This is a genomic window from Salegentibacter salinarum (assembly GCF_900168115.1).
Lineage (GTDB): Bacteria > Bacteroidota > Bacteroidia > Flavobacteriales > Flavobacteriaceae > Salegentibacter > Salegentibacter salinarum.
The window spans coordinates 229296-344638 of sequence record NZ_FUZC01000002.1; the positions used below are offsets into that span (position 1 = coordinate 229296).

Consider the following 115343-nt stretch of genomic DNA (forward strand, 5'->3'; position numbering starts at 1 on the left):
ATTGGGAGTTTTGATATTGGGAGAAGCCAATATTTTAAACTCTTTGGGCGATTTTTCGGTTTTTGCATTACAACGGGTGTCAGCTACAGAAGCGGTATTGGATGACTTTCCTGAAATTGCGATAGGAAAACAGCCTTATCAATTAAAACCGAAATTTGGTTTAGAAGAAATTCATAGGTCGAATTCTTCGATTTTAAGTGCTTACAAACGTTTTGGGCAGGGCAGGATTGGTACTACATTATTAGAAAGCACCTGGCAGCTGCAATTGGAAGGAAAGCAGGAATCTTATCAACAAATCTGGTCTGAACTTGTAGAACAAATAAGTAAAAGGGAATCTGTAATCGCTTCCTGGCATCAGGAAACTGGATTCGCGTTTAAAGATGAACCCTTTCAGTTTCAGTTGAGAACTTCAGTAGAAAACCCGAGGGTAAGGGATAAAAATAATTATCTAATTCCGTTAAAACAGGATTTAAATAATTCAGAATTATGGACCGGTAAAACCTATCCGCGAGAAACGGGCTGGGAGCAATTAAAAATGGAGCAGGATTCTGCTTCAGTGTTTAATTATTATGTGTACAAGGACAATGACTGGCAGGCTATAAAATCTTACCAAACCCTGCAGGAAAACAACAGGTTTTTTCCGCAGAAAATATCAAAAGATTCTGTAGAGAAAACGCCAGTTGCTATTAATCCCTTATGGTTTTTCGGCTTATTTCTAATTGGGATGGGAGGCTTGTGGTTAGAGCCTAAATTGTAAAGACACCAAATTTCTGCAGAAAAAAATTATTTGTTTTTTCGGGAAGTCCTGTAATTTTTAATCTTCTTTATTTTCTCACTTTTAGAAACCACTGCCAGACTTAAAGAGACCAACACAGAAATAGCTGCTGTGGTACCCAAAGCACCGCCATAGCCTTTAAAGAACGGACTCGCATTTAGGTAGATAATAGAAAAGATAAATCCTGAAAAACCAACCAGTAAATAGCTGGGAAGTATTTTTGAAGAAACCATTCCTATAAAAGTGGCGCCAATAAAAACGATGGGAATGTTTTTAGTTAAGTAAGGCGTTAAAATATCAGGAAACAAATAGAAAAATAAGCCCACCAAAAGCGAGAGGCCTGCTGAAGCTCGAACTGCGCCCTGTTTGTACTTGTTATTCACCACATAAGTGAGCAGGGCAGAAATAATTCCGGTGAGAAAAAGAATGATTATTTCCATTAAAACAGGGTATATAAAATGGCTGAAGTGATGGCGATACTACCAAAAGCGATGGTTCCCAGTTTACCTCCAAACCCATTAAAAATGTTTTTAGAAAGTATAAGAATACTACCCGCGATAATCCCGGCAAGTAAAATGAATTTTAAGTTGGGCGCTACACTGGCCGAAGTCATTCCCACAAAAGCACCGCAGTAAATGGCCGGTGGTGCTTCTTTTAGAAGGTTTGACTTCCTGTTTATTGAAGGCACAAAAGAAGCCAGGGTTCCTATAAACCCGGCGGCGATCACCGGTCCAAATTTAAGTCCGGTATTTATAAAAAATGTACTTAGGGCACCGGTTACCGCAAAAAAAATAAGGTAGAGATCTTTTATAAAATAGCTTTCTTCTTCCCGTGGCGCTTTAAAATAAGCCAGACTTATTAATACTGAAATTATCCCCAAAAATAGAAGTACGAGTGGAGCATTCATCTTATCAAAAAATATAGCAAACAAAAATGCAAACTGCATTAGGATTAGAATAAAGAAAGACAATCTTCTGAATATTTTGGTCATACCTCAGTCTTGGCGCATATTTTTTAAGTCGGCAAAATTACTAAAACTATCAAGTTTAACCTGTGAGATTTTAATAATAAAAGAGCTTTGATTTTGATTTTTTCAGAATAATCAAGCTGGAAAATTCTTTTCAAAATTTAACGAAGTGGAATTATTTTGAGTGTAGATATTTCATAAATTTGGAAAAAATCCTATAAAAAGGAAATAATCCAAATATGAAGAATAAGTCTATTTTACATCTGGATCTCGATGCATTTTTTGTTTCGGTAGAGCGTAAGCAAAATTCCGAATTAGAAAATAAACCGCTTATCGTAGGCGGAATGGGCGATCGTGGAGTAGTAGCAGCCTGTAGTTATGAGACGAGAAAATTTGGAGTACACTCGGGAATGGCAATGAAAGTTGCCCGGCAGCTTTGTCCGCAGGCCACCGTAATTAAGGGTAATGCGAGTACTTACACCAAACATTCCCACGAGGTTACCGAAATTATTAAGAGCCAGGTGCCCAGTTTTGAAAAAGCCAGTGTAGACGAGTTTTATGCCGATTTGAGTGGAATGGATAAGTTTTTCGGGATCAATCAATTTGCGAGGGAGTTGAGGCAAACTATTATTAAGGAAAGCGGCTTACCAATTTCTTTTGGACTTTCGCAAAACAAGGTGGTTTCCAAGATCGCAACGGGAGAAGCCAAACCCAATGCTGAAATTGTAATTCCGCATGGAAATGAAAAAGTTTTTCTTGCGCCCTTAAGTGTAAATAAAATCCCGATGGTAGGCAATAAGACGTTTCAAAAACTATTGAATTTAGGCGTTAGGGAAATAAAAACCATACAGGAAATGCCGGTGGAAATGCTGGAAAGCGTTTTGGGAAAAAGCGGAAGAACTATCTGGAAACGCGCCAATGGCCTGGATGATTCGCCAATTATCCCGTACCACGAAAGAAAATCTATCTCTACCGAGCGTACTTTTGGCCGCGATACCATAGATATGGTGCGCCTGCACGCCACGCTGGTGGCAATGGCAGAGAGTCTCGCATACCAGCTTCGCCGTGGTAGTAAACTCACCAGTGTGGTAAGTGTGAAGATCAGGTATTCCGATTACCAGACGCATTCCAAGCAGGTAAAAATCTCCTATACCAGCGCCGATCATATCCTTATTCCCAAAGTTGAAATGCTCTTTAAACAACTTTACTCTCGGCGTTTGCTGATTAGGTTGATCGGTGTGAAATTTAGCGGACTCGTAGGGGGAAATTACCAGATTAACCTCTTTGACGATTCTGAAGAAATGCTGAATTTATATAATTCCATTGATAAGATTAAGGAACGTTATGGGGAACACAGCGTGATGCGCGCGGTAACGCTAGGCACCAAAACCATTGGCCGTATGGCGAATCCGTTTAACGGCGAACCGCCCATAGTTCTCGCCCATAGAAAACAATAATGATTTATTTAAATTGTCATACCTGGTATTCTTTGCGCTACGGGACCTTTTCGGTAGAAAAGCTCTGCGAACTTGCTCGCAAATTTAACGTTGAATCTTTAGCGCTTACCGATATTAATAATACTTCGGGTTGTCTGAATTTTATAAAAATTGCGTCAGCTTACGGTATAAACCCAATAACGGGAATAGATTTTAGAAATGGAGCAAAACAACAATATATAGGAATTGCAAAGAATAATGAAGGATTCAGGCAGTTGAACGAACATTTATCACAGCAGCTTCATTCGAAAAAAGAGTTTAAATCTGAAGCCCCTGGATTGCCTGATTGTTTTATTATTTATCCTTTTGAAAAAGTGGTAGCGAATAAAAAATTCAGTTTTAAAGAAAATGAATTTATTGGAATTTCGGTTGAAAGTCTGCGGAAACTTAAATTTTCTAAATACCTGGAATTTAAAGATAAACTGGTGTTGTTACAAAGCGTGAGTTTCAGAAATAAGCGCGATTATAACGCGCATCGTTTGTTGCGAGCCATAGACAACAATACGTTGCTTAGCAAGCTTCCTGAAAGCGAGCAGGGATCTTTTGCCCACCAAATGATACCTTCAGAAATTATCGCTGCGGAATTTGAGGATTATCTGCATATTCTGGAAAATACCCGGGAACTGGTAAAAGACTGCCGGGTAGATTTTGAATTTGGAAAAGAACAGAACCGAAACTTATTGGTTTCAGGCGAAAGTCCTGAAGCTGATGTTGCTCGACTAAGAAAACTATGTGATGAAAATCTTTTAAAACGTTATCCGAAAGCTGAAGCAAAGGTTTTAGAACGGATGGAAAAAGAACTAAGAGCTATTATAAAACTCGGTTTTGTCTCCTATTTTTTGATCAATTATGATATTGTAAGCTATGCCCGTTCACGAAATTTCCCATTTATAGGGCGCGGGAGTGGGGCCAATTCTATTATCGCTTATATCATTGGAATTACCAATGTAGATCCTGTGGAGCTGGATTTATATTTTGAGCGTTTTATTAATGAAAGCCGAAGTTCGCCGCCCGATTTTGATATAGACTTCTCATGGAAAGACCGCAACGAGGTAACCCGGTTTATATTTGAGAAGTACAAGTTCACCGCGCTGATGGGAACTTATGTCACCTTTAAACGACGTGCGGTAGCCCGGGAACTGGGGAAGGTTTTTGGTTTGCCTAAAGAGAATATCGATAAACTCTCGGCTGGATTTTTCAATATAAATGAACTGGATAAATTAGAGAAACTGGTGCTGAGATATAGTGCTTTAATTGAGGGGTTTCCTAATTATTTGAGCGTGCATTCCGGCGGGATTTTAATTCTGAATAATAGCGTTTATAATTATGCCGCTACTTTTTTACCGCCCAAGGGTTTTGAAACTATCCAGATAGATATGAATATTGCCGAAGATGTGGGAATCCATAAATTTGATATCCTCGCTCAACGCGGACTTTCAAAAATCACTGATACTATTGAAATTATAAAGGAAAATCAGCCAGAAGCTGAAATTGAAGATATAGATAATATTGATGTTTTTAAGGAAGACCCGGAAATTAATGAGTTGCTAAAAACAGGCGATTGTATGGGAGTTTTTTATGTAGAATCTCCTGCAATGCGTGGCCTTCTCACCAAACTGCAAACCGATAATTATTTGAATCTGGTGGCGGCGAGCTCTATCATCAGGCCTGGTATTTCCAGCGGGGGAATGAAAGAAGAATATATAAAACGACATCGCGATCCTTCGCGAAGAAAACAAGGGCATCCTGTGATGCTTAGAATTATGGAAGATACCTACGGAGTTATGGTGTACCAGGAAGATGTGATGAAAGTGGCCCATAAATTCGCCGGACTTAGTTTTGAAGATGCCGATGTGTTGCGCCGGGGAATGAGTGGCAAGAAAACCTCTAAGGGCCAGATGGAACGCATTGAAGCAAAATTCAGGGATAATTGCAGGCAAAGAAATTATAGCGAAAAGATTATTGATGAGGTTTGGGAGCAAATTTCTTCTTTTGCGGGGTATGCTTTCCCCAAGGGGCATTCTGCTTCTTATGCGGTAGAGAGTTATCAAAGTTTGTATTTGAAGAAATATTTCCCGTTGGAATTTATGGTGGCAGCGCTTAATAACGGCGGCGGATTTTACGATGTGGAAACCTATATCCAGGAGATTAGAAAATGTGGCGGAAAGGTGCATCCACCCTGCATCAACAATAGTGACCATCCCAATAAAATTTATGGAAAAGATATTTATCTGGGCCTGGGATATATCAAAGAACTGGAGACTAAAACCGTGCAGCAAATCCTTGAAAACCGTCAGTTTTTTGGCGTTTTTAAGTCTTTTGATGATTTTATAGACCGGGTAAATATTTCTATAGAGCAACTGAGTATTTTGCTGAAAATTGATGCGTTTAGGTTTACTAAAATAGACAAGCATCATTTGCTGTGGAAAGCCCATTTTAAGCTGAACGCTACAAAACCGGCGGTTAAACAGGAAAAATTGTTTGCTACACCCCATCGGGATTTTGAACTTCCACGGTTTCAATATTCAGCATTGATAGAGGCTTTTGACCAATTGGAGTTGCTGGGTTTTCCGCTTTGTTCGCATTTTAAATTGCTTAAAAATCCTATTGAAGAGTCGGTGATGGCAAAAAAATTAAAAGATTATGTAGGAAAGGAAGTTTTGATTTATGGAGCGCTTATTACAGCCAAGAAAACCGGGACTTCCAACGGAAAGTATATGTATTTCGGGACTTTCTTTGATGGGGAAGGAGATGTGTTCGATACGGTCCAGTTCCCTGCTACCGCAGAAAAATATCCACTTCGAAGCAAAGGAATCTATAAATGCTACGGGACCGTGAATAACGAGCTGGATTATATCTCTATCAGTATAAAATGGCTGCAACGCCAGGATACTTTAACTGATCCCAGGTTGATAGGGTATCAGTTTTCTTAAGGCTTTAAAAAGTCTTGTTTTAGTCAAGCTATCCCGAAAGTTGTCGGGATTATTTCAGTCTCTAACTAGTTAACAATAAAAACTTCTTCTAAACGTCATCCTGAACTTGTTCCAGGATCTAACATGAGAACAGAAGGTTTGAACTTCCCCTCAATTTAGACCCCGAAATAAATTCGGGTGACGGTATCGAAAAAAATAGTTGAACTTCTATTTCAAGTACTCCAGCACATTTTTTTCAATGCGTGGTTCAATATTACTGATGTCGCTTTTAATAAAAGTTTCGCCGGTGATTTTTTCGTATAATTCCATATATCTATCAGAAACTGATTGGATATATTCATCGCTCATTTCGGGAAGAATTTGCCCTTCTTTTCCCTGGAAGTTATTTTCAATAAGCCATTGCCTTACAAATTCTTTTGATAATTGTTTTTGTGGCTCACCTTTGTCCTGTCTTTCCCGGTAGCCATCGGCATAAAAATAGCGGGAGGAATCCGGGGTGTGGATTTCATCAATTAGAAGAATTTCTCCATCAGCGTTTTTCCCAAATTCGTATTTTGTGTCCACTAAAATTAATCCTCTTTTTGCGGCGATTTCGGTACCACGTTTAAAAAGATTCCGGGTATATTTTTCAAGAATTTCGTAGTCTTCTTTAGAAACAATAGCACGTTTTAAGATTTCTTCTTTTGAAATATCTTCATCGTGGTCGCCCTGTTCGGCCTTGGTGGCGGGTGTGATAATCGGCTCAGGGAATTTATCATTTTCCTTCATTCCGTTAGGCATTTCTACCCCGCAAAGCATACGTTTTCCGGCCTTATATTCGCGCGCGGCGTGACCGGCAAGATATCCGCGAATAACCATTTCAATTTTAAAAGGTTCGCAAGCCTGGCCAACCGCAACATTAGGATCTGGAGTTGCTTCCAACCAATTGGGAACTAGATCTCGCGTGGCTTCCATCATTTTTGTTGCGATTTGGTTAAGGATTTGTCCCTTGTAAGGAATTCCTTTTGGCATCACCACATCAAAAGCCGAAAGCCTATCGGTTGCCACAATTACGAGCTTGTTGTTTTTTAAAGTATAAACATCCCGCACTTTACCTTTGTAAACATCGGTTTGGCCAGGAAAATTGAAATCGGTTTTTATGATGGTATTCATTAGAATTTATTCTGAATTTGGAGATTGAATAATATGATTTAAATGTATCTCAATAAAATGTCACGTTGAGCGCAGTCGAGACGTTTTTGATTAATTCTTCGACTCCGCTCAGGGAGATAAAAACTATTTCAGTTTTTTAAAAGGATAAGCATAAATTATTACTCTGTATGTTCAATTTCTTTATAAGCTGAAATAATTTTCTTCACCAATCGGTGTCTTATCACATCTTTATCGTCCAGGTAAATTATTCCTACTCCTTTTACTTCTTTTAATATCAGTAAAGCTTCTTTTAGACCTGAAATCACCCTGCGCGGTAAATCTATTTGCCCGGGATCTCCGGTGATCATAAACTTGGCGCTTTTACCCATTCGGGTTAAGAACATTTTCATTTGTGCGTGGGTGGTGTTCTGGGCTTCATCTAAAATTACAAAAGCGTTATCTAAAGTACGGCCACGCATAAAAGCAAGCGGTGCAATTTGTATCACTCCTTTTTCTATAAATGAATCCAGTCTTTCCTGCGGAATCATATCGCGAAGCGCATCATAAAGCGGCTGCATATAAGGATCCAGTTTTTCCTTTAAATCGCCGGGAAGAAAACCAAGGTTTTCACCTGCCTCAACCGCGGGACGGGTAAGGATAATTCTGCGGACCTGTTTTTCTTTTAAAGCTTTAACGGCAAGCGCAACACCGGTATAGGTTTTTCCGGTTCCTGCGGGACCAATGGCAAAAACCATATCGTTTTTCCGCATTAATTCAACCAGTTTTCTTTGGTTTGCAGTCTGGGCTTTTACTAATCGGCCTCCTACACCGTGAACCAAAACTTCACCGCTTTCATCTGAAGTTTGATAATCTGAACTTTTCTCACTGGTTAGCACCCTTTCAATCACATTTTCGTCCAGTTTATTATACTTTCCAAAGTGCTCCATAAGCATCGTGATGCGTTCATCAAATTCTTCCAGCATTTCCTCGTCACCAAAAACCTTAATTTTGTTTCCGCGGGCTACAATCTTCAGCTTAGGAAAGTACTTTTTAAGAAGTTCAATATTCTCGTTTTGTTGCCCAAAAAATTCGCGGGGATTAATCTCAGAAAGTTCAATTACAATTTCGTTCAAAGGCTTATGGTTTTAGTTGAAAAACAATATCAAAATATTTTTATTTATAGTTATTCTTTATTTGTTGCTACTAAGTTTTAATGCTAATTTTGGCAGTTGGAAGATAAGTTCGCATACCTGACTTTCTTTTTCAAAAGAAACAATAAACTTAACTTCGCTTGCTATACAAACTTACATAAAATAAGCGCTTACAAGTTAAAAAAATATTAACAATCACCTATGGCTATCATTACTTTAACCACCGATTTTGGCGAGAAAGATTACTTTGTGGGAGCGGTTAAGGGAGCTATTTACAGCGAATTAAAAGATGGTAGAATTGTTGATATTTCACATTCGGTTTCCCCGTTTCATATTAGTGAGGCCGCTTACATTATAAAAAACGCTTATAATAGTTTTCCGAATGGCAGTATTCACATAATTGGGATCGATTCAGAATTTACTCCAGAGAATAAGCACCTGGCCGTTTTACTAGACGATCATTATTTTATTTGTGCCAACAATGGGATTTTATCTTTGCTAGCTTCAGAAATTAAACCTGAGAAAATCGTGGAAATCAATATCCACGATACTATTGAAACCAATTTTCCTGTTTTAGATGTTTTTGTGAAAGTGGCTTGCCATTTAGCTCGAGGCGGAACTTTGGAAGTTATTGGAAAAAATATTAGTGAAATAAAGTACCTGAAACAGTTTGAACCCGCTATTAATTCGGAAAAAAACCAGATTGTTGGCCACGTGCTTTACATTGACAATTACGGAAATGTGGTAACTAATATTAGTAGGAAGCTTTTTGATCAGGTTGGTAAAGGAAGAAATTATTTAATTAGTGCCAGAATGGTTACTTTCCCCAAAATTTATGAAGCTTATTCTGACTGGATTAATTTTGAAGTTGAAAAGGAGAACAGGGGAGAAGAAGATGGCAAAAAACTTGCATTGTTCAATTCTGCCGGGTATATAGAACTGGCAATTTATAAAAGCAACCCCTCCACGGTTGGCAGCGCGTCTACGCTGTTTGGCCTGGAACATCGCGATACGGTAACTATTAAATTTGAAGAAAAATGATACACAGAATTGTGAAAATGGAATTTGATCCTGAAAAAGTGGAAGAATTCCTTTCTAATTTTGAAAAGAACAAAAAGAAAATCAGGACATTTGGTGGCTGCTATAAACTTCAATTATTGCAGGACCAGGACAATACAAACATCTTTTTTACGTATAGTTACTGGGTAGATGACCCCTCTTTAGAACGTTACCGTAATTCAGAATTATTTAAGGATGTGTGGGCAAAAACCAAAGTACTTTTTAACGCCAAACCTGAAGCCTGGAGTACCAATATTATAAGTAGCCAATAATTTAATTTAGAATCACATTTGCCAATGCTGGCCATTTTAAACAAAGAAATAAATTCCTTTTTTTCGTCTCCAATTGGTTACCTGGTCATCGGAATCTTTTTGGTGGTTTGTGGCTTGTTTTTATTTGTTTTTACCGGAGATTACAACATCCTGGATAATGGTTTTGCCGATGTTAAACCATTCTTTAATCTCGTACCCTGGATCTTTATTTTTCTTATTCCGGCGATTACCATGAAAAGTTTTTCTGAAGAAAAACGGCAAGGAACCATGGAGCTTTTGTTAACCCGTCCCATTGGTTTTACACAACTTATTCTTGGAAAATATTTTGGCGCTTTAATCTTGGTGATTTTAGCGATTTTACCCAGTATTTTATATGTCATTACTATTCACCAACTGGGAAAGCCTGTTGGAAATTTTGATTTAGGTGCCACCCTGGGTTCTTATTTAGGATTAATTTTTCTGGCGGGCTGTTATACAGCCATAGGGATTTTCGCATCTTCTTTTTCCCAAAATCAGATCATTGCTTTTATTATTGCGGTCTTTTTATGCTTTCTAAGTTTTTTCGCTTTTGAAGGATTGGGAAACCTGGATCTTTTTGGGAGCACTAATTATGGTGTGGAATATCTTGGGATTAGTTTTCATTATCAGAGTATTAGCAGGGGTGTGATAGACACCCGGGATATTATTTATTTTTTAAGTTTTATCGTGCTGTTTCTGAAACTAACGCAGATAAGGTTAATTTCAATTCAGAAAAAATCTTAGGCGGTGAAATATCAAAACACATATAAAGCTGTTTTTCTGTTGCTCATTGCTATTCTGGCTATAAACTTTTTAGCTGCAAATTTTTTTGAACGTATAGACCTAACCCGTGATGGGCGTTATACTCTATCTCCCGCTGCGAGGGAAATTGTTTCAGATGCCGATTCGCCCATTGTTATTGAAGTTTTTTTAGAAGGAAATTTCCCTTCAGAATTTAGACGACTTCGGAATGAAACCCGGCAAATGCTGGAAGAATTTTCAGCATATAACAGTAATATTAAATTTATTTTTACTGATCCTTTAGAAGAAAGTAATGATGCTGAAGCTACCGCACAGAAATTTTATGAGGATGGAATGCCGCCTGCGCGGGTAAGCGTTCAGGAAAGCGGAAAAAGCTCTGAAGTTTTGATTTTTCCCTGGGCTGTGGCCAGGCTTGGTTATAAAAAAGTGCAAATTCCTTTATTAAAAAATAAACTCGGCGCAACCGATGAGGAACGGGTTTCCGGCTCAGTGCAGCAACTGGAATATGCTATTGCCAATGCGCTGAATAAATTGGTTTATCCACGTGATAAGAAAATTGCAGTGATGCGAGGGAATGGGGAATTGCCCGATGCACAAATAGCCGATTTTATTAAAACGCTGCAGGAATATTATTTTATGGCGCCATTTACTTTAGATTCGGCCGCGGTGAATCCTCAAAAAACGCTTCAGCAATTAAAAGAATATGATTTAATTATCGAGGCTAAACCCACCCAGGCTTTTACCGAAAACGAAAAATATGTTTTAGACCAATATACGATGAGTGGCGGTAAATCGCTTTGGCTTACTGAAGCCGTAGCGATGGAAACCGATAGTTTGATGAACCCATCAGGGAAGACTTTTGCTTTGCCACGCGACCTCAATTTAGGCGATTTCTTCTTTTCCTATGGCATTCGTATTAACCCGGTTTTGATCAACGATATTTATTCGGCACCGATTATTTTAGCCTCAGGACAGGGAAAAAACACGCGCTTTAATCCGTACCCCTGGTTTTATAGTCCCTTGACGACTTCACCTAATGACCACCCGATAATCAATAATATCGAAGCGGTGAAATTTGAATATGCCAATCAAATTGATACACTTCAAAATAATATTGATAAAACCATTTTATTAAGCAGTTCGCCGCAAACCAGGCTGGAAGGTACCCCGCGCGAAATTAGTCTGGAGATGGTGAGTAGGGAACCCGATTTGGCTTCGTACAATGATGGTGAACAACCGCTGGCCGTTTTACTTGAAGGCGAATTTACTTCGGCATATAATAACAGGATTAAACCCTTTGAAATTGAAAATCCACGGGATGAAAGTCCCGAAACAGGAATGCTGGTAATTTCAGATGGGGATGTGATTAAAAATGATGTACAGCGCGGCGAACCCCTGGAACTTGGTTTTGAACGTTATACCGGGAATACTTACGGGAATAAAGAATTTTTACTGAATGCTGTAAATTATATGCTGGACGACAGCGGACTTATAGATATACGCAGCAAGGAAATAAATATAGCCTTTCTGAACGATCAAAAAGCGGCTGAGGAACGGGAAAAATGGCAGGTGATTAACCTGGTCCTGCCTTTAATTTTTCTTGGGATTTTTGCCTTCGGATTTAATTATTTTAGAAAAAGAAAATACCTAAAATAGCTTTCCTATACTTCAATTTTTAGTAAATAAATTCAACATATTAACAATCTTAATTTTTTTATTCGTTTTAATGTATTTAAGATCAATGTTTTATATTCAATTTTAATGTTTTGGATGTTAATAAAAACTCCGCGCTACAGGCTCAATTTTTAATAGATTAAAATATATTTGTATTGATTTCTAATTAATCACAAAGCCGATGAAATTTATTGTATCCAGCAGTTATTTGCTGAAACAGCTTCAAATATTGGGTGGGGTTATTAACAACACCAACACCCTTCCAATTCTAGACAATTTTTTATTCGATCTTAAGCAAGACGAGCTTACGGTTTCTGCCTCAGACCTTGAAACTACAATGTCTGCGAAACTGAAGGTAGAATCAGATTCCGAAGGAAAAATAGCAGTGCCTGCAAAGTTGCTTTTAGACACGCTAAAGACTTTTCCGGAGCAGCCCTTAACTTTTGTGGCGGAAGATAACAACACTATAGAATTAAGCTCTAACCACGGTAAATATGCACTTGCGTATGCTGATGGTGAAGAATTTCCGAATCCGGTTGAATTGGAAGACCCCAGTAGTACGGTTTTGGAAGGAGATATTTTGGCCACTGCAATTAGCAAAACTATTTTCGCTTCAGGAAATGACGATCTTCGTCCCGTGATGAGCGGAGTTTTCTTTCAGTTTACTACTGAAGGATTGACTTTTGTGGCTACAGATGCACATAAATTAGTGAAATATCAACGGGAAGATGTTTCGGCCTCACAGGCTTCAGATTTTATTATGCCTAAAAAACCGCTAAACCTTTTAAAAGGAATTTTAGCCGGTAGCGAAAGTGAAGTGCTTATTGAATATAACGATTCTAACGCAAAATTCACTTTTGATGACACGCAGTTAGTCTGCCGTTTAATCGATGGAAAATATCCAAATTACGAAGCGGTAATTCCTAAGGAAAATCCGAATAAATTAACTATTGAGCGTAACCAGTTTTTAAGTTCTGTACGTAGGGTTTCTATTTTCTCAAATAAAACCACGCACCAGGTACGTTTAAAAATTGCAGGTGCTGAATTAAATATTTCTGCGGAAGATGTAGATTACAGTAATAAGGCCGAAGAGCGTTTAACCTGTTCTTACCAGGGTGACGATATGCAAATTGGATTTAACTCGCGTTTCCTTACTGAAATGCTCAACAATTTGACTTCAGATGAAGTGCAATTAGAAATGAGTTTACCTAATCGTGCGGGAATCTTAACTCCGGTAGACGGACTTGATCCGGGAGAAAAAATCACCATGCTGGTTATGCCGGTGATGCTTAATAATTAATATTGAGTATAGAGAATTGAGGATATAGAAAAAGGCAGCCGACTGGCTGCTTTTTTTGGTTAGGCTAAAATTTAAATAACAATTTTTTTATTTTATAATTTCAATAGTTAGCGGGTAATTCGGGATTTCCCCGTTACTTACCTTAATCGCATTTACTATAGGAAGAACCAACATAATAATTGCAATTCCGATTAAACCGATAAATCCGAGACCGAATAAAAAGATAAGCGGAACACAAATGAGACCATAAATAAACATACTTATTTGAAAATTGATGATCATTTTTCCGTGGAAATCCATTCCTGCAACTTTATCTTTTTGGGTTAGCCAAAGGATTAACGGCACTATAAATCCGCCGATTCCCGTCACTAAATCCAGTAACTGACTTAAGTGGGTGATAACGAGCATTTGGTTGTCTTCTCTCATTTTTCTTTGATTGATGTGATGTCTCTTTTATTAATAGACGATTCTTTTCGCTGTTTGTTACAATTTCCTACTGTTCTTAAATTTAAAACTTCTTACAAGCTACTGAATTTTTTACCTTTGCTTTATGAAATTAAACGACACTATTATAGCGCTTGCCACACCATCGGGAGCCGGTGCTATATCAATTATCAGGGTTTCGGGTCCTGAAGCTCTTGCTATCGTATCCCCGCTTTTTAGAGCAAAAAGTAAAAAGAAACTGGAAGAGCAACCAACTCATACCCTTCATTTAGGAAATTTAATGGATGGCGATCGTACCTTAGATGAAGTTTTAATTTCAGTATTTAGAGCGCCAAAATCTTACACCGGCGAAGAAACAATTGAAATTTCCTGCCATGGGAGTCCGTATATCCAGCAGGAGATTATCCAGTTAATGATAAGAAAAGGTTGTCGCTCTGCGGAAGCGGGGGAATTTACGATGCGGGCTTTTTTAAACGGAAAAATGGATCTTAGCCAAGCAGAAGCCGTAGCCGATTTGATCTCTTCTGAAAACCAGGCTTCGCACCAAATGGCCATGCAGCAAATGCGCGGCGGATTTTCTAATGAAATTCATCGTTTACGCCAGGAATTACTTGATTTTGCTTCGTTAATTGAGTTAGAACTGGACTTTTCTGAAGAAGATGTAGAATTTGCCAATCGGGATCAGTTTAAAGAATTAGTGGCCCGAATTCAGCAGGTTTTAAAACGACTTATCGATTCTTTCGCTACCGGAAATGTACTTAAAAATGGAATTCCCGTCGCGATTGTGGGCGAACCAAATGTTGGAAAATCTACCTTGCTGAATTCACTTTTAAATGAAGAACGAGCCATCGTTTCTGAAGTTGCGGGTACAACCCGGGATTCAATTGAAGATGAAATGAGTATTGGCGGAGTAGGGTTTCGGTTTATTGATACAGCGGGAATTAGAGAGACGGAAGATGTGGTGGAAAGTATTGGTATAAAAAGAACTTTTGAAAAGATAAGTCAGGCGCAGGTAGTTGTTTATCTTTTAAATGCAGAAAAATTTAAAGCTGAAAGTTCAAAATTCAAGGTTGAGATTAAAAAGATCCATAACCAATTTCCTCAAAAACCCCTGGTTGTGATCGCCAATAAAGTAGATCAACTAACGGAAAAAGAGAAAGAAAGTTTATCCAAAAACTTAAACGAACTGGAAGGTGCGAGTTTACAGTTAATTTCGGCAAAAACAGGAGAAGGAGTTGAAGAACTTAAAAGTAAACTTCTTGAATTCGTGAATACTGGTGCATTAAGGAACAACAACACTATAGTAACTAATAGCCGGCATTATAATGCACTTTTAAAAGCCCTTGAAGAGATAAATAAAGTAGAAGAAGGTTTAAATAACGATCTTTCAGGAGATCTTTTAGCTATAGACATTAGAGAAGCTCTGGAATACTTTGGCGAAATCACCGGCCAGGTCACCAACGACGAATTATTGGGGAATATTTTTTCTAATTTCTGTATTGGCAAATAAATAAGTAATTTTATTTGATATCAAATGACATCAAATAGAACCAATTAGCATTAAATAATAATGAAATAGAGGCTTTAGAACCGCTATTAATTTTTGATACTTTTCCTTTTTTCTATCTTTAGTATACTAATTTTCACACCTTTATTACACTTCGATGTTAAAATTTGTATTTGATTATGTAGCTCTGGAAAAATGCTTACTCAGGATAATATTCAAGATGTAGATACGAAAAATTTTCACCTGGTTTTTCAGAACGTTTTCAAAAATGTACTCTAGGATACCATTTTCATTGTTCAACATTTAAAATAAAAGGGAAGGAGTACGATATTGGTACTCTCATATTAGAATTTCGACCAGGCACCATTTTCGGAAGCTGACCGATTACATGTTTTAATTCCTGAAAAATTGTGGGATGGGGTGCATTAATAGAGAGAACTTGGACAACCCCTTCAGGATTAACTCTGAATTTGAGATAAGTTTTATATATTCCTGGAAAGGTGATTTTGTTTCTGATTTCAGGGTCGAATTCAACTTGCACAAATTCTTGAATCTTTTCAATTGTACATTTCTTTCTTTCCTCTTCTGAAATTAAATCCTCGCAACCAGGGAAAATAGGAACTTCATCGACCGCATGAAATGGGAATTCTGGTGTTTAAACATCATTCTCTCTTGAATTTGAAGGTTGGCTTTTTTTCGAACTCTCAATGATAACTTTGCCGGATTCTGGAGAGAAATTGTAAGTAACTGTAGTCATTCCGTCTGTGATAGAAATATTTCTAATCTCTCTAGCTTTCAGTTTGTTTAACGCATCTTGTATTCGTTCCTTTTCTAATAATGTCGGTTTATCCAGATATCTAACTTTCAGAAAAATGGAAGTCACTTCGGATGCTTCTGTTTTGGGTTTCTGATCTTGAAAAGTATTCTGCGCACATAATATGCTACCAGATAAAACGATTATAAAAAGGAACGGGAAAAAATACTTCATCTTTAAATATTTTATATTCACAAGAGCTTTTGAAACCGGTGCTAACATCGAGTTTAAATTAATATAATAATTTAATTACATTAGGCTTTTTAACATTATATTGCTATTCAATCGGATTTAGTTTGTTAAAAATTTAAAGTTTTTGACAGTTTGAAACTTTGAGCATAGGTTAAAGCTTATAAGTATAATGGCTACGAGCGCTAATGTTTTATGGATTGTTCTATTTTTTCTTTGTTTAATTCTCTAAAGGGATTATAACCTTTTTAGCCAATCGTTATTTTTTGCTTTCTCCTCAAGGAAAAAGCGTACTTAAAAGCTGTATAATCCGCCAGAACGGCAACTACCTATATGATGGACTTCAGGGGGGTCAGCGTGCTCCAGTATATCCACCAAACGCTCGTGAATTTTATGAAAATCTTTCTAAAGCATTCCTTGGTAATACGATGACAATTAAAAACCTATTTATTACTTCAGAAATGGTGGTTAGGCCAGATGGTAAATAATATAATTACAATTCATTGAAAAATGCTCCTATTCGTAGACTGGTTTCAAAAAACAACCAAGCTTTGGATAGCATTTTTAAAAAACTAGATTAATTATAATTATTCAGAATATCTTTTAAACTTGGGTTTGCCGAAGTAAAATTTATATCTAATCAAATTGGATAGGCTCCTAAAAACAATGATAATAGCACCTTATCAATTTCGGTTGTTCGTTTTCGTAATTTTTTAAACTAGTGGAAATGGTAAACAGAAATTGCGCGGTTTATTTACCCCGTTGGAAAGGTAAAATAATACTTATGTCAAAATTTCTTACTTTAATGACATTTGTTTAACGCAACCAATTAAGAAGTAGTGCATCTTATAAATATCACCAAGGTACATTTAGCCCTCTATTATGTAGTAAGTTGAATTGAAACAAAAGTTATGGAACAAATGAAAAAAATATTCTTTTTTTGGCTTGTTATTTCAATGAGCACAAGCTGCGATATAGGTACAGAGATTTGTGAAAAAGGAAAGGCCGCAAAGCTGTATTATACGCCTGACTGCGCAACAATCAATGGACACATAATACTCGAAGGAGGTAATAAAACTTATGTTTTTCAACACGAAATCGATGAACAATTCCAGGGTACTGGAATTGATGTCTGTGTACAGTATGAAATTGAACCAGAACCTATACCACTAACGGCCGAGTGTACTCAAGCAGATGTCATTACTATAATCCACTTAAAAGAGAGGTAATGACTATTAACAATCCGAAGGCAAGTACCTAACGGACAAAAAGAATATTGATGAATATATATTTTTGGGGTATAAGTAACGAAGAAAGTTTAATTAACTGAGACGATCAAACTAAACCTGATTATAGAACTTATTAAAGAATTGATGTTTTGGTAGATGCTGTATTTTCTTTAAAAATTAAACTAATTAAAGTTCCTTTATTTTCCATACTATTAACTTGAATTTTCCCGCCGTGTAAGGTCATTATTTGTTTAGAAAGACTTAAGCCTATACCACTTCCTTCTTTTTTAGTGGTGAAAAATGGAATGAATATCTGATCTTTAATTTCTTCAGGGATTCCTGGACCATTATCTGTAACAGAAATTATTACTTGTCCATCAAATTTCTTTACAGCATAAACCTTTACTTTCGGATTTGGAGTATTTTCACAGGCTTCCATTGCGTTTAATACCAGGTTTATTAATACCTGTTCTAATAAATAGGCATCGGCTTCTACCTTTAAATTAGAATCTTGAAGAACCCCCATTTGTTAGGACAGCTTAGCCGCTAAATTAAGTTCTATTTTTCATTTTTTAAGCAGCATTTCTTTCTTGTTGTAAATATCGGTTGATAGGTATTTCATTTTCTATACCCTGGTGCCTTCGTCTATGGTTGTAAAAATCAAAGTAGTCTCGGAGTTGCCGGTATAAACCTACCCCGGATTCCGGAGGATTGAGATAGATGTTTTCATATTTCACACTTCTCCATAAGCGTTCTATAAAAACATTATCGATAGCTCTTCCTTTCCCATCCATACTTAATTTAATATCCCGAGAGCGTATGCTACCCGTAAAGATCTCTGAGGTAAATTGGCTGCCCTGGTCAGTATTAAAGATCTCCGGCTTCCCATGAAGACGGATGGCTTCTTCCACAGTTTCTTTGCACCAATGGGCATCCATGGAATTGGATACCGACCAGTTTAATACATAGCGGCTATGGAGATCGATAACGGCAATCAAGTACATAAAACCTTTTCGCATTGGAATGTAAGTGATGTCAGTTGCCCAAACCTGATTGGGACGTTCTACTTTGAGATTTCTTAAGAGATAAGGATAAACCTTATGCTTTTTGTGTCGCCGTGAAGTATGCTTACCAGGCATAATAGCCTGGAGGCCCATCACTTTAGAATAGAGGCGTTCAATACGTTTTTTATTAACCTTGTATCCTTTGTCCATGCTAAGCCAGGTATGCATCCGTTTGGCTCCTTTAAAGGGATGATCGGTATAATGTTCATCCATCAATCGCATAAGTTCTAGATTAAGTTTGCTTTCTCCACGGGGTTTATAATAAAGACCACTACGATGGATTTGCAATAGCTTACATTGCCGCTGGAGGCTAAGTTTGGAATGACCCTTGCTAATCATTGTTCGACGCTCTTCTAAAGGTTTTAGCGCAAGGCGTTTTTTAAAAAATCATTCTCCACTTTAAGCTCTCCAATGACTTTAAGAAGCTGGTCTTTCTTTTCCTCTGCTTCCGATTTTTTTGATTTTTCACCTTTGGAAAAAACAGTATCGGCCTCATTAAGGAAATCGCGTTTCCAGGTACCTATTTGCTGAGGGGTGATTTCAAATTTTTGTGCAAGCTCCTTGACAGTTTGCCGCTCCTTCAAGGCTTCAAGGACTACTTTCGTTTTAAACTTGGATGTGAATTTTCTTCGTGTCATAATACAGTAAAATTAAGGTTATTTTTGAACTTAACTTACTGTCCTAATTTTTTGGGGATGATCAATAAATAGCAAACCATCAATAGTTGGCGATTTACAAGTAGAACATGAGAAGTTCTCGTTAATAGCAACCCATCCAATTCCACCACTTAGCCAAACAACATTCGATAACAGAAATATGCAATTAACTAATATAATTAGTAAAAGATCTCAGTATTCTTCTAATCTTATAATAGCTGGAGATTTTAATACTTCTTCCTTTTCAAACCATTTCAAAATCCTTTTAAGTAATAATTTAAAAGATAGTAGAGTCGGTTTTGGATTATTACCCACCTGGCCGGCAAATTATGGTATTTTGCAAACAACTCTTGATCATTTTTTAGTTTCAGATGATTTACAAGTTATAGATAGATCAACCGGTCCAAATATAGGTTCTGACCTTTTACCGATTAATATGATAATTGGAATAGAATAATCCGGGCAAAAAGAAAAATTGAAATAAATTAAATAAGGCAAATTATTGGTTTTTGTTATTATATAATTATCAATTTCATGAATGACTAATTATTTAATAATATTTTTTTGACGTTTTCTGACATGTTAGAAATGGCTTGTACCTAGTTTACACCTCAACTCAGATTTTCTACTTTTAACCAGTTCGTAAATCGGTAGGAGGTCACATCGCAATTGTTACAATTACATCATAATATAAAGGTTTTACGGTTTGTAGAGTATATTGTAAAAAGTATAAAAAGATACTTCCAAACTGAAAAAATCAGTATATTCAGAAATAGTCCTAATTTGATTTATCAACATCGATTTTACCATCTTTCATCACAAAAACGATATTTTCAATAGAACTTAGAAAATCCTTATTTATATCACCTTTTAAAGCAATAATATCAGCATAAGATTTTGATTTTAAAACACCTATTTCATCCTGCTTATTAAGACTTTTAGCAGCTAAATAAGTTGCTGACTGCAGAATGTTAAGTGGTTTCATACCAGATTCATAATAGGCTTTATACATATCCTGGGAGGAAACTCCACGAGGAACCTGGATATCAGAATAATTATCAGAACCTGCCACAATCATTACATCTTTCTCTATCGCTTTCATTAATCTGTCTTGCATATCATTCATATATCTATCTAACCAAGGGATTTCTTCGGGATCTTTTCCTTGTAGTTGGTAATAAGCTTCCATATAATCCCGACTATTTTCGGTTGGTACCAGGAAAACATTTTTATCAGCCATAAGATTAAGTGTAGAATCGGCTAGAAAAAATCCGTGTTCAATGCCATCTACTCCTGCTTTAATTGCGTTCCACGCAGAGTGATTTGTAATTGAATGAGCAGTAACAGTTAGTCCATTACTATGGGCAGTTTGAACAATAGCCCTCATTTCCGGAACTGTTAATCGTGTATTATTGGGTAAATTGTCCGCACAAATTTTTATCAAATCAACACCTTGATTAATATGTTCACGAACTGCATTTATAGCATCTTCAGGACTTTTAATGATACGGTATTCCTCATCTATAATTTCCTGATATTTCTTTTGTACACCGTAAATCTGGCCACCGGGACCAGACATAATTTGGCCAGCGGCAAAAATTCGTGGACCTTCAATAGAACCTTCATTAATTGCATTGCGTAAAGCTACATCCAGGAATTCTCCTGAATTTCCCAGGTCTTTTATAGATGTAATTCCCACATCAAGATAAGATTCAGCTCTTTTGACACCTCTCAAAGTTCTCAAAGCCTGATTTTTTAAAACCAATGTAGTTATGCTATGTTCTGCAAAATCATCTTGTGGTTCCTGATCAAACAATACGTGAGTATGCGCATCAATCAATCCGGGAAGAACCGTATAATTGCTTAGATCTATAATTTTAGCATCAGATGGGATCTTAATATTCTTTCCAACGTCAATTATTTCGTTACCATCAATGTGAATTATTCTATCTTTCAATAGAATATTTTGCTCACTATCATAAAATGAACCTGCCAAAATAAATTTTTCATTTTCCTGAGCCTTAATTATGGTTGTCAGAAAGACAAAAAGAAGTAAGCAATAAGATTTAATTGAAACCATAGAAAAAATTCATTTAAAGAGATTAGGGTGTCGGAATAATTGGTTTACAGCAAAATAAATATAGAAAAAATTGAAGAACAGTTGTTTATCCCAAATAAACGATAGCGATATAGGGATAATTGTAGTGATTGATCGCAATCAAAAAACATTATCTTTAACACGCTTAAATTCAAAAGATGGAAGTTGATTATAAAAAATATTTCGATTTATTTATGGAGCAGTTTCCGGAATTAAGCCCGGAAGCTAAAAACTTCACGAGGGCATCTTTGAGTTTGGAAAAGTATAGTAAAAAAGAATTTTTGTTTAAGAGTGGGCAGGTACAAAAGGAACTGGGCTATGTATGCGAGGGACTTTTGAGAAAATACTATATCAGTGAAAAAGGCAATAAAATAACTACAAGTTTCTTAAGTGAGCGCGGATATGCAACAGATTATCCGGCGCTTTTAAGACAACAGCCGTCTAAATACAATATTGAATGCCTTGAGCCTAGTATTATTATTAAACTACCATATATAAAACTTCAGGAAGCATACTTTAAACATAAGGAGAGTGAAATGTATGGTAGATTGATGGCAGAAAAGGTTTTAACCCGGGAAATTGATAGGGTGGAGAGCTTTCTCTTTGAAAATGCCGAAGAACGATATTTAAATTTTATCGAGAACAACAAACATATCATCAATAGAATAAGTTTAACTCATTTGGCCTCTTACTTGGGAATAGAAAGACAATCTTTAAGTAGAATAAGAAGTAAACTTGCCAAACCTTAGTTTTGTCACATATGTGTCAAGTGATATTTATTTTCAGCATTTAAATTTACTCCAGAATCAATAATCAAAGCTATGACATCTATTCAACAAAACATAAAATTCCTATTTCTAGTAATTATGCTAAGTAATTTCGGTTATAGTCAGGAAAAACAAGTTATCCCTTCAATTCACCAATCAATCCAATCCCAAACAGATAATATTTTTGAGAGCCTTGTGGAAATCAGGAGAGACCTTCATAAATATCCTGAAATTTCAGGCGAGGAAAAGAGAACCGCAGGGAAAATTAATGAATATTTATTATCCTTAGGACTTGAAGTTAAAAAGGGTATAGGTGGGAATGGAGTAGTAGGTATTTTAAAAGGCGCCAAAAAAGGAAGACATATTGCCTGGCGAGCTGATATTGATGCAATGTCTTCCGATATTCCTGATGTTGTGGAATTTAAATCAGAGAATCCCGGTATACGTCATATTTGTGGTCACGATGTCCATACTACTATTGCCATGGGAATAGCCAATGTTCTCAACAGTCAAAGAGAAAATCTTAAAGGAACGGTATATTTTATTTTTCAGCCAGCAGAGGAGACTTATAGAGGTGCAAAAGCTATGATAAATGATGGATTATTTGAGATTATTAATCCGGAAGAAATTTACGGACTGCATATAACGCCGTCCCCTGCAGGAGTGGTATCAACTAAAGAAAATAACGTCTATGCCCATAGAACTAAAATTGAAGTAGTATACCAAAGTACAAACCAAAATACTGCAGCACTTGATTACACAAAAGGTTTAATCTCCAATCTACAAACTTATGGGAAAGAGAGTGAATTTTGGGAGGATAAGAATTTAATGGATCCAGACTTGGGCTTAGCTAATAGGAATACAATCTACAGCAATTATATTGCTGTAAAGAGCGATTATTATATTAAGGAAACTGAGGATAAACTTAAGATAAGTGCGATCGTTGATGCTAGCGAAAAAGATTTACTCGAAAAATTTAAAACGACTATAAAAAATGTTATAAACGAATCTAAGTTTTCAGAGAACCTGCTTGCGGTAAAATTTAATTTCAGTAAAGAAATGCCAATAAAGGATACACCAATGAATGATAAAGAATTGGCAACCGCTACAATGAATAGTTTGGCTGAAATATATGGAGAGAATGTTATAGTTCCTGTTTACGGGGTAACATCGGGCCAAATGGCCGATGATTTCGCCTATTTTCAGGAGGAGGTTCCAGGAGTTTATTTCTTCCTTGGAGGTTCAAAATATGAGAAAGGGATTATCGCTATGCCGCATACGCCAAACTTTGCGGTAGATGAAGAATCTATGAGGGCCGGAGTAAAATATTTTTCTTCCATGATTGTAGAGCGATTATTAGACTAAAGTAGTAAGTCACACGCACTAACCGCAGTCAGTTTGGAGCGGAACAATGAAGTAACCCGTTTTAATAATTAGTTTCGTCGCTTCATTAAAAAGATTACCAAAATTTTACACTTATTTCTTACTTAAAGTTCCTTCAGATTATAATTGCCATTTGGGAAATACCTAATTTAGTCTGCTATAGGTATAAACCTTAATAGCAAGCTTTAAACAAATACTATGAAATTCAAATTTCTGATAGGCTTAATTTTATTCAGTTATTCAAGTTATTCTCAGATCCCAATCCCTATAGGTGAAACTGAAACAATTCATTCCGAAATACTTAAAGAAGATAGAATTCTTGAAATTCATCTACCTGAAAGTTATGGAGAATCAGACAAAACGTATCCGGTTCTTTATTTGCTTGACAGTTTTTATAATTTTTCACACGCCGTAGGTACTGTTGAATATCTTCAGTTAAATAGGCTCATTCCCGATATGATAATTGTAGGGATACGAAATACCAACCGCAACCGTGACCTAAGTCCAAATTCTCCAGAACTAAGTAAGGAAGAACGTGAAAGAATGGGAAGGCCTGGGGGAGCTGATAATTTTATTGCTTTTTTAGAAGAAGAACTAATTCCTTACGTTGAGAAGACCTATAAAGCAGCCCCGTACAGGATAATCTTTGGACATTCCCTTGGCGGACTTTTCAATGTATATACTTTTTATAAAAATCCGGAATTATTTGATGCGTATCTCACCGTTAGCCCCAGTTTATGGTATCCAAATGAATTAATCTCCCGGGACTTTAAGGATGTTTTTAAGAATCCTTCGAAATTAAGAGCCGCTTTTTATATGAGCCTGGCAGATGAAAATAAAGGAAACATGCGTGGGAATGTTCTAAAATTAAGCGGAGAATTCAATAATTATATAAATACTCATAAAGATGCGGGTCTTCGCTTTAAATATGAACCAATGCCTGAAGAATCTCACGGCACTGTTGGCTTGCCTTCAATATTTTCCGGTTTACCCTTTATTTTTGAACCCATTCAATATGAGATCCCCAGGACAAAGGAAGAAATACTGGCACAGGGAGGGCCCGAGGCTGCTATCAAAAACACAGTAGCGTATTTTGATGAATTATCAGAGAAATATAAATTTGAAGTTTCTAAAAAAAATGCCTTAACAGATTTGGGGTATGCCTTTTTGAGATTAGAAGAATACAAAGAATTTTCAGTAAATGCCTTTAAAGTAAATGTAGAAACTCAGCCAGATTCTTATGAGGCTTACTCAAGTTTAGGAATGGCATACGAGGAAATTGGTGAATTGCAAAAAGCAAAAAATAATTATGAAAAGGCCTTAAACCTGGTTATGAAAACAGATGATCCGGAATGGGAATTTTATAAGGCAGATTTAGATAATTTAAAAAGTAAAATGGAAGCAAAGCCTGGTAAATAGAATAGATTTTACAGGAATTATGCGAAAATCGAGATTTAAATTCCCAGCCGGTTTACTGCTGCTTATCTCCGGATAAATTATGTTAGAAAAGTAATCCGGTATTTTTTATTAGAGAAATCCTATACTTTCCTTAAAAGCCGGTCTCAGGCTGTATAATCTTCCTATTTTTATTTTTTTAAAAAGAGAAACAGTAAGCCTTTATGCGCATCATTAATGCCCACCAAAATAATCTCAAAAATATAAATTTAGAAATTCCGGAAAACCAATTAATCGTGGTTACCGGCTTATCGGGTTCGGGAAAATCTTCCCTTGCGATGGACGTGATTGCTAATGAAGGTTACCGCTATTTTTTAGAGAGTCTCCCGGCTTACAACCAACAAAATGCGCAGTTAATTCCCACTGCTGAAGTAGATGACATAGAATCACTTCCACCGGTAATCAAAGTAGAGCAGTCCAAGCGTTTCCAGTCCATTAATACTACTTTCGGAACACTTTCCGAAATTGCATCGGTCTTTAGAATTTTATTCGCTCGTTATTCCGCAGATGACACGATGAGCAAGTCGCTCTTTTCTTTTAATCATCGAAAAGGAGCCTGTGAACACTGCTACGGACTTGGTGAGGCAGAATATATAGATCTTAATAAATTGGTTGGTGACGAAAACAAAACCCTTCGTGAAGGTGCCATTACCACTACTTTACCTAATGGTTATATCGTTTATTCCCAAATTACGGTAGATGAACTAAATAAAGTTTGCCGGGCGCATGGTTTTAGTGTAGATATTCCCTGGAAAGAACTTACCGCTGAACAAAAAGAGGTGGTATTAAATGGAAGTGACCGCACCAAAGTCTTTTTTGGGAAACATACTTTGGAGTCTCGATTAAGATGGGAAGGTTTAAAAGCAAAGCCAAGGGAAGAAGGCTTTTATAAGGGTATGCTTCCCATTATGAAGAATATCCTAAGACTGGACAGGAATCCGAATATTTTAAAGTTCGCCAGTTCCAAAACCTGCCCCAGTTGTAAAGGAGCCCGAATTAAAGCTGAACATCTGAAATATAAATGGAAAGGCCGCAACTTTCAGCAATGGATGGAACTTCCTTTAAACGATTTATACAATAAGCTGAAAAGCCAGGATCTAGCGGATGGCGAACAGGTTTTGGTTGATAAGATCAGTATTCAATTGTTTGATCTTATATGGCTGGGAATGGAAGAATACCGCCTGGGTACTCCAAGTACCGAAATTTCTTCCGGGGACGCGCAGCGTATCAAATTAATCAAACAGGTAAACAGTAGCCTACAAGGAATTCTTTATGTTTTTGATGAACCTTCCATCGGTTTATCAGAAGACTATCAAAAATATTTACGCCATATTCTCAAACGCCTGATAAAGCGTGGGAATACGGTTATGGTGGTAGAGCATGACTTAAGTTTTATAAAATCTGCCGATTGGATCATCGAATTAGGCCCGGCTGCCGGGGCTTACGGTGGAGAGATCATTTTCAACGGAACCATCCAGGAATTTTTAAATGCAAAAGATTTATCCAGCCCTACCTTAACTGAATTACAAAAAGAATTTTCTAACCCTGATTCTGAAATAAAAAAAATCTCTGCGGATTCATTTCAGCCTAAACCGGGAGAATTAACCGTAGTGAGCAGAAAAACACCGCAACTCCTAAAAAAGCTTTCTAAACATTCAGAAAAAGAGGACTTAAAGTTGCTTACAGTATCCGATCAACCTATCGGAAAAACCCCCAGAAGTAATCCGGCCACGTATACCGGCCTGGCCGATAAAATACGAGATCTCCTAGCTAAATCCCCGGAAGCCAAAGCCCTGAAATTAGCTAAAGGAGCTTTTTCTTTTAATAATAAACGAGGAAGATGCGAAGCCTGTGAAGGTGCTGGTGTGATTACGCTTTCTATGAATGTTTTGGGCACTATTAACCAGGTTTGTCCTACCTGTAATGGCAAGCGTTTTAAGCCTGAGGTTTTGCAGGTGGAATGGAACAATAAAAATATTGCTGAAATCTATGACCTGAGTTTAGCCGAAGCTTTTGATTTCTTTTCAGGGGAAAAGAAAATCACCAAAATACTCGCTTTGATGCTGCAATTAGGCCTGGGTTATATTAAACTTGGCCAGCCTTCAAACACCTTGTCGGGTGGAGAAGCACAACGAATTAAGCTCACCAAACATTTTGCAAAACAATCAAAAAAGACGCTTTTACTGCTGGATGAACCCAGTATTGGTTTGCATCAGCAAAATGTGAGGCAGCTGCTAAAAGCTTTGCACCAGCTTAAAGAGCAAACCGCAGGGATTATTTGCTTTGAAAATCATCGGCTTTTTCAATCTTCATGTGATCTCCTGGTAGAAGATAATAGCAAATCTTCTCCACTGGAATTTGAAGAATCACCGGATCATAGTAGGAATACGATTTCTGTAAAGGGAGCTCGAACCCATTATCTAAAAGACCTGGAAGTAGATTTTCCGAAGAATCAATTAACTGTAATTACCGGAATTTCTGGTTCGGGTAAATCTTCTTTCGTTATTGACACCCTGCACGGTTATGGATTACAGGAAATGACCAAACAGTTTTCAAGTTATCAGCAGTCCAGGGTGGGAGTGAATTTTCAGTTTGAAGTAGATCATATTGAAGGGCTTACTCCAACGATTTGCGTTACCCGTAAGGAAAAGAGCTTTACAGATCGCTCTGATATTGCTAAACAAACGGGAATAGATAAGATTTTACGCTTTGCCTTTTCCCGAAAAGCTCAATACGTAGGAAAGGAACTATCTGCCAGTCATTTTTCCAATAATCACGAATTGGGAAAATGTGCCGTTTGCGACGGTATGGGGCAGGAATTGCTACCAGATTTGGATAAAATAGTTCTTGATAAAAACAAGAGTATTGCTGATGGTCTCTTTGAGCACAGCACGGCTCTGGCTTATTATGGTCAGGCGAGCAGCCAGTATATAGCGGTGGTGAGAGAGGTAGGTGCTAAAAATGGATTTAACCTGGAAACACCTTTTAATGAGTTGACCAACGAACAAAAAGATATACTTTTTAATGGCGCAGGCGAAACCGTTTGGAAAGCCAACTGGAAATTCAAAACCAAAACACGGGAAGGAATTCAGGAGGTAAGTATGAAATGGGAAGGTCTTTTTCATTACTTAAAAGAAGAATATTACAAAACCCGGAAGAATAAAAATATTGAAAAGCTGAAAGCCCTTTTTTCTCTGGAAGAATGTAGTCATTGTGCAGGAAGCGGATTAAAACCGGAACGCTTAGATTTTCATATTGGGGGAAAATCAATTCACGAAATACGCACAATGGATTTTAAAGCTTTGGAAAACTATCTTTCTTCCGATTCTAAGATAGAGAAAATTGATCAAAAACTTATCTCGAATATTCATCCTCATTTATTAAACACTATAAAGCGGGCTAAGCAGCTGCATATTAATCATCTTCAATTAAACCGAAAATCGAACACCCTTTCCGGGGGAGAAAATCAACGCGTAGCACTCATAAAACAATTAAATAGTCCGTTGAAAGGGATTACGTATCTTTTGGATGAACCTTCAGCAGGATTGTCTAATGACAATATCCCAGACCTTATTAATATTCTTAAAGAACTTATTGCAAAAGGCAATACAGTGATTGTGATTGAACACAACAAAGAGATTATCCTCAAAGCTGATAAGTTAGTGGAAGTCGGTCCTAAGGCGGGGAAGTTGGGAGGCTATATTACTTTTGAAGGAAATCCGAAGAATTATTTAAAGAAGAAAGATTCTCATTCTTTTTTAAAAGAACCTTCTAAAGCAATTAATTTAAAAGATGCAAAAGATTCAGTTTCTATCCGGAGAATATCGAAACATACTTTAGTAAAAGACCATTTAAAAGTTCCCGTGGGCGGTATTACGGCTATTAGCGGTAAATCTGGAATAGGTAAGACCACTTTAGTCAAAGACATCCTGATTCCGAGTATTGAAACGGGTAAGCCGGTAAATTGTGAAGGCATAAAGTTTCCGAAAAAATATTCAGAAGCGCATTACTTTGAGACTAAAAAACTAAGAACACACGCGAATACCTTATTAGTTTCTTATTTGAATTTACTAAAAGATATAAGTAAAATTTTTGCAACCGAAACAAAATTAAAACCTCGGGATTTTTCATATAAAACAAAAACCAGTCAGTGTCCAAACTGCAAAGGAAAAGGCTATCTGGAAACCAGCCTGGATGTAGCCGCTAATGCCATTGAAAAATGCGCAGTTTGTAAGGGGCAGCGCTATCAACCGGATATTCTGAAACATACTGTTAATTCGAAGGATATAGCTGACGTACTCGCTTTAAATCTAATGGAGCTAAAAGAATGGTTCGCGGGGACTAAGGTTTCAGATAAAATTATTCCGTTCTTAAATCAATTGGAGGAAATCGGGTTGGCGCATCTTCGTTTAGATCAGCCGGTACAATCACTTTCCTCGGGAGAAAAGCAACGATTGTTGTTACTGAATTGGTTACAGAATACAACTAACAATACGCTTTATATTCTGGATGAACCCAGCACCGGATTGCATTATGCTGATATTGATCTTTTGTTTGAAATATTGAAAAAGCTTAGTAAAAACAATGATTTATTGATCATAGATCATAATCCGTATTTGTTAGGAAAAATAGGAGTTGGGGTGGTTTTGGAGTAAGTTATTTTTTGAGAATCTTTTCCTTTTCTTATCGAATTCAAAATTTTTCCTATTTTTAAAATCTCTTTAGTAATTTCTATAAATCCTAATTCGATCACTTTTAAAAATTCCCGTATTGATGAATAAATTAGTAGTTAGCCGGAGATCTGAATGGACAAACAGAGCCAGAAAAATTGGTTTATATCTTAATGATCAAAAAATTGATACCATAGGCAATGGGGAATCAAAAGAATTTGATTTAGAGCCCGGGAATTATAAATTGAAAGCAAAAATTGACTGGTGCGGTAGCCAGGGACATCATGTTGAAATTAAAGATAACGAGGTTACCAAAGTAGAAATCACAGGATTTACTCAAAATAAATGGGTACTACCGGTATTTATCATACATTATTGAGATAAATAGTGTTTTAATGATCGTTTTCTCTACGTGTCTTTTATTATATATTCTCTATCCAATAACTTTCGGTAAAAATCATTACCTCAAACTAATCCAGAGATAATTAAACCCGCAACCTTCAGCATAATTGATAAATTCTCAAGCATTTAAATAAGATGAATAAAGTAAGAATTACCGGTTTTGTATTATTGGCAATTGGGATTGGTTTATTTTCTTTAATCGACGGAGATTTAGCCGACATATCTGCCGGCTTACTAACAGGGCTGGGGGTCGGTTTATTATTAACCGGTCGTCTAAGGTTTCAGAAGTAAGTACTCACATTTAATTTTCTTCAAAAGAAAAAATAGCTTCTATTGGTAATTTAAAGAGCTTGGAAATTCTAAATGCCGTTGGCAAACTGGGATCAAATTTCTCTTTTTCTATGGCATTAATTGTTTGCCGCGAGACCCCAATAATATCTGCTAAATCTTCCTGGGTATAGTTATTTTCGGCTCTTAGTACTTTTAATTTGTTTTTCATGCGTAGCGTTTCGTATTTACGGTGACCAAAACCAAATAGGTTAGACCTATAAATATTACCAGGTTGCTTATTTCCGCATTATATGCAATTAAATTGGTGGCGTCAAGTAGGGAATACGTTAAGCCAACTACCACCGCCAATCCCAGTGTTAAAGCCAAAGATTCTAAATGAATTTTACGCTCTAGCTCATCAAAATTATTAAACATTCTCCGGTTAGCAATAATCATTAAAATTCCGTGGACAAAGTTTACTGAAACTGCCAATGTGGTTAAAACACTATGTTCGTCCCAAATGTACTTAGGGCCAAAAGAGGCAAGAGCAAGGGTGGCTACCCAAGTCCAGGTCCAAATGGCAAGGATGTAAAGATTCTTTTTTCGTTCTGCTTTCATTTTTAATGTAATTAATAGTTTACTTTATGTAATGTTTACTTTACAAACATACATGATTATTTCAAATGTAAAGTGTTATTTACATAAAATTTTTTCTGAACTATTGCGAAAGAAAAATTTTGTGAATCAGCAATTTCTTAATTTAGTATCTTAAATTCTAAAATAATCATCCCAATGAAAAGAATATTTCAAGTGTTAATTATATTGCTAACCACAGTTACTATTGGCCAAACCTCTGAACAGACTAAGGAAGAAAAGATAAAAGATCTTATTGAAAATTCTTTTCAAAAGATATTTTCGGATATGGAGCCTAAAGCGTTAGACACATATTGTACACCAGATTTCTTACTCCTGGAAACCGGGGAAGTTTGGGATATGGATAAGATGAGAAATTATATTAAGGAAGGGGGTGAGCAAAAATCAGGCGTTAAAAGGATTAATTCTTTTGATTTTATTGAAATAAAAATTGAAGGTAAAATGGGCTGGGTTGCTTATCATAATAAAGCCGAATTTCTGTCGGGAGATGAGGTAGTAAGAGAAATAAACTGGCTGGAAAGTGCCTCTGCCATTCTTACGGATGAAGGATGGAAACTTCAGCTGCTCCATTCTACCATAGCCAGGGAGGAGTGATATTAAGCCTGGCTTTAAACATTATATTTCAAAAAATTTTTAATTTTCGGGGCAAGCTTGGTCGCATTTTAGTCTCGATTATCGACTAAAAATAATTTTCAAAGCTTTCTTTCACTATCTTTACCGGGTTAATGCTAAACTATTTAGAAATTATGGCAAAAGAAAAATCACCTTCAAAGAATTCGGCTAAAAAAGAACCGGTTTTGAGTTTAAAGGAAAAGCGTGCTGCCAAGGCCGCAAAGAAAAAGAACAGAAGTTAATTAGATATTTTATTTAAAAAAAGAGGCTGTCTTAGACAGCCTCTTTCTATATAGTTTCAAGAATTTTTATTTTTTCTTAGGTTCAAAAACCGGTAATAACTGGCTGCTTACTTCGCCGAAACCAATTCTGCGGCCTTTGCTCTGGCAATATCCGCGCATAATTACCGTGTCGTGATCTTCAATAAATTTACGTTCACTTCCATCTTTTAATTTGACAGGCTTTTCACCTTTCCAGGATAATTCCAACATAGAACCATAACTATCTGGTGTTTTACCAGAAATTGTTCCCGAAGCCATCATATCTCCCGAATTCACTGGGCAACCGTTTATAGTATGATGCGCTAACTGCTGACTCATATTCCAGTACATATGCTTGAAATTAGTTTTTGCCAGTGGAGTTTCTTCAGAATTCTCCGGTTTAAGGGAAACTTCAAGATTAATATCAAAACTTTTCTTTCCGGTACTTCTTAAGTATGGGAATAATTCAACTTCTGGTTTTGGACTTTCGGTTCTAAATGGCTCTAAGGCATCTAAAGTAACAATCCACGGGGAAATAGAAGAAGCAAAATTCTTAGCCAGAAATGGGCCTAAAGGCACATATTCCCAAACTTGAATATCTCTGGCACTCCAGTCATTAAACAATACCATTCCGAAAATATAATCTTCGGCTTCGTCTATTGGAATTGGTTCTCCCAACACATTTGCATCTGTGGTAATAAAAGCCATTTCAACTTCAAAATCTACTCTTTTAGAAGGACCAAAAATAGGAGTATCAGAATCCTTTGGTTTTGTTTGTCCCTGTGGGCGGTGAACCGGGATTCCACTCGGGATTATAGAAGAACTTCTTCCGTGGTAACCAACGGGAATGTGCAGCCAGTTTGGTAAAAGTGCATTTTCAGGATCACGAAACATCGTGCCTACATTGGTAGCGTGTTCCTTGCTCGAGTAAAAATCGGTATAATCACCAACCTGAACCGGCATTTGCATTTCAATCTCATCCAGCGTAAAAAGCACACGGCTTCTATGCTCTTCGTTATCCCTTAATTTATCATTTTTTGCGTCAAAAATATCGGCAATTCGGTTTCTAACCAGTCGCCAGGTCTTTTTTCCGTCAGAGATAAAATCATTAAGGGTATCCTGTAAAAATATATCATCGGTTAACGGGATTCCTTCAAAATAGCCCAGTTGGTGCAGTGCGCCAAGGTCTATCGCAAAGTCTCCAATACGGGAGCCTATGGTAATTACATCGTCCCGGGTTAGGAATACCCCAAAAGGAATATTCTGAATAGGGAAATCGGTGTTTTCCGAAGTTTCCAACCAGGTTTTTCTATTTGGGTCGTTAGCTGTAATTGGCATATAATTTTTTGGTTTTATTAAGAAATCTAATGAATCCAAATATATTATTTTCCTGTTATTAACCGAATGTATTTCTTACTTTTGATGAATATTTAACGTAAACTTTTGAAATGCAACGAGACACCGAAATTTTTAATTTAATTGCGGAAGAAAAAGAACGCCAACTTAACGGACTTGAGTTAATTGCCAGCGAGAATTTTGTGAGTGAGCAGGTTCTGGAAGCTGCAGGTTCTGTACTTACCAATAAATATGCTGAAGGTTACCCAGGCAAGCGCTATTACGGCGGTTGTGAAGTGGTAGATAAAGTAGAGCAACTGGCCATAGATCGTTTAAAGGAATTGTTTAATGCCGAATATGCTAACGTGCAACCCCACTCGGGTTCACAGGCAAATACCGCGGTATTTCATACCTGCCTTAACCCGGGAGATAAATTCTTAGGATTTGATCTTTCTCACGGAGGGCATTTAACCCACGGGTCTCCTGTAAATTTCTCCGGAAAACTTTATAATCCTGTATTTTATGGGGTAGACAAGGAAACCGGGCTCATAGATTACGACCAGGTAGCTGAAATAGCCAAAAAAGAAAAACCTAAAATGATTATTGCCGGGGCTTCGGCATATTCAAGAGAAATTGATTATAAGAGATTTAGAGAGATTGCTGATAGTGTGGGCGCAATTTTGTTTGCAGATATCGCGCATCCAGCCGGTCTTATCGCTAAAGGATTAATTGGCGACCCAATGCCGCATTGCCATATTGTTACTTCAACCACGCATAAAACCCTTCGTGGGCCTCGGGGCGGAATTATAATGATGGGTAAAGATTTTGATAATCCTTTCGGCCAAAATCTTAAAAACGGAAAGCCTAAAAAAATGTCTACTTTGCTTAACAGTGGAATTTTCCCTGGAAATCAGGGTGGGCCTTTAGAGCATATTATCGCTGCTAAAGCGGTTGCCTTTGGAGAAGCTTTAACCGATGAGTTTTTACATTACACCGTACAGGTAAAAAAGAACGCTGCAAAATTGGCTGATATTTTTGTTGAAAAAGGATATGAAGTGATTTCCGGAGGAACTGATAATCATTGTATGCTAATAGACCTTAGAAATAAAAACGTAAGTGGAAAAGAAGCAGAAGAAGCTTTAAGTAAAGCTGAAATTACCGTTAATAAAAATATGGTTCCTTTTGATGATAAATCACCTTTTGTAACTTCCGGAATTAGAATTGGTACCGCTGCAGTTACCACTCGCGGACTTATAGAAGCAGATATGCCTAAAATCGTGGACTTCATTGAACGTGTAATTACCAATATAGATAATGATAGTGAACTTGAAGCCGTAAAGCAGGAAGTAAAAGCTATGATGAAAGGAAAACCACTTTTTAAGATGTAATTCTTTTTATTAGAATAAATTTTAAAAGCTTATTTGATAGTTGTCTTTAACGTCGTCCTGAACTTGTTTCAGGATCTAAGATTAAGAGGACTTTAAATAAGCTTTTTTATTTCCAAAGGCTTTGAAACTAAGGAAACCTATATTACTGCTGAAAAACCTTTTTTAATTCTTCAGAAATCTTCGTAGGTCTTTTCTTTTCCTGGTCCATAAGTGCCCAGGTGGTTTTTGCTTCTACCAAAACTTTTTCTGTTTCAGCATTTTTTATAATCACGTGTCGCACAGACTTTACGTGTGAAGTTTCCCCAACATAAGTTTGTAGTAAGATTTTATCGCCTAAAAAAGCCTGTTGCTTATAACTTATTTCGTGCGTGACAACTATCCAGAAAAATTTCTCATTTTGCTTTTTGGTAGCTCGCGCTTCCCAGTGCGCTTTCGCAACATCCTGAACCCACTGGACATACTGCACGTTATTCACATGGTTTTGTTCGTCTAGGTGCCTTTCTTCAACTAAAAAGCTTTGTTCAAATATTTCAGGGGTTTCAGCCATTATTTTTCTATTATTTCTACCTCAAAAACCTTGTCCCAGTTTTTTCCGGTTACGTAAAGTTGGTTAGTATTTTGGTTATAGGCAATTCCGTTTAAAACGTGATTTTGAGAATCTAAATCTTCAAGATTAGATAAACGTTCCCGTAATCCCCTAAAATCTATTACGCCTTCAATCGCTCCGTTTTCAGGATTAATAATGGTAACACTTGGGAACTGGTAAGTATTGGCATAAATCTTTCCGTCAACCCATTCCAGTTCATTAAATTTTGAATAAATCTTGGTGTTGGTAGCAACCTGGATAAAATCTTTTTCAGCAAGAGTTCCGGAATCCAGGATCCAGATCTTTTCGGTACCATCGCTTTTATACAGTTTTTCACCGTCGTTACATAAACCCCAACCTTCTTTACTCTGGTTATAACTAAAAGTCCCGGTTTGTTCAAAGTCGTCTAAATTGTAAATCAAACCTTCTTTTTCTCTCCAGGTTAGTAGAAAGAGTTTATTATCAAGAATGGTTAACCCTTCGCCAAAGTAAGTGTCTTCCAGGTTAATTTTATTTAAAACTTCGCCGGTTTCTAAATTTAATTTTCTTAAAGATGAACTTCCATATTGCCCGGTGCTTTCATATAAAGTATCCTGGTAAAATTCCAGGCCTTGAGTATAAGCTTCGTTATCATGCGGGTATTCCTTGATTACCTTATAAGTATAAGCTTTTGGAGATTGGTTGTTCAAAATCTTAAGGTTATCACTAATGGTGTCGGTTTCTCCTTCAGAAAAAACGATGGCTTCCAATTTTTGGCGCCCTAATTTTGTGTTTTCTAAAGCAACCGAGAATGAGGTTTCTGTTTTTAAGGTTTGAAGATATTTTTGCTGAAAATAAAGCTGAATAGAATCAATTTCACGGTCCTTTAAACTTTCAATAGAACCTTCAATCGTTTCTCCAAGCTTAAATTCGGTCTTGTTTTCGGCGATTTTCAATTTAAAATAAGAAGTTTTTTTATCAGAATTACTTCCGCAGGAAAAAATTATAAAGCCTAATAATAACAGCCCCAGTAACTTAAATTTGTTCATTATTCTTTTGCATTAAATACCTTGCTAAAATACTTAATTCGCTTTAAAAAATACTTGTGCAAAGTAGGAAAGATTGTATATTTGCAGCGGCAAGTCCCACACAACCAGCTCCTGCTGAATCCCCCAGGGCGGGAACGCAGCAAGGGTAGGCGGTCGTAGCGGTGTGATGTGGGGAGCTTGCCATTTTTTGTTTCTAAAAGGTTCTAAATTTTATCGCATATTTGCAGCCTATGAAAACAAATACTTCACCTCAAAAAGTAGTGCTTATTACCGGAGCTTCTTCCGGAATTGGAAAATCCATAGGCGAATATCTTTCTAAACAGAATTTTAAAGTTTACGGCACCAGCCGAAACCCCTCAAAAATATCTCATCCTCCTTTTACAATGGTTGCCTTAGACGTGACGAAAAAGGAAACTATTGCGACTGCAATTGAGCAAATAATTGCTGAAGAAGGTAAAATTGATGTACTTATTAACAACGCCGGAGTTGGAATTACGGGTCCTATCGAGGAGACTCCCGATGAAGAAATCGCCAAAGCTTTTGAAACCAATTATTTTGGACCTATTAAAGTGATAAAAGCCGTTTTGCCGGGAATGAGAAAACAGAACAGCGGATTAATTATAAATATTACTTCTATCGCGGGGTATATGGGACTTCCATACCGCGGAATTTATTCTGCTTCCAAAGGCGCTTTGGAACTCACTACCGAAGCCTTTAGAATGGAATTAAAGGATTTTAGTATTAAAATGACGAATGTGGCGCCGGGTGATTTTGCGACAAATATCGCAGCAGGTCGTTACCACGCACCTGTACTCGATGATTCTCCTTATAAGGAACCTTACGGGAATACCCTGAAATTAATGAATGAAGATGTGGATGCTGGGAAAGATCCTTTGCTAATGGCCAAGGTCGTGCATAAAATTATTCAGGAAAAAGACCCTCGTGGGCATTATAAAGTAGGAGAGGCGCTTCAGAAATTTTCGGTGGGTTTAAAGCGAATTTTACCCGATAAAGTCTATGAAAAAATGCTCCTTAAGCATTATAAGTTATAATTTTGCAAAAACAACATATTAAACAACTATAGATTATGAAATTTTTTATTGATACAGCCAATCTTGATCAAATTAGGGAAGCCCAGGCCCTGGGGGTTTTAGATGGTGTAACTACCAACCCGTCTTTGATGGCGAAAGAAGGGATTTCCGGAAAAGATAATATTTACAAGCACTACAGGGAAATTTGTGAAATTGTAGATGGTGACGTAAGTGCTGAAGTAATTGCTACCGATTTTGACGGCATTGTAAGAGAAGGTGAGGAGCTTGCAGAACTACACGAGCAAATTATTGTAAAAGTTCCTATGATTAAAGAAGGGATCAAAGCGATAAAATACTTTAGCGATAATGGGATTAAAACCAACTGTACATTAGTATTCTCAGCAGGACAGGCTTTACTTGCTGCGAAAGCGGGAGCAACTTATGTTTCCCCGTTTATTGGCCGTTTAGATGATATTTCTACCGATGGTTTAAACCTTATTGCAGATATCAGGTTGATTTACGATAACTACGGATTTGAGACTGAGATTCTTGCCGCTTCTGTGCGTCACAGCATGCACATTTTAGAATGTGCTAAATTAGGTGCAGATGTTATGACCGGGCCACTTTCTTCTATTGAAGGTTTATTAAAACACCCACTTACCGATATTGGTTTAGAGAAATTTTTATCAGATTATAAGAAGGGAAATCAGTAGGTAACTGCTGAAGTAAAATTAGCGGAAAGGCTATTTAAAGAGTTTTCTTTACGTCAAGCTGTCCCGAGCTTCGGGATTATTTCAGCTTCGAATATGTTGGATCCTGAAACAAGTTCAGGATGACGATAAATCTAAAAAGACCATTTAAATAGCCTTTTTTAATTATTCAAAAACTCCAGGATTTGCCTTTCAAAATTGGGAGTATTTAGTTGTGCTTCCCCGTTTACAATATTCCCGTTAGTATCCAGGAAAATGAGTTTGTTAAGGTAGTTTTTAAGTAAATTAACTTTGATTTTAGCAGGGTTTAATTTGTATTCCCTCTCCCGGTTCATTCCGTATATTTCTATAGTATTCTTCCAGGATTGGTGAGAATCTTTATCAATGTTAATTCCTACAAATTCCAGTTCAGGATATTTTTCCCGTAGGGTAGCAATAATAGAATGTTGCCATTTATAATGTTCCGGTGCTTCCATAGACCAATGATAGGTAACTATAGGTTTATCTGAAATTTCTTTTAGCGAAACGGTATCTTCTTGAAAACTGGTCAAAGATAAATTTCCAATATTATTCCCCGGAAGCAAGCTTTTTTGAATTCCGGCCATTTGTTTTAAATCGGGCAGATTTTTTCCACTAAACTTAATGTCTTCAAGAATCCCCAGAATACTGTCAATCTTTTCAGCATTGTTTGAAAATACCAGTCCTTGAATTGCCAGACGGTTTATAAAAATATTTTTGATTTCTTCTTTTTTAATTAAAGAGTCGGCTAAGCTAATTCGATATTGAATATTGTCTACCGAGTGTAATTCAAAGCAATCTGAATTAGTGTCATATTCTTCCAGACACCTTTCGATAGAGCGAGTTCTTAAGTAATCTTCAATAAAATTTAGATAACCGTAGTATTCTTTAAGTTGAGTGTCGTTAAAATTAAGGTCTTCCCGATAATCGTGAAAATCATCTGGAATTTGCTGGGCGAGCTCGTTATAGTACTTCTTCACCAAAAACGTATAACGTTCCCTAAGGTGATAAAAATCGTAATCTATACTGTTATTGGCCAATTCTAAAAACGATTCAGAAAATTTTTTCTTTTCGTTTAAATCTTTTAATTTATTTTTCCTGGTATTCTTAATAGAATCGGTAATCCCGGCAAACTCGCTGGGATTAATTTTATAATAGGAAAGCATTAAATTATTATTCCTTTCGTTATTAAGGAACATATCAAGCAAAAAACTACTTTTCGCTGCCCCGGGACCACTAAAATTAAGCGATTCATCAAACTGCATAGTATTTAACCACACCAAAACACTATCGCCTGGTTCCAAATACATAATTTGATTTTCAGGTGGATGGTTAAAACTGTAAATCCCGGCTTCTAAATCCTTGAAATTTTTACCAAATTGATTGTTTTGATCCAGGAAGAGGGTGTCTATAGTCTCATTATCTTTAGAAAGAATAAAATAGGGGTTGTAAGGGTTCATAATTTGACCGCCAACAAAAGTTCCTTTCTGGTCTTTTTGAGAGTCATTACAACCGGTAAATAATATAACTCCGATAAGAAAAAAAAGTAAATAATATTTCATGCAGATCTTTAAGAACTAAGGACTTGAAATGCCGTTGATTTTGGCATCATCCGCAAATATAGTCTGAGCCAAATACCTTGAATGTTAATCGGGAGTTAAAAGAATAATAAAAACGTTAATCTTTAGATAAGTGTTGAAGTTTGGCTATTTTTGCAAAAATTTTCAAATTCTATTTTTATGCTTTCAGTATCAAATCTTTCGGTTCAATTTGGCAAGCGTGTTTTGTTTGATGAAGTGAACACCACTTTTACCCAGGGCAATTGCTATGGGATTATTGGAGCCAACGGCGCCGGAAAATCTACTTTTTTAAATATCCTCTCAGGAAAATCTGAGCCTACTTCCGGGCGTGTTCATCTTGAGCCGGGAAAGCGAATGTCTGTACTGGAGCAAAATCACAACCTTTATGATGATACGCCGGTTTTAGATACCGTAATCCTGGGAAATAAGCCTTTAGCTAAGATTAAAAAGGAGATGGATGAAATCTATATGAAAGAAGATTTTAGCGATGCCGATGGAGAAAGAGTAGGGGTTTTGCAGGTAGAATTTGAAGAAATGAACGGCTGGAATGCTGAAAGTGATGCCGCCTCTTTACTTTCTAACTTAGGGATAAAAGAGCAACACCACGCTACTTTAATGAAAGATCTGGATGGTACACAAAAAGTTAGGGTATTATTGGCGCAGGCACTTTTTGGAAATCCAGATGTACTAATTATGGATGAGCCTACCAATGATTTGGATTATGAAACCATCTCCTGGTTAGAGAATTTTCTGGCAAATTATGATAACACAGTGATCGTGGTTTCTCACGACCGCCACTTTTTAGATGCTGTTTGTACCCATATTTCTGATATCGACTTCGGAAAAATAAATCATTTTAGCGGTAACTATACTTTCTGGTATGAGTCTTCTCAGCTTGCAGCGAGACAACGTGCCCAGCAGAATAAAAAATCTGAAGAAAAGAAGAAGGAATTACAGGAGTTTATTCAGCGTTTTAGCGCGAACGTAGCCAAGTCTAAACAGGCTACTTCCCGTAAAAAAATGATTGATAAACTTAATATAGAAGATATAAAACCTTCTAGCAGAAGGTATCCTGCAATTATTTTTGAACGCGAGCGTGAAGCCGGAGACCAGATTTTGAATATTGAAAAACTGGAAGCTTCAATTGAAGGTGAAACCCTTTTCAAAAACGTAAATATCAACCTTGCTAAAGGTGATAAAGTTGTGGTTTATTCCCGCGATTCCAGAGCTACTACTGCTTTTTATGAAATTATAAACGGAAACCAGCAAGCGGTTTCGGGAAAATATTCCTGGGGAGTTACCACCAATCAATCTTATCTTCCGTTAGATAATTCAGAGTTTTTTGATAACGATCTTACTTTGGTAGACTGGCTTAGGCAATGGGCCAAAACCGATGAAGAAAGGGAAGAAGTTTATATTCGCGGTTTCCTTGGAAAAATGTTGTTTAGTGGTGAAGAAGCTTTAAAAACTTCTAAAGTACTTTCCGGAGGAGAAAAAGTTCGTTGTATGTTAAGCCGAATGATGATGATGAGAGCAAACGTGGTAATGCTGGATGAACCAACCAACCACCTTGATCTTGAATCTATTACTGCTTTTAATAATTCCCTGAAGAATTTTAAAGGAACGGTAATGTTTACCACGCACGATCACGAATTTGCACAAACTGTTGCCAACCGTGTAATAGAACTAACACCTGGTGGAGCCATAGATCGTTATGCTACTTTTGATGAGTATATGAGCGATAAAAAAATAAAGGAACAACGTGATAAAATGTATGCTATAGAGGCGTAGTTTAGTAGGGTCATTTCCAGTTTATTTTGGGATCTAAATATGATTTTAGATAAAAATTAAAACCCGGTAAGCAATTACCGGGTTTTTTGGCTAATCAAACTAAACTACAAACTATATAATTTTTTAAAACACTCCACCGCCTTCGGCTTCGTTATCATCTCTTTGTTTTCTCTTCAATGCCCTGTTTTTTCCACCACCAAACCTGTACGCAAATCCTATATAAACATTTTGGGTTTCCCCTTTAAACCTTCCGGTTTGGGGAAGTGGCCGGCCATTAGTAAAACTGAATTCCTGCGTGTCAAAAACATCATTGAAGTTTAGACTAAGTGTAGCTTTATCGTTAAGAAAAGTATAGCGGCCGCCTAAATTCATAAAATACATTGGGTCCATATCCATTTGAAGATTTTTAGCTTTGCTTCGGTAAAACCCGAATAACTGGAATGTCAACTTATCGGTTGCTTTAAAGCTATGGTTGGTTCTAAAAGTCCAGGCGGTATTATCTGTTTCTAAATATTCAGTACCAACTACGCCTTTTAACTTCTGACTGTATACTTCAAAATTAGTATTGGTGCTCCACCAATTGGTGAATTTATAATTTGTGCCAAGTTCCAGTCCGTAAGCATTGTTATCTTCAAAATTGTCAAATTTTAGTAAAAGCGAACCTTCTTCATTAGGATCTTCAATAAAAACCTGGCTGATTTCATCGTTAATATTTCTGAAGAAAACTCCTGCAGTTAAACTTCCTTTTTTAGTGAATTTCCGGGTATAATTAAATTCCAAAGAATTAGTGAATTGTGGGTCTAACTCCGGATTTCCTGAAACGGTTAACCTGGGTGTACTTACCTCACGAATTGGACTCACCTGCCCAAAACCGGGACGGTCTACTCTTCGGCTATAGCTTAACTGATAAGAGTTAATTTCATTCGGTGTGTAATTTAGAAATCCGCTGGGGTAGATATTAAAGTAATCGTCAGAAAAAACATTCTCATCGTTGTAGATGGCGTCTACGCTAAAATTCTCCAATCTTGCCCCAACCTGATAAGACCATTTTTCAAAATTTTGCCCGTAAGTAGTATAAAATGAATAAATATCTCTTTTGTACTGATAGGTGGCATCGTTTAAAAAGTCGCTGGTGGTAGTGTAATCATTATCTGTATCTAAAAGTCTTGCTTCAGCGCCAATTTCCAGTTTACTGTTTTCAGAAAGCGGATTTTCATAATCTACGTTTGCAATTATATTCTCCCTGGTTTCCTTTACGTGCTCCCGATAATCGTTAAATCCATTAGTGTTTCCTTCAAATCCAAAAACAGAATTCTCGTCTTCATCAAAAGTGTTATAATCTACTTCAAATAAAATCTTATGACCTTCTTTTTCAAATTTCCTGTCGTAAGCAAAATTGTAGGTGCTGTTAATATTATTAAAATTAGCATCCAGATTTTGTGCCAGATCCAGGTCAGGATTAGTTGGATAAATAATTCTTAATGCTCCTAACGGTCCGCCATCATAATGATTCTGGTTGGTATAAAACGAGAAAGTATTCTTATCATTCAGGTAAAAATCTACTCCAACTTTATATAAATAAGATTCTCTTCTATTCGTAATATCAAAAGCCTGTCGGTAATTATCTTCGGTAAAATTAATTCGTCCCAAGTTGTTGCGGTCTCCAAACTGGGCGCCAAAATTTCCATAGAAATTGAATTTTCCTTTTCTGTAATTCATGTCCAGCGAACCGTTGTAACGAGTGTTCTCACCAATGGTCACACCGGTATTTAAATTTCCGTTGAAACCATCGTGAGCATTTTTGTGAAGCACAATATTGATAATCCCACTCATCCCTTCTGGATTATATTTTGCTGATGGATTGGTGATCAATTCGATAGTTTTAATAGAAGTTGAAGGGATTTGTTTCAGTAACTGCGCAGGATCCATATTGGTTGGTTTTCCGTCGATAAGAATGCGCACGTTAGAATTTCCACGAAGCGCAATATTTCCATCCTGATCTACATTTACCGAAGGCACGTTATTCATTATTTCTGAAGCGCTGGCGCCTGTAGTGGTAAGGTCTTTTCCGACATTAATCACTTTTCGGTCTATTCGCTGCTCTATGGTAGTGCGCTCTGCAACCACGGTAACACCATCCAGCATCGCCACATCGGGTTCTAATTTGATAGGACCAAAGTTATGGGTGCTTTGGTCTTTGGTAATTTCAATTTGTTTAGAAAAGGTCTTGTAACCCATAAACTGAACTTTAAACGTATAAGTTCCGTTTGGGATCTTTTCAATATAAAAAGTTCCATCTGCAGAAGAAGTATTTCCGGAAACCAGGTTTCCTTCCATATCTGTAATACTAATAGTGGCGTAGGGAATTGGTTCTTCCAGGTCGCCATCTATAACAGAACCCGAAATTTTGCCCACGGGTTCGTTGGCCATTGCAGTAAAACTGCTGATGCATAATGCTAAGATTAAAAATAACTGTTTCATTTTTTTGATTGATTTTGATGATTAGTATGTTTAAAATAAATCCTTGTATTGCATAATACCCGAATATTTTTTTTGGCAAATTCATGGTTGTGATGAATAGAACTTACCGATTTTTGATTGATGAATGACCCCTTTGTTTGTTATACCTTATACTTTGTATTGCATAATAGGTATACGTGTATTTCCAAAATTTTGATCTTTCTTCTACTATAAAGACGAATATAAAATTGATTTGTTACAGTATTTTGAAAAGAATTTTAAAAAAAGCCCGTATTTTAGAAATACGGGCAGCCATAAAGTACGGGTTTACTAACCATCACATCTATATTCCCGAACCTATAGCTATCCTAAAGACTATTGGGAAGTATTTTTGTTACACTTGTATTGAAACCTTAAATTTGTGATATGGAGAAAAAAACTTTGGTACTCGGCGCATCTCTTAATCGTTCCCGTTATTCTAATATCGCGATAGAACGCCTGGTAAGGTATAATCAACCTACGGTAGCTATTGGTTTAAGGAAAGGGGAAGTTGCAGGTGTAAACATAGAAACCGAAAAAGTTCCTTTTCAGGATATAGATACCGTTACGCTTTATCTTGGTCCGCCAAGACAGGAAGAATACTACGATTATATTGTTTCTTTAAATCCGGTTAGGGTAATATTCAATCCGGGAACTGAAAACCCTGAATTCTACCAAATACTCAGAAAAAATAATATTGAAGTCGAAATTGCCTGCACTTTAGTGATGCTTGGCACGAATCAATATTAATCCTAATAGCGTTAGGAATCCGTTGAGGATTAAAATAAAGAAACCAAACTCAAAGCCAAACCAAACCAGGCTGTTTATGCTAATTATATAAGATAAAACAGGGGCCAGAATGGCAACTATAGGCACTAACTTATCTTTTACTTTAATATTGGTGAATAAACCAAGCGTATAAAGTCCCAGTAGCGGACCGTAAGTATAACCGGCAAATTCGAAGAGCTTATTGATCACACTTTTATCGGCTATCGCGTATTTGAAAATTAGCATTACCACTATAAATAAGATAGAAATAACAATATGTATTTGTTTTCTAATTCTCATTTGTTTGGCTTCTGCGTATCGCTTTTCAATATTCAGAATATCAATACTAAAAGACGTGGTAAGCGCTGTTAAAGTACCATCGGCGCTGGAATAGGCCGCGGCGATAAGTCCCAGGATAAAAAGAATGGCCACCCCAATTCCTAACTCTCCTCCCGTGGCGATTGCGGGAAAAAGTTCATCTTTAATGGCGTCAATTCCACTTAAATCGGCGTATTGAGTAAGTAGAACCCCGAGGACAAGAAACATCATATTCACAATGGTAAGCACAATGGTGAACGAAAACATATTTTTTTGAGCATCTTTCAGGTTTCTGCAGGTAAGGTTTTTCTGCATCATATCCTGATCTAGGCCGGTCATTACAATCGCGATAAATGCCCCGCTTACAAATTGTTTGATAAAATGATCACTGCTTTTCCAGTCTTCAAAAAAGAAGATTTTAGTTAAACCGCTTTCTGAAAGATGGTTTATCATTCCCCCGGCCGTAATTCCTAATTCATCTGAAACCACAACTAAGGTAACGCCTAGAGAGAGCAACATAAAAAAAGTTTGCAGCGTATCTGTCCAGACTACGGTTTTAATTCCGCTCCTAAAAGTATATAACCAGATTAGGAAAATAGTAGCAGAAACCGTTGCATAATAAGGAACCCCTAATTCATCAAAAAGAATGAGTTGTAAAACGTTTGCTACCAAAAACAGCCTAAAACTCGAGCCGACTATCCTTGAAAGCAAGAAAAATGAAGCCCCTGTTTTATAGGAATATTTTCCAAAGCGGGTTTCCAGGTAAGAATAAATTGAAGTAAGATTTAACCGATAATATAGCGGCAATAAAATAAGCCCGATTACAGCATAACCTACCGTATACCCCAAAACCACCTGGAAGTAGCTGAAACTATCTGTAGCCACGGTTCCCGGTAAAGAAATAAAAGTAACCCCGCTAAGCGAAGCGCCAATCATCCCAAAAGCAACAATATACCAGGGAGATTCCCGGTTGGCGCGAAAAAATTCAGCATTACTGCCGGCCCGGCTGGAAAAAAAAGACACTAAAAATAAAAGTCCGAAATAAGCGGCAATTAAAATTAAAATCTGATAGGGCTGCATAGCGATGATTTTCTAACGGGGCGAATTTACAAATTAAGCTTAAACTTTAACCTTTTTCCTTAAAATGAACGATCAGTAATTTGGAGACAAGTTCAGGAGATATAAAACGGAAAATTATTTTTGCAATCAGGACAAGCTAGAGCATTTAAATCTCGATTATCGAGTAAAAATCATAAATTCGCGTTATGGATTTTTCTTCAAAACTATTGGAACAGGCCGTAGATGAAATGTCTCAACTTCCCGGCATTGGGAAGCGCACCGCGTTGAGACTGGTTTTGCATATGCTTAAGCAACCCGAATCGCAAACCAAACAGCTGGCAGATGCGCTCACCAAACTTAGAACCGAGATAAAACTTTGCAAGAATTGTTACAACATAAGTGACACCGATCTCTGTGCGATTTGTGCAAACCCTTCCCGGAATTCAGAAATTGTTTGCGTTGTAGAGGATATTCGCGATGTGATGGCTATTGAAAACACCGACCAATACCGTGGGCATTATCACGTTTTAGGCGGAAAGATAAGCCCGATGGATGGTATTGGCCCTTCCCAGCTTAGCATAAAACCTTTAATAGAAAAAGTACAGGCAGGAAAAGTAGAGGAGATCATTTTTGCCCTAAGCAGCACCCTGGAAGGCGATACCACCAATTTCTATATTTACCGGCAACTGGAAGGAACAGGCATTAAAACTTCAACTATAGCTCGTGGGATTTCAGTCGGGGACGAACTGGAATATGCCGATGAGGTTACTTTGGGAAGAAGTATCACAAACAGGGTTCCGTTTGAAAGTTCGACTAAAAGTTAATATCTTTAAAAGAACAATTTTTAAAAAAATGAAAACTTCAGAATTAAAGAAAGAAATTATTTCACGGCTGGACTTGCTGGATGAAACTCAACCATGAGGGAGAATTACATGAAGATGTTGTAGAGAGAATAAAAACCAAATATGGCTTCTAAAAGAGAAGTGATTTGGGCTCCGACAGCTGTAAAAGAATTGGATCAATTTCTTGAATATATTGAAAATGAATGGAGTAAGTCAATAAGCGAAGATTTTTTTATAAGCTGCAGCACCCAATAGAGCTTATCAGGCTTAACCCATATCAATTTCCTTCAATTTTAGGAGAGAAAAGTATCACAAATGCGTGGTAACCAGGCATAACTCCATTTATGACAGTATTCCGAATGAATCGGTTATCAGGATTCTTCATGTTTTCGATACCCGGCAAGACCCCATCAAACTTTCGCTAAAGCAGTAATATTTCTTCTTAAAAATTTAGTTTCAGCTTTGGAAATTGTAATTTTACCCGAGTGCGAATATATTTTCCTAGACGGAAAATTTATAATAATAATTCATTTTATTGATTTTTTAATATTTTTAAAGTTGAATTTTCATTAAATTCGCAAGCATAAACCTTAAAATAAGCTTTCAATTATAGATATGGCAAAGTTTGAACTTAAGCTACCAAAAATGGGCGAAAGTGTCGCCGAAGCAACTATTACCAACTGGTTAAAGGAAGTTGGAGATACCATTGAAGCCGATGAACCGGTTCTTGAAATCGCGACCGATAAAGTAGATAGCGAAGTTCCCAGCGAAGTAGAGGGGAAATTGGTAGAGAAACTTTTCGAAGCTGACGATGTTGTACAGGTAGGACAAACCATAGCCATTATTGAAATTGAAGGTGAAATTCCTGCCGGTGCAGGTGATGACGAATTAGACCTTGACCTGGATGGTAGGGAAGAGGAAGACCAATATGCTGAAGAAGTAGCCGAAAGTGTTGAAGCCGCAAAGGAAACAGCGGGAAGTAAAGATTTTTCTGAAGCTTCAAGATTCTATTCTCCTCTCGTAAAGAATATAGCAAAAGAAGAAGGTATAAGTTTAGATGAACTGGAATCTGTAGAAGGAACCGGGAAAGACGGTCGGGTGACCAAAGACGATATCCTGGCTTATGTTGAAAACCGGGAAAAAGGAACTTCTCAACAACAAGCACCAAAAACTGCTACAGCCCCATCAGCCGTTACAGGTAAAATGGCTGAAGCTAAAGCAAAATCTGAAGCCGTGATCCCATCTGGTGAAGATGAGATTATCGAGATGAGCCGAATGGGGAAAATGATTGCCCATCATATGGTTGAAAGTGCGCAAACTTCAGCACACGTTCAATCTTTTATCGAGGTAGATGTAACCAATATCTGGAACTGGAGAAATAAGCATAAAAACGATTTTCAGAAAAAAGAGGGTGAAAAACTTACGTTTACCCCAATTTTTATGGAAGCCGTAGCCAAGGCCATTCGCGATTTCCCTCTGATAAATATTTCGGTAGATGGTGATAAAATAATTAAGAAGAAAAACATAAACCTTGGGATGGCAGCAGCCCTTCCCGACGGTAACCTGATAGTGCCGGTAATTAGAAATGCAGATCAGCTTAACCTGGTAGGACTTGCCAAGAAAGTAAACGATCTTGCCAACCGCGCACGTCAGAATAAATTAAAGCCGGACGATATTCAGGGTGGTACTTATACCGTTACCAATGTTGGAACTTTTGGTAGTATTATGGGCACGCCGATAATCAATCAGCCGCAGGTTGCTATTCTTGCCCTGGGAGCTATAAGAAAAGTTCCTGCGGTTATAGAAACCCCAGATGGTGATTTTATAGGAATTCGTTATAAAATGTTCCTCTCACACAGTTACGACCATAGAGTCGTAAACGGTGCGCTTGGAGGTCAGTTTGTACAACGAGTAGCCCAGTATTTAGAAGGTTTTGATAAAAACCGCGAGATATAAGGTGGAATAATTTAAGGGTTGGTTAAAAATTTAAGACCGTCATCCTGAATTCATTTCAGAGTCTGCTCCGAAATTTATTCGGAGATCTAATATATTTAAAATTGATTCAAATTAGAAGCTGAAACAATCCCGAAGCTTCGGGACAGCTAGACGACAGCAAGACTTTTCAACCAACCTTTTCCTTTAATATTGCCATACAAACTCAAAGATTCTTAACGTAATTATGTAGAAGGCTCAAAGCTGGTTGTTCCAACAGTCTATTATCGTCGTCAAATAGATTTTCAGCTTCCAGGTTTTTATATCCAAGAATTTCAGAAGCCTCATCATTTTGTAATTTTTCAAAAGCCATAGACCAGTCAGAAAAATCACGTTTTTTACTAAAGCCCGAGTCCAACTCGGTTACGTGTTGGTGGCGTTCGTCTTTGGTAATTTTTTTATATAACCAATCAACCTTTTCCTCTTTGCCTTCAATATATTGAATAAAACTACCGTGGAAATAAATTTACATGCCTGTTACTCCAATTTCGCTATTGCGAGATTGGGATTTACTTAGAAGTTCCTTTAAATTATTATCGGTTATTAAGTGGCTTTGCCTGCTTACATAAGCAAGATATTTAAACATTCTGGTGTTTTTTGATATATTTCAAAGATAAAAAATGTTATTAGGTTTTGTTTAATATCGTATAAAATGCAAGTTCGTAAAAAAGTCAAACCTCATAAATTATAGTATATTTACCCACAAAATCAAGCTCCTTTATGGAATTAAACCTAACCAGACCTATTTGTTTTTTTGACCTCGAAACCACGGGAACAAATGTGGCCAAAGACCGTATTGTAGAAATCGCTATCCTTAAAGTTTTTCCTAACGGAAATAAGGAGAGTAAAACCTGGCTGGTAAACCCTGAAATGCCTATTCCTAAAGAAGTAGTGGCTATTCACGGAATTTCAGATGAAAAAGTGGCTAACGAACCCACTTTTAAAGAGCTCGCTTCGCAGGTGCACGAGATGATTAAAGGCTGTGATCTTGGTGGCTATAATTCTAATAGATTTGATATTCCTTTGCTGGTAGAAGAACTTTTACGCGCCGGGATAGATTTTGAAATGAAAAACGTAGTCGCCGTAGATGTACAAACCATTTTTCATAAAAAGGAACAAAGAACTTTGGCAGCCGCTTATCAGTTTTACTGCGGAAAAGACCTAATAGACGCCCACAGCGCTGAAGCCGATACCACGGCAACTTACGAGGTTTTGAAATCGCAATTAGACCGTTATGAAGATTTGCAAAACGATATGAAATACCTAGCCGATTATTCCGCCAGGAATAAATTTGCAGATTTCGCTGGATTTATCGCTTATGATAAAAAAGGAAACGAAGTTTTTGCTTTTGGTAAATACCGTGGTAAAAATGTAGAAAAAGTGCTGGAAGAAGAACCCGGTTATTTTGGCTGGATTCAAAATGCCGATTTTCCACTTTATACCAAAAAAGTCCTTACTGCTATAAAATTAAGAAAACTCAATAATAAACTGTCCTGAAAGGAAAATGAAGCAATGCCTTTTCGTAGTTTGTTTGCTGTGTTTCGCGGTAGCTTCTGCCCAGGAAAACCGCGTGATAGGTCAGGTGGTAGATGCTCTTACCTCCCAACCCCTGCCTTATGTAAATATAGTTTTGGAAGAACAACATAAGGGAACTTCAGCAGGCGCGCAGGGGAGATTTTTATTTGTTTTAAAAGGAGCAGATACTTCAGCTATATTAAAATTTAGTTTTGTAGGTTTTAAAACCGAATACATTAATTTAGGAAAGTTAAATAATAGTAGGGTAGTGAAAATGCAGCCAGATGTGAGTGCACTTTCTGAAGTTCAGTTATATAGTATTCTAAATAATAATTCCGAAAAAATCAATGATTTCCGCGGAAAGGAAAGTATAGGTTTGGGTAATTTCAGCGGCGGACAGTTTCCTAGTATGGTGGCCCGTTACTATGCCAGACCCGAAAATTTTAAAGCAGGTTGCTTTTTGGAAGAGGTAGAGGTTAGGTTCTTTGCTACTGACCTGAATATGAATAAAAAATCAAAATTTCGATTAAGAATACTGGAAGTAGGCCAAAATGGAAAACCGGCGGGAGATCTTTTAACTTCTAATTTGATTATAGAAAGAAGAAGTAACAGCTTTAAAACTAAAATCCCATTACTACAATATCGAATTCCAATTCCTAAGGAAGGATTTTTTGTAGCCGTAGAACATCTTTTTATTAAAGAGAACGAATATATTGAGAAGAAGGATTATAAAATTTACAGGGAAAATGATACCCTGCTCTACGATAATTTTAGAGTAGTTAAATATTTACCTGTTTTTAAAGGGGTGCTAGAAAAAAAGAAGCATGATTTTAATTCTTATTTTAAGGACACCAATGGTTGGAAGAAAATGAATAGTCTGGATAATTCCCATCAGGTTTTTAAGGGCGAATATCCTGCACCTGCCTTTAAAATTACCTTAACCGATTAATTGCTGAAACATGAAAATAATTTGCATTGGCAGAAACTACACTGATCATATTTCTGAATTACAAAATGAAAAGCCTGAAGATCCGGTTATTTTTCTGAAACCTGATACTTCCATTTTATTAAAAAAACAGCCCTTTTTTATCCCTGATTTTTCTAATGATGTTCATTACGAAGTTGAGGTCTTGGTGAAGATCAAAAAGGTGGGAAAACATATTCAGGAGAAATTTGCGCATAAATATTATGATGAAATTGGCCTGGGAATAGATTTCACGGCCAGGGACCTTCAACAAAAATTAAAAGATAAAGGATTACCCTGGGAAAAAGCAAAAGCATTTGATGGAGCTGCGGTCATAGGGGAAAAATGGTTGGCCAAAGATGCGGTTGGCGATATAAATATGCTTAACTTTAGTTTAGAAAAGAACGGCGAAACCGTTCAAAAAAGCAATACCCGATTAATGCTGTGGAAAATAGATGAGCTAATTGCCTATGTTTCACAGTTTTTTACTTTAAAAATAGGAGATGTGATCTTTACCGGGACCCCGGCGGGCGTTGGTAAGGTGACTGCAGAAAATAAATTAACCGGATTTATAGAAGACAAACAAATCTTTTCAATTCAAATAAAATAGTACTATGAGCAACTACGATTTAAGTGAGGTTAAGGAAATGGCCGGTGGCGACGAAGATTTCATGAAAATAGTGGTACAAACCTTTTTAGAAGAAATTCCGCCTGATGTGGAAGCGATGAACGAAGCTATTTCTAACGATAATCCAGATCTCGCTTATCAATTTGCGCATAAAATGAAGCCCAATTTACAGTTGTTTGGCCTGGAACTTATGGACGAGGTAAAAGTAATTGAAGCCTGGGCAAAGGCCGGGAAAAAGAAAGACGAAGTGCCAACCGCGGCTTCAAAAATCACCAAGAAAGTAAATGTAGCCAGTATTGCCCTTAAACGTGATTTTGAACTGGAATGAAAGCAGAAATAATTACCATTGGAGATGAGATTCTCATTGGCCAGATTATAGATACCAATTCAGCATTTATCGCTAAAGAGTTGAATAAAATTGGTATTTCAGTAAAACAAATTTCTACAGTAGAAGACGAGAAAAGTCATATCCTGGAGGCTTTATACGAAGCTAAAAACCGGGCCGATATTATAATTATCACCGGCGGTCTCGGGCCTACCAAAGACGATATTACCAAAGATTGTTTATGCGAATTTTTTGAGGATAAACTCGTTAAAAACGAGGAAGTACTCAAGCATATAGAATTTTTGTTTGATAAATATATAGACACCCCAATTTCCGATTTAAACCGAAAACAAGCCATGTTGCCGTCTAAAGCCGTGGCTTTAAAGAATAAATACGGCACAGCCGCGGGAATGTGGTTTGAAAGCGAAGGTAAAGCTTATATTTCCCTTCCTGGCGTTCCTTTTGAAATGAAAGCGCTTATTGAAGGCGAAGTGGTGCCTAAACTTCAGCAGACATTTAAAAGACCGGTTATTCTGCATAAAACCGTATTGACCTACGGAATGGGTGAAAGCGCTATTGCCGATAAAATTGAAGATTGGGAAAACAATTTACCACCTTACATCAAACTGGCGTATTTGCCAAACCTCGGTCGGGTACGTTTGCGTTTAACCGCTAAAGGCGAGAACGAAGAACATCTTCAAAATAGTATAGAAAGCCTCATTACAGATCTCCACGGAATTATTGGCGATATTATTGTTGGTTATGAAGACGATGAACCTATAGAAATACAAATTTCGAGGTTATTGAGAAAAATTAATGCGAGTATAGCCACGGCTGAAAGTTGTACCGGCGGCAAACTGGCAAGTTTATTTGCTACACCTCCCGGCGCTTCCAACTACTATAAAGGCAGCGTGGTAAGCTATGCAACCAGTGTTAAAGAAGATATTTTAAAAATAGATAAAAAGTTGATCGAAGAACATTCGGTGGTGAGTAAAGAAGTCGCAATTGCCATGGCAAAAAATATTCGCGATCTTTTTAAAACCGATTATGCGATTTCTACCACGGGGAACGCGGGTCCCGCCAAGGGAGACAGCGACGCCGAGATTGGTACTGTTTTTATAGGAATTGCCACGCCCGATAAAGTTTATGCGAAAAAATTTATCTTCGGGAATCATCGCGATAAGGTGATAGGCAAAGCGGTAAACAAAAGCATGGAAATGATTCGGGAAGAACTATTTCAGCAAATAAAAACATATCCTTAGGCTTATTTTTCAGTTTAAAATAGTTGGAATCTCTTAATCTAAGCTTTGAATTTCAGAAGCTTAAATATTTTCTTGCTTTAAAAAAGATTAAATTTGCAGGGCGAAAAAGTTTATTAGTTTTCTAATACAACGAAAACAGGGAGTGTTCAGCTAAAAAACTGGTTTGATTTACATATTTCAAAAAGCTTAAATATTTTTTTAAATTAATATTGTTTGTTAGGTGAAAAAATCGTTAATTTGCAGCCTGTTTTGAAATAACGAGAAAAGATATAGAGCAATGTCAAGAGTTTGTGAACTTACTGGTAAAAGAGCGATGGTTGGGAACAATGTTTCTCACGCTATGAACAAAACCAAACGTAGATTTAATGCCAATTTGGTAAAGAAACGTTTTTTTATTCCTGAGGAAGATAAATGGGTCACTTTAAAGGTATCTACATCTGCACTTAAAGATATTAATAAAAAAGGCATCTCTGCTGTAATTAAAGAAGCAAGAGAAAAAGGATTTTTGAAGAAATAATCCTTAAGCATAAAAACAAATTACAATGGCAAAGAAAGGAAACAGGGTACAGGTTATACTAGAGTGTACAGAGCATAAAGCTACCGGACAACCGGGAACTTCAAGATACATTACTACCAAGAATAAAAAGAATACGCCGGATAGATTGGAGATAAAGAAATTTAATCCAATCCTTAAGAAAATGACGGTTCATAAAGAGATAAAATAATTAGTTATGGCTAAGAAATCAGTAGCATCGATACAAACAGGGTCTAAGAGATTGACCAAAGCAATTAAAATGGTGAAATCTCCAAAATCTGGTGCCTATACTTTTGTTGAACAAATTATGGCTCCGGAAGACGTGAACGACTTTTTGAAGAAAAAGTAAGCTAAACAAACTTCCTTGAAAACATTTACGAAGCCGTCTGGATAACCTCTGGACGGCTTTTTGTTTTTATGTATATTTACAACTGAAAATTTCGGGAACATACTTCCGGAATTTGTTGATTTTAAACCTTCCAAAAAAATGAGTTTATTTAAAAAGATATTTTCTAAAGACAAAAAGGAAAACCTGGATAAAGGGCTGGAAAAGACCAAAACCAGCTTTATGTCTAAAATGAGTAAAGCCGTTGCCGGTAAAACCAAAGTAGACGAAGAGGTTTTAGACGATCTTGAAAACGTATTGGTGAGCAGTGACGTTGGTGTGGCCACCACAATTAAAATTATAAACCGAATTGAAGAACGCGTTGCCCGCGATAAATATTTGGGTACCGAAGAGCTTAACAAAATACTGCGGGAAGAAATTGCCGGCCTGCTTTCTGAATCTGAAACCGGTGAAGCAGCAAATATACAGTTGCCAGATGTAAAACCATATGTGATCATGGTAGTTGGCGTTAACGGGGTTGGTAAAACTACCACTATAGGTAAACTCGCCCACCAGTTTAGAAGCGCCGGTAATAAAGTTGTGTTAGGTGCAGCCGATACCTTTAGAGCTGCCGCAATAGATCAATTGCAAATTTGGGCCGATAGGACCGATGTTCCTATTGTACGTCAAAAAATGGGCAGCGATCCTGCTTCTGTAGCTTTTGATACCGTGCAAAGTGCGGTAAAACAAAATGCCGATGTAGTGCTTATTGATACCGCGGGTAGACTTCATAATAAAGTGAATTTAATGAACGAACTTACCAAGGTAAAACGCGTAATGCAAAAGGTGATTCCTAATGCTCCTCACGAGGTTTTACTGGTTTTGGATGGTTCTACCGGGCAAAATGCATTTGAGCAGGCAAAACAGTTTACAGCAGCTACAGAAGTAACTTCCCTAGCTGTTACAAAGTTAGATGGTACTGCAAAAGGCGGCGTGGTAATTGGTATTAGCGATCAGTTTAAAATTCCTGTAAAATATATCGGTGTAGGTGAAGGTGTAGAAGATTTGCAGGTTTTCAATAAATACGAATTTGTAGATTCCTTCTTTAAACAGTAATCCGATTTTTCAATGCTACGTAAATTGGTAATTTCCTGATTGATATTTCGTTTAATTTCCGGCTTTTTAATTTATAAATAGATGAAAAAACTTTTACCTGATAATCGAGATTTTAATGCTTCCAGTCCTGCCTCGATATTCAATTTTTTTTTCCCATCTAAATGCTTTGTGAACTTTCGAGGTATTTTACTCCTTCTATTACTTCCCGTGATGTTTTCCTGCGCAGATGATAAAAATTCCGAAGATGAAAATATCGATTCCCGGGATTCACTTAAAACCGAAAAGGAAGAAGAATTTAAAGTTTTAGATTCTAAAAATATTACTCAGGATTCTCTTTGGGCTCCTTTTGAGAGTGATTTAGCCAAATTTTCAGAAGATAAATACGAGGCTATAAAACCACATATTTTTGATAAGAATATTCCTGAAATACAGGAGGCGGTGAAAAATGGCGAGCTTACTTACGAGGAACTTTCCCTGTTTTACCTATACCGAATTAAAAGAATTGACCGTGAAAATGAGTTTTCTCTAAACTCGGTCATTTCTTTAAATCCAAACTTGCTGGAAGAAGCCCGTGAAAAGGATGAACAATTAAATAATTCTGAAGAGAAACATTTAATTACAGGGATTCCGGTGTTGCTAAAAGATAATATCAACACGCAAAATATGGCGACCACCGCCGGAGCTATTGCCTTGCAGGATAACCAAACCGAAGATGCTTTTATCGTTCAGAAATTAAAAGAAAATGGCGCTTTAATTCTCGGCAAATCCAATCTAAGCGAATGGGCTTATTTTTTTTGTGGTGAGTGCCCCAGCGGTTATTCAGCGATTGGTGGACAAACCTTAAACCCTTACGGTAGAAAGATTTTTGATACCGGTGGTTCCAGTTCTGGTAGTGCCGTTGCAGTTGCAGCTAATTTGGCTCCTGTTGCGATAGGTTCAGAAACTTCGGGGTCTATTCTTTCGCCTTCCAGCCAGAATTCGGTGGTAGGTTTAAAACCAACTATCGGGAATTTAAGTCGGGGTGGGATTGTTCCAATTTCCAGCTATTTAGATACTCCCGGTCCAATTACAAAATCGGTTATAGACAACGCCATTTTATATTCGGCTATGACCGGTAAAGATGTGGAAGACGCCTTTTCCATTGAAGTTGAAAATACCGATTTCAATTTTGAAAACACAACCTTGGATGGAAAACGTTTTGGTGCTTTTAAGCAATTAATGCAAGAAGATTCGCTTTATAAACGGGCGGTGAACGATCTTAAAAGTACAGGAGTAGAAATTGTAGAATTTGAAGCCGAAGAAATTGAGCTGGAAAACTTTCTGCGTTTGCTCAGCCTGGATATGAAAAAAGATCTACCTGACTATTTAGAAAAATATGGTGGTGAAACAGGTTTTACTTCGGTAGACGATATTGTCAAATTCAATATAGAAGATTCTATTAACAGAATGCCTTATGGCCAGGCACTTTTTGATGGAATTTTACATGAGTCGGGAGATACCACAGATCTTGATTCTATAAAAAGCGATTTAAGTGAAAAAGGGAAAAAGTATTTTGATACCCCAATGCAGGAACATAATTTAGACGGAATTTTATCTATAAATAATTATCACGCAGGTTTTGCTGCGGTAGCACATTATCCGGCAATCACTGTACCTATGGGTTACAGCGAAGAAGGCGCACCAAAAGGTCTTACGTTTTTCGCAAAATCTTCTGAAGAAAATAAACTTTACCAATGGGCTTTTGCTTACGAACAGGCTTCCAAACGCCGAGAAACTCCAAAAAATTACGAGTAAATGAAACAACGGAATTTGAAACCGCTAATAAGCAAGATCATTTTGTTCTACAGCATATTTTATGGCGCTATGAAAATCATTGCCGTATTATTTCAGGACGCCTGGCCGTTGCCAAACCTTATTATGACCATCCCTTTTGTGATTTTTGCCATAATAGGCGGGATTTTGCTTAAACGTGATACTTATTCCTGGGTGTACGTAGCCGCAGGGGTAATTGTAATAAGTATAGTTCGTTATTACGAAATGCAGTGGCTACAGCAATTACACCAGCATTTTAATTAAAATAAATGTTTAGCAACTAAAGAAGATCTTATCATTTTTAATGTTTTCTTGTAGTTATTTTTATGATTTAATGGCATATCGAAAATTTATCGTAAAATTTGAAGCGAAAGCACCGCAAAATTTTAGGCTGTTTGAACTAACGTTTTTCTTTCTAGTTAAAGAGGCGAGTTCCTAAAATTTAGGTGACGTGCGAAAAATTTAGATAAAGTTTCGTAAGCCTAGAATTTTTTGGTTCTTTTTTTCAGCAATGGAAAAAAAGAACAATATTAATAAGTAGTACCTAGTTGTTATGAAACCTAAAAAAAAGTACCCTTCGGAAGTTTATTTAAACGGAAAATGGGTAAAACCCGATGAGGCTTTTGTTTCGGTTTTTGACCGTGCGTTTATGTTTGGTGACGGAATCTATGAAGTAACACCATTTTATAACGGAAAAGCTTTTAAGCTGAAAGAACACCTGAAACGCCTGCAATATTGCCTGAACGAGATCCAGGTTGCTATTGATGCTTTTTCGCTGGAAAAATTAATGTACGAAGCTATAGACCGTACCGGTTTAAATAAAGCTGATGCGGCGGTTTATATACAGGTGAGTAGGGGAGTTGCGGCCCGAAGCCACTTTGTTCCCGAAAAGATTGAAACCACCGTCCTGCTGTATGCCTTTCCCGTAACTTTAGAAGGTTTTGAAAAGAAAACCTGGGAAGTAATTGCCACAGAAGATAAACGCTGGCATCGCTGCGATATTAAGTCGACAGCACTTTTAGCCAATGTGATGGCAAACGAAGAAGCCATCGCGGCCGGGTTTGCCGAAAATCTCCTGGTACGCAAAGGTTATTTTACTGAAGGTTCGCATTCCAGCCTGTTTTTTGTAAAATACGGCGTAGTGCATACCCATCCCGAGGGCCACAAGATCCTCTCCGGCATTACCCGCGCCGAAGTGATTGACATCTGCACCGATTTAAATATAAAAGTGGTTGAAAAAGCTGTGCATATAGATGAACTGGTAGAAGTAGAAGAAATCTTCGTCACCGGCACCACCACGCAAATTATTCCCATAAGCTCCATTACCCACAAAGATAAAAAAGTCTACACCGCCCAAAAAGACAGTCTTACAAAAAAAATACAGGAAGTTTTTATTAAGAAGTCGAGGGGCTAATTTTTATAAGTGCTATTGCAATATGGGTGTGCTAATTGAGCATTTTCAAAGTTTTCTATTCCTCCTTCTGCTTTTCTTTGAATATGATCAACAGTTATGGAATTAGCATGAATCCAGGCATTGAAAATCTTACATCTTACAGCTTTTGAAAGGGCTTCATTTATAAATGCGGTAGATTCTGTGTGGTCAAAAAAGTCTTTGGCGGTTATTAAACTATCATCATAATCTGCATCTTTAATAAATTTATAATCGCCGGAGCTTAACACATTTTAAATGGCCGTATTCCTGTCATTATTTTTCAATTCATTTACTAAGCTGATTAAAAATTTTAATGTACGGAATGGCTTTGGATGAATTTCTGTAATGCCTTAAAATTTGCTGCATTATGAAATCAAATTCCATTTATAGTTCTTCGAAATCTTCCTTACGGGCTGTAAATTCCTTTAGTCTTTATTATGCGTTGTATCGATTTGGGTTTCACTTAAATCTTCCAGATATGTTTTGAGGGTAATGAATGTTGCTTTGTCCAATTTGCCAAAGCCTTCCCTTCTAATCAATAAACCAAAATTGTATGGTCTAAATTATACCTGTAATCTATGGATTTGTAGAATACTTTTTGGGTAATTTCATCGCCATTTTCATCATAAAAAACCTTTGGTTTCTCCTGACTATAACCGCTTAAAGGGAAGAACAATAAAATAAGGCCGCTTAATAAAAGAAAAATGTTTATTTGGCTTTTCAATCTTCTAAATTTAAAGGGAACTTATAGGTTGTATGAAATTATCGTGTTGATTAATTGATTTTATAAGTAAATCCCAATTGAATTAAAAGATGGAGATCTTCCCCTGCTATTTGCCATTTATCGGAATCTCTAAGAGAACCAACCGGATCGGTCCATAGTAAGGAAGGTTCTAATTGCAGCGCTAAATTATTACTAAGTTTAGAACTAATTATTCCGGAAATATTAGCACTCATAAAATTAATTTCCATGCCGGAAGAAGAATTTGTTAGATCCTGCCTGAAATTCTGATGGGTATATCCAAACCCGAAGTTATATCCCAAATTCCATTTGTTATTATCTTTTAAATGTTCCAGTAAAATTAATGAAGTTAAAGAGGTTACATCACCATTAATTGGTTCGTTCAGATTTTTCCAGTTTCTTCCTTTTATGCCGGCATTTAGATATTGAAACTTAAGCTTAATTCCAAAATAAGAATCTGGTTTAGCGTATTTTAGAGAGAGATAGGAGCTAAAGGGAAGTGAGTAATCTATATCAATATTACTATCCATATTTTCAAAGGTATAAGCAGAGCCTGATCCCAGTCCGAAACCGACTTCCAGGCTTTGCGATTTTCCTTCAGTTATTGCAATTAAAAAAAAGCAGGTTATTAGTAAAAGTTGTTTCATAGGTATTATTAAATCTGAGTTTTTAGCGCTGGTTATAATTTATTTCCGGGCTTCGATATTAATTCTAATAATTCTTACATTGTAGGCTTCATCCCGGCTTATGGAATAAGCATTGTGGGTAATTTCAACAGTGTCAGTTCCGGTAAAACCAGCTTCCGGTTTATAAGTATAGATGAAATTTCCGGTAATAGAATCTTGTTCAATTTTGCTTATTTCACAATTCACAGCTTGCCTGGTAATGCTAAATCCATCCTCATCGCCCGGAAACTCAAGGTCGTATTCGTAAATTTCATTTTGGGAAATAACAATGTTTTCTTCAGTGATTGGAATATTCTTACTATCATCATCCTTTGAACAGGCAACAAAAAAGATCGAAATTAATACCGGTAATATTTTTTTCATCATGGGGGTTTAATAGTAGATGCATTTTTTTGTGAAAGGTTGCGTCTAAAAATGCAATAATGTTTTATGAAAAATGTTTATAAAATAAGAATGTCAAGGATTATAGGTTGTAGAATTCATAAAAATAAAAGGGGAGAACTCGATTACAATAATAATAGCGGAGCAATAAAACCAACCCTCACTTCATTTTTATTATAACTGGAGGCCCCAAAATTTTGCGATGCAAATTCTGAATAATCAAAATAACGGCCAATATAAGCCAGGAAAAACCGGAGGTCAAGATTTTTAAAAGGGCTGTAATATATGGTTGGGATCATTCCGTAGCTTCTTCTTATGTGATCATTACTTGTTTTTACGTTATCGTAGGCGCTGCTCGTCATAAGTGTTAATAAACCGGTGAATTTTGGGTTAAAGCGGTATTCTGCCCTTATCCAATTTTCGATATATAATACATCTTCGGCAATGGATTGGTCATTCACAATGCTGGTGAGAATTCCTTTTGTATCTACCTCCTCATAACTGTAATGAAAATCGTACATCAGGCTTAGATTACGATTTTGATATTTGTGGCCTAAAGTAAAAAAAGTGGTTCCTCTTTTTTTAACTTCATAAGAATGACTCAGGCTATAGATAGTTTGAAGTTTACCATCAAAAAAACTTCCCCGCCAGTTCCCCACATAAGCAACCGGCCAATCTGGTTCCTGGATGTTTTCGGCAACAATATCACCATAGAGATCGTCGTAATGCATTGTTCGGGAATTTAAAACCTGGAAACCAAATTTATGATTTTCTAAAGCCTGGTAGGTAATTCCGGCCCCGGTAACAAACGCGAGGACATTATTGTAAACATCATTATATTCTAAAACATACAACGGACTGTACTCATATTCATACCCGCCATAAAAAGGATTCATTTTCCCAAGCCTGATATCAAGCTTAGGGCTGGCTTTAATATCAATAAACGCAAGTTCAATATTACTGCCTAATCTATCCAGCGTTTGTACATCGCTATTTTTATTAAATCGGTTTCTAAAGGTGAAATTCACTTTTTCGTGTAATTTCCCGGAAATTCCAAGCGCGGTAAAACCATTAAGAAACTGTATTCCGTTGTAATAATTATCACCACCTCTAAAAGTATACGCCTGAAATCCCAGCCGCATATCAAAAGTGAAATTTATATTTTTTAAAAGCTCAATTTTATCGGACGGAATAATAGGTTCGCCCAGACTGTCTTTTTGCTGCGAGAACCCCAGCACCGGAATTAATAAAAGCAGACTTATTAAATATAATTTTATCATGAATCAGTGGTAATTTTCTCGCAAGGCGAGATTTAAATTATTCGCTCTGAATGCCTCACGAGCTGGTTTACTAGTCCACTTTTCAACTGCTTTTCTGGTAGAAAATTTTTCCAGGAAATGTACGTATGGTTCAGTAATAAATTTTTTTCGTGTCGGATATTTTATAAATCTAATAAAATTTTAGGTAAAATTTAGCGGTTACTTGGAATTTCAGAATATTTAAGAATTCTGGATACTAATGTTTTTGTAAAGATCAATCCCTGAATTTCCATTTACTCGATAATCGAGATTAAACGTTCCGAGGCCTGTCCGAATCAATCAGGCGGGCCTGCCTGGAAATCAAATGATATTTTCTAATAATAATACTTGTGAGCTTACTCCGAAGTTGTTTACTAAAACGAAACTCCAAAACTATCTGATAATAACTTATCAAGTTCTCTGACCTCCAAAAGTAATTCCTGATGGTTTTGTGATAAGGATAATTCAGACTTATTTTGCCGAAGCAACTTTTTCAATTCGAGCATTTTAAAGTGAAATGATTTGGATTGTAGTTCAATCTGTAATGTTGCTACCTGTTTTTCAATGGATATCTTTTTTTGTTTAACTACATCAATCACTTGAATAGCCTTATCAAAACTCAACTCCTTTTTTTCAAAGGATTTCAAAACGCCACACTCAAAATTGCTACATGCCTTCGGTCTTTGAGAATAAATATTACAACCATTGCAGTCAAATTTATCACAGGGTAGAAAAAACATTCCATTTTCATCTGTTTCTTCAATATCCATCAACTGTCTTAATGGTGACAGCTCTTCATTATCGAGCTGTACAAAACCAATTAAAGTACCATCACAACATAAACCACAAGACAAACAGATATTTATTGGTTCACTCATCTTTTCTGAATTTTAAGGTGTCTAATATAAATTTCTTACTCATAGCCGGCTAATATAGGATAAACATAGCCGTTTTCGCAGGTATAATTTCCGGATTAGTGCTTAATTGAAATTCTTAAGTCCTCTGTCTTTAATTGGTGCTAATGGTTACGAACAAATAACGGGAATATGGATACGGACTTATCGGCTTGATCTGTTTCTTTCCTGGTTTCTTAAATTGCACTTTTTCCAAGATGCCTGTTGACTCTATAACCAACCATACAGGACGTCACGAAACTGTCCAATTAACCTATAGATGTCTTACATAATCTACACAATAAAATTTCAAGGCAGCTATAGATAAAATTCCAGACCTGTTGAAATTATTGAATTCTTAAGGGTTGAGTCATGTCTTTTTATGTCCCTGGAATATCTCGCTCCCAGGTAAATATCTTTTGTGACCTTATAATTTATTCCAAAGGAGATTGCCAAGGAGATTCGTAAATCATTGTCATCTTCCTCCTGGAAGTTTCCATAGTCTCCACGCCCTTCTACTATTTTACTACTATTTTTAAAAATAAATCCGGCTTGTGGCCCAGCTTCTAGGTGAAAATTATCAGAAAGTGAAAAATCAATTAAAACAGGAATATTGAATGCGTATTCATTGACGCGAATTTTTGAGATTTCCCTCCTTTCAGCTTGAGGGTCATTTAAATCATATAATATAATATTCGCATTCATGTCTGAACCCTGAAAGCTGAAGAAGACCTCTGGTTTTAAGTTAAATGTGTTATTAAGTTCAAATTTCCCAGTTCCTCCCAAATAAAATCCAGGTTTAAAACTATAGTTATCAGTGAGGTCTGAATGATATTTAGATAAATTGAAACCGCCCTTGATGCCGTATGCTGTTTGTGCATATGAAGTTTGAAATCCTATAAAAATTAGGATAAAGATGATTTTTAATCGCATAAATGATTTGAATTAAGATTAATGAATGAGAGCCGAAATTAAAAGAATAGTTTATCGTAGCAAATGAATGATTAGATTAATATAAAAAATTAGCGGTAAGGCGGTTTCAAAGTTGTAATGCAATAGAGCTTACTAAAAGGTTAGTTATCCAAATATATTTTTTCGTGATCCACTAGGTTGAGTCAATTTTATTTGACTTTGTGTTAGAAATGTGCCAAACTTTTTTGTTAATGCTCCTCAATTACTCCAGCTTTTTTCAAATGTTCTAAAACATCAGTTATTGGTAAAGCTTTAATATTTCGATTTTTAAATCCGGTTGTAGTTTTGGCCATAAAAAGGGAATTTAAGATCGCTTCTTCTGTAGCTTCAATGGCAGCCATAAATAATGGCGACATTAAATCGTTGGTAACCACTTCCTGCTCCAGGGTTGCGGTTTCTATTTTATACGGAATCCTAACGCCTTCGGCGGTTGAGAAAGCGATCACATAATCGCCGCTGCCGTTCGAAGCAATTCCGCCGGTTTTTGCGAGCCCGAGAAATGCCCGTTTCGCCAGCCGTTCCAGGTTTCGATTATTTAGCGGCGCATCGGTAGCCACTACAATCATACATGAACCATCTACATTATTCAGCAAATCATCTTTAAAACTATATTTTCCAAGTTTTTGCCCAACCGGAACTCCGGCAATTTGCAAAACGCCGCCAAAATTACTTTGCACTAAAACGCCTAAAGTGTAACCGCCCAGACTTTCTGGCAGTTTGCGGGAAGAAGTACCTATCCCGCCTTTATAACCAAAAGCAATAGTACCGGTGCCGGCACCAACATTTCCTTCAGTAACTTTACCCGATTTAGCATTTTCTATTGCAGAAATTACATCTTCTTTCTTTACATGTTGTCCACGGATATCATTTAAATAGCCATCGTTGGTTTCGCCTACCACCGCGTTAACTGAGCGTACGTTTTCATTCCCGGGAAGGTTCAGCGTATATTTTATCACCGCGTCCATCGCGGTTGGGACATTTAAAGTATTGGTAAGGATCACTGGTGTTTCCAAATTTCCCAGTTCGTTAATTTGGGTGCTGCCGGCCAGTTTTCCAAAACCATTTCCAACAAAAACCGCTGCGGGGACTTTCTGCTGAAAAATATTCCCGCCGTGCGGAAGAATTGCCGTCACACCCGTCTGCACCGAATCGCCTTTCACCAAAGTGGTATGACCAACATTTACGCCTTCAACATCGGTAATGGCATTAAGTTCTCCTCGCTCCATTACCCCGATCTTCAGCGGTAATTCAGATACTCGCTGCTGGGCGCTTAGCGTATTCAAAAGGAGAAATAAAAGCATAGGGAAGAGGAGATATTTTTTCATTTATAAGTAGTTTCTTAAGTATTTGATAGATTGGAAAGTTACAAAATAGTTTAAATGGCTATTTATGAAATTATTAAAAGCATTTTTTTCAACGGCCTGCTTTTAGTAAATCCTTTTTCGCAGAATATGTGTACAAAACCCCGAGATTCAGGATGGTCGATTTTTTCAATCGATCATCCGCAGGGTTTTGTGCACGGTTTTTGACATTTTGCCAAAAAATTCCTTGAAAAAGGCGTCTTTTTCTTTGATTCGTTTCTTTTGGACGAGCAAAAGAAATGAAGGGCCGATATAAATCAACCTTAGATTTCTCAGTAGAAATAGCAAACATGAAAAGATAGTGTGGAAGTTATTCCTTTCAATATTAACCCGCTGTAGTTCAAATTATAGATTGTATCTTTGCACCCGCTTTTAAGAAGCTGTCTGAATATTTTTTAGACGTCATCCTGAACTTGCTTCAGAGCCTGCTCCGAAATTTGTTCGGAGATCCAGGTTGTTGAGAATCAAGTTGAATTTCCCGACAGTTCGGAGTCGTGTGACGAAAAGAATGTATAGAAGTAGCTTTGAAAATTAGAATTATATGAGGACAAAGTCGATAAAGAAGAACCGTATTAATGTAGTAACCCTAGGTTGCAGCAAGAATGTGTATGATAGTGAGGTGTTGATGGGGCAGCTTAAGGGCAACAATAAAGACGTGGTGCACGAGCAGGACGGCAATATTGTGGTGATTAATACCTGCGGATTTATAGACAACGCCAAGGAAGAATCGGTAAATACTATTTTAGAATTTGTAGAGCAAAAGCAGCAGGGCGAAGTTGATAAGGTTTTTGTTACGGGCTGTTTGAGCGAGCGTTACAAACCCGATCTTCAAAAGGAAATTCCCGATGTCGACCAGTATTTTGGAACTACAGAACTTCCGGGATTATTAAAAGCCCTAGAAGCCGATTATAAACATGAATTGCTGGGTGAACGTTTAACAACTACGCCTAAGAATTACGCTTACCTTAAAATTGCTGAAGGTTGCGACCGCCCCTGTTCTTTTTGCGCTATTCCTTTAATGCGCGGCGGGCATAAATCTACCCCGATTGAAGATCTGGTAAAAGAAGCTAAAAACCTTGCCGCAAATGGTGTAAAGGAATTGATTCTTATCGCGCAGGATTTAACTTATTACGGACTCGATCTATACAAAAAGCGAAACCTTGCCGAATTACTGGAAAACCTGGCAAAGGTTGACGGCATTGAGTGGATTCGTTTGCATTACGCATTCCCAACCGGTTTCCCAATGGATGTACTGGATGTGATGAAACGCGAACCAAAGATTTGTAATTATATCGATATTCCGCTGCAGCATATCAATACCGAATTATTGAAATCTATGCGCCGCGGAACCACCCACGAAAAAACCACAAAACTGCTTAAAGATTTCAGGAAATTTGTTCCCGAAATGGCGATTAGAACTACACTAATTGTAGGTTATCCCGGTGAGACCGAAGAACAGTTTCAGGAATTAAAAGATTGGGTAGAAGAGATGCGTTTTGAGCGATTGGGTTGTTTTACCTATTCCCATGAAGAAAATACGCACGCTTATAACCTGGAAGACGACGTTCCGCAAGAAGTGAAGCAAGATCGCGCCAACCAGATTATGGAAATCCAGAGCCAGATTTCCTGGGAATTGAACCAGCAGAAAATCGGGCAGGTATTTAAAGTGGTGATCGATAGAAAAGAAGGAAATTATTTTGTTGGAAGAACCGAGTTTGATTCTCCCGATGTTGATAATGAAGTGCTAATTGATGCAACTTCAATTTACCTGAAAACCGGGGAGTTCTACGAAGTCAAAGTAACCGATGCCGCGGATTTCGACTTATATGCCGAACCGGTGCACGCGGCTCCAAAACCACAAAGAAAAGAATTGAAAGTAAAGAGCGTTTAATAGCACCCGGATAATTTGCTTTAATTTCAATTTAGACAATTAAGTAAATCATTTTAAAGAAAAAAGTTTACTCAATAATCGAGATTTAAATACTACCGAGGTAGTTCGATTTACATTTATTAAATTCCAAAAGGATAAGTTTCCGGGGTCAATTCTGTTTTTGGTTGTAAATTCAACGGGTGCAGGGCTGTGGTTTTATCCAGATGTATAAACGCATCATAACGTTCCGACATCCTCGATGGAACATAATTCCCGCGTTCCCTGTCCGGATGGTAAACTACCCCAATTGCGCGGTGTTTCATCTTTTCAGAAAAAGCGTCATTTAATTCCTGATTTTCATCAAAAATTATAAGTTTATTTTCCGGGTCACTTTTATGTAATCTATGTTCTACACTGTCCTGGATTGCTTCGGAAACTTTCATCTTCTGCATAGGTGCTCCCCAGTTTCTACCGGCCATAACAGATCCTGAATAAGAACCAAAACCAACCAGTACAATATCTTCTTTGCTGTGCTGTTCCCTTATTAATTGGCCTACATTGACCAATCCACTTGCGGCCATATCTGTTGCCCGTGCATCTCCAATATGAGTGTTATGCTCCCAAATGATCACTTTAGCCTCTTCATGGTGATGAGCCATAAGTCGGTTTAATGTTTCCACCATATGTCGGTCCCTAACATTCCATGAATCGTCACCAAACCCGGCCATAGCTTTATAATATTTTTCAGCGTTTGCCATAACTAAAGCATTCAACTCGGCGTTTAAACCTGCTTCTTCAGCGCTGTCATAGCTATGTGCTTTTTCTCTAACTTCTTTTAACAATTGGACCACCTCATTCTTACAATCTCCTTTTGAAGTAGAGAAAATTGAGGCATAGGAATCTTTTGCTTTAAAAGGTTCAAAACAATTAAGAGCATCTTTTGCTAATTCAGCCGTGGCAGGGTCTTCCTTCTGGAGATAATTAACTATGGAATCCATAGATTCCCAGAGACTATAGACATCAAGACCATAGAAGCCAATTTTTTCTTCCTGCTTTTTATTCAAATTAAAATCTTTTAACCAGTTTGCGAAAGCAGCAATTTCCCAATTAGCCCACATCCAAGTAGGCCAGCGATTAAATTCTTTTAATACATCCTGAATATTTTCGCCGGAATTCTTATAAGATTTAATCCATTTATTGATCTTATAACAATCGGGCCAGTCACCTTCAACAGCAATAAAGGAAAATCCTTTTTCATTTATAAGACGTTTTGATATTTGTGCACGCCAGGTATAATATTCGTGGGTTCCGTGACTGGCTTCCCCCAGAAGCACATATTTTGCATCCCCTATTTTTTCCAGTAAAGGATCTAAATCGGCAGAATTTTCCAGCCGGTGATAAAATTTTTCAACTTCAGGTTTTTGAATTTTATCTATAGACATGTTTAAGATTTTGGGTTAACATCCTTAAGATAAGTATTTAACAAGAATAAATCATTTTGGGAGATTATAAAAAAATTATAAAATCCTCAGTTTAAAAGGGGAAAGTTATTTACGAGAATTTCAGGCTTTGGAATTGCTGTTTTTTCTCCTCTTTTTATAATCGATTAAAATATAAATAGCGTAAGCAACCAGGCCAACGCCACCTATCCAATATAGTCCCTCTTTCAATTTAGAGGGATCTTCCGAAAAATAGGCGATCGCTAAGGTTAATGGAACCATTCCACAGAGGGTGGCATAAATAAACTTTTTTAACTCCATTCCCAGCATGCCGGCAATAAAACTGATGGAATCGTTAGATAAAAAAGGAGAGATCCTGAATAATATTACAGAGCCAAATCCATAATTTCCAATCCAGAAATCCATTTTCTTCAATTTATCCTCACCAAATATTTTAGTAAGAAATACTCCTTTTAATTTTTCACCAATAAAATATCCGATATAAGAAGCCAGAACTACTCCAGTTAACGAAATCAGGCTTCCCCACCAAAAACCATATGCCATAACCGCCACAATTATGGGAATCCAGGAAGGGAAAATAATTAGGAACATTTGAAGTATAATAAACAGGATAATAGCTACCGGCCCCCAAACGCCGAAATCTTTAAAATAAGCCCGGGTAATATCTGTATTTCCATTGGTTAAAACCCTTATGGTGGTATCTACGAATTCTCTAAAAGACGGGAGGCTAAAATAAGCTGCTAGTAATAAAAGTAATATTACTCCCGAAAGAAAAAAAGAAGAATATTTAGAAACTGAATTCTTCAAAGCTGGTTATAATTTTAATTAAAGCTATGAAATTATAAAATTAATAGCTCTTAAAGTTGCATTTTTTCTTCCCGTTGAAGTTCTAGCTTTAGCGATATTGATAAAATATTCCCTGCGGAAAAGGTGTCCATAAACAGGCCTTAAGTCCGGCGTATTTTAATGCGGAATTTGTCCAGGTATTACAGGTTTTAAAAAGGCTAAAAGAAGTTTTGGCTAAATAGAATGCGTCGTCGCGATAATAATGTAAATCTTGTACCGGCTGAATTTCTACTGATTTTTGAATATTTGACTTTTCTAAAATATACTTACTCAGTTTTTTATACTGATCTTCAGTAACTGAAATTTTTACCAGGTTTTCTGAAACTGGTACTTTTTGATAAAACCGGGTGTGCAGGGCGCTTTGAGATTTTAAGAAAAGTGCTTTAAAAGCAACATTCAGTTTTAGATCTTCCCACTGCGGTGTATTTCGGTAAAAATTTAGATCACCCCAACCAAACCCGATAATTTCTGAGTTTTTTGGATTTGCTAAAGTATGTTCCGGTTTAAAAATGCTATCCCAATTAATAATATAAGAACGTACCGGAAGCAAAATATCGGTATGCATATCCTGTTTATAAAGATAGATTTCAATATCCGACTTTTTAGTTTCGTGTTTAGAATTCACCGGGATTATAGATCCAATCAACGCTACAACCAGGTAAATTACAGGCGGCGCTAACAGAATTAAAATGAATTTTATGAAATAGCGAAAACCTTGTTTCATAGGTTTAAGGTATTGATTTTTCCGTCAGTTCGAGGAAATTTCATAGACGATAGCCGAAAAACCCTATCGAGAATTTCTCTAAACACTCCGGATTCCATCGGGCCACTCGAAGTGACAGTAGCGGGATTAACTAAACAGCGAGTTTCTAATGCCTACTTTTTAAAGTTTTCTTAGCCAGATTTGATAACGCATCAAAACTTCCATCTATCAAAGCTTTCTTTTTAGCTTGAGACCATTTCTTAATTTGTTTGTCTCGTAAAATAGCATAATTAATGTCTGTAAATTCGGAAAAAACAACAATTTTAAAGGTGGTCTTTTTGCGGTATAACTATCTGGATGGGCGCCCGAGTGATGTTCTACTATCCTTTTTTCGAGATTAGAGGTGACGCCAGTATAATAAATTTTATCTGCGCCTTCCTGAATATATATATAACTAACCCTCATATGAATGTCTCTAAAGTAAAAATAAGTTAATAAGTTTTTGTTATTAATCCTGCAGTTCCAGTTGATTTTAAGGCGATAGCCGAAAAATCGAGAACTTCTCGATTCAATCACGATTACATCGGGACCACTCAAAGTGACACTTTATCCGGTGAGGAAGAGGAGGGATTCCACGTAGGAGAAAAAAGGGGGTGGTGGCATCTGCCGGGTTAAAAATCCCCATCCAAATTTTTAAAATAATTATTTTCTTGGTTTAATTATTTAGCGACCGCCTGATGCAGAAAATAGTAAAACATACCAGCTTTTTAAAGAAGAATCTGTACTTTATTTTCGCGGTTTTCTGGATACTTTTGGGCCTGGTAAATTACATTTTTACTGAGGGGAGAGGAGCCATTTTAATTTCTTCCTTGTATTTTATTTCAGGTTTATAAAATGCCTGGCTGGCTTATGAACAAAAAGATAGAAATACCGAATATATAGCCTGGGACGATGAAAAATTGATTGTAGCGAGGCCACATCAACAACCGAAAACTTATAATTTAGTTCGGAATTAAAGATTCATCTAAGCAATTATCAGTTAATTATAAAGGCACCAAAAGCTACAGGCGGTATGGTAGAGCTTAAAGGTTTTTCAGAAGAAAATCTGGAATTACTTCGGGAGAAATTTGCTAAACCGGCTATAGCCTAATCCCTAATTTCTGAAACCAGTGTAAAATCAATACTATCTGCTTCATTTAATTTATACTGAAAAATAGCTTCCCCGGCAACGTGTCCATCTTCATAATAGGCCCATATAAAGCGCTCATTCAGAATTTCAGTGTCTAAAAAACGCATCGTTCCGCCTAAAACAGATTCTTCAGGAATTAGTTGTGAATTTCGTTCTAACGATTCTACAATAAATGTTTCAGGATTTTGCATCGTATCAAAATCTTCAGTAAAAACTACTGGATTTCGACTTTTCAATAATCTCAATTCTTTTTGCAGGGAATCTTTTTCAATCTTTAAATCATTAAGATCGGCTTCAAGGTTATCTATACGTAAATTAGTTTTTTCCTTTTCAGCTTCATTCGCACAGCTAAGCAATAGTGCAAGTACCGGAAGTAATAATATCTTTTTCATAAGTCTAAATTAATAGAATTAATCTTTGGCAAATGAAAAGGAATTCATAAAAAATAGACGATCTAAAAAACTCATCGAGCACGTGTTTTAAAGACCTCAGAGGTTTTTAAAGTCTGGGAGGTCTTAAAATTCAACCTCATCTATTTTTACAACTCCTGCATTACTAAATAGGTAGTATAAGCTAGGTATGCGATTAATAAAATTAAAGCTTCCCAACGGTCTAATCGTCGTCGTTTCCCGGTGAACATAGCTAAAAGCAGGAAAAGTGTTCCACCGGCCAGGATATAAAGATCCTGGTTGAAATTTAAATTGAAATTTATAGGATTTATAAGTGAGGCCGCAGATAGAATAAGGAAGATATTGAAGATATTAGATCCAATAATATTTCCCACAGCAATGTCGGCATTCTTTTTTGCTGCGGCTACTATAGAAGTTGCAAGTTCAGGTAGGGAAGTCCCGGCTGCTACCACAGTTAGCCCAATAATTTTCTGACTAATTCCCATACTTTCAGCAATTTCTATCGCGTTGTTTACCACTAATTGGCCGCCTAGAACCAGTCCCGCCAATCCGCCAATGATAAAAAGTGTGGTTTTTAATGGAGAAAGGAGTTTAATGTCATCTTCTTCAACTACATCATCATTTTTTAGCTGCTTGTACACGTAGAATAAGAATGCCAGGAAACAGAAAAGTAATATAAATCCGTCTAAAGTACCTAAAATCCCGGTTTTATTAGCTGAAAAGAATTGATCGTTAACTATAAAAAACAGGATAACAACGGCAATGAGCGAAATAGGAACCTCTTTCCACGCAGTACTTGATTGGACCGCCAGCGGAGTGATAAGCCCCGTAATGCCCAGGATGATGAAGAGGTTAAAATTATTACTGCCAATTACATTTCCAAATACAATATCTGAATACCCATCGGCAGCGGCAAAAGTGTTTACTACCAATTCCGGGGCAGACGTTCCAAATGCCACGATAGTTAAACCAATGGCAAGATTAGAAATATTGAATTTTTTCGCCAGGGCAGAAGCACCTTCAACCATATAGTTGGCTCCAAAAATCAAGATCACCAGTCCTAAAACAAGTAAAAGTGCAGGAATTATCATTATTCTTTAGTTTCGTTTAATAAAACCGGTTTTCCAAGCCCGAGCTCTTCCAGTTTCTCCATTTGTGTTTCGGCGTCTCCCACGATCAAAAAGTACATTTTTTTGGGATTTATATATTTTTCAGCCAATTCTCTTATATCTAAAACGGTAAGCTCATTCACCATTTTTTCCCGTTGTTTAATGTAGTCATATTCACGGCCAAAAGTGCTGATTTCGTTAAGCATATCCAGTTTTGAGTTCAAAGTTTCAAATTTTCTGGCGTTACTTTTAACCATAAATCCGCGGGTGACTTCCATATCTTCCCCGTCAAAATTATGAGGATAATTTTCTATAATTTCTTTGATAAGTTTTACCGCATCGTAGGTGATATTGCTACGTACGCCGCTGGAAATTAAGAACGGTCCTTTATTTTTCCCTGCATTAAACCCGGAACGAATTCCGTAGGTATAGCCTTTTCCTTCGCGCAATTCCTGGGTAAGCTGGGAGGCAAATCCCCCACCGCCTAAACGATAATTCATTACTTCAGCTGCGTAAAAATCTTCATCTGTTGCAGCCAGGGCAGGCGTTCCAAATCGTAAAACCGATTGTTTAGCACCGGGAACATCATAAAAGAAAATTTGAGATTTCTCCGGAAGCTCTGGCTGCGCAATTTCTGGCATTTTAACCGATTTTGGCGGCCAGGCTACTGAAAGACCGCGAACACCTTTTATCGCTTCCTCTTTCTCTATGGAACCGGCTACGTGAAAAACGCTTCGTTTCGGACTAAGATTTTCTGAATAATAATTTTTAAGATCTTCTAAGGTGATATTATTTACCGAAGATTCTGAGCCTAAACTATTCTGACCTAAAATATGGTTTTCGCCATAAAGTAGTTTTCTAAATTCGTTATTCGCAATACTGTTTGGATCGGCTTCCTGCTGCTGGATTCTACTAAGCGCCTGCTGTTTTAGCAGTTTGAATTCAGTAGAATCCCATCGTGGCTCCAATAATATTTCCTGGACCAAATCTATAGTTTTAGCATAATTTTTCGCCAGCGTACTTCCGGTTAAAACAATTTTTTCATCCTCTGCATTTATACTAATATCGGCCCCCAACAACTGAATAGCTTCTTCCAGTTCTTCCGAAGTTTTGTTTTTCGTGCCTTTGGTCATTAAATTAGCCAAAAGATTAGAAACCCCGACTTTATTAGGATTTTCCAGCAATAATCCACCCTGCATCTCCAGGCTGAATTTTACTAACGGAACTTCAGTATTGGTAATCCCGTAAACTTTCAATCCGGAAGGAAGAATTTTTTCCCAAATTTCGGGAACCGCTAATTCTGGTGCGCTGCTGTAAGGTGGTTCTGCACTTCGGTCAAAACTGGAGGGAGTCTTTTCATAAGAAGCATCGGTTGAAACATTAACTTCTTCTTCAGCATTTTCTACGATCTTTTCTTCTACAACTTCAGCTTCTTTAGCATTTTCTAAAGCAAGTTCAGTTTGCCCCTTCGGAACAAAACTTGTGGCGACGAAATGTTTTCCTTTTATATATTTTTCATAAACTCCTTTTACATCTTCCGCAGTAACCGCAAGTATTTTTTCTACATCCTTATTAATATAATTGGGATCATTGGCAAAAATCTGGTATTGTGCCAGTTGAAACCCTTTGCCTAAAACACTAGCGAGGCTGTTATAAAAATTTGTTTCCTGTTGTGCTTTAATACGTTTTAAATCGCGCTCAGGAATACCTTCTGATTCAAATTCCTCAAATGTTTCAAAAATTGCCGATTCTACTTTATCAAGATCAACTTCATTATAAGCGGTAACTTGAAGCATCAATTGGCCGGCCAATTCTGAAGTATAATTGTACATTCTTACACGATCGGTCAGTTCTTTTTCGGCTACAAGGTGTTGATACAGGGGCGCGTTTTTTCCTTCACTTAAATATTTCGCCAGAACTTCTAAACCATACGTGTCTTCGTGGTAAGAATATACGGCCGGCCAGGCAATAGTCAACTGCGGAAGCCGGGCAAAATTATCTACGTAATAGAGTTTTTTGGTTTCAGAAAGTTCTACCAATTGCTTTTCTTCTCTTTCAATTTTCGGGCCTCGTGGTATTTCGTCAAAATATTTATGAATCCATTCTTTAGCCTGTTCTTTATCAAAATCCCCGGCAATACTTAAGGTTACATTATTGGGAACATACCAATTGTTGAAAAATTCCTTTACGTCTTCTAAAGTTGCATTTTGCAAATCTTCCAGCGAGCCAATTACCTGCCAGTTATAAGGATGATTTTCAGGATAAAGATTTTTATCAATTACATACATTGTATGACCGTAAGGGCGGTTGTCCACGCCCTGTCTTTTTTCGTTTTTTACCACCTGCTTTTCCTTGGCGAGCACAGGTTCGGTAACCGTATTGATGAAGTAACCAAGTTTATCGGCTTCAGCCCAGATCATTTTTTCCAAAGCATCTTTAGGGACGGTTTGAAAATAATTGGTACGATCGCGACTGGTAGATCCGTTGGCACCGGAGCCGCCAATTCTCGCACTCAATTTATCAAGTCCGCCTTTTCCAAGATTTTCAGATTCTAGAAATAAAAGATGCTCAAAAAGATGGGCAAAACCGGTTCTGCCTTCTTTTTCCCGGGCAGAACCCACGTGTGCGGTTAAAGCCACTGCTACAACGGGATCTGATTTATCTACGTGGAAAATAACGTTTAAGCCATTTTCTAAGGTATAAGTTTCAAAATCTACATTGAAATCGGTCGATACCTGTGATTGAATATTTTGAGAAATTGCAAAGCTGTAAAGCAATAAAAGTATTATTCTGAATTTCATTAAGATGAAGTTTTAACTATCCAAAATTAGTGTTTATTTCGATTATTTTAGAATAAAATAAAAAGCCACGAATACACGAATAAAAGAGATTCGTGTATTCGTGGCCATAAGACTTCTTTTTTTTAAAGTCTGAACTTATTGTTATTCACAAAAAAAATTGAGTTAGTAAAAAACATTTTCCCATTTTCCCAAAACGCCCGGAATAACGGATTATCTACCATATAAATAATGCTGCCGCTACCCATTCTTTCTTCGCCGAAAACCAAGGAGTTTTCCAGGTTTTTAACGGCGGAACTTCCTGCGAAACCGGCTACGATTTCAGGTTGCTGAATGTAAGAAACATTGTAACCGTCTTCCAGGAGTTTATAACTACTGTTGCTCAATTTCAGGCTGAAATAAGTGTCATCATAACCAAAAGCCATCGGGTGAGTATTGTCAAGTTTGGTTTTTACAATGCTACCGGTAATCATATCTTTAGCGCTTTCACGCTCTCTTTGAGTATACGGAATTAAATTTCCAACCGTAGTTGTATCTTTAGTTTCCGACTTATTTTCTTTAAGATTGAAACCTTCATTTTTTGCAAAAGTTCCTACAGCGCTACCAATGGCAATAAGTTTGCCGCCATTGTTAACCCAATCTTTCACCATTTTCAGGGTTTCTTCATATAAAACATTGGAATAAAAACCTTCAGGCATTATCAAAACATCAAATTGTGAAAGGTCTACATTCTTAAAATAATCGGTGTTAATGGAAGTGAGCGGGTAGTTAAGATCCTGTTCAAAAAAGTGCCATATTTCCCCGTAATTTAAAGAAGAAGTCCCTTCTCCTTTTAAAACAGCAACTTTTGGTGGATTGATAAGTTTTACTTCAGGAGAACCAAAATCGGGTCCGATAGCGGCGAAACTTGTGTTTGCGGCTACCAGTTCACGCTGGTGTTTGTTGGCAATTTCAATTACGGTTTTATCAAAATTTCCGTGAGTTCTGTTATCACTTTTAGTAATGATCAAACTTCCGCGATCAAAATCTTTTCCTTCACTTTTAAAAGGAATTTCAGTAAAACGTACTTTGATATTTTCATTAAGTAGTTCAGCTAAAAATTGTGCATCCTGCAGTGCATTCCACTTAACGACATAACCTGCTCCCGATGGATTTGCAGAGTTTTTAATTTCAGGAACTTCTAAATTTGCTTCAGCATCAACTTCTCGCGTACTTGCTACAGCTTCCAAACCGTAGGCGTAAGGCAAACTCCAGGCGGTGATATCATAAGTTAATGAATCAGTTAGGGTAGTTTTAGGTTCAAAAAGCACGTTTACCATTTTCCCCTTTGGCTGATTGGTATTAATCACCAGAGTATTTTTATCGGCATTGAACCTGCCTGTTTTCCCTTCGGTATAATTAAATCCATTTACCCTACCGGAAGCTGCTTTTTGATATTGAATCTCGTGTTTTTCCAGTAATTCTTTTAGCGAAGCGATTTTATCAGGATTTCCTTTTACTGCGTAAGATTTATATTCAAGCTCTGAATTGTCAAAATACTTTTTAAATTCAGTATTTAAAGCTTCAATATTTTTTGTCGCAATCTCCACGGTTGAGAGTCCGGTGGTGTGGTGGTGAGCTACGCGATCTTTTAAAGTGAGTTCGTAACCTTCGTCGGTATTAATGCCTAATCCGGCGCGACCGTGACCGGCTTGCTCGTAGGTCATTCCTATGGCGCCCATATAAGTAGGGTAGGTGTCACCGTAACTTGGGTACAATAAATCAAAACGCTCTCTGGTAAAAAACAACCAGCCTTCTTCATCGAAATACTTAGCGTGATTTTTTCCGATTTCGGTTTGAAATTCCCTTTGAAATGGCGTGATAATTTCATGAAATGGTTCAGCTGCGGGGGCAAAATAATAAGGTTCATTAATGCCCTGTTCGTGAAAATCTACGTGAATGTGCGGCATCCATTGATTGTAAATTTTAAGTCGTTGTTGAGTTTCCACCTGCGTGGCCCAGGCCCAATCGCGGTTAAGGTCAAAAAGATAATGATTTGGTCTTCCGCCCGGCCAGGGTTCGTGGTGTTCTGCTGCAGCCTGCATAGGATCGTAAGGTTCTGCTTTTACCTGGTTGTACCAATTAACGTACCTGTCGCGCCCATCGGGATTTACACTGGGATCTATAATCACCACGGTGTTTTCCAGCCAATCTTCTTTTGCGGTGATTAATTCAAATAAAGTTTTCATCGCTGCTTCGGTGGCGGAAGCTTCGTTACCGTGCACATTATAACTTAACCATACAATAGCTTTATCGGCTTCCCCAACAGTTTCTGAAATTCCGGTGTTGCCAAGATGTTTATTTCTTATTTCCTCCAGGTTTCTCAGGTTTTCTTCCATAGAAATTACCGCATAGGTAAGCGGGCGACGTTCATTGGTTTTTCCGTAAGTATGATAATTCACTAGCGGGGAATTTTCGGCTGCGTGTTCAAAATAATTCACTACATCGGCGTGGCGGGAGAATTGTTGGCCAATTTCATAGCCCAGGAATTCTTCCGGACTTTGTAATTGTGCGCTGATGTGTAAACCTACAAACAGGAATACGAAAGAAAGTAAAGTTGATTTCATTAACTGATTTTAAATGTTGGATTTGAATTTTTAATATTTCTGAGAAAATCTCTTATTCACCACCCTGAATTTATTTCAGGGTCTAACCTATGGTAATTCAATATCATGCTAGATGCTGAAACAATCCGAAGCTTCGGGAAAGCATGACATCTAAATATATTACACTACTTAGCTAGTAAAAATAGTATCTAAGGCCAAATTAACTAAAAATTAGCGAATAAAATTCCTAACTTCGGTATCTTTACCATCCAAAAAATTGCTAATGCCAACCGAGTGTATTCCGTACAAAGAAACCAATTATTTTACCGATCTTACTTTAGATTATCTTGCTGAAAAAGAGGAGTTAAAATCTTTTTATAACCGATTCCCAAACCTGGAAAATTTTAAGGCGCAGATAGAGGAGAAATCTTCTTTCCCACAAGAAAACAGGAAGGTGCTAGTAAATGCTTTACAGGAGCAATATTCCGGGCTGGAGATTTCAGAAGCTACACAAAAAAATATCAAAGCCCTTGAGAACGAAGAAACCTTTACGGTTGTGACCGGGCATCAGCTTAATTTGTTTACCGGGCCGCTTTATTTTTTATATAAAATTGTTTCCACAATCAACCTTACCCAAAAATTAAAGGAAAAATATCCTGAAAATAACTTTGTTCCCATTTACTGGATGGCGACAGAAGATCACGATTTTGAGGAAATCAATTTCTTTAATTTAAACGGAAAAAAGTTTCAGTGGGCCAATGCTCCTGAAAATGCAGAACGTGATGCGGTAGGAAATTTATCTACCCACGGCCTGGAAGATGTTTTTAAGCTTTTTTCGGCTGAAATTGGTGGCGGGAAAGATGCTGAATTTCTAAAGGAATTATTCAAAAAAGCTTATCTGGAGCACGACAACCTTGCTGAAGCTACACTGTTTGTGGCAAACGAACTTTTTAAGGAAGAAGGTTTGGTTATATTGGATGCGCAGCAAAAATCCCTTAAAGAACTTTTTATTCCTTACGCAAAAAATGAACTTTTAGAACAAATCTCGCATAAAACTACCACGAAAACTGCTGAGAAACTAAATGATCTAGGCTATAATGTACAGGTGAATCCCCGTGAGATTAATTTGTTTTATTTAAATAATGGCCTTCGGGAGCGTATAATAGAACGGGATGGGGAGTATTTTGTACACGAAACAGAAATTAAATTTACCAAAGCTGAAATTTTGGAAGAATTACAGCATTTTCCCGAACGCTTTAGTCCAAATGTGATGCTTCGTCCTTTATACCAGGAAGTAATTTTACCCAATCTTTGTTATATAGGTGGTAGTGGAGAGATCGCGTACTGGCTGGAATTAAAAGAATATTTTGCAGCCGAAAATGTGATATTTCCAGTTTTATTGCTGCGGAATTCGGCGATGATTCAGTCTGAAAAACTTGATGAGAAAAGACGAAAATTAAATATTTCGAATAAAGAATTATTTCTGAAACAGCACGAACTCATCAACAGGAAAGTTCGTCAGATCTCGAATATAGATATCGATTTCTCAAAACAGAAAGAACATTTGGTGAAGCAATTTCAGCAAATGTATGATTTGGCTGAACAAACCGATAAATCCTTTATTGGTGCTGTGAAAGCACAGGAAGTAAAACAATTAAAAGGCCTTAATAATTTAGAAAAACGTCTTTTAAAAGCTCAAAAGCGAAAACTGGAAGATGAAGTAAGTAGAATTGCTGAACTTCAGAATGAGCTTTTTCCGAATAAAGCTTTACAGGAAAGGCAAACCAATTTTTCGGAAATATATGCCGAATACGGCCCCGAATTAATTTCAGTATTATTAAAAGAATTAGACCCGTTGCAGGCGGAATTTAAAATTTTGACTTTTGGAAAAGAATAAAATGCATACCATAGATATGGACCTGGTAGAAATGACGCTGGACGTTATGAAATATACCATAGACCGTATCTCCAATATTACTCCCGAAATGGGAGCACCTAAAAAGGAAGAAGAATTATTTAAAATCGTTGGTGAAACCGTAACCCCGGAAGGGATTGGTGGTGAGAATGCTTTTCAGCTTTTTCGTGATGTTCTGGTAAAAGCAACAGTGCCAATAGATCATCCGCGACATTTGGCTTTTGTACCCGCAGCGCCAACACGGGCTGCGATTATGTTCGATTTGGTGACTTCGGCTTCAAGTATTCACGGTGCCTACTGGATGGAAGGTGCCGGCGGGATTTTTTGTGAAAACCAGGCGATGAAATGGCTGGTTTCGCTCACAGGTTTGCCGGAAGGCGCTTTTGGCGTGTTTACCAGTGGTGGGACGGCGGCAAACCTTTCGGCTATGGTGGCTGCCCGGGAAGAATGGCGTGCCCGCGATAGCCAGAATGTAGGTAAAAAAGCTCTATTGCTTACTTCTCACGGGGCTCATAGTTCTATACAGGCGATGGCAAAAGTAATTGATGCTGATGTGGTAATGATAGATTGTGAAGAAGAAAATCTTACTGGCCGAGAATTGCAAAACGGGATAAATGAACTGGAGGAAAAAGATAGGAGCCGACTTTTCGCTGTAGTGGCCACCGGGGGTACTACAAATGCCGGAATTATAGATCAGTTAGATACCATTGCTGATGTTTGTGAAAAAGAAAAGGTTTGGTTTCACGTAGATTGTGCCTATGGTGGCGGGGCTTTAGCGGCACCATCGGTTAGGCATTTGTTTAATGGAATTGAGCGAGCCGATAGTATTACCATAGATCCGCATAAATGGTTGTTTTCTCCTTACGACTGCGGGGCAGTGATTTACAAAGATTTGGAACTTGCGAAAAATGCACATTCTCAAAAAGGCGCTTACCTTGAAATTTTTAAAGATGAAGGTGCCGAAGGTTTTAACCCGGCTGATTATCAAATTCAGTTAACCCGCAGAATAAGAGGAATGCCATTGTGGTTTTCTTTAGCCATGCACGGAACCAACAAATACCGACAGGCCATTGAAACCGGAATTTCCCTGGCACAAATTGCCGCTAAAAAGATTGAAAAACGGGAAAATCTTGAATTGGTAAGACCTGCAAGTTTATCGGTAGTTTTATTCCGAAGAAAAGACTGGACGCCCGAGCAATATCGGGACTGGACTTATAAAAATCATCGTGATGGTTTTGCCCTTGTGACTCCAACAACATGGAAAAAGGAAACAGTAGTAAGGTTTTGTTTTATAAACCCTGACACTACTGAAAAAGATATTGATATGATTTTAGATACTTTAGAGTAGAGATGTGATAGAAGTTTTCACGTCAAGCTATCCCGATGCTACGGGATTCTTTCAGCTTTTATTATGATTCAATTTTATGTAAGTTAGATCCTGAAATAATACAGGATGACGATGAAAAGAAAATATTTTATATTAAGAAAACTTAGACCTCAATGGTTTTGAAAACCTGTGAGGTCTTGGACATTGAATTACTCAATCTCATAATCTAGCCGCATTGTAATCGATGCGGTTTTTCTTTTATCGGCGGTGTTATAAGCGCCGCTCCAGCTATAATCTTCCCCGCTGTTTTGTCCGGTGATCTGAAAAACGCCCATATTAGCATTTTTAAGTTCGCCTAAACTGCCCCCGCTGTTTTCGGCGATTCGCTCGGCTCTTAATCGGGCATCTTCAGTCGCTTTGGAGATCATTTCAATTTTTAGATCTGCGATTTTGGTGTAATAATATCTTGGTGGGGTGGAATTAAATTGAACACCTTTATTCAGTAATTCGGTAATTTCCCGAGCAACCGCTTCAACATTTTCAACATCATTAGCTTCAATTTTTACATTCTGGGTAAGCTGATAACCCTGGAAAATGCTACCTACATAATTTCCGTTTTGATATTGATTTTCCCGTTGCTCTGAAGTTTGTACTGAGTTAAACACGATGTTTTCTTCATTAATTCCTTTTTCAATTAGGTAATTCCGCACAGTTTCTTTGTCGCTATTTAAATCTTTATAGGCTTGTTCAAGATTTGGGCTCATCCGGCTAAAACTTCCTTCCCAAACAATAAGATCTGATGTAAAATTTTCACTTCCAGAGCCGGTTACCGAGATTACTCCGTCTGGATTGGCCCGGCTAACATATGATTCTCCAAGGAACCAGGCGGCAAGTACAATAGCAATGGCAAAAATTATAGCACTTATGTATTTCATTTTAAGAAAAATTTGTTCAGAATAAAGATAGAAAATAAACCCAATGGTTATTTTATTTTTGCTTCAAATTATTACTTTTGCCTATGCAAAAAAACGTACTCATTTTAGACTTCGGCTCGCAGTACACGCAACTGATTGCAAGGCGTGTGAGGGAACTCAATATTTACTGCGAAATTTATCCATACAATAAAATTCCAGACGATATTTCAAGTTTTAAAGCGGTGATCCTTTCGGGGAGCCCGTTTTCTGTTCGGGGTGAAGATGCCCCGCATCCTGATCTATCAAAAATTCGTGGAAAACTTCCAATTTTGGCCGTTTGTTATGGTGCACAGTATTTTGCACATTTCCACGGGGGAAAAGTAGAAGCTTCTGAAACCCGTGAATATGGACGAGCAAATCTTTCGGTAATTAAAGATGCCGAACCGCTTTTTGAAGGGATTATGGAAAATTCCCAGGTTTGGATGAGTCATAGCGATACTATAAAAGAATTGCCAACAAACAGTGTAAGGATAGCCAGTACCACCGATGTTTTGAACGCGGCTTACCGAATTGAAGGTGAGCAAACTTTCGGGATCCAGTTTCATCCTGAAGTTTATCATTCCACCGACGGGAAACAGGTTTTAGAAAACTTTCTGGTGAAAATCGCCGGGGTTGCACAAACCTGGACACCGGGCAAATTTGTTGATCTAACGGTTTCAGAATTAAAAGAAAAAATAGGCAAAGATAAAGTTGTTTTAGGTTTAAGCGGTGGTGTAGATTCCAGTGTGGCCGCGGTTTTATTGCATAAAGCTATCGGGAAAAACCTGTATTGTATTTTTGTGAATAACGGCTTGCTTCGAAAAGGCGAATTTGAAAGCGTTTTAGACCAGTATAAAGATATGGGCTTAAATGTTAAGGGAGTTGATGCTTCGGCACGATTTCTGGATGCCCTTGCTGGAATAAGCGATCCTGAAGAGAAAAGGAAAGCTATTGGAAACGCCTTTATTGAGGTTTTTGATGATGAAGCACACCAAATTACCGATGTTACTTATTTAGCCCAGGGAACTATTTATCCTGATGTTATTGAGTCGGTTTCTGTAAATGGCGGGCCTTCAGCAACTATAAAATCTCACCATAATGTTGGTGGATTACCAGATTTTATGAAGTTGAAAATTGTTGAACCATTAAAAATGCTCTTTAAAGATGAAGTGCGAAGAGTTGGAGCTGAAATGGGAATTGATAAAGAATTATTAGGAAGACACCCGTTTCCCGGTCCCGGACTTGCAATTCGGATTCTTGGAGATATTACCGCTGAAAAAGTACGTATTTTACAGGAAGTAGACCATATTTTTATCCAGGGCCTAAGAGACTGGATGCTGTATGATAAAGTATGGCAGGCTGGCGCTATTTTGCTTCCGGTAAGTTCTGTAGGAGTTATGGGAGATGAGCGTACCTACGAGAAAGTAGTGGCGCTAAGAGCTGTAGAATCTACCGATGGAATGACGGCAGATTGGGTGAATTTACCTTATGAGTTTCTGCAAAAAACCTCGAATACTATAATAAATCGGGTAAAAGGCGTTAATAGAGTAGTGTATGATATAAGCTCAAAACCACCGGCTACAATAGAATGGGAATAAATTTTGAGCTTAAGTAAACCTTCATTGAGGGATTAAACCAATAAATATGAAATACCTTTTAATTGTTTGTTTTTTATTTCAGCTGTCCAGTCTATCTGCATCAGCCCAGGAATTTAAATACCATACGGTAGAAGCCGGGGAAACTGTTTACAGTATCGCAAAATCTTACGATATTTCAGAAGAAGCGATCTATAAATACAATCCCGATGCTAAAGGCAATTTAGAGGTATCTTCAAAATTGGTGATTCCTTTACGTGAAGAGAAGGTGGTTTCCGAAGAAGATGAAGATATTCAGTTTATCACTCATACGGTAAAGCGAAAGGAAACTTTATACCGACTTTCAAAAGATTACAATGTTGAAATTGACGAAATTAAAAGGTTTAATAAGCATCTTTATTCTGAAGAATTACGACGAGGTGAGGAAATATTAATTCCTCAGCGCAAAAAAGGCTCCGCTAATTCTGAAATAGCTTCTTCTGAAGATTTAAATATTCCGGCAACAGATAAACCTCAAACTTCTGATACTCGGGAACACGTTGTTTTACCAAAAGAAACCAAATACGGGATTGCCCGTAAATATGGTCTTACCGTAAAAGAACTGGAAGAATTAAATCCAAAAGTTGATGTGTTACAACCCGGCGTAATGATACGTGTGGGAACCGATGTTTTAGACGAGCCGGTAATTTTAACCGATGAGGTTTTTGAATTTTACGAGGTAAAACCTAAAGAAACCTTATTCGGACTTTCAAGAAAGTTTGATGTTCCGCAGGATTCACTAATTTCTCTAAACCCGGCTTTAGAAGATGGTTTAAAAATAGGAATGGTTTTAAAAGTTCCTAATACGGGTGAAGGCGAGGGTAGCCTTGAAAAAGGTGAAACTGAAGAATTAGCCGGGGAATATGACAGTGAAGATGCAAATAAACGATTAGATCTATCTAATAAATTAAGCAATTTCGATACAAAAGAACTCGTTGTGCTATTACCATATAGCCTGAATAATATAGAGGGTGATTCTACCTCAAATTATAAAGACGCTATTTTAAATGACCGTGTATTGCGTATTTCCCTGGATTTCTACAGTGGAGTGCGAAAGGCGGTTGAAGATGCAAAAAAGCTTGGAATTTCTACTCAACTAAGAACCTATGATACTCGTAGGAGTGTTCAGGAGGTTACAAATATTATCAATACCAATAATTTTAGTAATGTAGATGCAGTAATAGGCCCATTGTTACAGAATACTATTGAGGCCACAGCATCAAAATTAAACCAGTATAATGTTCCGGTGATTAGTCCTTTGTCTGATCGTGAGATGCGACCTTATCAAAATCTATTTCAATCGCGCCCTACTACTGAAATTATGAAGAACGCGATGTTCGATTACCTGGGAAGAAATGCGATTGGTAAAAATGTTATTATCATTGCCGATGGCGCAAAAAATCAGGTGAAGAACGAACTTACCCAGCTTTTACCAAATTCAAGGGTAATTCTTCCTTCAGATAATTATGTAAGTGTTGAAAAAATTAAAGCTCAGCTTTCAGAAAATCAGGAAAACTGGGTAATTCTTGAATCTTCTAATATTGGTTTGCTAAGCAGTGCTACTTCAGCTTTAAATCGTTTAGCAAGAGACCACGAAATTAAATTATTTACAACCGAAAGAAATAGCGGTTTTGAAGATGATAATGTAGATAATGAGCATCTGGGCAGACTGAATTTCCATTATCCTTCCGTAGATAAAGAATTTGATGTAGCTTCTTCAGAGGAGTTTATTGAGGCTTACCAGGAAGAGTTTGATATGATTCCTAATCAATATGTAATTAGAGGTTACGATCTTACTATGGATGTGTTGTTAAGACTTGCTTCTGCCGAAGATCTATACGATTCTTTTGAAAAGTATACCGGTTTTACCGAATATCACGAGAATAAATTTCATTATTCCTCTAAACGCAATGGCGGCTTCTATAATGATGCCGTTTATATAATGAGTTTAGATGAAGAACTTAACTTAAAAGTTGCCAATGACCAGCAAAGTAATATATACCGGGAGTTTAAGGACTGAAGCCGAACACCTTAAAAGTGGTGCTAAGATAATAACTGATGCCCCAACTGATAATCACGGTAAAGGCGAAGCTTTTTCTCCGACTGATAGCGTGGCGACCGCTTTAGCGAGCTGTATGCTCACGGTTATGGGAATTAAAGCCGAAGATTTAAAAGTGAGTTTAAAAGGAACAACCGCTGAAGTTACCAAAACGATGGCGGCAAATCCCAGAAGAATTTCTAAGGTGGAAATTACAATTACTTTCCCTGAAACGTATTCGGAAAAATTACAGAAAATCCTGGAACATTCAGCAAGAACCTGTCCCGTGCTGGAAAGTCTTCATCCAGATATGGAGAAGGTAATCACGTTTAATTACTTATGAGGTTTTTGATTTTCCTGCTAATTTTAATTTTCACTGTTCCGGTTTTGGCTCAGGAAAATGAAAAATTAAGCTGGACTGAAGATCGAATTTTAACCTGGGAAGACTTTAAAGCAAGTCCTAAAAAACATCTTCCTTATAAAGCCAATACCAATTCGGGATTATCTTTCTCCTGGAATGCTACCGAAAGTAGCGGCGGAATAAAACTTAATTATGAAGTTGGCAGTAACTTTTACCCAAATAGATCCTGGGTAAAAGAAATTGAAGAAGTGGATTATTTGCTGGCACACGAGCAATTGCATTTTGATATTACCGAGTTACACGCCCGCAAACTTAGAAAAGCTTTGCAAAACTATGAGCCGGGCGGAAAGATAAAAAAAGAACTGGATTCTATTTATTCCGAAACTGAAAAACAGCGCAGGCAAATGCAAATGCAGTTTGATAAAGAAACCAATCACAGTATTTATAAAGAAGCCGAATTTAAATGGCGTGTATTTATAAAGAAGGAATTAGATAAACTAAGCGAATTTTCCAGTTAAAGATTTGAAACTTCTTTCTTCGCAGCTTCAAATTCATGCATCATTTCTTTTACAATTTCTGCAGCGGGTTTTATCTCGTGAATTAATCCTGAAATCTGGCCTATTTCCAGTTCGCCTTCTTCCAGGTCACCTTCAAACATTCCTTTTTTAGCGCGGGCACGACCCAAAAGCTCAATCAATCGTTCTTTTGAAGGATTTTCAGCATATAATTTCTGAACGTCTTCAAAGAATTTATTTTTTAGCAATCTTACGGGAGCGAGTTCTTTCAGGGTAAGTTTGGTATCGCCTTCCTGGGCTTTAACCACCATTTCTTTAAAATTCTGGTGCGAAGAAGCTTCAGGCGTAGCAACAAATCGGCTGCCTACCTGTACGGCATCTGCGCCAAGAACCATGGCAGCCAGCATTCCCCTACCGGTGGCAATTCCGCCTGCGGCAATTAATGGGATAGTAATTTTTTCTTTAACCATAGGGATTAAAGTGAAAGTAGTCGTTTCATCACGACCGTTATGGCCGCCAGCTTCAAAACCTTCAGCAACAACGGCATCTACACCGGCTTCCTGCGACTTTAAAGCGAATTTCACTCCGCTAACTACGTGCACCACTTTAACACCATGCTCCTGTAAATGTTTAGTCCAGGTTTTAGGATTTCCGGCAGAGGTAAAAACGATTTCCACTTTCTCCTGGATAATGATCTCCATAATCTTATCAATATCAGGATAGAGGAGAGGTACGTTTACTGCAAAAGGCTTATCGGTAGCTTTTGTGCATTTTTCAATATGTTCTTTAAGAATTTCGGGATACATAGATCCCGCACCAATAATCCCGAGTCCGCCGGCATTGCTAACAGCACTGGCAAGTTTCCAGCCGCTGGCCCAAACCATTCCGGCCTGGATAATTGGATATTGAATATTAAAAAGTTCCGTGATTTTATTGTTGGGCATTTGCTTAAATTTTCCCCGAATTTAAGAAATAACCCCCGAACCTAATAATTCTTCACCATCATACCAGGCTATAAATTGGCCTTCGGTAATTGAGGCTTGCTGTTCTTCAAAGACTACGTACATGCCGTTTTCAGTTTGGTGTAAAGTTGCATCCTGAAGCGGCTGGCGGTAACGAATTCTTGCTTTTACTTTTAAAGTTTCATCAGCACTAATCGCCAGGTCTTTTCTTACCCAATGCACTTCATCTTCATTAATAAAAAGTGCTTTTCTGTAAATTCCCGGGTGATTTTTGCCCTGCCCTGTATAAATTACATTTTCTTCAACATCGGTATCGATGACAAAAAGTGGTTCTGGAGTTCCACCCACGGCAAGGCCTTTACGCTGGCCTTTGGTAAAATAATGTGCACCCTGATGTTTCCCCACAACTTTTCCTTCTGCTGTAGAATATTCATATTTCTTAGCAAGAAAATCGAGTTCTTCTTTTTTGTTGTTGAATTTAGGGATTTCAGTAGAGAACAAGTCTCTTTCGGCTTCAATTTCTATGATTTGGCCTTCTTTAGGTTGTAATTTCTGTTGAAGGAAATCAGGTAATCTTACTTTTCCTATAAAGCATAAACCCTGGGAATCCTTTTTATCCGCAGTAACCAGTTTTTGCTCAGAAGCGATTTTACGCACCTCAGATTTCTGTAATTCCCCAATGGGAAATAGGGTTTTAGAAAGCTGCTCTTGCGTAAGCTGGCATAAAAAATACGACTGGTCTTTATTATTATCTTTTCCAGAAATTAATTGATAAACAGTTTCACCGTTTTGCTGAATTTCCCCTTTGCGGCAATAATGTCCTGTAGCCACATGATCGGCACCTAGGGAAAGGGCGATTTTCATAAAAACATCGAACTTGATTTCCCGGTTGCAAAGAACATCGGGATTTGGCGTACGGCCACGTTCGTATTCGTTGAACATATAATCAACGATACGTTCTTTATATTGTTCGCTAAGATCTACAGTTTGAAAAGGAATTCCCAGTTTATCGGCTACCATCATCGCATCGTTACTGTCGTCCAGCCAGGGACATTCGTCAGAAATAGTTACTGAATCGTCGTGCCAGTTCTTCATAAAAAGGCCAATTACCTCGTAACCCTGCTGCTGTAAAAGATATGCAGAAACACTGGAATCTACTCCCCCCGATAAACCTACAACCACTTTCTTTTTCATAAGTAAACTTAAATTGAAATCCTTTCCGCATAAAGTCGGAAAAGGGAGTACAAAATTACGAAATTTTAGAAGAAAGGTTAGGAGAAGGTAAAGGGATAAAATAAAAAACTACCCAAAATTTTTAATTCTGGATAGCTTTATTATAGAAAACATCTTTCTTAGTTATTTTTCAAAAACAATATTGGTGTCCGGTGATCCAATAGGAGTGAAAATAAATGTTTCACCTTCAAACCTCGCAGTACCGTTTACCTGCCCAAGACCTTCAAAAGGAATAGTAAAGGTGTAAATTTCATTGCTTTTACTCCAGGTACTTTCTGTTGTGTCTTCGATCTCACATTCACCATCAATTTCAGAATAATACTCAGAGTAGGTTGAAAAATCTGAGTTAAATATGATATTTGAGTTCTGGTTGCATTCACTTAATTCAAGGCCTGGAATTGGCGAGTTATTTATTTCAACGGCATACCAGGTTCCCAAAATATCGTCCTCTCCATTAGCATCATCATCTTCACTGCAAGATACCAGTAGGGCCATACTAAACAGCATTAAAAAAAGTTTCTTCATAACGTAGGTTTTAATTTTTTGTAAATATATTCAATTTTTAACTAGGCAAAGGTTTAAGGTTAAAGAGACCTTAAATATTGGACCGGGATATAGCGAAAGAGAAGATTATTTTGTTTAAATTAAAATATAATTAATTAAACATTTAACTATTGTTTCAAAATAATTAACAAACATTAAACAAAATATAAGCCTTTGCTCATTTACTTTTACGGTATAACAAAAAATTAGAAATATGAAAACTATTAAATTTACAAAACTTGCTGTACTGGCATTTTTGGCTTTTAGCCTCTTTTCCTGCAGTGACGATGATGACGGAGGAGATGTTATTATGCCAACAAACACAATTGCAGATTTTGTGGCCGAAAATGATGATTATTCCTCTTTACAGGCTGCTTTAGAAGTAACAGGATTGGACGCTACTTTAGACGGATCTGCTGATTACACGGTTTTTGCCCCAAACAATGCTGCATTTAATTCATTTTTATCAGCTAACGGATTCGGTAGTCTTGATGAAGTACCAACCGATGTTTTAACTGAAATTCTTTTAAACCACGTTCAGGAGGGTGAAATTACATCTGGCGCCCTTTCAACAGGCTATATAGAAAGTATGGCTACCGGAATGGCTTCAGATTTACCTTTAAGCCTTTACATTAATACAGATGAAGGGGTGATGATTAACGGAGTTTCTTCTGTAACTACTGCCGACGTGGAAGTAGATAACGGAGTGATTCACGCTGTTGATGCTGTCATTGGATTACCTGATGTAACAACATTTGCAACCGCCGATCCTGATTTTGATATTTTGGTTCAGGCTCTTACTGCAGATGAGTCGTTCACTTTTGTGGAAACCTTAATGATGACCGATGATCCCGCTCCATTTACCGTTTTTGCCCCAACAAATACTGCTTTTGCAAATGTATTGGAGGAACTGGAATTGGCCGGATTAGGTGATATTCCTGCCGATCTTTTATCCAGCATTTTAACTTATCACGTGGTGGCCGGTGCAAATGTACGTGCAGGGGATCTTAGTGAGGATATGATGGTAGAAACATTAGAAACTGGAGGATTTACTATTAATCTTGGAGACAATGTAACTATTACCGATGAAAACGGAAGAACAGCAACAATTATCGCTACCGATATTCAGGCGAATAATGGTGTAATTCACGCTTTAGATACTGTACTTCTTCCGGAAAATGATGCTATTGAAATTGAAACTAATACCATTGCAGATTTTGTAGCCGGAAACGAAAACTATTCTTCTTTGCTCGCAGCATTGGAAGAAACAGGTTTAACTTCAACCTTTACAGGAACGGATGAGTATACTGTTTTTGCACCTGATAACGATGCTTTTGAAGCATTCTTAAATGAAAACGGATTTGATAGTCTTGAGGAGGTGCCAGTTGATTTATTAGCCCAGGTATTATTGAACCACGTTCAAGCGGGTGCAATTATGTCAGGAGATCTAAGTACCGGGTATATTCCCAGTCTGGCCGTATGGGGTACTTCAGAAGAGCCGTTAAGTATGTATATTAATACTAATGATGGTGTAATGATAAATGGAATGTCTAGCGTTACCGCTGCAAATATTGAAGCCGATAATGGTGTAATTCACGCCGTAGATGCTGTAATTGGCTTGCCGGATGTAACAACTTTTGCTACTGCCGATCCTATGTTTGATGTTCTTGTACAGGCACTTACCAGGGAAGATTCTTTCACTTTTGTTGAAACTTTAATGATGACTGAAGATCCTGCACCGTTTACTGTATTTGCCCCAACTAATGATGCTTTCGTAGCTTTGTTAGATGAACTGGGAGCTGAATCCCTTGCAGATATTGATGCTGCAACTTTAGAAGCTGTTTTAAGCTACCACGTAGTTGCTGGAGCGAATGTAAGATCTGGAAATCTTTCTGATGAGATGATGGTTGAAACTTTACAGGGCGGTGAATTTACCGTAAACCTTGGAGATAATGTTGTAATTACTGATGAAAGAGGAAGAACTTCTACAGTTATCGCAGCCGATGTTCAGGCTACAAATGGTGTGATACATGCCCTTGATACTGTTCTGCTTCCAGCTGAATAAATTTTGATTGATTTATAAAAGGAAAAAGCCCCGGAAAATTAATTTCCGGGGCTTTTTATTCATTAAGAATTTAGCAATTTATTCTTCAGCTTTATCTACAACCAATCTTTCGTCGCGATTAGCAATTTCCCAGGCAGTAAGAAAAACCAATTGAGCTCTTTTCTTTAGCGCTTCGTATTCAATTTTCTCAGCGGTATCAGTTGGTTTGTGATAATCTGGGTGAACTCCGTTAAAGTAAAAAATTACCGGAATATTATTTTTTGCGAAGTTGTAATGGTCACTTCGATAGTAAAAACGGTTTGGATCATTTTCATCATTATAAGTATAATCCAGTTCCATATTCATAAATTCTGAATTCACATTTTCACTAAGTTCGTGAAGATCTGTACTTAATTTATCACTTCCAATAAGGTAAATATAGTTGTCATTTCCCTCGTGATCCTTGTCTATACGGCCAATCATATCCATATTAAGGTTAGCAACGGTATTTGCTAAAGGAAATACAGGATTTTCAACATAATATTTAGAACCTAAAAGGCCTTTTTCTTCAGCGGTTAAATGAATAAAAAGAATAGATCTTTTTGGCGTGTATCCATCTTTTTGAGCTTCTTTAAAAGCTTCAGCAACTTCAAGGATAGCCATTGGACCGGATCCACCATCATCTGCTCCATTAAAAATGTTTCCTTCATCATCTACACCTACGTGATCGTAATGCGAGGTGATTACTAGAATTTCTTCAGGTTTTTCGCTTCCTTGTATATACCCTAATACATTTTCTGAATCTTTAAGTTTACCGTCGAAAAACTCAGTTGGAATTTCCTGGTAATAATTTGAATATCCTTCTGGAGCATCCATGCCCATTTGTTGATATTCATTTACAATAAATTCGGCCGCTTTTTTCTGTCCTGGTTCACCAGTGTTTCTGCCTTCGTACTCGTCACTTGCAAAAGTGGTAAGATTATCTCTTAATTCAGACGTAGTAATGGTTTCTGCATACTCCATCGGGTTTGCATTTTCAACATTTTTTTGTGTGCCACAAGCTACCATTCCGGCAGTTAGGCCCACTAAAAGCATTTTTTTCATAGTTTATTTAATTTTTTCTATTAGATACTTCGTTAAATAATCCCAAAGTTTTTATTAAAGTCGCAGCAAGATAGCAGTTTCGGTTTAATTTTTAGATAGGTCTGTAAAAAATTCTTTTTGAAGACTCTATAGAAATTTAAATGATCTGACGTAGTTTAACTAGAAAAAATATTCCCCTTAAACCTTAATAAGCCTTCCCTGGAGATACTACTGCTTTAAAGTTTTTTCTATTTCTTCTTTGGTAAGTGGGGCCATCACCTTATAGCCAGCCAGGTTTGGGTGAACCCCGTCTTCTGAATATTGTTTGGGTAATCCTTGTTTTTCATCTTTTAGCGGAGTAAAAAGATCTAGGTAAGTATGGTTGTTTTCCTCAGCATATTTTTCTAACCAGGTATTGATTTTGGCTATTTTTTGAACCGGTTCCAGGCCGGGGCGCCAGGGATAATCGTAAACGGGTAGGATAGAAGCCAGAATAACTTTAATGTCATTGGCTTTGGAAAGTTGGGCCATAGCTTTAATATTATTAGTGATCATTTCTACGGAAGAAAATCCGGTATTCCCCGCTATATCATTTGTGCCGGCAAGAATTACTACCGCCTTAGGATGAAGTTTCACCACATCTGGCATAAACCGAACCAGCATTTGAGGGGTTGTTTGTCCGCCAATCCCGCGTCCGGCATAGTTATTTTCTTCAAAAAATTCCGGCTGTGCATTTATCCATCCTTCGGTTATGGAATTTCCCATAAAGACCACATCGGGATAATTTTTGGTGTGGATTATTTTATCATTTTCGGTTTTGTACTTTTTTAGATTGGCCCAATCTTGTTCCATAAGTTCGCGGTATTCTGTTTGCGCAAATAAGAAATTGCTTAAAAGAATTACAACAGAAATTAAAATTACTTTTTTCATAGGTTTAAAAGTATAAAATTGAATTTATTCTGTATAAAATTTTTAATTAATAGAGAAGTTCTAGAATCCAATAGATACTTTTGTTCGTAATAGCGTGTTTAATTCCGGTTGATTACCAAAAAGGGTACTGGCACCAACATCTATATTAACATTATTGAAATTGCCCCTTAGTCCTGCGCTAACTTCAGACTGAGGATACAGAAGTTCCATATGAGGAGTGTTGATTCGTCCTTCCTCATTTAAAGACGGTGTTAAATACCGGCCAAAAAGATAAAAGCTAAACCTTTGGTTAAATTTGTACTCAAAGTTTGCACTAATACTCCCATGAATACCGGGAGCCATATTATTAAAAATTGTGTTCTGCTCAAGGAAGCCCGCGCCTAAAGTGATTAGGAGTTTATCGGTTTCATAATTAAATGTTTGGTTATATAATTTATAATAGCCCAATCCATTAAAAGCATTTTGTGCCTGGTATCGTGACGTGTAGAAATTACTTGAACTTAGCTCTGGATTATTTAAAGTTTCTGACTGTTCCTGGGCTTCTAAATTAGAAAAGGGTAAAAGAATTATAAAGGCAAGAAGATGAATGGATGACCGCAATTTTTTCATAAATGCACTGGATTAAAATTGATGTAAACCATATTGAAATAAATTGATAAACCTGGTTTGAAAGTCTAACAGGCAGGAAGGTAGAAATTAATTCAGGAAATAGGGCTAATAAAATATTAAATACGCTAAATGCTGATAATTAGCTGATTTGAGAAAAGCCTGAAAAAACTTATAGAAAAGCTTGTGTGTATTTGTAAAAGCTTGTTATATTTGCATCCGCTAAGCAGAAAAGCTTAGCATTTTACTGGAGGAATGGCAGAGTGGTCGATTGCGGCAGTCTTGAAAACTGTTGACTGTAACAGGTCCGGGGGTTCGAATCCCTCTTCCTCCGCCAATTACACTACAAATTGTAACAAAAAGCCCCAAAACCTACGGATTTGGGGCTTTTTCATTTTTAACAAAATCATATAAACTTATCTAAAATCAAATTTTATGAAGCAAATTTGGTTACACCAACTTATTCCAATTTGGTGTAACCATTTGGAAGTAAATACCTACAAAAAATAACTTAAAACCCATTGTATCAGTATTTTAAAATGTATTTATTTTATATCTTTAACTTCAATCAGAACTAAAAATTGACGTTATGGAAAATCATTTTAGCTACACTTTATTTGTTCGACCTATTAGAACCAAACCAGAGTTTGGAGCAATTTATTTAAGAGTTAATTCTAATGGTCAGCGAGCTGCTTGCAGTTTACATAGAAGGATAAGAGTTATTGACTGGGATAATAATCTTTCCCAGTTGTTACCGGGTACTCCTGATTCTCAAGTTCTCAATAACTATCTCACCAAGGTGAAGGCAGACATCCTTAGAATTCACCAGCGTTTTCTTTTTGGCGATAAACAATTTTCAGCCCAGGATATCATTGATTCATATTCGGGGAAAGAAAAATTAAAAACGATTAAAAATCAGAAAATGGTTCTGCAGATTTTTCAAGATCATAATGATAAGGTTGATCGGCTGGTTGGAAAGGATTTTGCTGCCGGAACGGCCGAAAGGTATAGAACGGCTAAAAAGCACGTTGAAGAATATATAAAGAAAGAATACAAAACTTCTGATATTCCCGTGAAAGATGTTAATCATAAATTTATTACCGGGTTTGAATATTATTTAAAAACAGAAAGAAACTGTGCACATAATTCAGCGATTAAATACATAACAAATTTTAAAAAAATAATCCGCATTGCTTTTACCAATGAATGGATCAGTAGGGACCCATTTCAGAACTGGAAGGGTAAACTAAAGGTGGTGGACCGGGAGTTTTTAACTGAAGGGGAACTTCAGGCCTTGATATCCAAGGAAATTAAAAACGAACGCTTAAGTTTGGTTAAAGATATTTTTACCTTTAGCTGCTTCACCGGGCTTTGTTACGCAGATGTAAAGAAACTCTCAGAAAAAGAAGTGGTGGTCGGTTTTGATGGAAAACGTTGGATTAAGACTAACAGAACTAAAACTAAAACTCGAAGCAGTATTCCAATTCTTCCTACGGCAGAAGCAATATTGGAGAAATATTCCGAACATCCCGAAGTTAGCGAAAAGCAATTAATTCCGATTTTAAGCAATCAAAAAATGAATGCTTATATCAAAGAAATTGCAGATATCTGTGGGATAAATAAAAACCTCACTTTCCATTTGGCCAGACATACTTTTGCTACTACAGTTACGCTCTCAAATGGAGTTCCTATCGAGAGCGTTAGTAAGATGCTGGGGCACAAAAATCTTCAGACTACCCAGCACTATGCAAAAATTCTAGATCGAAAAATAAGTGATGATATGGCAATTTTAAGAGAACGATTGAGTGCTAAAAATTTTTAGTGAATATTTAAGGGTGAATTCAAACCACATAATTAGTATAGCTAACCTTCCATATGGCTAGGCACTCCTTAGGCACAACAGTAACCCTTAGTAATGGCGAGCCTATAAAAACGGTTTCAAAAATGTTGGGCTATATCAAACTTTCTCCCACTCAAATTTACGCCCGGGTTCTTGAACATTAAGTTAGTTATGATATGGGGATGTTACGAATGGTTTTGAAATCAAGGGAAAAGGGGAATTGATAGAGTTTTTAAGTATACTTATTCTAATATACCATTGTTTTTACTAAAAAAGTTATTTCTATCAATTTTGTATATTTAGTAAGTGGTTAAAATTAAACAGGTTATGAAAAATATAGAATCAATTCAAGAGATGCCGGTTCAAGAGGAATTCAGTAAAGAGATAATCGATAATTTACTTGAACTACACCGTCAATTAATTTTGCTTGAACAGCTTGACGGTGGATCAAAAATACCATTTTTAAGAAAGATAGTGATCCTTCGTGATTACTTTTGGGATTTAGATATTGAAGAATATTTATACGACCATGAGGATCTTGGCTACATATATGACAACCTAGAGAGACTTATGGAAGAAATTAAAATTTACGTGCCGTTCCCAAAAAGGACGTCTTAAACCAAAATGTTGTAAGTTTCCTACATTTTACAATTTAAAGTACTAAGGATCTAAAGGCCGGAATTTTGAAACTTTCAAAGTTTACGGGATTATGTTGAATAAAAGAAACTACAAGCTTGCCAAACAGAACCGATTTTAATTAAGGTTCTGTGAATTTCTTTTTGTTTTACTTTCTTTCCGGGTCTATTATAGAAACTAAGTTTCCAAAATGAAATCTAAACTTTAACGAATTTCGAGCAGAATGAATCTGAAATTCACCAAGACTAATTTTGCCATAACGGATAGTAACACTATTCTTGTCTTGAAAATTGTTAGAATACTCTAGTTCTTTAGGTGAGAAATACCAGTCTTTGAAAAACTTTTTCTCAACTAATTGTGAATTGATATTACTTCCTTCATTGTAAACTGACCATAATAAATAATCACATTCATTCAAATGTTTCAAATACTCCGATAATAAATCTGCTAGTATCACCCTATCCAGCACGATCTCCCTAAACTTAATACCATCCATATTACCTTCGTACCACCCTTTTGCAGAGAAATAATAATCAAAGGTTTTAGGGGAGGGCTGGCCTACTTCTGGTGGGCAAACTTTTGCATTTTTATTTTTATTGGTTTTCAAGGAAAGAGATTTTCCGGCTTCAAGAATAAAATCGATACCACTTTTGCTATTACCCCCTCTTACTCTGGCAGCTGTTCCACCATACTTCACTGGCTTATAAGGAAAGAATTTTTCTTCATTTGTTTTATAGTGTTTTTTGAATAATCTGACCACTACTGAATTGGAATTATTCTTAAGTCTATCATTGTCAACTCCAGGATCCAATAGAAAATTTTCACAAATCGCCAATTCTGCGGAATCGCCAATAACGGCATTATTTAAAATCTTTTCCACCATCAACAGAGATGGGAAATTCTCTCGATCTAGCCTAATTTTATAACCACTTCTGTTAGAATGCAGTTGAAACTCAATAATGGTTTTACCCTTGTACTTCGCAGTAGTCGTTTCATTCCAGGCAGCGACTGTATCCTTCGTAAAGGAGAAATCTTTTCTTTCAAAAGTCAGCTCTGGTAAATCCTCCCGGGGAATCATTTTAAAGGTCAGATTTTCGTTCCCATCTACGTATATCCAGGCTGTTTCATCACTAATTAGGGCATAATCAATAAGAATAGGAAGAATTTCGTGCACTTTTGATAAACAGAATGCCTTAAAATTTTCTCTATCTATTGTTTCGCCTGCGAGATCACCAAAAAAATGGTTAAATGTGATATCTCCAGCTTGCCCTACTACTTTTGGAGCAAACTTTTTATTCTTCTTCCCGAAAGTTCTAATGGAGAATGTTTGTCCATCTGACAGTAGAAAATTATGCGGGCATTTTTTTACAAATTCGGAAGTGTATTTCTTTGAATAAGTAAGAAATTCAACCGGTGTAGCTTTTTTAAAAAGCTCTTTAATAATCCCCGATTCTTCTATTTTTAATAGAATATCCTCAGAAATTCTTTTAGGAGCTATTTGGTTTGATAAGTTGTATTCTTTGCAAATAGCATATTGAAATGTAATTCCGAAAGTTTCATTATTCATTGAAAAAAGTTTACTCAAATGAGTTTCTAAATAAGATCAAGTATACGTGCATTATACATTTCTTACAAATAAATTAAAATGTCTTACAAAGATCCTTAGATAGTATTCTTATGCATTGCCGTACTAATAAATTATATATTTGCATTCTTCAAAATAATCTCTAATGAACTACATCGGCTCTAAAAATAAATTAATTCCCTTTATCGTGGAAAATGTTCAGGATGTAGTGGGTACAGACCTTTCCGGTTTTACTTTCTGTGATTTATTTGCGGGTACTGGAATAGTGGGTCGAAATTTCAAACCTCTTGTAAAAAAAGTGATTAGTAATGATTTGGAGTATTATAGTTATGTACTTAACCGTAACTATATAGGTAATCATTTGTCAATATCTGGACACAGTGACTTGCTTAAAGAATTAAATGAAATTGAACCACTGGAAGGCTTTATTTATAAAAACTATTGTTCAGGTGATAAGGCAGAACGACAGTATTTTTCTGATATAAACGGAAAGAAAATTGATGCAATTAGGATGCAGATAGAAACCTGGAGGAATAAAGAGCAAATTGATGAATCAACATATTTTTTCTTATTAGCCAGTTTGCTAGAAAGTGCAGATAAAGTTGCTAATACTGCTTCTGTTTATGGGGCCTACCTGAAAAAATTAAAAAAGTCTGCCCAGAAAGAAATGGTTCTACTTCCGGCTAATTTCCAATTAAATGGCAACGAACACGAGGTTTATAATGAAGACAGTAATAATCTAATTTCTCATATTGAAGGAGATATACTCTATCTGGATCCCCCTTATAATGCGAGACAGTATGGAGCTAATTATCACTTATTAAACACCATTGCTCGGTATGATAATTTTATTCCCAAAGGGAAGACAGGTTTAAGAGAATATATTAAATCAGATTACTGCAGTAAAGTTAAAGTAGAAAAGGCTTTTGAAGATTTAATTAAAAAGTCCAATTTCAGGTATATTTTTTTAAGTTATAATAATGAGGGACTTATGCCTCAAAAAAATATTGAAAAAATTATGCAAAAATATGGGCATTACCAACTTGCTTCAAAAAGTTACCAAAGATTCAAAGCCGACAAAACGGAAAACAGGAATCATAAATTTGATAAGACTACCGAATATCTTCATATTCTAGAAAAATTTTTTTAATAGTCTTCCTTCTTGGGAAAATAATTAATAGTAACTTATTTCTTCATAAAGAAAACTGAATCTCAACATAGAATTGAGTGAGGAAAAAAAATGCACTTAAAATCTATTCAATTGATTTTCCTCTTTTAATTTTATATGAAATTCCTTATCCTTTTATAATTAATGAATTTAAACTTTCTTACAAATCATAATTCCAGTTTTTAACTTCAACCTATTCGAATAAACTATGATGCATAATGAAACTGATGTTCAATGGCACATTATTTATAAACGTTTAGCAACTTTACTTTTCGATTTTGCGAATGCAAATTCACAGGGTGTGGGTTTTGAACTATTCAAAATACTTACTAAAAATGCTCGTTTTAAGGAGTTGAATCCTTGGATATCTAATTTATATAGTGAAAGTTTTAAGTCCTTTGATCCCATTCAAGTTTTTGCAAGTTTTAATGGGAGTAGAATGAAAGATGAAACAAGACTACAGAGAATAAATATTCTCTTTAGTATTCTTGAAGATAAAACCGACTTTCAAGAATTCAAAAATATTGATTTCAAAGGTTGTCCTGCTCCATTATCTATTAAATTAATCTCCCCTAGAACACATAAAGATCAAAGAGAGATATGGGAGCTTTTTAGAGGAATATTTGAAAATTCTAGCAAAAGTCTAAGAGCCTCTACCTTTAATGATGTTAAGAATTGGTATGGGGTAGATGTGGTATCGTTAACACAGTTTTTATTTTGGATTGATTCAGATAGTTATTTACCACTTGATAAGAACACTGTTCAATTTCTTAAGAAATTAAATAAAATAGATTCACTTCCCGATAACGTAGAAGAGTATAATGATTTAATTGTACAAGGGAAGCCAGGACTTTTTAGAGAGATAACAGAATTAGCTTATGAGCGTAAGCTCGAAAGAATTCATTTTTCGACTAACTCCAAAGCTTTTCAAGAATTCTTTATTGAAAATTTTAAATATGAAAATTCTCAGGACTTACAATCATTTAAGTTTATTGGAATTCGACCCCTTAAAGAAATGCCAAGTAGTTTAAAGAAGGTTCTTTTGGAAGATCATTTATATATATTCTATAATCACTACCAGTTTTCAAATGAAGATAAAAAAGTGGTTTATGACAACAGGTATGAAAATATATATAATATCAAAGATGGCCCTATTATTAATATTTCTGCCATGGTGGGTAAAAATGGTGTAGGCAAGAGCAGTCTTACAGAACTACTTTATATGTCAATTTATAACCTGTCCATTGCTAAAGGATTAATAAGTAATCAATTTATTGAAGATTTACATATTGAGCTCTTTTTTAGAACAGATACTCTTTATAAACTAACTGTTAATGGAGAAAAGATTAGTATATACAGTTACAGTCATGTTGAGGGGGGCTTCCAGAATCCAGAAAAGAAAAACCTAGATGATTTTCACCTCAATCGCTTTTTTTATACCATCGCAGTCAATTATTCCCATTACGGGTTAAACTCCAAGAAGTATAAACTGGACTGGATTACACCCTTATCCCATAAGAATGATGGCTACCAATCCCCGGTGGTTATTAATCCTATGAGAACAGAAGGTAATATTAATGTGAATAGGGAGGAGTCCTTGTTGAATGCAAGAATGTTAGCTAACATTTTAGAACCTGTAGAGGAAGGGGCGGAGGAAACTCTCAGAACAATCTACGGTCATAAAAAAGCAACGCACTTAATAATTTCTGAAAATGAAAAAAAAGGGGACCCTAAAAAAGGGGAGGAACTAAATTATACAACTATTGAGCGTAGAACCAGGAATGAAATAATTAGGGAGTTATACTCGGTATTTCAATTGGAAACTCAGCATGAATTGAAATATAAAGTACTTGCCGAGAAATATTTTGTGAAAAAATTGTTTTCTGTTTGTCATACATATTCAAAATATCACACTCATCTTCCACAGAAGAAATCAGGTAATTTAACCTTAGAAGATGTACGAGGATTATTGAAAAAAATTAAGGCAGATCAAAGTCACATGGTATTTAAATTGAAGCAAACTATTAATTACCTGAAATATGGTCACATTGATGCTTTTGTAACGGGAGATAAGATTGCACTTGAAGATTTGTCAGCCGAGATCAATAGAATAAAATCTAAGGATCAGGATGTACAAACTATTTTATTGATACCGCCGCCAATATTCAATTGCAAAATTCTACTGGAGGATGGATCCGATTTCGCTAAAATAAGTTCCGGAGAGAGCCAGTTAATAAGTATAGCTAGTACAGTAGCTTACCATTTGAATAATCTTGATTCAGTTCAGGATGAAACAGGATTTTATCGATATGGGAATATACTGGTAATGATGGATGAAGCAGAGTTATATTTCCATCCCGATCTTCAACGAAGGTTTATTCAGTTTCTTTTAGATTACCTTAGCAAAATCGACTTGTCCAGGATTGAAGGTATTAACTTTTGCTTTATAACGCACTCTCCATTCCTGCTCTCAGATATCATCAGAAGTAATGTTTTACCAATGGGTGATGAATCAAGCAAACTGGATTTAAAAACTTTTGGGGCGAATGTTTATGATATACTCGCCAATAGTTTCTTTTTTAATGATGGATTCGTTGGAGAGCTGGCAAAACGTAGAATTAAGGAAGTGGTGGACTGGATAAATGGTAAGAAAAAATTACCGGAATATGTAGATGCTGAATATTGCAAAAAAATAATTCAACTAATAGATGAACCAATAGTCCAGAAAAAACTGGCCGAAATGTATGATAAAAAAGTAAACGGTAACGTTAGGGAAAAGATTCTTCATCGGCAAATACAGGAATTACAGGCTGAACTTGCCTACATTAAAAAATAGAAGCTAATGTTATATGTAGATCCACATTCGTCTAAAATTCAGAAAGCAAAATATAATTTTTTAAAAAAAATAAAACCCAGGGTGATTTCTAAAATTGAAGATTTACCTGAGGGAGAATTAAAAGACTATTTCGACGATAATCTTACACCAAAACTTGATGATATACTTGTTGGGCTGCCTTCTGTCATATATCCTTTAAATGAAGAGTTAAAGAATGATATTGATGCGATCCCCGGACTTAAGGATGCTATTATTGACGTTCTAGATTATGATGATTTTATTATAAAACGGAAAGAAAAATATTGCGCTTACCACCTGGCAGAAGAAATAAATATAAGATCCTGTGTATACTGTAATCTTAATTATGCAGTGACTATAAGAGAAAAGGGGGAAAATCTAATACGCCCAGATTTTGATCATTTTTTAGATAAGGGTACTAACCCATTACTAAGACTTTCTTTTTTTAACCTGATTCCATCCTGCGGGACGTGTAACCAAAAATTAAAAAATACGATTCATTTTGAGTATGGGGTGCAGCAGCACCCTTATGAAGATGATCTGTTGGATGATTTTCACTTTTCCTATAGATATAATAACAGATCTGCTGATGGTCTGGAGATCATCTTAAATCAGGAAGAGCCGGATGGTAAAATTGGAAAATCCTTCGAAGATCTAAAAATGATTAAAATTTATAACGGTTATACTCAAGAGCTTTACGATTTGTTAAAGATCAGGCAGACTTTCTCAGATAAATATCTGGCAAATCTTGGATCACAGGTACTGCATGGATTAAAAATTTCGGACGAGGAATTATACCGGCTGGCATTTGGAACATACCTCAGTAAAGAAGATTATATTAATAGGCCTTTTAGTAAATTTAAAAGAGATATTTTGGGTGAATTAGGAATTATTAAAGAGTGAATAGTTCTGCTTGATATTAAAATCTGAGCTATCTTTTTAATTTTTAAGATTAATTAAAACGTGGTATAAAAATGTAGGGTTTACATATTTATTTAATTCACTCTTGAAAATTTTTAACTCTTCTCCTATACCGTAATTTTCCGAAATATCTTCTATTTGCTTTAATTTCTCTGAATTTTCGAGTTGTTTAAAATACTTTTGACTTAATGATTTAAAATCGTTTGACTCTGAATAGATACCTATAAATTTTTCTTTTAAACCGTTTCGATCATAATTATCAACTAATTTGTTAATGTGTGCCTCTATTACAGCCCTGTTAATAGAGGGTAAATTGAATCCTTCAAAAATTGTTTTGATCGTTCCAATATCATCTTCAATAACGATGTCCAGTTCTCCTGAATTTTTCCCGGTAGCCGACAGTCCTCTTTGAGCCTGTTCCTTGGGAATGTAATTGTATTTCATAAGAGATGGTCGCCATAGATCCAGCAAATATAGATTTCTTTGGTTTTCATCTGCTTTCTGTATGGTAGAAATCCTTGTTTGCAATATGGAGGCTGCATCTATAAAAGATCTTAGTAATGAAAATGATGTAGGTTTTATTTTGAATCCTGCTAAAATACTTTTGATATTAATGGATTCAGTGCTTTTTTGGCAATCGATAGAATTTTTTCCTTTAAGAAGGAAACGCTTCAAGGTTTCCTTTTCAAACATATATGGATTTTCGCTTGTTGAACAATCTGTACAATTGCATCCAAAATATTTTTGAAAATCACTATCATTTAGGTTTAGAGAATTATGGATTTCATCCAAGTTATGCTGAATGATATGAAATAATTCCATCCCTATATTTTCGGTAACATTGAAAGTCAATTTTTTATCAAGCGATTGTAGTTGTACTGTGGCATAAGCATGCTGATGTTTGAATACAACGCCGAATTTCCAGAAATTATCTTTATCAATATAACTGTTCATTCTGCAGATCAACCTTTCAATGATTCCACTAGGAAGAAAAGAGTATCTAATTTCAATCTTCGAAGCCTCCTTAACTGAATAATCATCTTCGAATCCTTTTGTATTTGATTGAGCAGGAAGTAGAGCTGGAATAATAAATTCGTTCGCTGAACCGATAATTTTAAAGCAGATTTCGAACTTTTCCATAAAGGCAATAATATCTAAATGCTTATCTCTAGGATATATGCTTTCGTCCAGAAGCTCTTCAAGCTTTTCCATTTTAAACCTTCCGAAATTACGTTGTATATCTAAGGAATGAATTAATTCGTAAATAGCGTGGGTAAGCCATTCTGGATTAATTATAACAATGTCCCTCAAACGAATATCCGATGGGAAATGGATAATGTCGCCAAGATCATTCAAATATGAACTAATGAAATTAACCTCTTTATTTTCTTTATAGTTACAGATCGATTTGAAATCACTGTATGTTATATAATTTGAATCTAATTTTTTTAATTTCCTACGTGTCTTATTCCAAGTTCCGGGTAGAAGGTCTCCTATATGAGGTAACCTTCGAACTTCTTCAGCAATTTTTTCTTTTAAATGATCAATTCCTTTTCTAGTTAAACAGGAAACCTGATGAAAGCTTACTATATTCTTAAATTTGTTTGAATAGGCCTTTTCATCTATTTGTTTCAAGCGTATATCTGCTTTATTCATCACCACAATTATGGGTGAATTCTCACCTAGTTTTTCAATAGTATTTAACCAGTAATCAAAATTCTCTGATTCAGTATCTGATCTTGGTTCCCAAACAAATAAGTAGACAGATCGCTGGGTTAAAAAAAATTGATGTGTAGAATAAAGGATTTCCTGGCCTCCGAAGTCCCAGAAATTTAATTTTACTTCTTTTTGAAAAAATAGATTGTGGTAGAAAAAGTCGAATGGTTGGTCTTGCACCCTAAGATCTAATTGCAGTTCTTCGTCAAAATTTAATTCACTTAGAGGATCATACTGATCTATTACCTGGCTGTAGTTTTCATCATGATCATAATCGTTATCATATAAAAGTAAGTTTTCAAAATCTTCAAATCTATTATAATAAGGTTTTTTAGCAGGAAAAATTACTTGAAAACCTGAAGATTGAATATCAATGCCATGAGTAGAGTTTTCTTTACCCAGTTTAAACTTAAATTTTTCATCATTTAATGTTTTAAGTAAAGTAGTTTTACCCACCTCTCCTTTACCAACAATTATAATTTTAGTTTCGAATAATCGTGGTGTAATTAATTTCTTTTCTAAAGATTCTAGATAGAATGCGATGTATGAAAGATCTTCATGAAAGATAATCTCGGGAGGTAGGTTTTCTGTGAAAAAATTGTTCTCAAATCGTATAATTGGATTAAAATCTAATTCCAGAAGTTCTTGAGGGACAAAATTCAGATTGTTGTTTGAAATGTCTATTTCTTTTAAACAATAAGTTTTTCCAGAGAGCAAATAGAAATCAATTAAATTATTATAGCTTAAATCTAATGTCCTAAGGTTATATAAATAGCAAATTGATTCTGGGAAATTGGTGAGGTTATTATAGCTTAAATCCAAGTCAAGAAGATAGGTCATGTCTGAAATATCCTGTGGTAATTTCGATAATCCTAAACCACTCAAGTTTAAATATGTTGATTTAGTCCGTCTTGCTTCTTTAATTTTTTGGTTTGCTATTTTTAATGACATACTTTTTCTGTTAATTTTTTTATCTCCATACTTAGAACTTCCAAAATGAAGTTTATTAAATTTTAGTTATTATATTAGGCTCATAACCAATTATCTTTTGTTTTTAATAAAAAATTATTGGTTTTAGTTAATTTAATACTTTGTATATATATTCCATCACGAAAAATTAAACTATATACTGTACGTATTAAAGCTTCTATTTCATTCGTTAATAACTTTAATTGAAATTATACCAATAATTTCAATACATACTGTTATTTTGCAGGTTATGCCGCAAAAATTAAATTTTCTACTTAAGATATAATGGAAGATATCTTCAAAGTACATCATGAGGATGCAAGAAATATTGACAAGATAATCAAAAATAAAATTGTTGATGTTACAATAACCTCACCGCCTTATTTTGATTTAAAAGATTATGGATCGGATAACCAGATTGGTTATGGGCAAGATTATGAAGCATATCTAGATGACCTCAAAATAGTCTTTCAAAAAGTTTTTAATGTAACTAAGGAGAGTGGTACTTTATGGGTTATAATTGATGCCTATCGACGCGAAGGTGAGGTTGTACCACTTCCCTTTGATTTCTCACATAAATTAAGAGAAGTTGGATGGAAGCTAAAAGAAGTTATTATCTGGGGGAAGGACCGTACAGTACCTTGGGCACATAAAGGTCAAATGAGAAATCTTTTTGAATATATTTTAGTTTTCTCTAAAAGTGATGACTTTAATTTTTATATAGATGAAGTTCGGGATTTTGAAACCTTAAAAAAATGGTGGGTAAAATATCCTGAGAGATATAATCCTAAGGGAAAAACACCAGATGCAATTTGGAATTTTGATATTCCTACTCAGGGATCTTGGGGTAATGGATATATACGACATTTCTGCCCTCTACCTGAAGAGATGATAGAACAAATGCTCAAGCTGACTACTAAAGAAGATGATGTAGTCTTAGATTGTTTTTCAGGTTCTGGATCAGTACTTTCTAAAGCTTTAAATATGAAACGTAGATATATTGGTTTTGAATTAAATCAGGAGTATATAGATATGTTTCATAACTATATTAAGGAAACAAATGAGGAGAAAAGTTCAAAGTATTGTATAAGCAAAAAGAATAGAATTGGCCAGGCTAAATTTGAGAAATTAGTTAATGATTTGCGAGCGCTAAAGTATGCCAGGCTATTGTATAAAAAATTACAAACAGAAGGATTCAAGAATGTTTTAAAAATCTATGTTAAACGGACCTATACCCTATCTAATGGTGATAGAAAATATTTAAAAGTCAAATATTTATTCTTATTAGAGGATAGGTCAAGGAAAAATGAAATAGCTAAAAAGGTTGAAGATTGGACTAAAAAAGCTCCATTCTCTAAATTTGGAATAGCTCCAACATATTTATACACTCATAAAGTCACCTCCTTTATTGAGATTCTAACAAACGAGAAAAAGGATCTTTACATATATGACTTTAAGGCAACACATAGATTTGTCAAAAAAATAAAAATTGAAGAGCTTAACAGAAGCGGTAAAAATAACGTTATTATAAGTTCCATTCAAGTGGATTTGAACGAAAGTGACTATGCGTAAATGATTAATATATGGCCAAAAAAACTAAAAGAAGGAAAAAAGTAAGTCCTGAAGAATTAGAAAAACGAAATCACCGAAAGGATGTCAGAGCAGTATTTCGAAATGCTGGCTTCACAAAAGTTTTATCTGTAAGTGATAAGGAATTTACATTTAATGGTCATACTTCAGATTTTGATGATGTTTTCGTCTATCAAAACGTAATACTTTTCTTAGAATACACTACAACCAAATCCTCTAAAATAAGGGATCATTTGAAGCCTAAAAAATTGATTTATGATGAGATATTAAGTAACTCGGCATCTTTTATTGAATTTTTTGAAAACAAATTTTCCAAATTTAAAGAGACAAGAGATCAATATTATGATCCAATACAATGTCAGATCAGGATTCTATATTGCTCCAAAAATTCAGTGAGCCCAAAATATAAAGAACAAATTAGTACTATATCCTATTTTGACTATCCATTAGTAAAATATTTCAAAAATGTAGCTGAAGCAGTTAAGAAATCTGCAAGGTTCGAAATCTTTAGTTTTTTAGGATTAAGTAATAATGAGGTTGGAAAAGATTCTATCAATTCCAGTAATGGGAGTGAAGATTATCAGGGATCAATTTTACCGCATTCATATAGCAATTTTGACTATGGTTACAAAGTTATATCATTTTATATAGATCCCTTGTCTCTTTTACATCGTTCTTATGTATTGAGAAGAGATGGATGGAAGGATCAAGCAGGAGTTTATCAAAGAATGATATCTAAGGGTAAAATTAATAATATTAGAAAATATTTGAATTCAAAGGAGCGAGTCTTTATTAATAATATTATAGTAACGCTACCCAGCGATACAAAGCTATTAAATAAGAATGGAAATACATTAAATCCGAATACCTTAACCAAAACGGAACCCGTAACAATACAAATACCTAAACGGTATAACGTTATTGGCTTAATTGATGGTCAGCATCGAGTATTTTCCTATCATGAGGGTGGTTTGTATGATGAAAAAATTGGAAAATTAAGGGAAAAGCAGAATTTATTAGTAACGGGTATCATTTATCCAGATACTATTTTAGATCAGGATAAAACGAAATTTGAAGCAAATCTTTTTTTAGAGATTAATTCCAATCAATCAAACGCAAAATCAGATATTAAGCAAGCTATTGGTTTAATTTTAAAACCATTTTCTTCAGAGTCTATTGCCAAGGCTTTAATTAATAAATTAAATAATAATGGACCTTTAGAAGATAATTTTGAAAGACACTTTTATGATAAGAAAAAAATAAAAACTACCTCTATAGTTAGCTATGGTTTAAAACCACTAATTAAATTAGGAGGTGATGACAGTCTTTACAAAATTTGGAGCCATCCACAAAAACTTGAAATTAAAGATGAGAGTGATGAGAAGCTACTTGAAGCATATTTAGAATTTTGTACTAGCCAAGTTAACGATTTCATTGCTGCAGCTAAAGATAATCTTAGTTCAAATAAATGGACGCGTAGCAAAGAAGAAAAGAATAAAGTTCTTACCACTACGGCAATTAATGGTTTTATAATTTGTTTACGACAAATAATTGAGAATAATCATAAAACTGACTACGCCTACTATAAAAATAAATTAAAGCATCTGAATTCATTTGATTTTTCTGAATATAAATCTAGTCAGTACGGCAGGATGGGTAGAGATATTTATAACAAGTACTTTACAAACAATCGATAAGTAGAATTTAATACAGAGTCAGTATTTTAAACTTTAAATGATGTTAGCAGGAATATTATAACTTCCTACATAATACAGAATATTATGAAAGGCTATTCAAACACAACTGGGTAGTTAATTGCAAACGCTCATTTTTAGGTCCCGCACAGGTGGTGGAATTCTTTGGCCGCTATCCCCACAAGATTGCCATCAGTAATCGCCGGATAAAAACCTGGATAATGAAAGCGTTACATTTGCTTTAAAGGACTATCGCCACGGGGGAAGGAAATATTTATTACATTTATAGGATGGAGAGTTCATCAGGCGTTTCGCACTTCACATACTTTCCAAAGACTTTGTTCGATCCGACTATAAAAAAAATCACCCTTACCCAGCTGCGTTAAAGCCTTGGGCAGGTACAACTCAAGAAGCGTAAGCAATTACAACACCAGCTTTGTCCGGTTGGCAAGAAAGGAAAACTGGGAACCCTTACTACTTTTACGGCATGAGGTCGCACTTGGATACTGGTTGAAAAACTAAAATAATCAAAACCGAAACCTTACATAGAGTTTTAGATGGCCTACCCACAAAATATTACCTTTTAAGAACAGATCAATTCCGATATTTTACCAGCAAAAACTGGTTTAGTCAACGGTGCGTTCATTGTTTGGCCATTCCGGCCACACTAGCGCATAGTTATTGGCTGTAGTTTTTTTCCATTAGATTTTTTATAGAGAAAGTTTTTCAGCTGTAGCTTGCCTTAAAACTAATACTTGATAGCCTCCGGGAGTGGTGGCTGTTAGATTTTTACTAACTTCTCTTTTGAAGTTTGCGCCGAAGTTAAAATTAACACCTTCCTGCTCTAATTCTGCCTGAACCTCAGAAGCGATTTTAGATAAACTATTTTGACTATATTCAATTTCGTAATAAACCAAACCAATTGCAGTTATTAATCTATGATTTTGTTCTTTCATATACTTTTTACAATCCTCAAAATCAACATTTTTTCTAAATCTATCGATTGCATTATTTTTTAATCCCCACTCGGAATATTTTGCACTGATTTTTAATTCTTTATCATTGACATTATTATAAGCGGCAGTAATTTTTCCTTCTAAATCGTTAAGCAGAGATTGGTCAGTTATTAAGTTTTTTAATTTATTCATATCAGCTTCGACTGCGGCTTGAACATCTAATTCAAGTTTTTCTGACCGCTCATATTCTAAATTGTGTCCATTTGAGTAGCGAATATTCGTAATGTCGGTTTTGCTAAATGGAGTTTTTGCATTGTAGGAACAAGTTCCAATTTCCCCTCCAGTTTTATCAGATAATGGTAAAGTATGGCCTAAGACGGAATATGCAATACTCTTAGAATCAGATTCATCGCTTATATCTGGTGAATATGGATTATCGTCATAATGAAATACAGTACCAATATATCCTGGTTTACATTTATTATAGCCACAAACCTCTTTTCCTTTTAATTCGCCATCAGGTAAATTATAAGTAATACAGGATTGAAAAATTAAAAGAAGAAAAAAAAGCGAAAGAAAATTAGTTAGATTTTTCATTTTTTATGGTTTAGTTAGTGAAAGGATTCTGAGAATTTAATGTAGAATGGTAATATCTATAAAATTAATATCAACTCGTTATATTACATAAATTATAAAATTTAAAATAAATATTATAGAATATAAACGTGAATTTAATAAAAATGTAATTAAAAATAATGGTTTTTCCATAAAACGTAAAATATCCCTAATCCAACATTATTTTAAATTCCTTAGTACTTGCTCCGTCCTTAGAAGGTTCAAAAATGCTTAATTGTTTAGGGTTTTCTTGCATTGGAAGAATAATAAGTTTTTCAGATCCAGGTATATCCTTAGTGTTACAATAATACCAGGAACAAACACCGAATTTTCCAAATTCCTTCTCTTCTATTTCAACTACATTTAGTGTTTGAATATCCTTATATTTCTTCCCCTGGGAAATAATTATAATTTCATTCTCACTAATTTCTATTGTTCTTTCCATAAATTCAATCTCATAGGATTCTATGATATGTGCTGTTGCCGAACTTTTAAAAGTTTGGCCATGGATAATTACGGGGAAGAGAAGAAAAATTATTAATTTAAACACTTGTAATCAGTTTACTGGAAAAATATAGAAAGTATTCTTAAGCTACCAGGTGGTTTTTCCCCTAATTTAAAAGTTATGACACTTTATGAATTTAAATTATTGCCAGAACAAGTGCAATATCGTATACTTTTTAATGAAGGTGATTTTATAAGCTATAGGCTCGAACCAACTACAAGGTTCTCCTTGTATGCCTTAGACAAATTCTTTGTAAAAGTGGAGTATAACCCCAAGAGCAATAAAATTGTAAATAAAGTAAGTTTTATAAGCGGGGAAAAGTTAAATCTTTATTCAAATTTTAAAGACAATGAATTTTATTAATTTCTTTTAAGCTTTATTACTGGTATACAAGAATTGTTCGTTCTTCTCAAAAAACCTTCAATTATTCTCTGAATTGATTTCATCAATGAACTTATTGACATCAATTTCGATTTCGTAAAGTTGGATTTTTCTCACCTTTAAAGCCTTGGCGAGAAGCATCATTTTTTCTAATGTAGGATTTGCATCACCTCTCTCCACCGTACCGATTAAATGTTTCGTTAATCCAAAATTTGTATCCGCAAGTTCCTGCTGTGAAATTTTTTCCTTATCGTATTCTTTACTTGGAAGTCTTTCTCTGAGCTTCAACACCTGCTTTCCTATCTTTTCCTTTTCAGTCAATCCTTAATTTTTTTACCAGTCTTGGCTAAATTCTCATTAATCTGAAGAAAAAATGGTATGATATATCATACCGTTAAGATATTTTATTTATATTTGATAAATAATTACTGAATAAATGTAATTTAGCGATTCTTCTTAATTAAAATATTAGAAGCATTCGCTTTGAATCTCGTCCTCAAAAACTGGTAATTTTTAAACACGCGAGATGATAAGTGTAGATGCTCACGCTTTAACGGCGTGGGCTCACTTATTTGCGTGGATGGTATACCAGTACCTTGAGGGCAATAAGCTGAGTTCCACGCCTATTTTTTAGTTCTAACGGCGTCGTTTCTCTTCTTAATTTTCAAAGTAATCTTCTACAATTTATAAGAATAAGTCTCGCTTTCTTTTGCCCTACATCATTATAGGCCAAAGTGGCCGGCAGTAACTACTACTGTATTCACTAATTCCTGATTGCGGGATCAGGAAAATCTTTTAAATAATCCCGTGGGTTGCTGTTTCTTGATGCCCTATTATTGATAACAGCGTTGGGCGGGAAGCCCCCTAGCCCCTAATGGGAGAATAAAGTAGTGGGGTTTTTGGGAAAATTTGATTTGGGTCAATAGGTGTTAACGGATAGGGCCGTTAAGTTTAGCAAAAAAAGAAATTGTTTATGAAAAGAAATTTGAATTGGCCTTAATACAGGCGTTAAGCCTACAGCTTTCCCCTAAGATTGCCGTCTGGTGGGGAAAGCCTAAGCTTAAATAAAACAATGTTTCATTTAAATACCACACGAAATTATGAAAAATAATTACTCGCGCCTAAAATGGGTGGCGCTAATTATTCTTGGAGGGATACTATTCTTTCTGTCTAAGGCTGCAACAGCAGCAACTAGCAATACCGCTTTCTTTCAACAACAGTTGATCTCAGGGATAGTTAGCGATCAAAACGGGCTTTCTATACCTGGAGTTACCATCACGGTTAAAAATTCCACAAGGGGAGTAGTTACAAACCTGGATGGGGAGTACGAAATCACTGCTCCAGCCAATGGTACTTTGGTCTTTTCTTATATGGGTTTTAAAACTTTTGAAGTTACCATTGATGGCAGAAGTGAAATTAACATCCAACTGGAAGAGGATATCGCTTCTCTTGGAGAAGTGAAAATAAACGCCGGGTATTATAATACAACAGAGCGGGAACGAACGGGGAATATAGCGAAGGTATCTGGGGAGGAAATTGAAAGGCAACCTATTATTAATCCTCTAGAGGCCTTGCAGGGCAGAATGGCTGGGGTAGAAATAGAACAGCGCAGCGGTATTTCCGGTAACGCTCCCACTATAAGGATTCGCGGTCAAAACAGTTTGCGCACCGGCAGTAGCAATAATGGAAATCTTCCATTATATATCATAGATGGAGTACCTGTTAATTCCAGTCCACTAGTTGGATCAGACTTAAGTGGGGGAACGGGTATTGACCCTTTAAACACCCTTAATTTATCAAATATAGAAAGTATTGAAGTGCTAAAAGATGCTGATGCCACAGCAATCTACGGCTCACGTGGAGCAAACGGGGTTGTACTCATTTCAACTAAAACAGGAAAATCATTTGAACAAAAAACTCAGGTGGAGGCACGTCTATATTCGGGTGTTGGTGAAGTTTCTAATAAAATTAAACTTTTAAATACTCCCCAGTATTTACAACTAAGAAATCAAGCTTTTGAAAACGATGGAGTGGTGCCAGACCAGACCAATGCCTATGACTTGTTACTATGGGACAATGATCGTTATACCGATTGGCAGGAAGAATTATTAGGAGGAACAGCAGCCATTACCGATTTGAACCTTGCAGTATCCGGGGGGAATGAAACTACATCGTTTCGTATTGGAGGGTCCTACCATGAGGAGGGTACTGTGTTCCCGGGAGATTTTAAATATCATAAGGTCACTGGCGGGCTAAGCCTTAATCACAAGTCAAAAGATGAAAAATTGAATTTGAATCTTTCTATGAATTATGGGGTAGATAATAATAATTTATTTGGTTCCGATAGTTATATTTCAGAGGCACTTAGTTTGCCTCCAAATGCTCCACAGCTTTATAACGATGATGGGAGCTTAAACTGGGCAGATCTCACCTGGGATAATCCACTATCAAATTTACAAAACTCGAGTATAAACCAGGTGAACAACCTCATTAGTAGCCTGAGTATTTCTTATGAATTTCTCAATGGCTTAACTTTTAAAACCAATGCAGGGTATACAAATCTTTACCGGAATCAGAAATCAATTACTAAAAAGGAATCTTATAGACCTGATATTCGGGATCGTCGTGAACATCTTTCATCAGAGAGAATTAATAAGAGAAAGTCCTGGATAATTGAGCCGCAATTAACTTACAGTGTACACATCGGTAGAGGGAATTTAGATGCATTAATAGGCATGACCTTCCAGGAAAGTGAAAATGATAATTTAAGGATTTCCGGGGAAGGTTATGTTTCAGAGTCCTTAATTGGAAACCTTGAAGCCGCAGAAGCGGTAGATGTAAATGAATATCTAAATATTAGGTATAAGTATACTGCTTTGTTTGCCAGACTTGCGTACAATTGGGATCAAAAATATTTTCTTAACCTAACAGGTAGAAGGGATGGATCCTCTCGTTTCGGACCTAACAAACGTTTTGCTAATTTCGGCGCTCTGGGAGCAGCCTGGATATTTTCGGAAGAACCGATATTCAGAGATCATATTAGTTTTTTAAGTTTTGGAAAACTTCGTGGAAGCTATGGAACTACTGGAAGTGACCAAATACCAGATTATGGTTACCTGGATGCATATGAAGCCACACCGGGGCCAGGTGGGCTTTATCCTACCCAACTAACCAATCCTAATTTTTCCTGGGAGGAAAATAAGAAACTGGAAGCTTCTCTTCAACTTGGGTTTTTGGAAGATAGAATCAATCTGGGTGTAAGTTGGTACCGTAACAGATCTTCCAATCAATTGGTTGGATTTCCTCTTCCTTCAACCACAGGATTCTCCAGCATTCAGGCTAATCTTCCGGCAATGGTGCAGAATACAGGTTGGGAAGTAGAATTTTCTTCTTTAAATATAAGCACAAAGGATTTCAGTTGGCGAACATCATTTAACTTCACACTACCAGAAACCAAGCTGGTTGAGTTCGATAATATCTCTCAGACTTCTTACCAAAACGTTTACAGGGTTGGCTACCCTTTAAGCATAGCTTTGCTTTATAATTATAACGGAATCGATCCCGAAACAGGTCTTTATCAGGTGCAGGATATTAA

The 115343-nt window shown here is 36.5% G+C and carries 103 protein-coding genes, 1 tRNA gene, 1 other RNA gene and 2 pseudogenes (2 of these 107 cut by a window edge); 59 read left to right on the top strand and 48 right to left on the bottom strand.

Annotated features, from left to right (window positions below; genetic code table 11):
- Positions 1-757 carry the 3' end of a hypothetical protein gene (locus tag B5X53_RS03940; protein ID WP_079711940.1) on the top strand. It extends 986 nt beyond the left edge of the window, so only the last 757 of its 1743 coding nucleotides appear in the window; the start codon falls outside the window, past its left edge; its stop codon occupies positions 755-757.
- Positions 758-783: 26 nt separating this feature from the next.
- Here B5X53_RS03940 and B5X53_RS03945 read toward each other — a convergent pair whose 3' ends face one another.
- Positions 784-1215: a hypothetical protein gene (locus B5X53_RS03945; RefSeq protein ID WP_079711941.1), complete on the bottom strand. Its 432-nt coding sequence runs from the start codon at positions 1213-1215 to the stop codon at positions 784-786.
- Positions 1215-1766, bottom strand: coding sequence for a hypothetical protein (locus tag B5X53_RS03950; protein ID WP_143533235.1), 552 nt, complete (start codon positions 1764-1766; stop codon positions 1215-1217). Before B5X53_RS03950 ends, B5X53_RS03945 begins: the two co-directional genes overlap by 1 nt.
- Before the next feature lie 215 nt (positions 1767-1981).
- Between B5X53_RS03950 and dinB the strand changes: the two genes are divergently transcribed.
- Both dinB and B5X53_RS03960 read left to right on the top strand, forming a co-directional pair.
- On the top strand, positions 1982-3199 hold the full coding sequence (gene dinB / locus B5X53_RS03955; RefSeq protein ID WP_079711943.1) for a DNA polymerase IV: 1218 nt from the start codon (positions 1982-1984) through the stop codon (positions 3197-3199).
- Entirely contained in the window at positions 3199-6171 is a 2973-nt protein-coding gene (locus tag B5X53_RS03960) for a DNA polymerase III subunit alpha (RefSeq protein WP_079711944.1), read from the top strand. The genes dinB and B5X53_RS03960 overlap by 1 nt, the downstream gene beginning before the upstream one ends.
- A 207-nt stretch (positions 6172-6378) precedes the next feature.
- Here the strand turns inward: B5X53_RS03960 and B5X53_RS03965 are convergent, their stop codons facing one another.
- Together B5X53_RS03965 and B5X53_RS03970 are read right to left on the bottom strand one after the other, a co-directional pair.
- Positions 6379-7323, bottom strand: coding sequence for a phosphoribosylaminoimidazolesuccinocarboxamide synthase (locus B5X53_RS03965; RefSeq protein ID WP_079711945.1), 945 nt, complete (start codon positions 7321-7323; stop codon positions 6379-6381).
- A 158-nt stretch (positions 7324-7481) separates the two neighbouring features.
- On the bottom strand, positions 7482-8435 hold the full coding sequence (locus B5X53_RS03970; protein ID WP_079711946.1) for a PhoH family protein: 954 nt from the start codon (positions 8433-8435) through the stop codon (positions 7482-7484).
- A gap of 219 nt (positions 8436-8654) precedes the next feature.
- On the opposite strand from B5X53_RS03970, the gene B5X53_RS03975 reads away from it, so the two are divergent.
- From B5X53_RS03975 to dnaN, 5 genes are all read left to right on the top strand, one after another.
- Positions 8655-9494 (top strand): SAM hydrolase/SAM-dependent halogenase family protein, encoded by an 840-nt coding sequence (locus tag B5X53_RS03975; protein WP_079711947.1) that lies wholly within the window; start codon positions 8655-8657, stop codon positions 9492-9494.
- On the top strand, positions 9491-9784 hold the full coding sequence (locus tag B5X53_RS03980) for a putative quinol monooxygenase (RefSeq protein WP_079711948.1): 294 nt from the start codon (positions 9491-9493) through the stop codon (positions 9782-9784). Before B5X53_RS03975 ends, B5X53_RS03980 begins: the two co-directional genes overlap by 4 nt.
- A gap of 24 nt (positions 9785-9808) precedes the next feature.
- A complete protein-coding gene (gldF, locus tag B5X53_RS19120) occupies positions 9809-10546 on the top strand; it encodes a gliding motility-associated ABC transporter permease subunit GldF (RefSeq protein WP_198550753.1) in 738 nt (245 codons plus the stop codon).
- 3 nt (positions 10547-10549) lie between these two features.
- Positions 10550-12220, top strand: coding sequence for a gliding motility-associated ABC transporter substrate-binding protein GldG (gene gldG / locus B5X53_RS03985; RefSeq protein WP_198550754.1), 1671 nt, complete (start codon positions 10550-10552; stop codon positions 12218-12220).
- Positions 12221-12419: 199 nt separating this feature from the next.
- The gene (dnaN, locus tag B5X53_RS03990; RefSeq protein WP_079711949.1) at positions 12420-13538 is read left to right on the top strand and encodes a DNA polymerase III subunit beta; all 1119 of its coding nucleotides are present in this window, start codon (positions 12420-12422) and stop codon (positions 13536-13538) included.
- An 87-nt stretch (positions 13539-13625) separates the two neighbouring features.
- Here dnaN and B5X53_RS03995 read toward each other — a convergent pair whose 3' ends face one another.
- Positions 13626-13964: a DUF4870 domain-containing protein gene (locus B5X53_RS03995; protein ID WP_079711950.1), complete on the bottom strand. Its 339-nt coding sequence runs from the start codon at positions 13962-13964 to the stop codon at positions 13626-13628.
- A gap of 124 nt (positions 13965-14088) precedes the next feature.
- On the opposite strand from B5X53_RS03995, the gene mnmE reads away from it, so the two are divergent.
- Complete coding sequence (gene mnmE, locus B5X53_RS04000) at positions 14089-15492, top strand: tRNA uridine-5-carboxymethylaminomethyl(34) synthesis GTPase MnmE (RefSeq protein ID WP_079711951.1); 1404 nt, start codon at positions 14089-14091, stop codon at positions 15490-15492.
- A 652-nt stretch (positions 15493-16144) separates the two neighbouring features.
- Here mnmE and B5X53_RS04010 read toward each other — a convergent pair.
- Entirely contained in the window at positions 16145-16525 is a 381-nt protein-coding gene (locus B5X53_RS04010; protein ID WP_079711953.1) for a hypothetical protein, read from the bottom strand.
- A gap of 233 nt (positions 16526-16758) precedes the next feature.
- On the opposite strand from B5X53_RS04010, the gene B5X53_RS04015 reads away from it, so the two are divergent.
- Together B5X53_RS04015 and B5X53_RS04020 are read left to right on the top strand one after the other, a co-directional pair.
- Positions 16759-16980, top strand: coding sequence for a hypothetical protein (locus tag B5X53_RS04015; RefSeq protein ID WP_079711954.1), 222 nt, complete (start codon positions 16759-16761; stop codon positions 16978-16980).
- Between the two features lie 423 nt (positions 16981-17403).
- Positions 17404-17721 (top strand): hypothetical protein, encoded by a 318-nt coding sequence (locus B5X53_RS04020; RefSeq protein ID WP_079711955.1) that lies wholly within the window; start codon positions 17404-17406, stop codon positions 17719-17721.
- A 133-nt stretch (positions 17722-17854) separates the two neighbouring features.
- Here the strand turns inward: B5X53_RS04020 and B5X53_RS04025 are convergent, their stop codons facing one another.
- The 3 genes from B5X53_RS04025 to B5X53_RS04035 are packed head-to-tail and all read right to left on the bottom strand — an operon-like array spanning position 17855 to position 19423.
- Entirely contained in the window at positions 17855-18247 is a 393-nt protein-coding gene (locus tag B5X53_RS04025; RefSeq protein ID WP_079711956.1) for a sensor histidine kinase, read from the bottom strand.
- Positions 18248-18293: 46 nt separating this feature from the next.
- Entirely contained in the window at positions 18294-19124 is an 831-nt protein-coding gene (locus tag B5X53_RS04030) for an IS3 family transposase (protein WP_079711957.1), read from the bottom strand.
- 23 nt (positions 19125-19147) lie between these two features.
- Positions 19148-19423: a transposase gene (locus B5X53_RS04035; RefSeq protein ID WP_079711958.1), complete on the bottom strand. Its 276-nt coding sequence runs from the start codon at positions 19421-19423 to the stop codon at positions 19148-19150.
- Positions 19424-19562: 139 nt separating this feature from the next.
- Here B5X53_RS04035 and B5X53_RS04040 point away from each other — a divergent pair, with 139 nt between their 5' ends.
- The gene (locus B5X53_RS04040) at positions 19563-19898 is read left to right on the top strand and encodes an endonuclease/exonuclease/phosphatase family protein (protein WP_394341613.1); all 336 of its coding nucleotides are present in this window, start codon (positions 19563-19565) and stop codon (positions 19896-19898) included.
- A gap of 321 nt (positions 19899-20219) precedes the next feature.
- Here B5X53_RS04040 and B5X53_RS04045 read toward each other — a convergent pair whose 3' ends face one another.
- On the bottom strand, positions 20220-21437 hold the full coding sequence (locus B5X53_RS04045; protein ID WP_232764113.1) for a metal-dependent hydrolase family protein: 1218 nt from the start codon (positions 21435-21437) through the stop codon (positions 20220-20222).
- A 260-nt stretch (positions 21438-21697) separates the two neighbouring features.
- Here B5X53_RS04045 and B5X53_RS04050 point away from each other — a divergent pair, with 260 nt between their 5' ends.
- The 6 genes from B5X53_RS04050 (at position 21698) to B5X53_RS19010 (ending at position 30507) form a co-directional block, all read left to right on the top strand.
- Positions 21698-22288, top strand: a complete 591-nt coding sequence (locus B5X53_RS04050) for a Crp/Fnr family transcriptional regulator (RefSeq protein ID WP_079711961.1) — start codon at positions 21698-21700, stop codon at positions 22286-22288.
- A 72-nt stretch (positions 22289-22360) separates the two neighbouring features.
- Positions 22361-23671 (top strand): M20 metallopeptidase family protein, encoded by a 1311-nt coding sequence (locus B5X53_RS04055; RefSeq protein ID WP_079711962.1) that lies wholly within the window; start codon positions 22361-22363, stop codon positions 23669-23671.
- 216 nt (positions 23672-23887) lie between these two features.
- Positions 23888-25108: an alpha/beta hydrolase-fold protein gene (locus B5X53_RS04060; protein ID WP_079711963.1), complete on the top strand. Its 1221-nt coding sequence runs from the start codon at positions 23888-23890 to the stop codon at positions 25106-25108.
- A gap of 200 nt (positions 25109-25308) precedes the next feature.
- A complete protein-coding gene (locus B5X53_RS04065; RefSeq protein WP_079711964.1) occupies positions 25309-29799 on the top strand; it encodes an ATP-binding cassette domain-containing protein in 4491 nt (1496 codons plus the stop codon).
- Positions 29800-29917: 118 nt separating this feature from the next.
- Entirely contained in the window at positions 29918-30193 is a 276-nt protein-coding gene (locus B5X53_RS04070) for a hypothetical protein (protein WP_079711965.1), read from the top strand.
- 158 nt (positions 30194-30351) lie between these two features.
- Positions 30352-30507, top strand: coding sequence for a hypothetical protein (locus B5X53_RS19010; RefSeq protein ID WP_157822111.1), 156 nt, complete (start codon positions 30352-30354; stop codon positions 30505-30507).
- A gap of 10 nt (positions 30508-30517) precedes the next feature.
- On the opposite strand, the gene B5X53_RS04075 is transcribed toward B5X53_RS19010, so the two are convergent.
- Both B5X53_RS04075 and B5X53_RS04080 read right to left on the bottom strand, forming a co-directional pair.
- Positions 30518-30715, bottom strand: coding sequence for a helix-turn-helix transcriptional regulator (locus B5X53_RS04075; protein ID WP_079711966.1), 198 nt, complete (start codon positions 30713-30715; stop codon positions 30518-30520).
- The gene (locus tag B5X53_RS04080; protein ID WP_079711967.1) at positions 30712-31104 is read right to left on the bottom strand and encodes a hypothetical protein; all 393 of its coding nucleotides are present in this window, start codon (positions 31102-31104) and stop codon (positions 30712-30714) included. The genes B5X53_RS04075 and B5X53_RS04080 overlap by 4 nt, the downstream gene beginning before the upstream one ends.
- 174 nt (positions 31105-31278) lie before the next feature.
- Here B5X53_RS04080 and B5X53_RS04085 point away from each other — a divergent pair, with 174 nt between their 5' ends.
- Complete coding sequence (locus tag B5X53_RS04085) at positions 31279-31734, top strand: DUF4440 domain-containing protein (protein WP_079711968.1); 456 nt, start codon at positions 31279-31281, stop codon at positions 31732-31734.
- Positions 31735-32060: 326 nt separating this feature from the next.
- On the opposite strand, the gene fahA is transcribed toward B5X53_RS04085, so the two are convergent.
- On the bottom strand, positions 32061-33350 hold the full coding sequence (gene fahA / locus B5X53_RS04090; RefSeq protein ID WP_079711969.1) for a fumarylacetoacetase: 1290 nt from the start codon (positions 33348-33350) through the stop codon (positions 32061-32063).
- Between the two features lie 110 nt (positions 33351-33460).
- Between fahA and B5X53_RS04095 the strand changes: the two genes are divergently transcribed.
- Positions 33461-34735 (top strand): serine hydroxymethyltransferase, encoded by a 1275-nt coding sequence (locus B5X53_RS04095; protein WP_079711970.1) that lies wholly within the window; start codon positions 33461-33463, stop codon positions 34733-34735.
- A 142-nt stretch (positions 34736-34877) separates the two neighbouring features.
- Here the strand turns inward: B5X53_RS04095 and B5X53_RS04100 are convergent, their stop codons facing one another.
- Both B5X53_RS04100 and B5X53_RS04105 read right to left on the bottom strand, forming a co-directional pair.
- Positions 34878-35282, bottom strand: coding sequence for an acyl-CoA thioesterase (locus tag B5X53_RS04100; protein ID WP_079711971.1), 405 nt, complete (start codon positions 35280-35282; stop codon positions 34878-34880).
- Positions 35282-36349: a glutaminyl-peptide cyclotransferase gene (locus tag B5X53_RS04105; RefSeq protein WP_079711972.1), complete on the bottom strand. Its 1068-nt coding sequence runs from the start codon at positions 36347-36349 to the stop codon at positions 35282-35284. The genes B5X53_RS04100 and B5X53_RS04105 overlap by 1 nt, the downstream gene beginning before the upstream one ends.
- 87 nt (positions 36350-36436) lie before the next feature.
- Here B5X53_RS04105 and ffs point away from each other — a divergent pair.
- From ffs to fsa, 3 genes are all read left to right on the top strand, one after another.
- Positions 36437-36535, top strand: an RNA gene (ffs, locus tag B5X53_RS04110) — signal recognition particle sRNA small type.
- A 44-nt stretch (positions 36536-36579) separates the two neighbouring features.
- Positions 36580-37401, top strand: a complete 822-nt coding sequence (locus B5X53_RS04115; RefSeq protein ID WP_079711973.1) for an SDR family oxidoreductase — start codon at positions 36580-36582, stop codon at positions 37399-37401.
- A gap of 35 nt (positions 37402-37436) precedes the next feature.
- Positions 37437-38093: a fructose-6-phosphate aldolase gene (fsa, locus tag B5X53_RS04120; RefSeq protein ID WP_079711974.1), complete on the top strand. Its 657-nt coding sequence runs from the start codon at positions 37437-37439 to the stop codon at positions 38091-38093.
- A gap of 158 nt (positions 38094-38251) precedes the next feature.
- Here fsa and B5X53_RS04125 read toward each other — a convergent pair whose 3' ends face one another.
- Positions 38252-39670 (bottom strand): TlpA family protein disulfide reductase, encoded by a 1419-nt coding sequence (locus B5X53_RS04125; RefSeq protein ID WP_079711975.1) that lies wholly within the window; start codon positions 39668-39670, stop codon positions 38252-38254.
- A 177-nt stretch (positions 39671-39847) separates the two neighbouring features.
- Between B5X53_RS04125 and B5X53_RS04130 the strand changes: the two genes are divergently transcribed.
- A complete protein-coding gene (locus tag B5X53_RS04130) occupies positions 39848-41479 on the top strand; it encodes an ABC-F family ATP-binding cassette domain-containing protein (RefSeq protein WP_079711976.1) in 1632 nt (543 codons plus the stop codon).
- Between the two features lie 123 nt (positions 41480-41602).
- On the opposite strand, the gene B5X53_RS04135 is transcribed toward B5X53_RS04130, so the two are convergent.
- Positions 41603-43960: a TonB-dependent receptor gene (locus B5X53_RS04135; RefSeq protein WP_079711977.1), complete on the bottom strand. Its 2358-nt coding sequence runs from the start codon at positions 43958-43960 to the stop codon at positions 41603-41605.
- A 405-nt stretch (positions 43961-44365) separates the two neighbouring features.
- Between B5X53_RS04135 and B5X53_RS04140 the strand changes: the two genes are divergently transcribed.
- Positions 44366-44728, top strand: coding sequence for a CoA-binding protein (locus B5X53_RS04140; protein ID WP_079711978.1), 363 nt, complete (start codon positions 44366-44368; stop codon positions 44726-44728).
- On the opposite strand, the gene B5X53_RS04145 is transcribed toward B5X53_RS04140, so the two are convergent.
- A complete protein-coding gene (locus B5X53_RS04145) occupies positions 44699-46144 on the bottom strand; it encodes a sodium:solute symporter (RefSeq protein ID WP_079711979.1) in 1446 nt (481 codons plus the stop codon). The two genes, B5X53_RS04140 and B5X53_RS04145, sit on opposite strands and share 30 nt — an antisense overlap.
- A gap of 185 nt (positions 46145-46329) precedes the next feature.
- Here B5X53_RS04145 and recR point away from each other — a divergent pair, with 185 nt between their 5' ends.
- Both recR and B5X53_RS04155 read left to right on the top strand, forming a co-directional pair.
- The gene (gene recR, locus B5X53_RS04150) at positions 46330-46947 is read left to right on the top strand and encodes a recombination mediator RecR (protein WP_079711980.1); all 618 of its coding nucleotides are present in this window, start codon (positions 46330-46332) and stop codon (positions 46945-46947) included.
- A 633-nt stretch (positions 46948-47580) separates the two neighbouring features.
- The gene (locus B5X53_RS04155; RefSeq protein WP_079711981.1) at positions 47581-48921 is read left to right on the top strand and encodes a dihydrolipoamide acetyltransferase family protein; all 1341 of its coding nucleotides are present in this window, start codon (positions 47581-47583) and stop codon (positions 48919-48921) included.
- A 202-nt stretch (positions 48922-49123) separates the two neighbouring features.
- On the opposite strand, the pseudogene B5X53_RS19450 reads toward B5X53_RS04155, so the two are convergent.
- Positions 49124-49543 (bottom strand): annotated as a pseudogene (locus B5X53_RS19450) (BLUF domain-containing protein).
- Positions 49544-49677: 134 nt separating this feature from the next.
- On the opposite strand from B5X53_RS19450, the gene B5X53_RS04165 reads away from it, so the two are divergent.
- The 12 genes from B5X53_RS04165 to B5X53_RS04220 all read left to right on the top strand — a co-directional run bounded on the left by B5X53_RS04165 (position 49678) and on the right by B5X53_RS04220 (position 58853).
- On the top strand, positions 49678-50454 hold the full coding sequence (locus tag B5X53_RS04165; protein WP_079711983.1) for a 3'-5' exonuclease: 777 nt from the start codon (positions 49678-49680) through the stop codon (positions 50452-50454).
- Positions 50455-50461: 7 nt separating this feature from the next.
- Positions 50462-51421, top strand: a complete 960-nt coding sequence (locus B5X53_RS04170) for a carboxypeptidase-like regulatory domain-containing protein (RefSeq protein WP_079711984.1) — start codon at positions 50462-50464, stop codon at positions 51419-51421.
- A gap of 10 nt (positions 51422-51431) precedes the next feature.
- Positions 51432-52046: a fumarylacetoacetate hydrolase family protein gene (locus B5X53_RS04175; RefSeq protein ID WP_079711985.1), complete on the top strand. Its 615-nt coding sequence runs from the start codon at positions 51432-51434 to the stop codon at positions 52044-52046.
- A 4-nt stretch (positions 52047-52050) separates the two neighbouring features.
- Complete coding sequence (locus tag B5X53_RS04180) at positions 52051-52392, top strand: Hpt domain-containing protein (RefSeq protein WP_075327395.1); 342 nt, start codon at positions 52051-52053, stop codon at positions 52390-52392.
- Entirely contained in the window at positions 52389-53651 is a 1263-nt protein-coding gene (locus B5X53_RS04185; protein WP_079711986.1) for a competence/damage-inducible protein A, read from the top strand. Before B5X53_RS04180 ends, B5X53_RS04185 begins: the two co-directional genes overlap by 4 nt.
- Before the next feature lie 277 nt (positions 53652-53928).
- On the top strand, positions 53929-54168 hold the full coding sequence (gene rpmB / locus B5X53_RS04190) for a 50S ribosomal protein L28 (protein ID WP_057480126.1): 240 nt from the start codon (positions 53929-53931) through the stop codon (positions 54166-54168).
- A gap of 25 nt (positions 54169-54193) precedes the next feature.
- Positions 54194-54376, top strand: coding sequence for a 50S ribosomal protein L33 (rpmG, locus tag B5X53_RS04195; protein ID WP_075327393.1), 183 nt, complete (start codon positions 54194-54196; stop codon positions 54374-54376).
- A gap of 6 nt (positions 54377-54382) precedes the next feature.
- On the top strand, positions 54383-54535 hold the full coding sequence (locus B5X53_RS04200) for a DUF4295 domain-containing protein (RefSeq protein ID WP_070054108.1): 153 nt from the start codon (positions 54383-54385) through the stop codon (positions 54533-54535).
- Between the two features lie 138 nt (positions 54536-54673).
- Positions 54674-55627, top strand: a complete 954-nt coding sequence (gene ftsY / locus B5X53_RS04205) for a signal recognition particle-docking protein FtsY (protein WP_101023080.1) — start codon at positions 54674-54676, stop codon at positions 55625-55627.
- Between the two features lie 81 nt (positions 55628-55708).
- A complete protein-coding gene (locus B5X53_RS04210) occupies positions 55709-57421 on the top strand; it encodes an amidase family protein (RefSeq protein ID WP_232764114.1) in 1713 nt (570 codons plus the stop codon).
- A complete protein-coding gene (locus B5X53_RS04215; RefSeq protein WP_079711987.1) occupies positions 57422-57703 on the top strand; it encodes a hypothetical protein in 282 nt (93 codons plus the stop codon).
- Between the two features lie 289 nt (positions 57704-57992).
- A complete protein-coding gene (locus tag B5X53_RS04220; protein ID WP_079711988.1) occupies positions 57993-58853 on the top strand; it encodes an aminotransferase class IV in 861 nt (286 codons plus the stop codon).
- Here B5X53_RS04220 and B5X53_RS04225 read toward each other — a convergent pair.
- From B5X53_RS04225 to B5X53_RS19015, 9 genes are all read right to left on the bottom strand, one after another.
- Positions 58850-59119: an HNH endonuclease gene (locus B5X53_RS04225; protein WP_079711989.1), complete on the bottom strand. Its 270-nt coding sequence runs from the start codon at positions 59117-59119 to the stop codon at positions 58850-58852. The two genes, B5X53_RS04220 and B5X53_RS04225, sit on opposite strands and share 4 nt — an antisense overlap.
- Positions 59120-59406: 287 nt before the next feature.
- Positions 59407-59595: a hypothetical protein gene (locus B5X53_RS04230; RefSeq protein WP_079711990.1), complete on the bottom strand. Its 189-nt coding sequence runs from the start codon at positions 59593-59595 to the stop codon at positions 59407-59409.
- 50 nt (positions 59596-59645) lie between these two features.
- Positions 59646-60260: a hypothetical protein gene (locus B5X53_RS04235; RefSeq protein ID WP_079711991.1), complete on the bottom strand. Its 615-nt coding sequence runs from the start codon at positions 60258-60260 to the stop codon at positions 59646-59648.
- A 39-nt stretch (positions 60261-60299) separates the two neighbouring features.
- Positions 60300-60662 carry an Ig-like domain-containing protein gene (locus B5X53_RS04240; RefSeq protein WP_079711992.1) on the bottom strand — a complete coding sequence of 121 codons (363 nt, stop codon included), beginning with the start codon at positions 60660-60662 and terminating at the stop codon, positions 60300-60302.
- Positions 60663-60805: 143 nt separating this feature from the next.
- Complete coding sequence (locus B5X53_RS04245; protein WP_079711993.1) at positions 60806-61960, bottom strand: porin; 1155 nt, start codon at positions 61958-61960, stop codon at positions 60806-60808.
- Between the two features lie 392 nt (positions 61961-62352).
- On the bottom strand, positions 62353-62856 hold the full coding sequence (locus B5X53_RS04250) for a YkgJ family cysteine cluster protein (protein WP_079711994.1): 504 nt from the start codon (positions 62854-62856) through the stop codon (positions 62353-62355).
- A 333-nt stretch (positions 62857-63189) separates the two neighbouring features.
- Positions 63190-63804, bottom strand: coding sequence for a porin family protein (locus tag B5X53_RS04255; RefSeq protein WP_079711995.1), 615 nt, complete (start codon positions 63802-63804; stop codon positions 63190-63192).
- 227 nt (positions 63805-64031) lie between these two features.
- Positions 64032-65168, bottom strand: coding sequence for a P1 family peptidase (locus B5X53_RS04260; RefSeq protein ID WP_079711996.1), 1137 nt, complete (start codon positions 65166-65168; stop codon positions 64032-64034).
- A gap of 88 nt (positions 65169-65256) precedes the next feature.
- A complete protein-coding gene (locus tag B5X53_RS19015; RefSeq protein ID WP_157822112.1) occupies positions 65257-65496 on the bottom strand; it encodes a hypothetical protein in 240 nt (79 codons plus the stop codon).
- 249 nt (positions 65497-65745) lie between these two features.
- Here B5X53_RS19015 and rimO point away from each other — a divergent pair, with 249 nt between their 5' ends.
- The gene (gene rimO / locus B5X53_RS04265; protein ID WP_079711997.1) at positions 65746-67095 is read left to right on the top strand and encodes a 30S ribosomal protein S12 methylthiotransferase RimO; all 1350 of its coding nucleotides are present in this window, start codon (positions 65746-65748) and stop codon (positions 67093-67095) included.
- 119 nt (positions 67096-67214) lie between these two features.
- Here rimO and B5X53_RS04270 read toward each other — a convergent pair whose 3' ends face one another.
- The 8 genes from B5X53_RS04270 to B5X53_RS04305 form a co-directional block, all read right to left on the bottom strand.
- Entirely contained in the window at positions 67215-68516 is a 1302-nt protein-coding gene (locus B5X53_RS04270; RefSeq protein ID WP_079711998.1) for an erythromycin esterase family protein, read from the bottom strand.
- 120 nt (positions 68517-68636) lie between these two features.
- A complete protein-coding gene (locus B5X53_RS04275) occupies positions 68637-69341 on the bottom strand; it encodes a TVP38/TMEM64 family protein (RefSeq protein WP_079711999.1) in 705 nt (234 codons plus the stop codon).
- An 88-nt stretch (positions 69342-69429) separates the two neighbouring features.
- Entirely contained in the window at positions 69430-70104 is a 675-nt protein-coding gene (locus B5X53_RS04280) for a TIGR02117 family protein (RefSeq protein WP_079712000.1), read from the bottom strand.
- A gap of 207 nt (positions 70105-70311) precedes the next feature.
- Entirely contained in the window at positions 70312-70548 is a 237-nt protein-coding gene (locus B5X53_RS04285) for a GIY-YIG nuclease family protein (protein ID WP_317042311.1), read from the bottom strand.
- Between the two features lie 681 nt (positions 70549-71229).
- Entirely contained in the window at positions 71230-71664 is a 435-nt protein-coding gene (locus tag B5X53_RS04290; RefSeq protein ID WP_079712001.1) for a hypothetical protein, read from the bottom strand.
- A 146-nt stretch (positions 71665-71810) separates the two neighbouring features.
- Entirely contained in the window at positions 71811-72773 is a 963-nt protein-coding gene (locus tag B5X53_RS04295; RefSeq protein ID WP_079712002.1) for a calcium/sodium antiporter, read from the bottom strand.
- Positions 72773-75592 carry a M16 family metallopeptidase gene (locus tag B5X53_RS04300; RefSeq protein ID WP_079712003.1) on the bottom strand — a complete coding sequence of 940 codons (2820 nt, stop codon included), beginning with the start codon at positions 75590-75592 and terminating at the stop codon, positions 72773-72775. The genes B5X53_RS04295 and B5X53_RS04300 overlap by 1 nt, the downstream gene beginning before the upstream one ends.
- 122 nt (positions 75593-75714) lie before the next feature.
- On the bottom strand, positions 75715-78195 hold the full coding sequence (locus B5X53_RS04305) for a M14 family metallopeptidase (protein ID WP_079712004.1): 2481 nt from the start codon (positions 78193-78195) through the stop codon (positions 75715-75717).
- A gap of 262 nt (positions 78196-78457) precedes the next feature.
- On the opposite strand from B5X53_RS04305, the gene bshC reads away from it, so the two are divergent.
- Both bshC and B5X53_RS04315 read left to right on the top strand, forming a co-directional pair.
- Positions 78458-80071, top strand: a complete 1614-nt coding sequence (gene bshC, locus B5X53_RS04310; RefSeq protein ID WP_079712005.1) for a bacillithiol biosynthesis cysteine-adding enzyme BshC — start codon at positions 78458-78460, stop codon at positions 80069-80071.
- A gap of 1 nt (position 80072) precedes the next feature.
- A complete protein-coding gene (locus B5X53_RS04315) occupies positions 80073-81437 on the top strand; it encodes a pyridoxal phosphate-dependent decarboxylase family protein (RefSeq protein WP_079712081.1) in 1365 nt (454 codons plus the stop codon).
- A gap of 188 nt (positions 81438-81625) precedes the next feature.
- Here the strand turns inward: B5X53_RS04315 and B5X53_RS04320 are convergent, their stop codons facing one another.
- Positions 81626-82351, bottom strand: a complete 726-nt coding sequence (locus B5X53_RS04320) for an SIMPL domain-containing protein (protein WP_079712006.1) — start codon at positions 82349-82351, stop codon at positions 81626-81628.
- 83 nt (positions 82352-82434) lie between these two features.
- Between B5X53_RS04320 and guaA the strand changes: the two genes are divergently transcribed.
- From guaA to B5X53_RS04340, 4 genes are read left to right on the top strand one after another with little or no spacing between them, the layout of a single operon-like run.
- Positions 82435-83967, top strand: coding sequence for a glutamine-hydrolyzing GMP synthase (gene guaA, locus B5X53_RS04325; RefSeq protein ID WP_079712007.1), 1533 nt, complete (start codon positions 82435-82437; stop codon positions 83965-83967).
- Positions 83968-84013: 46 nt separating this feature from the next.
- The gene (locus B5X53_RS04330) at positions 84014-86023 is read left to right on the top strand and encodes an amino acid ABC transporter substrate-binding protein (protein WP_079712008.1); all 2010 of its coding nucleotides are present in this window, start codon (positions 84014-84016) and stop codon (positions 86021-86023) included.
- Positions 85983-86384, top strand: a complete 402-nt coding sequence (locus B5X53_RS04335) for an OsmC family protein (RefSeq protein WP_079712009.1) — start codon at positions 85983-85985, stop codon at positions 86382-86384. The genes B5X53_RS04330 and B5X53_RS04335 overlap by 41 nt, the downstream gene beginning before the upstream one ends.
- On the top strand, positions 86381-86920 hold the full coding sequence (locus tag B5X53_RS04340) for a DUF922 domain-containing protein (RefSeq protein ID WP_079712010.1): 540 nt from the start codon (positions 86381-86383) through the stop codon (positions 86918-86920). The genes B5X53_RS04335 and B5X53_RS04340 overlap by 4 nt, the downstream gene beginning before the upstream one ends.
- Here B5X53_RS04340 and B5X53_RS04345 read toward each other — a convergent pair.
- The 3 genes from B5X53_RS04345 to B5X53_RS04355 form a co-directional block, all read right to left on the bottom strand.
- Entirely contained in the window at positions 86917-87861 is a 945-nt protein-coding gene (locus tag B5X53_RS04345; RefSeq protein ID WP_079712011.1) for an NAD(P)H-dependent flavin oxidoreductase, read from the bottom strand. The two genes, B5X53_RS04340 and B5X53_RS04345, sit on opposite strands and share 4 nt — an antisense overlap.
- Before the next feature lie 21 nt (positions 87862-87882).
- Positions 87883-89073 carry a tRNA 2-thiouridine(34) synthase MnmA gene (gene mnmA, locus B5X53_RS04350; protein ID WP_079712012.1) on the bottom strand — a complete coding sequence of 397 codons (1191 nt, stop codon included), beginning with the start codon at positions 89071-89073 and terminating at the stop codon, positions 87883-87885.
- Positions 89074-89235: 162 nt separating this feature from the next.
- On the bottom strand, positions 89236-89637 hold the full coding sequence (locus B5X53_RS04355) for a lipocalin-like domain-containing protein (protein ID WP_079712013.1): 402 nt from the start codon (positions 89635-89637) through the stop codon (positions 89236-89238).
- A 232-nt stretch (positions 89638-89869) separates the two neighbouring features.
- Between B5X53_RS04355 and B5X53_RS04360 the strand changes: the two genes are divergently transcribed.
- Complete coding sequence (locus B5X53_RS04360; protein WP_079712014.1) at positions 89870-91720, top strand: fasciclin domain-containing protein; 1851 nt, start codon at positions 89870-89872, stop codon at positions 91718-91720.
- Between the two features lie 78 nt (positions 91721-91798).
- Here B5X53_RS04360 and B5X53_RS04365 read toward each other — a convergent pair whose 3' ends face one another.
- The 3 genes from B5X53_RS04365 to B5X53_RS04375 form a co-directional block, all read right to left on the bottom strand.
- Positions 91799-92803, bottom strand: a complete 1005-nt coding sequence (locus tag B5X53_RS04365) for a M28 family metallopeptidase (RefSeq protein WP_079712015.1) — start codon at positions 92801-92803, stop codon at positions 91799-91801.
- A 207-nt stretch (positions 92804-93010) separates the two neighbouring features.
- On the bottom strand, positions 93011-93712 hold the full coding sequence (locus B5X53_RS04370; protein ID WP_079712016.1) for an SGNH/GDSL hydrolase family protein: 702 nt from the start codon (positions 93710-93712) through the stop codon (positions 93011-93013).
- Positions 93713-93772: 60 nt separating this feature from the next.
- On the bottom strand, positions 93773-94321 hold the full coding sequence (locus tag B5X53_RS04375; protein WP_079712017.1) for a hypothetical protein: 549 nt from the start codon (positions 94319-94321) through the stop codon (positions 93773-93775).
- 246 nt (positions 94322-94567) lie between these two features.
- Here B5X53_RS04375 and B5X53_RS04380 point away from each other — a divergent pair.
- The 4 genes from B5X53_RS04380 to B5X53_RS04395 all read left to right on the top strand — a co-directional run bounded on the left by B5X53_RS04380 (position 94568) and on the right by B5X53_RS04395 (position 96776).
- A tRNA-Ser gene (locus B5X53_RS04380) sits at positions 94568-94655 on the top strand.
- Between the two features lie 252 nt (positions 94656-94907).
- Positions 94908-96140 carry a site-specific integrase gene (locus B5X53_RS04385; protein WP_079712018.1) on the top strand — a complete coding sequence of 411 codons (1233 nt, stop codon included), beginning with the start codon at positions 94908-94910 and terminating at the stop codon, positions 96138-96140.
- A gap of 53 nt (positions 96141-96193) precedes the next feature.
- Positions 96194-96322 carry a site-specific integrase gene (locus B5X53_RS04390; RefSeq protein ID WP_079712019.1) on the top strand — a complete coding sequence of 43 codons (129 nt, stop codon included), beginning with the start codon at positions 96194-96196 and terminating at the stop codon, positions 96320-96322.
- Between the two features lie 163 nt (positions 96323-96485).
- Complete coding sequence (locus B5X53_RS04395; RefSeq protein WP_079712020.1) at positions 96486-96776, top strand: hypothetical protein; 291 nt, start codon at positions 96486-96488, stop codon at positions 96774-96776.
- A gap of 166 nt (positions 96777-96942) precedes the next feature.
- On the opposite strand, the gene B5X53_RS04400 is transcribed toward B5X53_RS04395, so the two are convergent.
- Positions 96943-98361 (bottom strand): hypothetical protein, encoded by a 1419-nt coding sequence (locus B5X53_RS04400; protein ID WP_079712021.1) that lies wholly within the window; start codon positions 98359-98361, stop codon positions 96943-96945.
- A 163-nt stretch (positions 98362-98524) separates the two neighbouring features.
- On the opposite strand from B5X53_RS04400, the gene B5X53_RS04405 reads away from it, so the two are divergent.
- The 3 genes from B5X53_RS04405 to B5X53_RS04415 all read left to right on the top strand — a co-directional run bounded on the left by B5X53_RS04405 (position 98525) and on the right by B5X53_RS04415 (position 103304).
- Positions 98525-99529 carry a DNA adenine methylase gene (locus B5X53_RS04405; RefSeq protein ID WP_079712022.1) on the top strand — a complete coding sequence of 335 codons (1005 nt, stop codon included), beginning with the start codon at positions 98525-98527 and terminating at the stop codon, positions 99527-99529.
- A 226-nt stretch (positions 99530-99755) separates the two neighbouring features.
- Positions 99756-102383 carry an AAA family ATPase gene (locus tag B5X53_RS04410; RefSeq protein WP_079712023.1) on the top strand — a complete coding sequence of 876 codons (2628 nt, stop codon included), beginning with the start codon at positions 99756-99758 and terminating at the stop codon, positions 102381-102383.
- Positions 102384-102389: 6 nt separating this feature from the next.
- On the top strand, positions 102390-103304 hold the full coding sequence (locus B5X53_RS04415; RefSeq protein ID WP_079712024.1) for a hypothetical protein: 915 nt from the start codon (positions 102390-102392) through the stop codon (positions 103302-103304).
- A gap of 36 nt (positions 103305-103340) precedes the next feature.
- Here B5X53_RS04415 and B5X53_RS04420 read toward each other — a convergent pair whose 3' ends face one another.
- Entirely contained in the window at positions 103341-105989 is a 2649-nt protein-coding gene (locus B5X53_RS04420) for a COR domain-containing protein (protein ID WP_079712025.1), read from the bottom strand.
- 303 nt (positions 105990-106292) lie between these two features.
- On the opposite strand from B5X53_RS04420, the gene B5X53_RS04425 reads away from it, so the two are divergent.
- The 3 genes and pseudogenes from B5X53_RS04425 to B5X53_RS19585 all read left to right on the top strand — a co-directional run.
- Positions 106293-107579, top strand: coding sequence for a DNA-methyltransferase (locus tag B5X53_RS04425; protein ID WP_079712026.1), 1287 nt, complete (start codon positions 106293-106295; stop codon positions 107577-107579).
- Between the two features lie 11 nt (positions 107580-107590).
- Positions 107591-109294 (top strand): DGQHR domain-containing protein, encoded by a 1704-nt coding sequence (locus B5X53_RS04430; RefSeq protein ID WP_079712027.1) that lies wholly within the window; start codon positions 107591-107593, stop codon positions 109292-109294.
- Positions 109295-109374: 80 nt separating this feature from the next.
- A pseudogene (locus B5X53_RS19585) lies at positions 109375-109536 on the top strand (transposase); the annotation flags it as partial.
- A gap of 465 nt (positions 109537-110001) precedes the next feature.
- Here B5X53_RS19585 and B5X53_RS04440 read toward each other — a convergent pair.
- Together B5X53_RS04440 and B5X53_RS04445 are read right to left on the bottom strand one after the other, a co-directional pair.
- Positions 110002-110844: a hypothetical protein gene (locus B5X53_RS04440; protein WP_079712029.1), complete on the bottom strand. Its 843-nt coding sequence runs from the start codon at positions 110842-110844 to the stop codon at positions 110002-110004.
- 187 nt (positions 110845-111031) lie between these two features.
- Positions 111032-111412 (bottom strand): hypothetical protein, encoded by a 381-nt coding sequence (locus B5X53_RS04445; protein WP_079712030.1) that lies wholly within the window; start codon positions 111410-111412, stop codon positions 111032-111034.
- 75 nt (positions 111413-111487) lie between these two features.
- Between B5X53_RS04445 and B5X53_RS04450 the strand changes: the two genes are divergently transcribed.
- Positions 111488-111730 carry a hypothetical protein gene (locus B5X53_RS04450; RefSeq protein WP_079712031.1) on the top strand — a complete coding sequence of 81 codons (243 nt, stop codon included), beginning with the start codon at positions 111488-111490 and terminating at the stop codon, positions 111728-111730.
- Between the two features lie 57 nt (positions 111731-111787).
- Here B5X53_RS04450 and B5X53_RS04455 read toward each other — a convergent pair whose 3' ends face one another.
- A complete protein-coding gene (locus B5X53_RS04455; RefSeq protein ID WP_079712032.1) occupies positions 111788-112069 on the bottom strand; it encodes a helix-turn-helix domain-containing protein in 282 nt (93 codons plus the stop codon).
- 779 nt (positions 112070-112848) lie between these two features.
- Between B5X53_RS04455 and B5X53_RS04460 the strand changes: the two genes are divergently transcribed.
- Positions 112849-115343 carry the 5' portion of a SusC/RagA family TonB-linked outer membrane protein gene (locus B5X53_RS04460; RefSeq protein ID WP_079712033.1) on the top strand. It continues 508 nt past the right edge of the window, so 2495 of the gene's 3003 nt are visible here — the first part of the coding sequence; it begins with the start codon at positions 112849-112851; the stop codon falls past the right edge of the window.

Coding starts and splice junctions, on each gene's coding strand:
- B5X53_RS03945 (WP_079711941.1), bottom strand. CDS start 1,215: ATGGAAATAATCATTCTTTTTCTCACCGGAATTATTTCTGCCCTGCTC.
- B5X53_RS03950 (WP_143533235.1), bottom strand. CDS start 1,766: ATGACCAAAATATTCAGAAGATTGTCTTTCTTTATTCTAATCCTAATG.
- dinB (WP_079711943.1), top strand. CDS start 1,982: ATGAAGAATAAGTCTATTTTACATCTGGATCTCGATGCATTTTTTGTT.
- B5X53_RS03960 (WP_079711944.1), top strand. CDS start 3,199: ATGATTTATTTAAATTGTCATACCTGGTATTCTTTGCGCTACGGGACC.
- B5X53_RS03965 (WP_079711945.1), bottom strand. CDS start 7,323: ATGAATACCATCATAAAAACCGATTTCAATTTTCCTGGCCAAACCGAT.
- B5X53_RS03975 (WP_079711947.1), top strand. CDS start 8,655: ATGGCTATCATTACTTTAACCACCGATTTTGGCGAGAAAGATTACTTT.
- B5X53_RS03980 (WP_079711948.1), top strand. CDS start 9,491: ATGATACACAGAATTGTGAAAATGGAATTTGATCCTGAAAAAGTGGAA.
- gldF (WP_198550753.1), top strand. CDS start 9,809: ATGCTGGCCATTTTAAACAAAGAAATAAATTCCTTTTTTTCGTCTCCA.
- dnaN (WP_079711949.1), top strand. CDS start 12,420: ATGAAATTTATTGTATCCAGCAGTTATTTGCTGAAACAGCTTCAAATA.
- B5X53_RS03995 (WP_079711950.1), bottom strand. CDS start 13,964: ATGAGAGAAGACAACCAAATGCTCGTTATCACCCACTTAAGTCAGTTA.
- mnmE (WP_079711951.1), top strand. CDS start 14,089: ATGAAATTAAACGACACTATTATAGCGCTTGCCACACCATCGGGAGCC.
- B5X53_RS04010 (WP_079711953.1), bottom strand. CDS start 16,525: ATGTTAGCACCGGTTTCAAAAGCTCTTGTGAATATAAAATATTTAAAG.
- B5X53_RS04020 (WP_079711955.1), top strand. CDS start 17,404: ATGGAACAAATGAAAAAAATATTCTTTTTTTGGCTTGTTATTTCAATG.
- B5X53_RS04025 (WP_079711956.1), bottom strand. CDS start 18,247: ATGGGGGTTCTTCAAGATTCTAATTTAAAGGTAGAAGCCGATGCCTAT.
- B5X53_RS04030 (WP_079711957.1), bottom strand. CDS start 19,124: ATGATTAGCAAGGGTCATTCCAAACTTAGCCTCCAGCGGCAATGTAAG.
- B5X53_RS04035 (WP_079711958.1), bottom strand. CDS start 19,423: ATGACACGAAGAAAATTCACATCCAAGTTTAAAACGAAAGTAGTCCTT.
- B5X53_RS04050 (WP_079711961.1), top strand. CDS start 21,698: ATGGAAGTTGATTATAAAAAATATTTCGATTTATTTATGGAGCAGTTT.
- B5X53_RS04055 (WP_079711962.1), top strand. CDS start 22,361: ATGACATCTATTCAACAAAACATAAAATTCCTATTTCTAGTAATTATG.
- B5X53_RS04060 (WP_079711963.1), top strand. CDS start 23,888: ATGAAATTCAAATTTCTGATAGGCTTAATTTTATTCAGTTATTCAAGT.
- B5X53_RS04065 (WP_079711964.1), top strand. CDS start 25,309: ATGCGCATCATTAATGCCCACCAAAATAATCTCAAAAATATAAATTTA.
- B5X53_RS04070 (WP_079711965.1), top strand. CDS start 29,918: ATGAATAAATTAGTAGTTAGCCGGAGATCTGAATGGACAAACAGAGCC.
- B5X53_RS19010 (WP_157822111.1), top strand. CDS start 30,352: ATGAATAAAGTAAGAATTACCGGTTTTGTATTATTGGCAATTGGGATT.
- B5X53_RS04075 (WP_079711966.1), bottom strand. CDS start 30,715: ATGAAAAACAAATTAAAAGTACTAAGAGCCGAAAATAACTATACCCAG.
- B5X53_RS04080 (WP_079711967.1), bottom strand. CDS start 31,104: ATGAAAGCAGAACGAAAAAAGAATCTTTACATCCTTGCCATTTGGACC.
- B5X53_RS04085 (WP_079711968.1), top strand. CDS start 31,279: ATGAAAAGAATATTTCAAGTGTTAATTATATTGCTAACCACAGTTACT.
- fahA (WP_079711969.1), bottom strand. CDS start 33,350: ATGCCAATTACAGCTAACGACCCAAATAGAAAAACCTGGTTGGAAACT.
- B5X53_RS04095 (WP_079711970.1), top strand. CDS start 33,461: ATGCAACGAGACACCGAAATTTTTAATTTAATTGCGGAAGAAAAAGAA.
- B5X53_RS04100 (WP_079711971.1), bottom strand. CDS start 35,282: ATGGCTGAAACCCCTGAAATATTTGAACAAAGCTTTTTAGTTGAAGAA.
- B5X53_RS04105 (WP_079711972.1), bottom strand. CDS start 36,349: ATGAACAAATTTAAGTTACTGGGGCTGTTATTATTAGGCTTTATAATT.
- B5X53_RS04115 (WP_079711973.1), top strand. CDS start 36,580: ATGAAAACAAATACTTCACCTCAAAAAGTAGTGCTTATTACCGGAGCT.
- fsa (WP_079711974.1), top strand. CDS start 37,437: ATGAAATTTTTTATTGATACAGCCAATCTTGATCAAATTAGGGAAGCC.
- B5X53_RS04125 (WP_079711975.1), bottom strand. CDS start 39,670: ATGAAATATTATTTACTTTTTTTTCTTATCGGAGTTATATTATTTACC.
- B5X53_RS04130 (WP_079711976.1), top strand. CDS start 39,848: ATGCTTTCAGTATCAAATCTTTCGGTTCAATTTGGCAAGCGTGTTTTG.
- B5X53_RS04135 (WP_079711977.1), bottom strand. CDS start 43,960: ATGAAACAGTTATTTTTAATCTTAGCATTATGCATCAGCAGTTTTACT.
- B5X53_RS04140 (WP_079711978.1), top strand. CDS start 44,366: ATGGAGAAAAAAACTTTGGTACTCGGCGCATCTCTTAATCGTTCCCGT.
- B5X53_RS04145 (WP_079711979.1), bottom strand. CDS start 46,144: ATGCAGCCCTATCAGATTTTAATTTTAATTGCCGCTTATTTCGGACTT.
- recR (WP_079711980.1), top strand. CDS start 46,330: ATGGATTTTTCTTCAAAACTATTGGAACAGGCCGTAGATGAAATGTCT.
- B5X53_RS04155 (WP_079711981.1), top strand. CDS start 47,581: ATGGCAAAGTTTGAACTTAAGCTACCAAAAATGGGCGAAAGTGTCGCC.
- B5X53_RS04165 (WP_079711983.1), top strand. CDS start 49,678: ATGGAATTAAACCTAACCAGACCTATTTGTTTTTTTGACCTCGAAACC.
- B5X53_RS04170 (WP_079711984.1), top strand. CDS start 50,462: ATGAAGCAATGCCTTTTCGTAGTTTGTTTGCTGTGTTTCGCGGTAGCT.
- B5X53_RS04175 (WP_079711985.1), top strand. CDS start 51,432: ATGAAAATAATTTGCATTGGCAGAAACTACACTGATCATATTTCTGAA.
- B5X53_RS04180 (WP_075327395.1), top strand. CDS start 52,051: ATGAGCAACTACGATTTAAGTGAGGTTAAGGAAATGGCCGGTGGCGAC.
- B5X53_RS04185 (WP_079711986.1), top strand. CDS start 52,389: ATGAAAGCAGAAATAATTACCATTGGAGATGAGATTCTCATTGGCCAG.
- rpmB (WP_057480126.1), top strand. CDS start 53,929: ATGTCAAGAGTTTGTGAACTTACTGGTAAAAGAGCGATGGTTGGGAAC.
- rpmG (WP_075327393.1), top strand. CDS start 54,194: ATGGCAAAGAAAGGAAACAGGGTACAGGTTATACTAGAGTGTACAGAG.
- B5X53_RS04200 (WP_070054108.1), top strand. CDS start 54,383: ATGGCTAAGAAATCAGTAGCATCGATACAAACAGGGTCTAAGAGATTG.
- ftsY (WP_101023080.1), top strand. CDS start 54,674: ATGAGTTTATTTAAAAAGATATTTTCTAAAGACAAAAAGGAAAACCTG.
- B5X53_RS04210 (WP_232764114.1), top strand. CDS start 55,709: ATGAAAAAACTTTTACCTGATAATCGAGATTTTAATGCTTCCAGTCCT.
- B5X53_RS04215 (WP_079711987.1), top strand. CDS start 57,422: ATGAAACAACGGAATTTGAAACCGCTAATAAGCAAGATCATTTTGTTC.
- B5X53_RS04220 (WP_079711988.1), top strand. CDS start 57,993: ATGAAACCTAAAAAAAAGTACCCTTCGGAAGTTTATTTAAACGGAAAA.
- B5X53_RS04235 (WP_079711991.1), bottom strand. CDS start 60,260: ATGAAACAACTTTTACTAATAACCTGCTTTTTTTTAATTGCAATAACT.
- B5X53_RS04240 (WP_079711992.1), bottom strand. CDS start 60,662: ATGAAAAAAATATTACCGGTATTAATTTCGATCTTTTTTGTTGCCTGT.
- B5X53_RS04245 (WP_079711993.1), bottom strand. CDS start 61,960: ATGATAAAATTATATTTAATAAGTCTGCTTTTATTAATTCCGGTGCTG.
- B5X53_RS04250 (WP_079711994.1), bottom strand. CDS start 62,856: ATGAGTGAACCAATAAATATCTGTTTGTCTTGTGGTTTATGTTGTGAT.
- B5X53_RS04255 (WP_079711995.1), bottom strand. CDS start 63,804: ATGCGATTAAAAATCATCTTTATCCTAATTTTTATAGGATTTCAAACT.
- B5X53_RS04260 (WP_079711996.1), bottom strand. CDS start 65,168: ATGAAAAAATATCTCCTCTTCCCTATGCTTTTATTTCTCCTTTTGAAT.
- B5X53_RS19015 (WP_157822112.1), bottom strand. CDS start 65,496: ATGTTTGCTATTTCTACTGAGAAATCTAAGGTTGATTTATATCGGCCC.
- rimO (WP_079711997.1), top strand. CDS start 65,746: ATGAGGACAAAGTCGATAAAGAAGAACCGTATTAATGTAGTAACCCTA.
- B5X53_RS04270 (WP_079711998.1), bottom strand. CDS start 68,516: ATGTCTATAGATAAAATTCAAAAACCTGAAGTTGAAAAATTTTATCAC.
- B5X53_RS04280 (WP_079712000.1), bottom strand. CDS start 70,104: ATGAAACAAGGTTTTCGCTATTTCATAAAATTCATTTTAATTCTGTTA.
- B5X53_RS04285 (WP_317042311.1), bottom strand. CDS start 70,548: ATGAGGGTTAGTTATATATATATTCAGGAAGGCGCAGATAAAATTTAT.
- B5X53_RS04290 (WP_079712001.1), bottom strand. CDS start 71,664: ATGAAAAAGATATTATTACTTCCGGTACTTGCACTATTGCTTAGCTGT.
- B5X53_RS04295 (WP_079712002.1), bottom strand. CDS start 72,773: ATGATAATTCCTGCACTTTTACTTGTTTTAGGACTGGTGATCTTGATT.
- B5X53_RS04300 (WP_079712003.1), bottom strand. CDS start 75,592: ATGAAATTCAGAATAATACTTTTATTGCTTTACAGCTTTGCAATTTCT.
- B5X53_RS04305 (WP_079712004.1), bottom strand. CDS start 78,195: ATGAAATCAACTTTACTTTCTTTCGTATTCCTGTTTGTAGGTTTACAC.
- bshC (WP_079712005.1), top strand. CDS start 78,458: ATGCCAACCGAGTGTATTCCGTACAAAGAAACCAATTATTTTACCGAT.
- B5X53_RS04315 (WP_079712081.1), top strand. CDS start 80,073: ATGCATACCATAGATATGGACCTGGTAGAAATGACGCTGGACGTTATG.
- B5X53_RS04320 (WP_079712006.1), bottom strand. CDS start 82,351: ATGAAATACATAAGTGCTATAATTTTTGCCATTGCTATTGTACTTGCC.
- guaA (WP_079712007.1), top strand. CDS start 82,435: ATGCAAAAAAACGTACTCATTTTAGACTTCGGCTCGCAGTACACGCAA.
- B5X53_RS04330 (WP_079712008.1), top strand. CDS start 84,014: ATGAAATACCTTTTAATTGTTTGTTTTTTATTTCAGCTGTCCAGTCTA.
- B5X53_RS04335 (WP_079712009.1), top strand. CDS start 85,983: ATGACCAGCAAAGTAATATATACCGGGAGTTTAAGGACTGAAGCCGAA.
- B5X53_RS04340 (WP_079712010.1), top strand. CDS start 86,381: ATGAGGTTTTTGATTTTCCTGCTAATTTTAATTTTCACTGTTCCGGTT.
- B5X53_RS04345 (WP_079712011.1), bottom strand. CDS start 87,861: ATGCCCAACAATAAAATCACGGAACTTTTTAATATTCAATATCCAATT.
- mnmA (WP_079712012.1), bottom strand. CDS start 89,073: ATGAAAAAGAAAGTGGTTGTAGGTTTATCGGGGGGAGTAGATTCCAGT.
- B5X53_RS04355 (WP_079712013.1), bottom strand. CDS start 89,637: ATGAAGAAACTTTTTTTAATGCTGTTTAGTATGGCCCTACTGGTATCT.
- B5X53_RS04360 (WP_079712014.1), top strand. CDS start 89,870: ATGAAAACTATTAAATTTACAAAACTTGCTGTACTGGCATTTTTGGCT.
- B5X53_RS04365 (WP_079712015.1), bottom strand. CDS start 92,803: ATGAAAAAAATGCTTTTAGTGGGCCTAACTGCCGGAATGGTAGCTTGT.
- B5X53_RS04370 (WP_079712016.1), bottom strand. CDS start 93,712: ATGAAAAAAGTAATTTTAATTTCTGTTGTAATTCTTTTAAGCAATTTC.
- B5X53_RS04375 (WP_079712017.1), bottom strand. CDS start 94,321: ATGAAAAAATTGCGGTCATCCATTCATCTTCTTGCCTTTATAATTCTT.
- B5X53_RS04385 (WP_079712018.1), top strand. CDS start 94,908: ATGGAAAATCATTTTAGCTACACTTTATTTGTTCGACCTATTAGAACC.
- B5X53_RS04390 (WP_079712019.1), top strand. CDS start 96,194: ATGGCTAGGCACTCCTTAGGCACAACAGTAACCCTTAGTAATGGCGAG.
- B5X53_RS04395 (WP_079712020.1), top strand. CDS start 96,486: ATGAAAAATATAGAATCAATTCAAGAGATGCCGGTTCAAGAGGAATTC.
- B5X53_RS04400 (WP_079712021.1), bottom strand. CDS start 98,361: ATGAATAATGAAACTTTCGGAATTACATTTCAATATGCTATTTGCAAA.
- B5X53_RS04405 (WP_079712022.1), top strand. CDS start 98,525: ATGAACTACATCGGCTCTAAAAATAAATTAATTCCCTTTATCGTGGAA.
- B5X53_RS04410 (WP_079712023.1), top strand. CDS start 99,756: ATGATGCATAATGAAACTGATGTTCAATGGCACATTATTTATAAACGT.
- B5X53_RS04415 (WP_079712024.1), top strand. CDS start 102,390: ATGTTATATGTAGATCCACATTCGTCTAAAATTCAGAAAGCAAAATAT.
- B5X53_RS04420 (WP_079712025.1), bottom strand. CDS start 105,989: ATGTCATTAAAAATAGCAAACCAAAAAATTAAAGAAGCAAGACGGACT.
- B5X53_RS04425 (WP_079712026.1), top strand. CDS start 106,293: ATGGAAGATATCTTCAAAGTACATCATGAGGATGCAAGAAATATTGAC.
- B5X53_RS04430 (WP_079712027.1), top strand. CDS start 107,591: ATGGCCAAAAAAACTAAAAGAAGGAAAAAAGTAAGTCCTGAAGAATTA.
- B5X53_RS04440 (WP_079712029.1), bottom strand. CDS start 110,844: ATGAAAAATCTAACTAATTTTCTTTCGCTTTTTTTTCTTCTTTTAATT.
- B5X53_RS04450 (WP_079712031.1), top strand. CDS start 111,488: ATGACACTTTATGAATTTAAATTATTGCCAGAACAAGTGCAATATCGT.